The 88,581-nt window shown below is 66.1% G+C and carries 79 protein-coding genes, 3 tRNA genes and 1 rRNA gene; 37 read left to right on the forward strand and 46 right to left on the reverse strand.

All coding sequences use genetic code 11. The features are described from left to right. From BMZ19_RS18780 to BMZ19_RS18805, 6 genes are all read left to right on the forward strand, one after another. The coding region (locus BMZ19_RS18780; RefSeq protein ID WP_139214710.1) for a response regulator at window positions 1-622 on the forward strand (622 nt) is incomplete at its 5' end. A 101-nt stretch (window positions 623-723) separates the two neighbouring features. Then, complete coding sequence (locus BMZ19_RS18785; RefSeq protein WP_090313118.1) at window positions 724-1,881, forward strand: response regulator; 1,158 nt, start codon at window positions 724-726, stop codon at window positions 1,879-1,881. A 737-nt stretch (window positions 1,882-2,618) separates the two neighbouring features. Then, entirely contained in the window at window positions 2,619-5,174 is a 2,556-nt protein-coding gene (nirB, locus tag BMZ19_RS18790; protein WP_090313119.1) for a nitrite reductase large subunit NirB, read from the forward strand. Beyond that, entirely contained in the window at window positions 5,174-5,554 is a 381-nt protein-coding gene (gene nirD / locus BMZ19_RS18795) for a nitrite reductase small subunit NirD (protein WP_090313120.1), read from the forward strand. Before nirB ends, nirD begins: the two co-directional genes overlap by 1 nt. Before the next feature lie 114 nt (window positions 5,555-5,668). Continuing rightward, the gene (locus tag BMZ19_RS18800) at window positions 5,669-6,481 is read left to right on the forward strand and encodes a formate/nitrite transporter family protein (protein WP_090313121.1); all 813 of its coding nucleotides are present in this window, start codon (window positions 5,669-5,671) and stop codon (window positions 6,479-6,481) included. Window positions 6,482-6,524: 43 nt separating this feature from the next. Further along, complete coding sequence (locus tag BMZ19_RS18805) at window positions 6,525-8,252, forward strand: bifunctional protein-serine/threonine kinase/phosphatase (RefSeq protein WP_090313122.1); 1,728 nt, start codon at window positions 6,525-6,527, stop codon at window positions 8,250-8,252. A 48-nt stretch (window positions 8,253-8,300) separates the two neighbouring features. On the opposite strand, the gene BMZ19_RS22280 is transcribed toward BMZ19_RS18805, so the two are convergent. Continuing rightward, window positions 8,301-8,765: a hypothetical protein gene (locus BMZ19_RS22280; protein WP_244517280.1), complete on the reverse strand. Its 465-nt coding sequence runs from the start codon at window positions 8,763-8,765 to the stop codon at window positions 8,301-8,303. A 168-nt stretch (window positions 8,766-8,933) separates the two neighbouring features. Between BMZ19_RS22280 and BMZ19_RS18815 the strand changes: the two genes are divergently transcribed. Continuing rightward, window positions 8,934-11,015 (forward strand): copper-transporting P-type ATPase, encoded by a 2,082-nt coding sequence (locus tag BMZ19_RS18815; RefSeq protein ID WP_170847812.1) that lies wholly within the window; start codon window positions 8,934-8,936, stop codon window positions 11,013-11,015. 27 nt (window positions 11,016-11,042) lie between these two features. Here BMZ19_RS18815 and BMZ19_RS18820 read toward each other — a convergent pair whose 3' ends face one another. Next, window positions 11,043-12,044 carry a catalase family peroxidase gene (locus tag BMZ19_RS18820; RefSeq protein ID WP_090313125.1) on the reverse strand — a complete coding sequence of 334 codons (1,002 nt, stop codon included), beginning with the start codon at window positions 12,042-12,044 and terminating at the stop codon, window positions 11,043-11,045. 185 nt (window positions 12,045-12,229) lie between these two features. Here BMZ19_RS18820 and BMZ19_RS18825 point away from each other — a divergent pair, with 185 nt between their 5' ends. Next, entirely contained in the window at window positions 12,230-12,496 is a 267-nt protein-coding gene (locus tag BMZ19_RS18825) for a heavy-metal-associated domain-containing protein (protein WP_090313126.1), read from the forward strand. Window positions 12,497-12,519: 23 nt separating this feature from the next. Further along, the gene (locus BMZ19_RS18830) at window positions 12,520-12,969 is read left to right on the forward strand and encodes a DUF411 domain-containing protein (protein ID WP_090313127.1); all 450 of its coding nucleotides are present in this window, start codon (window positions 12,520-12,522) and stop codon (window positions 12,967-12,969) included. 39 nt (window positions 12,970-13,008) lie between these two features. Here BMZ19_RS18830 and BMZ19_RS18835 read toward each other — a convergent pair whose 3' ends face one another. The 4 genes from BMZ19_RS18835 to BMZ19_RS18850 form a co-directional block, all read right to left on the reverse strand. After that, window positions 13,009-13,515 carry a TPM domain-containing protein gene (locus BMZ19_RS18835; RefSeq protein WP_090313128.1) on the reverse strand — a complete coding sequence of 169 codons (507 nt, stop codon included), beginning with the start codon at window positions 13,513-13,515 and terminating at the stop codon, window positions 13,009-13,011. Beyond that, window positions 13,509-14,348: a TPM domain-containing protein gene (locus BMZ19_RS18840; RefSeq protein WP_090313129.1), complete on the reverse strand. Its 840-nt coding sequence runs from the start codon at window positions 14,346-14,348 to the stop codon at window positions 13,509-13,511. Before BMZ19_RS18840 ends, BMZ19_RS18835 begins: the two co-directional genes overlap by 7 nt. After that, window positions 14,348-14,980 carry a LemA family protein gene (locus BMZ19_RS18845; protein ID WP_090313130.1) on the reverse strand — a complete coding sequence of 211 codons (633 nt, stop codon included), beginning with the start codon at window positions 14,978-14,980 and terminating at the stop codon, window positions 14,348-14,350. The genes BMZ19_RS18840 and BMZ19_RS18845 overlap by 1 nt, the downstream gene beginning before the upstream one ends. Before the next feature lie 109 nt (window positions 14,981-15,089). Further along, window positions 15,090-16,154, reverse strand: a complete 1,065-nt coding sequence (locus BMZ19_RS18850; protein ID WP_170847810.1) for an HD-GYP domain-containing protein — start codon at window positions 16,152-16,154, stop codon at window positions 15,090-15,092. Between the two features lie 371 nt (window positions 16,155-16,525). Between BMZ19_RS18850 and BMZ19_RS18855 the strand changes: the two genes are divergently transcribed. From BMZ19_RS18855 to BMZ19_RS18865, 3 genes are read left to right on the forward strand one after another with little or no spacing between them, the layout of a single operon-like run. Further along, window positions 16,526-17,257 carry a HupE/UreJ family protein gene (locus BMZ19_RS18855; RefSeq protein ID WP_090313132.1) on the forward strand — a complete coding sequence of 244 codons (732 nt, stop codon included), beginning with the start codon at window positions 16,526-16,528 and terminating at the stop codon, window positions 17,255-17,257. Window positions 17,258-17,271: 14 nt separating this feature from the next. After that, window positions 17,272-17,895, forward strand: a complete 624-nt coding sequence (locus BMZ19_RS18860; protein WP_090313133.1) for a transmembrane anchor protein — start codon at window positions 17,272-17,274, stop codon at window positions 17,893-17,895. Window positions 17,896-17,951: 56 nt separating this feature from the next. Continuing rightward, window positions 17,952-18,302, forward strand: a complete 351-nt coding sequence (locus BMZ19_RS18865) for a DUF3147 family protein (protein WP_090313134.1) — start codon at window positions 17,952-17,954, stop codon at window positions 18,300-18,302. 159 nt (window positions 18,303-18,461) lie between these two features. Here BMZ19_RS18865 and BMZ19_RS18870 read toward each other — a convergent pair whose 3' ends face one another. Further along, window positions 18,462-18,950 carry a cupin domain-containing protein gene (locus BMZ19_RS18870; RefSeq protein WP_090313135.1) on the reverse strand — a complete coding sequence of 163 codons (489 nt, stop codon included), beginning with the start codon at window positions 18,948-18,950 and terminating at the stop codon, window positions 18,462-18,464. Between the two features lie 356 nt (window positions 18,951-19,306). On the opposite strand from BMZ19_RS18870, the gene BMZ19_RS18875 reads away from it, so the two are divergent. The 8 genes from BMZ19_RS18875 (at window position 19,307) to BMZ19_RS18910 (ending at window position 29,483) form a co-directional block, all read left to right on the forward strand. After that, complete coding sequence (locus tag BMZ19_RS18875; RefSeq protein WP_090313190.1) at window positions 19,307-21,190, forward strand: copper resistance system multicopper oxidase; 1,884 nt, start codon at window positions 19,307-19,309, stop codon at window positions 21,188-21,190. Between the two features lie 11 nt (window positions 21,191-21,201). Beyond that, entirely contained in the window at window positions 21,202-21,618 is a 417-nt protein-coding gene (locus tag BMZ19_RS18880) for a hypothetical protein (RefSeq protein ID WP_212633253.1), read from the forward strand. Next, entirely contained in the window at window positions 21,608-22,588 is a 981-nt protein-coding gene (locus BMZ19_RS18885; RefSeq protein WP_244517281.1) for a copper resistance protein B, read from the forward strand. The genes BMZ19_RS18880 and BMZ19_RS18885 overlap by 11 nt, the downstream gene beginning before the upstream one ends. A 14-nt stretch (window positions 22,589-22,602) precedes the next feature. Beyond that, window positions 22,603-23,316, forward strand: a complete 714-nt coding sequence (locus BMZ19_RS18890) for a c-type cytochrome (protein WP_090313136.1) — start codon at window positions 22,603-22,605, stop codon at window positions 23,314-23,316. Between the two features lie 82 nt (window positions 23,317-23,398). Beyond that, entirely contained in the window at window positions 23,399-23,755 is a 357-nt protein-coding gene (queD, locus tag BMZ19_RS18895) for a 6-carboxytetrahydropterin synthase QueD (protein WP_090313137.1), read from the forward strand. Between the two features lie 108 nt (window positions 23,756-23,863). Continuing rightward, entirely contained in the window at window positions 23,864-24,616 is a 753-nt protein-coding gene (locus BMZ19_RS18900) for a TraX family protein (RefSeq protein WP_090313138.1), read from the forward strand. An 11-nt stretch (window positions 24,617-24,627) separates the two neighbouring features. Next, on the forward strand, window positions 24,628-25,851 hold the full coding sequence (locus tag BMZ19_RS18905; RefSeq protein ID WP_090313139.1) for an exonuclease SbcCD subunit D C-terminal domain-containing protein: 1,224 nt from the start codon (window positions 24,628-24,630) through the stop codon (window positions 25,849-25,851). Beyond that, window positions 25,848-29,483, forward strand: coding sequence for an AAA family ATPase (locus BMZ19_RS18910; protein WP_090313140.1), 3,636 nt, complete (start codon window positions 25,848-25,850; stop codon window positions 29,481-29,483). The genes BMZ19_RS18905 and BMZ19_RS18910 overlap by 4 nt, the downstream gene beginning before the upstream one ends. 64 nt (window positions 29,484-29,547) lie before the next feature. Here the strand turns inward: BMZ19_RS18910 and BMZ19_RS18915 are convergent, their stop codons facing one another. After that, window positions 29,548-34,434: a DUF4011 domain-containing protein gene (locus tag BMZ19_RS18915; RefSeq protein WP_090313141.1), complete on the reverse strand. Its 4,887-nt coding sequence runs from the start codon at window positions 34,432-34,434 to the stop codon at window positions 29,548-29,550. A gap of 305 nt (window positions 34,435-34,739) precedes the next feature. Here BMZ19_RS18915 and BMZ19_RS18920 point away from each other — a divergent pair, with 305 nt between their 5' ends. Continuing rightward, window positions 34,740-35,657, forward strand: a complete 918-nt coding sequence (locus BMZ19_RS18920; RefSeq protein WP_090313142.1) for a LysR family transcriptional regulator — start codon at window positions 34,740-34,742, stop codon at window positions 35,655-35,657. Between the two features lie 16 nt (window positions 35,658-35,673). Here BMZ19_RS18920 and BMZ19_RS18925 read toward each other — a convergent pair whose 3' ends face one another. The 3 genes from BMZ19_RS18925 to BMZ19_RS18935 all read right to left on the reverse strand — a co-directional run bounded on the left by BMZ19_RS18925 (window position 35,674) and on the right by BMZ19_RS18935 (window position 38,921). Then, entirely contained in the window at window positions 35,674-36,600 is a 927-nt protein-coding gene (locus tag BMZ19_RS18925; protein WP_090313143.1) for a D-2-hydroxyacid dehydrogenase, read from the reverse strand. 120 nt (window positions 36,601-36,720) lie between these two features. Beyond that, window positions 36,721-37,254 (reverse strand): DUF934 domain-containing protein, encoded by a 534-nt coding sequence (locus tag BMZ19_RS18930; protein WP_090313144.1) that lies wholly within the window; start codon window positions 37,252-37,254, stop codon window positions 36,721-36,723. Further along, complete coding sequence (locus tag BMZ19_RS18935; protein ID WP_090313145.1) at window positions 37,251-38,921, reverse strand: nitrite/sulfite reductase; 1,671 nt, start codon at window positions 38,919-38,921, stop codon at window positions 37,251-37,253. Before BMZ19_RS18935 ends, BMZ19_RS18930 begins: the two co-directional genes overlap by 4 nt. Window positions 38,922-39,317: 396 nt before the next feature. Between BMZ19_RS18935 and ccoN the strand changes: the two genes are divergently transcribed. Next, window positions 39,318-40,745, forward strand: a complete 1,428-nt coding sequence (ccoN, locus tag BMZ19_RS18940; RefSeq protein WP_090313146.1) for a cytochrome-c oxidase, cbb3-type subunit I — start codon at window positions 39,318-39,320, stop codon at window positions 40,743-40,745. 51 nt (window positions 40,746-40,796) lie between these two features. Beyond that, complete coding sequence (locus BMZ19_RS18945; RefSeq protein WP_090313147.1) at window positions 40,797-41,030, forward strand: cytochrome Cbb oxidase CcoQ; 234 nt, start codon at window positions 40,797-40,799, stop codon at window positions 41,028-41,030. 300 nt (window positions 41,031-41,330) lie between these two features. On the opposite strand, the gene BMZ19_RS18950 is transcribed toward BMZ19_RS18945, so the two are convergent. From BMZ19_RS18950 to BMZ19_RS18975, 6 genes are all read right to left on the reverse strand, one after another. Further along, window positions 41,331-42,335: an AraC family transcriptional regulator gene (locus tag BMZ19_RS18950; protein WP_090313148.1), complete on the reverse strand. Its 1,005-nt coding sequence runs from the start codon at window positions 42,333-42,335 to the stop codon at window positions 41,331-41,333. Window positions 42,336-42,549: 214 nt separating this feature from the next. Beyond that, the gene (locus tag BMZ19_RS18955) at window positions 42,550-43,497 is read right to left on the reverse strand and encodes a SphA family protein (protein ID WP_090313149.1); all 948 of its coding nucleotides are present in this window, start codon (window positions 43,495-43,497) and stop codon (window positions 42,550-42,552) included. 31 nt (window positions 43,498-43,528) lie between these two features. Next, on the reverse strand, window positions 43,529-44,065 hold the full coding sequence (locus BMZ19_RS18960; protein WP_090313150.1) for a flavin reductase family protein: 537 nt from the start codon (window positions 44,063-44,065) through the stop codon (window positions 43,529-43,531). Between the two features lie 17 nt (window positions 44,066-44,082). After that, window positions 44,083-45,321: a styrene monooxygenase/indole monooxygenase family protein gene (locus tag BMZ19_RS18965; RefSeq protein ID WP_090313151.1), complete on the reverse strand. Its 1,239-nt coding sequence runs from the start codon at window positions 45,319-45,321 to the stop codon at window positions 44,083-44,085. 88 nt (window positions 45,322-45,409) lie between these two features. Next, a complete protein-coding gene (locus tag BMZ19_RS18970; RefSeq protein ID WP_090313152.1) occupies window positions 45,410-46,195 on the reverse strand; it encodes an SDR family oxidoreductase in 786 nt (261 codons plus the stop codon). Window positions 46,196-46,205: 10 nt separating this feature from the next. Beyond that, window positions 46,206-47,450, reverse strand: a complete 1,245-nt coding sequence (locus BMZ19_RS18975) for a dienelactone hydrolase family protein (protein ID WP_090313153.1) — start codon at window positions 47,448-47,450, stop codon at window positions 46,206-46,208. Window positions 47,451-47,872: 422 nt separating this feature from the next. Between BMZ19_RS18975 and BMZ19_RS18980 the strand changes: the two genes are divergently transcribed. Continuing rightward, the gene (locus BMZ19_RS18980; RefSeq protein ID WP_090313154.1) at window positions 47,873-48,901 is read left to right on the forward strand and encodes an AraC family transcriptional regulator; all 1,029 of its coding nucleotides are present in this window, start codon (window positions 47,873-47,875) and stop codon (window positions 48,899-48,901) included. Between the two features lie 473 nt (window positions 48,902-49,374). Here the strand turns inward: BMZ19_RS18980 and BMZ19_RS18985 are convergent, their stop codons facing one another. Next, entirely contained in the window at window positions 49,375-50,382 is a 1,008-nt protein-coding gene (locus tag BMZ19_RS18985) for an AraC family transcriptional regulator (protein WP_090313155.1), read from the reverse strand. 455 nt (window positions 50,383-50,837) lie between these two features. Here BMZ19_RS18985 and antA point away from each other — a divergent pair, with 455 nt between their 5' ends. The 9 genes from antA (at window position 50,838) to BMZ19_RS19030 (ending at window position 59,890) form a co-directional block, all read left to right on the forward strand. Beyond that, a complete protein-coding gene (gene antA / locus BMZ19_RS18990; protein ID WP_090313156.1) occupies window positions 50,838-52,229 on the forward strand; it encodes an anthranilate 1,2-dioxygenase large subunit in 1,392 nt (463 codons plus the stop codon). Further along, window positions 52,229-52,720 carry an anthranilate 1,2-dioxygenase small subunit gene (gene antB / locus BMZ19_RS18995; RefSeq protein ID WP_090313157.1) on the forward strand — a complete coding sequence of 164 codons (492 nt, stop codon included), beginning with the start codon at window positions 52,229-52,231 and terminating at the stop codon, window positions 52,718-52,720. The genes antA and antB overlap by 1 nt, the downstream gene beginning before the upstream one ends. Before the next feature lie 19 nt (window positions 52,721-52,739). Continuing rightward, window positions 52,740-53,765, forward strand: coding sequence for an anthranilate 1,2-dioxygenase electron transfer component AntC (gene antC, locus BMZ19_RS19000; protein ID WP_090313158.1), 1,026 nt, complete (start codon window positions 52,740-52,742; stop codon window positions 53,763-53,765). Window positions 53,766-53,901: 136 nt separating this feature from the next. Further along, window positions 53,902-55,065 carry an ABC transporter substrate-binding protein gene (locus BMZ19_RS19005; RefSeq protein WP_090313159.1) on the forward strand — a complete coding sequence of 388 codons (1,164 nt, stop codon included), beginning with the start codon at window positions 53,902-53,904 and terminating at the stop codon, window positions 55,063-55,065. A 62-nt stretch (window positions 55,066-55,127) separates the two neighbouring features. Next, the gene (locus BMZ19_RS19010) at window positions 55,128-56,039 is read left to right on the forward strand and encodes a branched-chain amino acid ABC transporter permease (protein ID WP_090313160.1); all 912 of its coding nucleotides are present in this window, start codon (window positions 55,128-55,130) and stop codon (window positions 56,037-56,039) included. A gap of 10 nt (window positions 56,040-56,049) precedes the next feature. After that, window positions 56,050-57,075: a branched-chain amino acid ABC transporter permease gene (locus BMZ19_RS19015; RefSeq protein ID WP_090313161.1), complete on the forward strand. Its 1,026-nt coding sequence runs from the start codon at window positions 56,050-56,052 to the stop codon at window positions 57,073-57,075. Beyond that, window positions 57,072-57,821 (forward strand): ABC transporter ATP-binding protein, encoded by a 750-nt coding sequence (locus BMZ19_RS19020; protein WP_090313162.1) that lies wholly within the window; start codon window positions 57,072-57,074, stop codon window positions 57,819-57,821. The genes BMZ19_RS19015 and BMZ19_RS19020 overlap by 4 nt, the downstream gene beginning before the upstream one ends. After that, window positions 57,814-58,503: an ABC transporter ATP-binding protein gene (locus BMZ19_RS19025; RefSeq protein WP_090313163.1), complete on the forward strand. Its 690-nt coding sequence runs from the start codon at window positions 57,814-57,816 to the stop codon at window positions 58,501-58,503. Before BMZ19_RS19020 ends, BMZ19_RS19025 begins: the two co-directional genes overlap by 8 nt. Before the next feature lie 127 nt (window positions 58,504-58,630). Next, a complete protein-coding gene (locus BMZ19_RS19030; RefSeq protein ID WP_090313164.1) occupies window positions 58,631-59,890 on the forward strand; it encodes an OprD family porin in 1,260 nt (419 codons plus the stop codon). An 84-nt stretch (window positions 59,891-59,974) separates the two neighbouring features. Here the strand turns inward: BMZ19_RS19030 and BMZ19_RS19035 are convergent, their stop codons facing one another. The 11 genes from BMZ19_RS19035 to BMZ19_RS19085 form a co-directional block, all read right to left on the reverse strand. After that, on the reverse strand, window positions 59,975-60,847 hold the full coding sequence (locus BMZ19_RS19035) for an alpha/beta hydrolase (RefSeq protein WP_090313165.1): 873 nt from the start codon (window positions 60,845-60,847) through the stop codon (window positions 59,975-59,977). A gap of 373 nt (window positions 60,848-61,220) precedes the next feature. Further along, window positions 61,221-61,985, reverse strand: a complete 765-nt coding sequence (madM, locus tag BMZ19_RS19040; protein WP_090313192.1) for a malonate transporter subunit MadM — start codon at window positions 61,983-61,985, stop codon at window positions 61,221-61,223. Window positions 61,986-61,993: 8 nt separating this feature from the next. Next, complete coding sequence (madL, locus tag BMZ19_RS19045) at window positions 61,994-62,425, reverse strand: malonate transporter subunit MadL (RefSeq protein ID WP_090313166.1); 432 nt, start codon at window positions 62,423-62,425, stop codon at window positions 61,994-61,996. A 55-nt stretch (window positions 62,426-62,480) separates the two neighbouring features. After that, complete coding sequence (gene mdcH / locus BMZ19_RS19050) at window positions 62,481-63,416, reverse strand: malonate decarboxylase subunit epsilon (protein ID WP_090313167.1); 936 nt, start codon at window positions 63,414-63,416, stop codon at window positions 62,481-62,483. Then, window positions 63,413-64,039: a malonate decarboxylase holo-ACP synthase gene (locus tag BMZ19_RS19055; RefSeq protein ID WP_090313168.1), complete on the reverse strand. Its 627-nt coding sequence runs from the start codon at window positions 64,037-64,039 to the stop codon at window positions 63,413-63,415. Before BMZ19_RS19055 ends, mdcH begins: the two co-directional genes overlap by 4 nt. Window positions 64,040-64,055: 16 nt before the next feature. Next, entirely contained in the window at window positions 64,056-64,862 is an 807-nt protein-coding gene (gene mdcE, locus BMZ19_RS19060; RefSeq protein WP_090313169.1) for a biotin-independent malonate decarboxylase subunit gamma, read from the reverse strand. Then, window positions 64,859-65,710 (reverse strand): biotin-independent malonate decarboxylase subunit beta, encoded by an 852-nt coding sequence (locus BMZ19_RS19065; protein WP_090313170.1) that lies wholly within the window; start codon window positions 65,708-65,710, stop codon window positions 64,859-64,861. The genes mdcE and BMZ19_RS19065 overlap by 4 nt, the downstream gene beginning before the upstream one ends. Then, the gene (locus BMZ19_RS19070; RefSeq protein ID WP_090313171.1) at window positions 65,703-66,002 is read right to left on the reverse strand and encodes a malonate decarboxylase subunit delta; all 300 of its coding nucleotides are present in this window, start codon (window positions 66,000-66,002) and stop codon (window positions 65,703-65,705) included. Before BMZ19_RS19070 ends, BMZ19_RS19065 begins: the two co-directional genes overlap by 8 nt. Before the next feature lie 2 nt (window positions 66,003-66,004). Beyond that, entirely contained in the window at window positions 66,005-66,880 is an 876-nt protein-coding gene (locus BMZ19_RS19075) for a triphosphoribosyl-dephospho-CoA synthase (protein ID WP_090313172.1), read from the reverse strand. Beyond that, window positions 66,880-68,541, reverse strand: coding sequence for a malonate decarboxylase subunit alpha (gene mdcA / locus BMZ19_RS19080; RefSeq protein WP_090313173.1), 1,662 nt, complete (start codon window positions 68,539-68,541; stop codon window positions 66,880-66,882). Before mdcA ends, BMZ19_RS19075 begins: the two co-directional genes overlap by 1 nt. Before the next feature lie 143 nt (window positions 68,542-68,684). Beyond that, window positions 68,685-70,841 (reverse strand): TonB-dependent receptor plug domain-containing protein, encoded by a 2,157-nt coding sequence (locus tag BMZ19_RS19085; protein WP_170847811.1) that lies wholly within the window; start codon window positions 70,839-70,841, stop codon window positions 68,685-68,687. 301 nt (window positions 70,842-71,142) lie between these two features. Between BMZ19_RS19085 and BMZ19_RS19090 the strand changes: the two genes are divergently transcribed. After that, complete coding sequence (locus tag BMZ19_RS19090) at window positions 71,143-71,472, forward strand: DUF2790 domain-containing protein (RefSeq protein WP_244517282.1); 330 nt, start codon at window positions 71,143-71,145, stop codon at window positions 71,470-71,472. Window positions 71,473-72,065: 593 nt separating this feature from the next. Here BMZ19_RS19090 and BMZ19_RS19095 read toward each other — a convergent pair. From BMZ19_RS19095 to BMZ19_RS19150, 12 genes are all read right to left on the reverse strand, one after another. Further along, window positions 72,066-72,142: transfer RNA gene (locus tag BMZ19_RS19095), tRNA-Pro, on the reverse strand. A 74-nt stretch (window positions 72,143-72,216) separates the two neighbouring features. Then, on the reverse strand, window positions 72,217-72,585 hold the full coding sequence (locus BMZ19_RS19100; protein WP_090313175.1) for a MerR family transcriptional regulator: 369 nt from the start codon (window positions 72,583-72,585) through the stop codon (window positions 72,217-72,219). Next, window positions 72,560-72,868, reverse strand: coding sequence for an integration host factor subunit alpha (gene ihfA / locus BMZ19_RS19105; protein WP_090313176.1), 309 nt, complete (start codon window positions 72,866-72,868; stop codon window positions 72,560-72,562). Before ihfA ends, BMZ19_RS19100 begins: the two co-directional genes overlap by 26 nt. 3 nt (window positions 72,869-72,871) lie before the next feature. Continuing rightward, the gene (gene pheT / locus BMZ19_RS19110; RefSeq protein ID WP_090313177.1) at window positions 72,872-75,250 is read right to left on the reverse strand and encodes a phenylalanine--tRNA ligase subunit beta; all 2,379 of its coding nucleotides are present in this window, start codon (window positions 75,248-75,250) and stop codon (window positions 72,872-72,874) included. A 33-nt stretch (window positions 75,251-75,283) separates the two neighbouring features. Beyond that, window positions 75,284-76,300 carry a phenylalanine--tRNA ligase subunit alpha gene (pheS, locus tag BMZ19_RS19115; RefSeq protein ID WP_090313178.1) on the reverse strand — a complete coding sequence of 339 codons (1,017 nt, stop codon included), beginning with the start codon at window positions 76,298-76,300 and terminating at the stop codon, window positions 75,284-75,286. 97 nt (window positions 76,301-76,397) lie between these two features. Then, window positions 76,398-76,754, reverse strand: a complete 357-nt coding sequence (rplT, locus tag BMZ19_RS19120; RefSeq protein WP_090313179.1) for a 50S ribosomal protein L20 — start codon at window positions 76,752-76,754, stop codon at window positions 76,398-76,400. Between the two features lie 29 nt (window positions 76,755-76,783). Beyond that, complete coding sequence (gene rpmI / locus BMZ19_RS19125) at window positions 76,784-76,978, reverse strand: 50S ribosomal protein L35 (RefSeq protein ID WP_090215844.1); 195 nt, start codon at window positions 76,976-76,978, stop codon at window positions 76,784-76,786. Window positions 76,979-77,038: 60 nt separating this feature from the next. Next, window positions 77,039-77,572 carry a translation initiation factor IF-3 gene (gene infC / locus BMZ19_RS19130; RefSeq protein WP_090313180.1) on the reverse strand — a complete coding sequence of 178 codons (534 nt, stop codon included), beginning with the start codon at window positions 77,570-77,572 and terminating at the stop codon, window positions 77,039-77,041. Between the two features lie 33 nt (window positions 77,573-77,605). Continuing rightward, window positions 77,606-79,516, reverse strand: coding sequence for a threonine--tRNA ligase (gene thrS, locus BMZ19_RS19135; protein ID WP_090313181.1), 1,911 nt, complete (start codon window positions 79,514-79,516; stop codon window positions 77,606-77,608). Between the two features lie 205 nt (window positions 79,517-79,721). Beyond that, complete coding sequence (locus BMZ19_RS19140) at window positions 79,722-80,549, reverse strand: alpha/beta fold hydrolase (RefSeq protein WP_090313182.1); 828 nt, start codon at window positions 80,547-80,549, stop codon at window positions 79,722-79,724. Window positions 80,550-80,627: 78 nt separating this feature from the next. Further along, window positions 80,628-80,704 (reverse strand) — tRNA-Val (locus BMZ19_RS19145). 6 nt (window positions 80,705-80,710) lie between these two features. Then, window positions 80,711-80,787 (reverse strand) — tRNA-Val (locus BMZ19_RS19150). 183 nt (window positions 80,788-80,970) lie between these two features. On the opposite strand from BMZ19_RS19150, the gene BMZ19_RS19155 reads away from it, so the two are divergent. Then, window positions 80,971-82,254 (forward strand): NAD(P)/FAD-dependent oxidoreductase, encoded by a 1,284-nt coding sequence (locus tag BMZ19_RS19155; protein ID WP_090313183.1) that lies wholly within the window; start codon window positions 80,971-80,973, stop codon window positions 82,252-82,254. A gap of 59 nt (window positions 82,255-82,313) precedes the next feature. Here BMZ19_RS19155 and BMZ19_RS19160 read toward each other — a convergent pair whose 3' ends face one another. From BMZ19_RS19160 to BMZ19_RS19170, 3 genes are all read right to left on the reverse strand, one after another. Beyond that, window positions 82,314-83,264 carry a PA2778 family cysteine peptidase gene (locus BMZ19_RS19160; RefSeq protein WP_090313184.1) on the reverse strand — a complete coding sequence of 317 codons (951 nt, stop codon included), beginning with the start codon at window positions 83,262-83,264 and terminating at the stop codon, window positions 82,314-82,316. Next, the gene (locus BMZ19_RS19165; protein ID WP_090313185.1) at window positions 83,264-83,656 is read right to left on the reverse strand and encodes a PA2779 family protein; all 393 of its coding nucleotides are present in this window, start codon (window positions 83,654-83,656) and stop codon (window positions 83,264-83,266) included. Before BMZ19_RS19165 ends, BMZ19_RS19160 begins: the two co-directional genes overlap by 1 nt. A gap of 101 nt (window positions 83,657-83,757) precedes the next feature. Beyond that, on the reverse strand, window positions 83,758-84,384 hold the full coding sequence (locus BMZ19_RS19170; RefSeq protein ID WP_139214712.1) for a hypothetical protein: 627 nt from the start codon (window positions 84,382-84,384) through the stop codon (window positions 83,758-83,760). Window positions 84,385-84,653: 269 nt separating this feature from the next. Between BMZ19_RS19170 and BMZ19_RS19175 the strand changes: the two genes are divergently transcribed. Continuing rightward, window positions 84,654-86,486: an ABCB family ABC transporter ATP-binding protein/permease gene (locus tag BMZ19_RS19175; protein ID WP_244517284.1), complete on the forward strand. Its 1,833-nt coding sequence runs from the start codon at window positions 84,654-84,656 to the stop codon at window positions 86,484-86,486. 71 nt (window positions 86,487-86,557) lie between these two features. Further along, window positions 86,558-87,073, forward strand: coding sequence for an O-acetyl-ADP-ribose deacetylase (locus BMZ19_RS19180; protein WP_090313188.1), 516 nt, complete (start codon window positions 86,558-86,560; stop codon window positions 87,071-87,073). Between the two features lie 52 nt (window positions 87,074-87,125). Here the strand turns inward: BMZ19_RS19180 and BMZ19_RS19185 are convergent, their stop codons facing one another. After that, window positions 87,126-88,067 carry a DUF808 domain-containing protein gene (locus BMZ19_RS19185; RefSeq protein ID WP_090313189.1) on the reverse strand — a complete coding sequence of 314 codons (942 nt, stop codon included), beginning with the start codon at window positions 88,065-88,067 and terminating at the stop codon, window positions 87,126-87,128. A gap of 224 nt (window positions 88,068-88,291) precedes the next feature. Next, window positions 88,292-88,407, reverse strand: a 5S ribosomal RNA gene (gene rrf / locus BMZ19_RS19190). Window positions 88,408-88,581: the final 174 nt, after the last annotated feature.

Here is an 88,581-nt window from a genome sequence, read left to right on the forward strand (position 1 = left end):
CAAGGGTGGCTATGCGTTGCTGCTGACCGACCTGCACATGCCGGAAATGGACGGCTACCAGTTGGCCGCCGCGATCCGCGCCGCCGAGAACGGCAGCCGGCACCTGCCCATAGTGGCGCTCACCGCAAATTCGCAAAAAGGCATAAACCAGCGCTGCCTGGAAGCCGGCATGGATGACTACCTGAGCAAGCCGGCCCGGCTCGACGATCTGCAGGCCATGCTGGAGAAATGGCTGAGCCCAAAGCCCACCTCGCACGAGCCAGCCGCCCCCACTGCCGCCAGCAAGGCAACGGTCGATATCGAAGTGCTCAAGACCGTGGTCGGCGACGAGCCGGCAGTGCTCGCCGACTTTCTCGGCGAATTTCGCAACACTGCCAACCGGGCAGTCGCACAACTGCGTACGGCACTGCAGGCCGAGGATAGCGCGAGCGTGGTCAGCCTCGCCCACTCCCTCAAGTCCAACTCGCGCACCGTCGGAGCCGTGTCCATGGGCGAGCTGTGCGCCCGCCTGGAGGGATCCGGCGACCAGTCCCGAGACACCGCCTTGCTGCAACCGCTGTTCGACCAACTGGAACGCGAACTGCAGGCGGTCGAGCAGTTTATCGACGGTATGCCGACATGACCCGCAGCGGCCTCCCACCCGCAGGCCTCCATAACGATCGCCGGCGCGGGACCTCCTGTGCTCCGCGGCCCGCTCTACAATCCATGTGACGCACCCCAAACATGACAGCCAACAAGAAACTCCCCGTCACCATCATGGTCGCCACCGACGACAAGGCCGATGCGACCATCATCCAGAACCAGCTGCAGCTCGAGTTCGAGCACCTGATCATGGCACTCGACGAAGACTCCCGGATCGACACCTTCGACGAACAACTCCCGGATGTACTGGTGCTGGCCTTCAAAAGCCTGAAGCGCTCCGAAGAGTTCTATCTGGAGCTGTATCGCCAGAGCGCGAAGATCCACCTGCAACCGCATCGCACGGTCGTTCTGTGCAGCAAACAGGGCGTGCATGACGCCTACGAGTTGTGCCGCCGCGAGGTGTTCGACGACTACATCATGTTCTGGCCGATGACCCACGACGCACCGCGCCTGCGCATGTCGGTGCACAACGCCCTGCGCGAGCAGCGCGCACTCAAGCGCACTGCTCCGGCCCTCGGCGAATTCGCCCAACAGGCGCAACGCATCGCCGAGCTCGAGGAACTGCTCGAGCAGCACGTGGCCGAAGGCAGCCTGCACCTCGCCACGGTGGATCGAGCGGTGAACAAGGCCGAGCAGGACATCGGCAGCGCCTTCGACCATCTGCACCACCGCGCCGGCAGTTATGCCCACAACGACCCCCAGGCCCTGCACCATCTGCAGGAGGAGATAGTGCGGCTCAAGCAGGCCGCACTGCACCAACCCTTCCAGAACGTCAGCACCGCCATGCAGCCGGTACACCAGTGGGCGGCGCAACTGCAGCACGACTACAGCCCGCACATCGAATCGGTGCGCGCTCTCGGCGCACAGGCCAGGGAGGTGCGTCCGCGCATCCTGCTGGTCGACGACGACGAGTTCGTGCACAAGATCGTTGCGCATCAGTTGGATGCTCGGGATTACGATCTCAGCATCGCCAGGGACGCCACCGAGGCGCTGCGCATGCTGCGCAACAACGCACCCGACCTGGTGCTGCTGGATATCGTGATGCCGGGCGTGAATGGGCTGGAAGCCCTGCGGCGCTTCCGCCTGATGCCGTCCCTTGAAAAGACCCCGTTCATCATGCTGACCGGCAAGAGCGAGGGTGCGGTCGTGGTGGAAAGCCTCAAGAGCGGAGCCAACGACTTCATCGCCAAGCCCTTCGACCGCGCCACCCTTCTGGCCAAGATCGGACGCTTACTGTGAGGCAGGACCCAAACGAAGCGGCCAGAAACGTCTGCATCGCCCAGTCTGCGGCTTCTGCACTGAAGTCGGCATCGACTTGGACATGCTGGCGGTCATCGTCCTCTACTAGTGGCCTGTGCGGCTGATTGGTTAACTCAAGTCCGGATGCCCAAGGCGCCGCGACGAGTCATAGGAGGGCTATGGCGAGGAGTGGCAGCGCCGTATCGGGCCTCGGGCGCCGAAATTGACTAACTGAACTAGCCAAGCAGGCCACTAGCTGACCCGACGGACCGCCGCTCCGTCAACGGGTTGCGCTTAGTCTAGAAGGGAGCCTTGGCTGCCCCAAAAATTGCCACGCCAAGCTCTGAGCGCACCTTTCTGGTTCATGGCGCAGCGCTAGCGGGTGGCCACGATAGTGGATACCCCTTCAAGATCTCTCCGTGAGCGCCTGTATTGCGCGTATGCGGTCCGGTCGGCACCCCATCGAAGCAGACTGCAGGGTGCATTGCCAAAAGTGGCATGGGATCTGCATTCACTCCGTCAAAGCCTGCCTCCCTGGCAGGACGTCCCCCGTGGTCATCGGCGACCACCAGCCTCCACAGGCGCGGGACGGGGTGAACCGGGCAACGTGGCTCAGGCTGGCACCCCACACAATTCCATGAACACCAGGCAAAGGCGCCTGGAGCTGTCCGACAGCTCCAGGCGCCTTTTTGCGTTTTGCTGGCCATGCCCGGCAGTGGCAAGACTGAGGAAAAGCCATGAACTCCATCGTCACCCCGATTCAGCGCGAAACCCTGATCATCATCGGCAACGGGATGGTCGGCCATAACTGCATCGAGCAACTGATCGAGCGCGGCGCGCTGGCCCGGTACGAGGTCCACGCATTCGGTGAAGAAAGGCAGCGCGCCTACGACCGCGTGCACCTGTCCGAGTATTTCGGCGGCCGGGATGCCGAGTCCCTGGCCATGTGCGAAGCGGACTACTACGCGCGTCACGGCGTGCATGCGCACCTCGGCGAGCAGGTTGTGGAGATCGACCGCGAGCGCAAGGAGGTGGTCACCAGCAGCGGCCGCCACGCCTACGACCAGTTGATCCTGGCCACCGGCTCCTATCCCTTCGTGCCGCCGATCCCAGGTGCCGAAGGCAACTCGCGACTGGTCTACCGCACCCTCGACGATCTCGACGAGATCCGCGCCGCCGCCAATGCGCGCCGTGGCGTGGTGGTCGGTGGCGGCCTGCTCGGCCTGGAAGCGGCCAATGCGCTGAAATCCCTCGGCCTGGAAGCCCACGTGGTCGAGTTCGCCCCGCGCCTGATGCCGGTGCAGCTCGACGACGCAGGCGGTGCGGCGCTGAAGGCGCGCATCGAGGCGCTGGGCGTCGGCGTGCACCTGTCGCGTGCCACCCAGGAGATCGTCGCCGGCGAGGAGTACGCCTACCGGATGAACTTCCAGGACGGCGAGTATCTGGAGACCGACCTGATCGTCTTCTCCGCCGGCATCCGTCCGCAGGACGCCCTGGGCCGCAGCGCCGGCCTGGAAATCGCCGCCCGCGGCGGCGTGGCGATCGACAACGCCTGCCGCACCTCGGATCCGGCGATCTTCGCCATCGGCGAGTGCGCGTCGTGGAACGGCAGCGTGTTCGGCCTGGTCGCGCCCGGCTACGGCATGGCGCGCAACGTCGCCGCGCAACTGGCCGGCGAGACGTGCGAGCCGTTCACCGGTGCCGACATGTCCACCAAGCTCAAGCTGCTCGGCGTGGATGTCGGCTCCATCGGCGACGCCCATGGCGCCACCCCGGGTGCCAAGAGTTATCGCTTCATCGACGAGGCGACCTCCAGCTACCGGCGCCTGGTGGTCTCCGCCGACGGCAAGCACGTGCTCGGCGCGGTGCTGGTCGGCGACAACAGCTATTACGACACCCTGCTGCAGTACGCGCAGAACGGCATCAAGCTGCCGCAGGATCCGTCCAGCCTGATCCTGCCGCTGTCCGACGGCGCCCCGGCGCTCGGCGCCGACGCCCTGCCGGACACCGCCACCATCTGTTCCTGCCACAACGTCACCAAGGGCGCGGTGTGCTGCCAGGTCGACGCCGGCATCACCGACCTGGGCGAGCTCAAGGCCGCGACCAAGGCCGGGACCGGCTGCGGCGGCTGCAGCGCGCTGCTCAAGCAGGTCTTCGAGCACGAGCTGAGCGCCCGCGGCGTGGCGGTCGACAAGAGTCTCTGCGAGCACTTCGCCTACACCCGCCAGGAGCTCTACGCCATGGTGCGGGTCGAGGGGATCATCAGCTTCGAGGAGCTGCTGGCCAAGCACGGCCGCGGCCATGTCGGCTGCGACATCTGCAAGCCGGCGGTCGGCTCGATCCTGGCCTCCTGCTGGAACCAGCCGATCACCGACCCGCTGCTGGTGCCGCTGCAGGACACCAACGACACCTTCATGGCCAACATGCAGAAGAACGGCACCTACTCCATCGTGCCGCGCATCGCCGGTGGCGAGATCACCCCGGACAAGCTGATCGCACTGGGCGCCGTCGCCAAGAAATACGACCTCTACACCAAGATCACCGGCGGCCAGCGCATCGACCTGTTCGGCGCCCAGTTGCACGAGCTGCCGGACATCTGGGGCGAGCTGATCGCGGCCGGCTTCGAGACCGGCCACGCCTACGGCAAGTCGCTGCGCACCGTGAAGTCCTGCGTCGGCAGCACCTGGTGCCGCTACGGCGTGCAGGACAGCGTGAACATGGCGCTGGTTCTGGAGAACCGCTACAAGGGCCTGCGCTCGCCGCACAAGATCAAGTTCGCCGTCTCCGGCTGCACCCGCGAATGCGCCGAGGCGCAGAGCAAGGACATCGGCGTGATCGCCACCGAGAAGGGCTGGAACCTCTATGTGGCCGGCAACGGCGGCATGCGCCCGCGCCATGCCGAGCTGTTCGCCACCGACCTCGACGATGCGGCGCTGATCCGCACCATCGACCGCTTCCTGATGTTCTATGTGCGCACCGCCGACAAGCTGCAGCGCACCTCGGTGTGGCGCGAGAGCCTGGAAGGCGGCCTCGACTACCTCAAGGCGGTGATCCTCGACGACAGCCTGGGCCTGGGCGATGAGCTGGAGGCGCAGATGCAGCTGGTGGTCGACCGCTACGAATGCGAATGGGCCAATGCCCTCAAGGATCCGGAAAAGCTCAAGCGCTTCCGCACCTTCGTCAACGACGGCCGCGGCGACCCGGACATCCACTTCGTCAAGGAGCGTGACCAGCGCCGGCCGGTCCGCGCCTCCGAGCTGCACCTGATCCCCGTCACCGAGGAGCTGAACTAATGAGCCAGTCAAACGCCGCACTCAACCAATCCGCAGCCAACGCCATCGAATGGCGCGCCCTGTGCAGCCGCCAGGATCTGGTGGCCAACTCTGGCGTGGTCGCCTGGCTGGACGGCGCCCAGGTGGCGCTGTTCCACCTGCCGCACACCGAGGATGGCGAGCAGGTCTACGCCATCGACAACCGCGATCCCAAGTCGGGGGCCAACGTCATCGGCCGCGGCATCGTCGGTAGCCTCAAGGGCGACCTGGTGATCGCCTCGCCCCTGTACAAGCAGCACTTTCGTCTGGTCGACGGCAGCTGCCTCGAGTATCCGGAGCAGCGCCTGCGCGTCTGGCCGGTACGCCTGAACGGCGATGCCGTGGAGGTTGGTCTGCAGTGAGCCCGAGGCGGCGCCGGGAATCCCGTCAGGCGCCGCCTCCGCGTACCCGCCGCCCGTCGTGCGGCATTCGTCCAGTCGTCCGTCTTCGTGCCAGCAGCTAGTGAGGGAACATCCATGTCATACATCGTACCGTCCGAATTCGTCACCAAGATGGTCGACGCCGGTGAATCGAAGATCTACATGTCCACCCGCGACACCCTGATCCGCGCCTTCATGGCCGGCGCCATCCTCGCCCTGGCCGCCGTGTTCGCCGTGACCATCGGCGTGCAGACCGGTTCGCCGCTGGTCGGCGCCATGCTGTTCCCGGTCGGTTTCGTGATGCTCTACCTGATGGGCTTCGACCTGCTGACCGGGGTGTTCATGCTTACCCCGCTGGCCCTGCTGGACAAGCGTCCCGGGGTGACCGTCAACGGCGTGCTGCGCAACTGGGGCCTGGTGTTCGTCGGCAACTTCGCCGGTGCGCTGACCGTGGCCTTCATGATGGCCTTCGTCTTCACCATGGGCTTCTCCACCGAGCCCGGGCCGATCGGCGAGAAGATCTCCCATATCGGCGAGGCGCGCACCCTGGGCTACGCCGAGTACGGCGCGGCGGGCTGGGCGACCATCTTCCTGCGCGGCATGCTGTGCAACTGGATGGTGTCGATGGGCGTGGTCGGCGCGATGATCTCCACCTCGGTCAGCGGCAAGACCATCGCCATGTGGATGCCGATCATGCTGTTCTTCTTCATGGGCTTCGAGCACTCGGTGGTGAACATGTTCCTGTTCCCCTCGGCGATGATCATGGGCGGCGACTTCTCGGTCATGGACTACATGATCTGGAACGAGATCCCCACCGCGCTGGGCAACCTGGTCGGCGGCCTGGCCTTCACCGGCCTCACCCTCTACACCACCCACGTCAGGACCGCGCCCAAGCGCGCCCTGCGCTGACGGACCCGCACGAGCCTCGGCCTGCACGAGGCTCGTGTCCGCCATGTCCACTCGACTGAAGGTTGCCGTCGGCCAGTACACCGACAAGGGCCGCAAGGACATCAATCAGGATTTCCACGGCCTGTACATTCCCTCGGCGGCCCAGCTGCATGCCAAGGGCATCGCCATCGCCCTGGCCGACGGCATCAGCAGCAGCGATGTCAGCCAGATCGCCAGCGAAACCAGCGTCAAGGGATTCCTCGAGGACTATTTCAGTACCCCGGAAACCTGGTCGGTCAAGCAGTCGGCACAGCGCGTACTGGTGGCGACCAACTCCTGGCTGCATGCGCAAACCCGGCAAAGCCAGTACCGCTTCGACCGGGACAGAGGCTATGTGTGCACGCTGAGCGCCATGGTCCTCAAGTCCACCACCGCGCATGTCTTCCATGTCGGCGACGCGCGGATCTATCGCCTGCGCGACAACGTCCTCGAACAACTGACCAACGACCACCGCGTGTGGGTCTCCCAGGACAAGAGCTATCTGGGCCGCGCCCTGGGCATCAATCCGCACCTGGAAATCGACTACCGGACGCTGGCGCTGGAGTGCGGCGACACGTTTTTCTTCGCCACCGATGGCGTCTACGAACATGCCAGCGACGCGTTCGTCATCACCGCGATCGATGCCCATGCCGACGACCTCGATACCGCGGCGCAGCTCATCGCCGAGGAAGCCTACGCCCAGGGCAGCGCGGACAACCTCACCGTGCAGATCGTCAGGATCGACGGCCTGCCCAGCCAGGACGCCGACGAACTGCAGCAGCAGCTGAGCGAACTGGCGCTGCCGCCGCTGCTGGATGCGCGGATGAGCTTCGATGGCTACCGGATCGTCCGGGAAGTGCACGCCAGCAGCCGCAGCCACGTCTACCTGGCCGTCGATGAGGCCAGCCAGACGCCAGTCGTCCTCAAGACGCCGTCCATCGACCTGCGCCACGACGTCGCCTACCTGGAGCGCCTGCTGACCGAGGAGTGGATCGCCCGGCGCATCGACAGCGCCCACGTCCTGAAGCCCTGGGTGGCCGCGCGCCGGCGCAACTATCTCTATACCACCAGCGAGTTCATCGACGGGCAGACTCTGAGGCAGTGGATGATCGATCACCCCAATCCCGACCTGGAAACGGTGCGCGGCATCGTCGAGCAGATCGCCCTGGGGTTGCGTGCCTTTCACCGCCTGGAGATGCTCCACCAGGATCTGCGTCCGGACAACGTCATGATCGACGCCACCGGTACGGTGAAGATCATCGATTTCGGCTCCACCCGGGTTGCCGGCCTGGCGGAAATCGGCGGGCCGCGGGAGCACAGCGAGCTGCTCGGGACCGCCGCCTACTCTGCACCGGAATACTTCCTCGATGAAAGCGGGACCGCGCGCTCGGACCTCTTCGCCCTGGCGGTGATCACCTACCAGATGCTGACCGGCCAGCTACCCTACGGCACCCAGGTGGCCAAGGCGCGCAGCAGAGCGGCGCAGCACAAACTCGTCTACCAGCCGGCACGCGACCACAGGCGCGAGATCCCGGTCTGGATCGACGAGGTACTCAGAAAGGCGCTGCACCCCGACCCGCACAAGCGCTACCCGGAGCTGTCCGAGTTCGTGTTCGAACTGCGCCAGCCGAGCAAGGAATTCATCAGCCGAAGCCGGCCACCCCTGATGGAGCGCGATCCCGTGCGCTTCTGGAAAGGCGTGTCCCTCATCCTCCTCGTCATCATTATCGCGCTGCTTGCACAGGGACGATGACGCGGCACGCCGGCCCGAGGTGGCCTCGATGCGCGGCGCGCGGTCAACTTACGGCTTGGGCTTGGCCAGCATCTCGCGATGCGCGCGCAACTGCTCGAGCATCTGTTCCATGTGCTGGATGCGCAGGTCCGCCTGCTCGACGGTATCCATCCTCATCCAGCCCATGCCCTGTCCCATGCCTTTACCCATACCCTGCCCCATGCCTTTCCCCATCCCCATGCCCATCCCTTCGCCGTCGACCATGCAGCCCCCCATGTTCTGCATGCCGCGGCCCATGACCTGCCAGTGCTGCTCCATCAGCTTCTGGCGCTCCTCAGGGGTCTTGCCGGCCATCCAGCTCTGATGCAACTGACGCATCTCGGTGATGTGCTGCTGCCACTGCTGCTCGGGCGTCGTCGCCGTTTCTGCCGCGAAGGCGCTGGTGGCGGCAGCAAGCAGCAGGGCGCTGCAGCAAAGCGCCAAACGATTCATCTTCATCTCGAATCCCTCTTGAAGGCTGGTTGAGACCTTCACTCTAGTCCCGTGGAGAGCAACTGCGGCCAGCTGACGGAAATGTAATCCGCCGCTCAGCTCGCGGTAAGCCTTGTCCAACTAGGATGTTGGAGGACACTGGAGGTTTAGAGCATGCCCACCACCCCACCAGACCATCATTCGCACCCCGCCGCCGAATACACCTGCCCCATGCACCCGGAAGTCCGCCAGATAGGTCCGGGCACCTGCCCCAAGTGCGGCATGGCCCTGGAGCCGGTGCTGCCCGAACTGGAGGAAGAGGAGAACCCGGAGCTGAAGGACTTCACCCGGCGCTTCTGGTGGACCCTGCCGCTGACAGTGATCGTCACCGCGCTGGCCATGGTCGGCCACCAGTTGCAGCTGTTCCACGGCACCACGCAGAACTGGGTGGAGCTGGCGCTCTCCAGTCCGGTGGTGCTGTGGGCCGGCTGGCCGTTCTATGTGCGCTGCGCGAGATCCATCGTCACCCGCAACCCCAACATGTGGACGCTGATCGGCCTGGGCACAGCCGCCGCCTATCTGTACAGCGTCGCCGCCACCCTGGTGCCCGGCGTGTTCCCCACCACCTTCGTGCAGGACGGGCGCATCGGCGTGTATTTCGAGGCGGCGGCGGTGATCATCTCGTTGACCCTGCTCGGCCAGACCCTCGAGCTCAAGGCGCGCTCGCAGACCTCCGCGGCAATCAAGGCGCTGCTCGGCCTCGCGCCGAAGACCGCGCGGCGAATCAATGCCGACGGCAGCGAGGAAGACATCCCGCTCGGCCACGTGCACAGCGGCGACCACCTGCGCGTGCGCCCGGGCGAGAAGGTGCCGGTCGACGGCCGGGTGCTGGAGGGCGAAAGCGCAGTGGACGAGTCGATGCTCACCGGCGAGCCGCTCCCGGTCAGCAAGCGCGCCGGCGACGCACTGATCGGCGCCACCCTCAATCGCCACGGCAGCCTGGTGATGGAGGCGCAGAAGGTCGGCAGCGCCACCGTGCTCGCGCAGATCGTGCAGATGGTCACCCAGGCGCAGCGCTCGAAGGCGCCGCTGCAGCGCCTGGCCGACGTGGTCGCCGGCTGGTTCGTGCTGGTGGTGATCGCTATCGCCATGCTCACCTTCATCGGCTGGGGGCTGTGGGGACCGCAGCCGAGCTGGGTGTTCGGCTTGATCAACGCGGTGGCGGTGCTGATCATCGCCTGCCCCTGCGCTCTGGGCCTGGCCACGCCGATGTCGGTGATGGTCGCCACCGGCAAGGCCGCCGGCAACGGCGTGCTGTTCCGCGACGCGGCCGCCATCGAGCATCTGCGCCGCATCGACACCCTGATCGTCGACAAGACCGGCACCCTCACCGAAGGCCACCCGGCCTTCCACAGCGTCGAGGCGGCAGCCGACTTCGAGGCCGACGAGGTGCTGCGCCTGGCCGCCAGCCTCGACCAGGGCAGCGAGCACCCGCTGGCCCAGGCCATCGTCGAAGAGGCCCGCGAGCGCGAGCTGCAGCTGAGCAAGGCGCAGAACTTCGAGTCGGCCTCGGGCATCGGCGTGCGCGGCCAGGTCGACGGTCGCCCGTTGCTGCTCGGCAACACCACGCTTCTCGAGGAAGCGGGCGTCGATGTCGAGCCCCTCAGGGAGCAGGCCGAAGCCCTGCGCGGCGAGGGTGCCAGCATCATGTATCTGGCGGTGGACCAGCGCCTCGCCGGCCTGCTGGCGGTGGCCGATCCGATCAAGGCGACCTCCCGGCAGGCGGTCGAGCGCCTGCAGGCCGATGGCGTGACCGTGATCATGGCCACCGGCGACGGCCTGACCACTGCTCGCGCGGTGGCCCGCCAGCTCGGCATCGAGGAGGTGCACGGCGAGGTCAAACCGCAAGACAAGGAGCGCCTGGCCGCCCGCCTGCAGCAGGAAGGCCGCCGCGTGGCGATGGCCGGCGACGGCATCAACGACGCCCCGGCACTGGCCCGCGCCGACGTCGGCATCGCCATGGGTACCGGCACCGACGTGGCGATGAACAGCGCCCAGGTCACCCTGGTCAAGGGCGACCTGCTCGGCATCCTGCGCGCACGCAGCCTGTCGGTGGCGACGGTGCGCAACATGCACCAGAACCTGACCTTCGCCTTCCTGTACAACGCCATGGGCATTCCACTGGCCGCCGGCCTGCTCTACCCACTGACCGGCCACCTGCTGTCGCCGATGATCGCCGCACTGGCCATGAGCCTGAGCTCGGTTTCCGTGGTGGGCAACGCCCTGCGCCTGCGCAACGCGCGCATCGACTGAACACCCGGCGGACGCGCGCGGACGGTGTTACAAGCCGCCCAGTCGCTTGGCGAAGGAGGCCGCATAGGCTTGGGAGCGAAAATGCAGAACAGGATCGTCGCTCGGGGCGATGCCATCGCTCATCACCAGCGGATCGAAGTTGATCTTTTCGCAGGCCGCGCCTTTCTGCGGCATCGCCGCGCTGAGGGTCAGGGTGCCGATCTTCACCTGCTCGCGATTCTCCGGCCAGGCCACGGTCGAGTTGTCCTCCGGGTCGCCGGGCGCGCCGATGGTCAGCACCATGTCCCAGCGCACCGGCCCCTGCTGCATCCGCTCGATCAAGCGCTGCTGGAGGAAATCCGCCGGCAAGGCGGCAAGCTCTTCGGCGGCGAGACGCTTTTCGCCGTCCTGCGGCACGAAGCGCCAACGCACCGGCGTAGTCCGGTTGTCCTGATTGATGAATCTGAACGTATGGATACCGAAGTAACTGCTGTTGGCAAAACTCGGCGGTGGGTTGTTCTCTTCGAGGAATTTCGCCTGCGCCAGGCTGTCCGGGTGGCTCGCTCTGAAGGCCTTGAGCTTCTCGGGGTCGGGTTTGCCGGTGGCGGGGTCGGGCTGCATGGCGACCATCAGGTCGAGAAAGGTCTTGGGCTGCGCCGCGCCGAACACGGGGGTGTTCAGCATCGTCATGTGCTGCAGGCGCCCATCGCCCAGCGCGAACTCCAGGGCCATGCCGCGCGGGGATTTCGCCGTATCCGGCGCCTCCGGGTTGCCGCCGGCCAGCGAGAAGCGCGCGATAACCGGTACCGGCACTCCGGAAAACAGCGCCGAGCGCGAATAGGCCGCCCCGGCAGACAGGCCGACGAACTCGCCGGCCGCGCACGTGCCCTTGGTGTGATTGCGGCGCTCGCCCGGCGTGACGCCAAAGGCGCCCTCGAGGGCAGACACCACCTGTGGCCCCGTCACCTCGTCAGTTGCCGCCATGCAAAGCGATGGGAACAAGGGCAACCCGGCGGCCAGCAGCAATGCCGGCATGCTGTTTCGGTACATATCCGCTCCTATGATGGCAACCCACTATGGGCCCACCATAGTGAAGTCGAACACGCGACACTCTGCTCGCGAGATCGGGGAGAGGCGTACGCTTGAGGTGAAACAGGCGCTTGACCTTGCCACGATGGAAAGGTCAAAGATTGCATCAGGGCCGGGCTGGACCGGCCAGCATCGAGGAGTCCACCATGAGCACCATCGAACTGAACGTTCAGGACATGACCTGCGGCGCCTGCGTCAAGCACGTCACCGCGGCCCTGAGCCCGCTGCCCGGTGTCGACGCGGTCGAGGTCGACCTGCAGGCTGGCCGCGTGCGCGTCAGCGGCAGCCCGGACGGCGCCGCGCTGATCGCCGCGCTGGATGACGCCGGCTACCCGGCGCAACTGGCCAGTCCGGCCGCCGCACCGGCTACCCCGAAAGCCGGTGGCTGCGGCGGTGGTTGCGGCTGCCACTGATCCCTTTCCACCAGGAGTCTTTGATGAATAACCGACTGCGTATCGCGGCCCTCGCCGCCCTGCTGATCAGCGGCGCCGCCCAGGCCGCCGACACCCTGAGCATCGACGTGCACCGCGACGCCAACTGCGGCTGCTGCAAGGGTTGGATCAAGCACCTGGAGGCCAACGGCTTCACGGTGAACGATCACGTCGAGCCGGACATGCACGCGGTCAAGCAGCGCCTCGGCGTGGCGCCGCGCCTGGCCTCGTGCCACACGGCGGTAATCGACGGCAAGTTCGTCGAAGGCCACGTGCCGGCGGCGCAGATCCTCGAACTGCGCAACCGCCCGGATCTGCTCGGCCTGGCCGTGCCCGGCATGCCGGCCGGCTCGCCGGGCATGGAGTATGGCGACCGCAAGGATGCCTACCAGGTGATCGGCCTGACCAAGGCGGGCAACGACGAGGTAGTGGCGGAATATCCTGCCGGCCAGTAGCTCGAGCACGCAGGCAGCGAGTCCAGGTCGACCCGCTCATCACAACAGGGTGGGGCGATCCGGCAGCTCGTTGACCTGTTCGGCCGTTGCCGGGAAGTGCTCCACCATCAGGCGGGTCACCGCGCGAATCCCTTCCAGCGCACCCTCCTCGAAGCGCCCCTGGAGAAAGGCCTGTTCCATGATGTGACAGATGCTCTCCCACTCGTGCGTGCCGACCCTGGCCGCCATGCCCCGGTCGGCGACGATTTCGACGTCTCGATCGGCCAGCAGCAGGTAGACCAGCACGCCGTTGTTCTGCTCGGTGTCCCACACCCGCAACAGCGAGAACACCTCGAGCGCCCGCTCCCTGGCCGACTGCTGACGCAGCAGGCCGATTCTCGGCAGCGAACCCTCCACGGCGAAGCGGATCTGCCCGGCATGGCGGCGCTCGCTCGCGGCGATCTCCGCCTGGATCGCATCCAGCGCGCGGGGAGCAAAGGCTCGTCTCATCTGCCAGGGCGTCATCAGCAGATGCCGGGCCAGGCGCTTGCAGTCGCTGATCACCATCGTCCCGATGCGCCCCCGCCACCAAAACCGCCGCCACCGCCGCCGAAGCCCCCACCCAAGCCGCCCCTGCCGCCACCCAGGCCGCCGAGCCGGCCGGCGCTGCCACCGAGCAGGGTGAACATGAAGGCGACCAGCCCCGCACCCAGCGCGGCCGAGATCAGCCCGATGAGCAGCCAGGAAACGACCACCACGCCAACACCGGTCAGCAGCGCCGCCGGCAAGCGCCCGAGGACCGCGCGCAGCACCCCGCCGAGCACGAACACCAGCATCAAGACAATCGGGATGAGCTGGGAAAACTCGCCGGCCATTTCGCCCACCGCACGCTCGGGCGCGGGCAGCGGCTCGCCGCTGACCACGCCGATCATGCGCTCGATGCCGGCATCGATGCCGCCATAGAAGTCGCCCTGCTGAAAGCGCGGCACGATGATTTCGCTGATGATGCGCTTGGCCGTGGCATCGTTCAGCGCGCCCTCAAGGCCGTACCCCACCTCGATGCGCAGGCTGCGATCGTCCTTGGCCACGATCAGCAAGGCGCCGTCGTCGACGTTTTTGCGCCCCAGCCTCCACTGTTCGACCACCCGCAGGGCGTACTGCTCGATCGGCTCCTCGCCGGTGGTCGGAACGATCAACACGGCCAGCTGGCTGCCCTTTTCCTTCTCGAACGCCTGCAGCTTCCCTTCGAGGGCCGCGGCCTGTGCCGGCGTGAGCGTCGCCGACTGGTCGGTGACCCTCGCGCTCAGGGGCGGTACCGCCACCGGCTGAGCCGCGACCGACAGGCTCGCGCCCAGGGCAAGCGCCACCAGCAGGACCCGCAGCGGCGCGAAGGCGCTCATCAGTAGCCCGGCTGCGGCTTGCCGCCTTGCGGCTGGGCCGGCGGGGTGGCGAAATCCACCGCCGGCGCCGTGGAAATGGCGCGCTCGTTCTCCACGCTGAAGTTGGGCTTGACCTTGTAGCCGAACACCATCGCGGTCAGGTTGGAGGGAAAGCTGCGCACCGTCACGTTGTACGCCTCCACCGCCTTGATGTAGCGGTTGCGCGCCACGGCGATACGGTTCTCGGTGCCTTCCAACTGCGCCTGCAGATCGCGGAAGATGGCATCGGCCTTCAGCTGCGGGTAGTTTTCCACCACCACCATCAGGCGCGACAGCGCGCCACTCAACTGCGCCTGGGCCGCCTGGAAGCGGGCGAAGGCCTCGGGATCATTCACCAGCTCCGGGGTGATCTGGATACCGCCGACGCGCGAGCGGGCCTCGGTGACCTGCTCCAGCACTTCCCGCTCGTGGGCGGCATAGCCCTTGACCGTGTTGACCAGATTGGGCACCAGGTCGGCGCGGCGCTGGTACTGATTGAGCACTTCGGACCAGCTCGCCTTGGTCTGCTCGTCGCTGGACTGCAGGGTGTTGTAGCCGCAGCCGGAGAGGCCTAGGAGCAACACGGCGAGCAGCAGGTTCCACAGTTTGTACATGAGCGTTCTTCCCGAATGAATTGGCGCTGCATGCAGGTATAGCAGGCGCTCGCGGCTTGAGGCGCCAGACCATCGCCCGGCGGCACCGGGCAGGGTCGGAATCTGGCGGCTAGTCGCTCCAGATCATGCGCAGATTTTCGAAGGCCTCGAACATCTGCCGATCCATCAGCTTGACCAGCTCGGGATCGAAGTGCCGGCCGGCCTGTTCGCGGATGAGCAACTGGGCCTCTTTGGCACTCCAGGCCTGCCTGAAAGGGCGAGCGGCACGCAGGGCATCGTAGACGTCGCACAACGCGACGATGCGCGCGGACAGGGGAATGGCATCGCCCTTGAGGCCCTGCGGGTAGCCGCTGCCGTCCCACTTCTCATGATGGTGTCGGGCGATTTCCGCGCCCAGCTGCAGCAGCGGGTTGCCGGACCCCTCACTCAGAAACTGGCCACCCAGTTCCACGTGCTGGCGCATGGCCAGGGTTTCCTCTTCATCGAGCGGACCCGGCTTGAGCAGGACATGATCTGGAATACCTACCTTGCCGATATCATGCATGGTGGCGGCCAGGCGAAACTGGTTGACCCATGGCGTCCGGCAGCCATAGGCACGGGCCAGCAGGGCGGCACTTTCGCCGATACGGATCATGTGGTGACCGCTCTGGTTGTCGCGGTATTCGGTCACCCGCACCAGACAACGGATGACCATTTCCGTGGTTCTCTGCACTTCCCGGGTGCGCTCCTCGACGCGCTTTTCGAGTAGTCGACGCTCGTTGTCCAGCTCGATGCGGGTGAACCAGAGGCTGAGATGGTTGCGCAGACGCAGGAGCATTTCCTGGATGTCCACCGGCTTGCACAGGTAGTCGCTGACGCCGAAGTCCAGGGCACGGCGGCGGCTGTCGATATCGCGGTGGGTGGAAACCGCGATGATCGGCAGGCTCTCCGGCAGGTACTTGCGCAGCAGGCTGAGGATCTCGAGGCCGCCGGGCCGGGGGATGTCGAGGTCGAGCAGCAGCAGGTCCCAGGAGTTTTCCAGCAACCAAGGCAAGCCTTGGGCGGGGTCGCTGAACACACGGGGGTTTTTCAGGCCGGCCGTCTCGAGGGCGCTCGCCGGCAGGGTCAGGTTACCGCCCGCCGCCTCGAGCAACACGATATTGGACTGGCACAGGTGTTCGGGAATGTTCAGCATGGGGCTTCTGTCCTTTGAAATCGACCGCCGTTCTCCGTTTGCAGATTCTGGTTTTTCCGGGAGGGGGTCAAGCTGCCGGTAGAGTTCCGTCGACACGCTCGACACTTTTGCCCTTCCGCCCCTGCAAGGGCCATTGCAGACACGCCGCCGGCACGCACATACAGCGCAGGTTGCTTGGCCAAAACTTCCTCGCTGCCACACCGGTGCCGGCAAGCAGGCGCACCCGCCAGGCAGTACCCAAGCACTAGCCATCCGGCTCTCAGGTAGCGTTGTCCCTCGCACACAGCATGGCGAAGATGAGCCGGGGCGCACATCCAGACAGACCGGGAGTCGCGCCTGACGATCCAACCACTGCCCCAGGGGATCCCGTCATGACTCTGCCGTTGCTGTGCCGGCGGGTGGTGCTTGCCACGCCCCTGCGCCTGTTCTCTACCCTACCCCTGCTCGCTCTCCTGCTGCTGAGCGACGCGCCCGAGGCCCTGGCTCACGGCGTGGCCGAAGGCGACAAGGGCTTCATCCAGGAAAGCAGCGGGATGTTGCTGCTGCCCTTCGTCTACCTCGGCGCCAAGCACATGGTCACCGGCTACGACCACCTGCTGTTCCTGATCGGGGTAATCTTCTTCCTCTATCGCCTGAAGGACGTCGGACTGTACGTCACCCTGTTCGCCCTCGGCCACTCGCTCACCCTGCTCGCCGGCGTGCTGGGCGAAGTGCGCATCGACGCCCATGTCATCGACGCCATCATCGGCTTGTCGGTGGTGTACAAGGCCCTCGACAACCTCGGCGCGTTTCAGCGCTGGATCGGCTGCCAGCCGGATACCCGCCTGGCCACCCTGTTCTTCGGCCTGATTCACGGCTTCGGTCTGGCCAGCAAGCTGCTCGACTTCGAGCTGGGCGCCGACGACCTGGTCGCCAACCTGATCGCCTTCAATGTCGGCGTGGAGCTCGGCCAGCTGCTGGCCCTCGGCGCCATCCTCATCCTGATGGGCTACTGGCGACGTCGCCCCGGCTTCTGGCGCCATGCCTACGGTGCCAACGTCGCCCTGATGAGCGCCGGCTTCCTGCTGATGGGCTACCAGCTCAGCGGCCTGATCCTGTCCTGACGAGGAGTCGCCCCATGTTCAATCGTCATCGTCCCAGTCTCGATGAACTGCCGAGCAGCGCCCAGCTGCTGCGCTCCACCCTACTCGCCCTGGGCATCGCCAGCACCCTGCTGGTGACCGTAGTCCTACCCGCCGAATTCGCCCTCGACCCCAGCGGTGCAGGCCGCCTGCTAGGCCTGACGCAGATGGGCGAACTCAAGGCGACCCTGGCCCGGGAGGCCGCCACCGAGCCGGCGCAGCCGGCCCCGGCACCCGGTCCCGTGGCCGCCCCGGCCGCACCGACGACGGCCGCCCAAACACCAGCGAGTGCCGAGCAGCAGCATGAGGTCAACCTCGTCCTGCAGCCCAACGAAGGCACCGAGATCAAGCTGGAGATGAAACAGGGTGCCAAGGTCGCCTACCACTGGACGGCCAACGGTGACCGGGTGAACTACGACACCCACGGCGACCCGTACAACGCCCCGCGCGACTTCTACCACGGCTACGGCAAGGGCAAGCAGGCGCCCGAGCAACGGGGCGAGCTGGTCGCCGCCTTCGACGGCCGGCATGGCTGGTACTGGCGCAACCGCAGCGACCAGCCGGTGAAACTCACCCTGCGCACCCGTGGTGACTACATCACTATCGAGCAGATGTTCTGAATCCAGCCGCTGGTATAGGCTTGCGCCTCATTGCCTACGGTCCTCGGGAATCGCCAATGAGCTGGATCATCACCAAATACGCTCTGACCGCTGCCGTGGTGGTCCTGGTGTCGGAAGCGGCCAAGCGCAGCGACCGCCTCGGCGGCTTCATCGCCGCCCTGCCGCTGATCACCCTGCTGACGCTGATCTGGCTCTACATCGAACGGCAGTCGGCGGAAAAGATCGCCAACCATGCCTGGTACACCTTCTGGTACGTCCTGCCCACCCTGCCGATGTTTCTCGCCTTCCCCCGACTGCTGGCCCGCATCGGCTTCTGGCCGACCCTGCTGGCCTGCGTGGCGATCACGGTCGTCTGCTTCGGTCTGTTTGCTGTTGTGCTGCAGCGGTTCGGTATCGCGCTGCTGTGAGGGTACAGCTGGGCGAGAGGTTGGAGCAGGGTTGCTCAGGAGAGTACATATACGGGTTAGCGCTTGATCGGTTGGCCCGGGAGCGTCGCTGGCGGCGCTCCGATTCAAGGCCATATTGCGCGGGAAGTTGCGGATCAAGTCGCGGCTGAGTGACCGACTCTATTTTTTTTCGGAGGTACCTTTGGCATCAAGGTAACTCATGCCCCAAGGTCCGGTTCCATGAATCTGCAGGATCGCACCTTCATTTTTAGTCTCGCCGTACATCGCCATTCCAGGGGGGACAATGAACAGGTCACCAGCATTGTATGACTTGGCCTTCGCAGAATCGAACTTGTCTCCGGTAGCAAAATTGAAAGACCCCGAAATGACGGTTACCCGCTCATACCCTGGGTGCGTGTGGACACCGATTACCAGGTTCGGTGGAAGCTTCAGGCGAAATGTAAGAGGTCCCGCCGTTTTCAAATCGCCTTCGATTACAGCGATCTGCGCGCCGAGTCCGACCGATGGCGCGTCGGTCCATTTGAGTTCGGACGCAGTGACCGAAATGAAACTGGGTCCCGCGGTCTGCGTATCCGCACAGACAATGGGAGCGGCAAGCGATCCCGTCGCCACCGCTACCACGACTGCAACACTGTTGACGATGTTCATGTTGTTTAGCTCTCGCTCGAGTTGAACCGAGGTTGGTTTGGGGCACTGAAGCATGATTCAACATTGCCACCGGCCCCGGGTTGGTCCGTCAACGATCAAGCGAACCTGCGAGCAAAAGCCTAGCTTTCGCTCGGCCGGCAAGCAAAGCGGGCGCAGTTGAGCGCAGCATCCTTCTGCCCACTATCCAAGGCTCTCGCCTTCCGCCTATCCAACCTGACAAAACTGTAATCTCCACCTCAGCTTCCCGACAGCTCGCCACCTTTATGGTGCACCCATACCAAAGGAGTTCCGCCCTGGGGCGGAGGGCATGGGGCGGCTCTGCGCGGGCGGCCTTCGACTGACTGGACATGAACAGCATGCAATCTGTGACTTCGCGACGAACCTTCATCAAGGGCTTGGCAGCCGGTGGCGTGCTCGCCGGCCTCGGCCTGTGGCGAGCGCCGGTGTGGGCGCTGGGCAGGCCCGGACAGCCAGGCGTGCTGGCCGGCACGCAGTTCGACCTGAGCATCGACGAACTGCCGGTCAACTTCACCGGCAAGACGCGCACCGCCGTGGCGGTCAACGGCAGCCTGCCGGCGCCGCTGCTGCGCTGGCGCGAGGGCGACGTGGTGACCCTGCGGGTGCGCAACCGCCTGAAAGAGGACACCTCGATCCACTGGCACGGCATCCTGCTGCCGGCCAACATGGACGGCGTGCCGGGCTTCAGCTTCGCCGGCATCGCGCCGGACGGAATGTACGAGTACCAGTTCAAGGTGAAGCAGAGCGGCACCTACTGGTACCACAGCCACTCCGGCTTCCAGGAGCAGCGCGGCCTCTACGGCCCGCTGGTGATCGACCCGCTGGAGCCCGAGCCGTTCCAGTACGAGCGCGACTACGTGGTGATGCTCTCCGACTGGACCGACGAGGACCCGGCGCGGGTGCTGGCCAAGCTGAAGAAACGCTCCGACTACTACAACCAGCACCGCCGCACGGTCGGCGACTTCATCCGCGACGTGAGCGACAAGGGCTGGAGCGACACCCTCAGCGAACGCTGGGCCTGGGCGCAGATGAACATGAGCCCGACCGATCTGGCCGACGTCAGCGGCGCCACCTACACCTACCTGCTCAACGGCCAGGCGCCGGACGGCAACTGGACCGCTCTGTTCCAGCCGGGCGAGCGCATCCGCCTGCGCCTGATCAACGCCGCGGCGATGAGCTACTTCGACTTCCGCATCCCCGGCCTCAAGCTCACCGTGGTCGCCGCCGACGGCCAGAACGTCGAGCCGGTGGAGGTCGACGAAATCCGTCTGGGCGTGGCGGAAACCTACGACGTGATCGTCACCCCCGATGGCAGTCAGGACGCCTATACCCTGTTCGCCCAGTCCATGGACCGCAGCGGCTACGCCCGCGGCACCCTGGCCGTGCGCGAGGGTTTGAGCGCGCCGGTACCCGAGCCCGATCCGCGTCCCGAGCTGAGCATGGCCGACATGGGCCATGGCGATCATGGCGCGCACGGCGGTGCCGACGCACACGCCAGCCATGGCGGCGCCGCTGCGGCGGCCGGTGCCATGGATCATTCCGCGATGAACCACGCCAGCATGAACCACGGCGCCGCGGCGCAGGGCGGGATGAACCCAGCGGCCATGACCGGGATGGATCACGGGCAGATGGCGGGCATGGACCACGGTAGCATGGCCGGCATGGACCACGGCACGACCACCGCCGCGGCCATCGCCATGCAGGGCCACCCGGCCAGCGAGGCCGGCAATCCGCTGATCGACATGCAGACCATGGCGCCCATCGCCAAACTGGACGACCCGGGCATCGGCCTGCGCGACAACGGTCGCCGCGTGCTGACCTACGCCGACCTGCGCAGCCGCTTCGCCGACCCGGACGGCCGCACGCCGAGCCGCACTCTCGAACTGCACCTGACCGGCCACATGGAGCGCTTCGCCTGGTCGATCGACGGGGTGGCGTTTGCCCACGCCGAGCCGATCCGCCTGAAATACGGCGAGCGCGTGCGCATCGTGCTGGTCAACGACACCATGATGCACCACCCCATCCACCTGCATGGTCTGTGGAGCGATCTGGAAGACGAACAGGGCAACTTCAAGGTGCGCAAGCACACCATCGACATGCCACCCGGCTCGGTACGCAGCTATCGCGTCACCGCCGACGCGCTCGGCCGCTGGGCCTACCACTGTCACATGCTGATGCACATGGACCTCGGGATGTTCCGCGAAGTCCGCGTCGAAGAATGAGGAGATACCCGATGATCGCCAACACCAAGCGCAATACCCTGTTCGCCGCCACCCTGACCCTCGGCCTGCTGGGCGCCCTGCAACTGCCGCAGGCCGTGGCGCAGAGCGAACACGATGGACACCATCCGCAGTCCGCTCAGGCTGCCGGCAAGCAGGGCCCGTCCACCATGGGCCAGGGGCAGATGCCACAGGGCGGCATGATGGACCACAGCCAGATGAACCAAGGGCAGATGAATCAGGGCCAGATGATGGATCACGGCTCGATGGACCATGGCCAGACGATGCAGCAGATGCACGACCAGCACATGAACCACGGCCAGATGGATCACGGCAACATGGGCCAGGGACAGATGAACCACGGCAGCATGCCGCCGGCCAAGGCCGCGCCAAACACCCAAAGCACCAAGGATGGGAAAGATGGCCAGTAAGCTTCCTCTAGTTCTGGTCCTGAGCCTGGGCGCGACCAGCGCCACCCAGGCCGCTGAGCCGATGGACCACTCGGCCCATGCCGGCCATGGCCAAGCGGCCCCCGCCCTGCACGGGCACGACGGCCATCTCCGGCCGCCCGTGACCCCGGCGGCATCCGGGCATGACATGCCGATGATGGACCATCGCAGCATGGACCACGGCCAGCTGCCGCATGCCCCCATGCCAAGCAGCGCGCACGACCACCATGCCACCGGCTACCCGGGCGCACCGGTGCCGGCACTGACCGACGCCGACCGCGCCGCCGCCTTCCCCGACCTGCCGCCGCATGCCATGCACCAGGGCGGGACCAACTACCTGTTCCTCGCCGATCAGCTGGAATGGCAGGACGCCGACGAGGGCAGTGCGCTGAGCTGGGATCTGAGCGGCTGGATCGGCGGCGACATCGACCGCCTGGCATTCCGCTCCGAGGGCGAGCGGATCGACGGCCACACCGAGGAAGCCGAGCTGCAGCTGCTGTGGAGCCACGCCATCGGCCCCTGGTGGGAAACCGTGGCCGGCGTGCGCCAGGACTTCAAGCCCGGCTCGCCGCAGACCTGGGCCGCCTTAGGCGTGCAGGGCATGCCGCTGTATGGCCTGGAGACCGAAGCCACCGCATTCCTCGGCGAAGGGGGCCAGAGCGCCCTTCGTCTGGGCGCCGAATATGACATCCTGCTGACCAACCGGCTGATCCTGCAGCCCGCCGCTGAGGCCAACCTGTACGGGCGCAACGACGACGAGCGCGGCGTTGGCTCAGGCTTCAGCGATCTCGAGCTGGGCCTGCGCCTGCGCTACGAGATCCGCCGCGAGTTCGCCCCCTACATCGGCGTGAACTGGACGCGCGCCTACGGCAACAGCGCCGACCTGCTGCGCGAGGACGGCGAAGACGTCAGCGAAGCGCGCCTGGTCGCAGGTATCCGCTTCTGGTTCTAAGAGACGCCCACCCGATGATAAGAACGATAAAAACCCTGACCCTGGCCAGCCTTGCGGGCACCGTTGTCGTAGGCGGCGTCATTTACGCGGGCCTGATCAACGTAGGCGCCGACGATCCGCATCTGGACAGCGTGCATGCCCTGCTGAGCGCCACCCGCGAGCGCTCGATTGCCGTACGCGCCGCCGATATCCCCGTACCCGACCTGAACGACGCCGAGCTGGTTCGCCGCGGTGCCGGCAACTACCAGTCCATGTGCATCGGCTGCCACCTGGCGCCGGGCATGGCGCCGACCGAGCTGAGCCAGAACCTCTACCCGGCGCCGCCCAACCTGGCGCAGATCGGCGCCAGCGGCAATCCGTCAGTCGCCTTCTGGATCATCAAGCACGGCATCAAGGCCAGCGGCATGCCGGCCTGGGGCAAGAGCATGGGCGACGAGCACATCTGGGGCATGGTCGCCTTCCTGCAGCAGCTGCCCAGCCTGGACGCCGCGCAGTACCGCGCCCTGGTGGCAGCCAGCGACGGCCACTCCCACGGCGGCGGGGAAACCGACATGCACGACCACAGCCAGCAGCATGACGCTCCCGCTGCCGCGGACGACCACCATGCACCGGCAGCCAGCCATCACGGCAGCACTCAGGGCCACGACCAGGAAGTCACCAGCGCACCGGCTGCACCGGAGAAGAAGGTCCACTTGCATGCCGATGGCAAGGAGCATGTGCACCACTGATTGAGCCAGCCCAGCCCCACGCGCCGTCGGTGGGGCAAAACTGTTAGACTGGCGCGGTTTTTTCCAGCCCGTGAGTGTTGCCGTGGAACTCTTTAAAGAATTCACCTTCGAAGCCGCCCATCTCCTGCCCCATGTACCGCAGGGCCACAAGTGCGGGCGTCTTCATGGCCATTCGTTCCGCGTGGCGATCTACATCGAGGGCGAGGTCGATCCCTATACCGGCTGGATCCGTGATTTCGGCGAGATCAAGGCGATCTTCAAGCCGATCTACGACCGCCTCGACCACTACTATTTGAACGACATCCCCGGTCTGGAAAACCCCACCAGCGAGAACCTGTCCAAGTGGATCTGGCAGCAGCTCAAGCCGCAGTTGCCCGAGCTGTCACGGGTGCGCGTGCACGAGACCTGCACCAGCGGCTGCGAATACCGCGGCGACTGAGTCCGCTTGTCGGCATCCCCTCGCCGCGCACCGACGCGCCCGATGCCGGCGCCCGGCCTTACGACCGCGCGCCGGGTGGATGACACGCAATCCGCCCTTTTCGCCCCGATGAACGCCCCCCAAGCGTCGCGCCGCCGCGAACGCGGCCTCGACCTGGTCAAGTGGCTGGCCCTGCTGAGCATGGCCATCGACCACCTGCGCTTCCTGATTCCCGATCACCCGCTGCTGGCCTGGAGCTTCGTCCCCGGCCGGCTGGCCTTTCCGCTGTTCTGCCTGGCGCTGGCCGTCAACCTGGCGCGCAGCCGGCCGGGCGTCTTCGGCCGCTCCGAGCAGCGCTACATCGGCGCCCTGCTACTGTTCGCCGTGCTCAGCGAGCCGGCCCACGACCTGATGTTGGGCAATGCCCACAAGCTGAATATCCTCATCACCCTGGCTCTGGGCTGGGGCGTCGCCTGGTGTGCCAATACCCTGCAGCGCGGGCCGCTGCTGCTCGCCGGCCTGATGCTGGCGGGAGCCGGCTGGCTGAGCGCCAACCTGACCTACGGCATGCTCGGCGTGCTGCTGCCGACCCTGTGCCTGCTCGCCCTGCAGCGTGGCGGCCCCTGGCCGGCGCTGGCGACGCTGGTGGTACTGCTGGCCAACCTGACGCCGCGCCTCGGCGCCGCCCTGCTCGCCGGGCAACCGCGCGACTGGCTGATCGCCGCCAGCTGCCTGGCAGCCCTGCCACTGGGCTTCTGGCTGCTGCGCACGCCGCTGGCGGAGCGCCTGCGCGTGCCGCCCGTCGGTCGCTGGGCCTACTTCTTCTATCCGCTGCACATGCTGGCGATCGCCGCAGCCGCCTGGCTGTTGCGCATGCCTTGAGGGAGCAAATCATGCGCCTGATCCACACCTCCGACTGGCACCTAGGGCAGACCCTGCATGGCCAGGAGCGGGACTTTGAACACGCCGCCTTCCTCGCCTGGCTGCTCGAGCAACTGGTGGCGCAGCAGGCCGACGCCCTGCTGATCGCCGGCGACGTCTTCGATACGGTCAACCCGCCGCTCAAGGCGCAGGAACGCCTGTACGACTTCATCGTCACCGCCCATCAGCGCCTGCCGCGCCTCGACATCGTGATGATCGCCGGCAACCACGACTCCGGCGGGCGCATCGAGCTGCCGGCGCCCTTGATGCGCCGCCTCAACGCCCATGCCCTGGGCCGGGTGAACTGGCTGGACGACGGCAACCTGGACAGCGCGCGCCTGCTGCTGCCGCTGCATCGCGCCGACGGATCGGTGGGTGCCTGGTGCCTGGCCCTGCCGTTCCTGCGCACGGCCGAGGTCACCGGCGGCGAGGTGGGCGACGACTACCTCGCCGGCATCGACAAGGTGCACCGCGAGCTGATCGCCGCCGCCGAAGCGCAGCGCGCGCCCGATCAGGCACTGGTCGCCGTCAGCCATGCGCACATGGCCGGGGCCGCGGTGTCCGAGGACTCCGAGCGCAACATCGTCATCGGCAACGCCGAGGCGCTGCCGGCCAGCCTGTTCCCCGAAGCCGTCGCCTACGCTGCCCTCGGCCACCTGCACAAGCCGCAGCAGGTCACCGGCCAGGCGCGCATCCGCTACAGCGGCGCACCGCTGCCGCTGTCGTTCGCCGAGGTCAACTATCCACACCAGGTACTGCTGGTCGAACTGGACGGCGCGCATCTGCGCAGCGTCGAACCGCTGCGCGTGCCGCGCGCGGTGGACATGCTGCGCATCGGCCCGGCGCCGCTGGCCGAGGTGCTCGAACTGCTTGCCGCCCTCCCCGCTTCCGAGCTGCCGCGCGAGCGCCAACCGTGGCTGGAGGTGCGCGTGCAGCTGGAGCAACCGCAGCCCGACCTGCGCCAGCAGATCGAGACCGCGCTGGACGGCAAGGGCTGCCGCCTGGTGCGCATCGCCAGCGAATACCGCGGCAGCCAGGAAGAGGCGCCGCCACTGGTCGGCCTCGACCAGCTCAGCCCGCAGGAGCTGTTCCGCCGCAGCTGGCAGGCGGAATACGGCAATGAAGCCGACGCCCAGGTGCTGCAGGACTTCATGACCCTGTTGCAGGCTGTGGAACTCGAAGGAGAACCGGCATGAAGATCCTCGCCATCCGCCTGAAGAACCTCGCCTCGCTGGCCGGCGAGCAGGCCGTCGACTTCACCGCCGAGCCGCTCGCCAGCGCCGGTCTGTTCGCCATCACCGGCCCCACTGGCGCCGGCAAGAGCACCCTGCTCGACGCCCTGTGCCTGGCACTGTTCGGCGAGACGCCGCGTCTGCAGCACGCCAAGGCCCAGCTCAAGGTGCCGGACGGCGCCGACAACGAGGCCCTCGGCAGCGACGACGGCCGCAACCTGCTGCGCCGCGGCTGCGCTGGCGGGCATGCCGAGGTGGACTTCGTCGGCGTCGACGGCAAGCGCTACCGTGCCCGCTGGGAAGTGCGCCGCGCCCGCGACAAGGCAGCAGGCAAGCTGCAGAACAGCCAGCAGAGCCTGCGCGACCTGGACAGCGACCAGCTGCTGACCAGCAACAAGAGCGAATTTCGTGAGCAGATGGAGCTGCGCCTGGGCCTCAACCTGCAGCAGTTCACCCGCGCCGTGCTGCTGGCGCAGAGCGAGTTCAGCGCCTTCCTCAAGGCCGACGACAACGAGCGCGGCACCCTGCTGGAAAAGCTTACCGACACCGGCGTGTACAGCCGCATCGGCAAGGCGGCCTTCGCCGCCGCCAAGCGCGCCCGCGAAGCCCTCGAACAGCTGGAACGCGACGCCGGCGGCATCCGCCCGCTGGCCGTTGAGGAGCGTCAGGCGCTGGAGCAGCAGCACGCCGCCGCCCTCGCCCAGCTCAAGAGCGAGCAGCAGCAACTGCACACCCTGCAGCAACAGCGCCAGTGGCTCGCCGAGCTGGCTCGCCTGCAAGCCGAACAACTGGCCGCCCAGACCCAGCTGGATAGCGCCCGCGCCGAGCACGATGGCCTGGCCGGCGAACGCCAGACTCTCGCCCTGCTCGAACAGCTCACCCCCGAGCGCCACCGCTTCCTGCGCCAAGGCGACATCGGCCCGCAGCTGGCCGAACTGGCGGCCAGCATCGAAGCCCACGGCGCCCAGCAGCAGGCCCTGCAACAGCGCCTGAGCGAGCTGGAAAGCGCCAGCACGGCTGCCGTGGCGCAGTTGCAGACGGCGGAAAACACCCGCCAGCAAGCAGCGCCGCTGCTGGCCCAGGCGCACAAGGAAGAGGAACGTCTGGCCCAGCTGGAGCAGGACCTGACCCAGGCGCAACAGGCCGAGCAGCAGGCCGGCGCGGCCTGCGCCGCTGGCGAGGCGACGCTGGCGCAACTGCAGGAACGGCAGACCGCGCTGGCCAACCAGCAGACCGAACTGGCCGCCCAGCTCGACCGCAGCGCCGTGCTGCAATCGCTGTGCGCCGCCTGGGACGGCCATCGCCCGCGCCTGCAGCAGGCGGTGCTGCTGGCCAATCGTCTGCACCAGGGCCGTGGCGAGCTGCCGGCGCTGGAGCAGACCGCCGCCCAGGCGCAAACCCAGCTGAACGACGCCCGCCAGGCCCTGGAGACGCTGCAGCAGGAACTCGGCGGCAGCAGCTGCGGCGAACAACTGGCCGAGCTGCAACGCCAGCTCGGCGACTGGCGTCCGCAGTTGCGCACCCGCGAGGAACAGCACCAGCTGTGGCAACGCCGCCAGGAACTGGGCGCGCGCCAGGACGACCTGCAGGCCCGCCTCGCCGACCTGCAGACCCGCCGCGAGCAATGCCTGACCCGCGGCACGCAGGTGCGCAACGAACTGGACACGGCCGATCAGGCGCTGCAGATCACCCTCGCCCTGCTCGAACGCCAGCGCCTGGCCCGCAGCGCCAGCGTCGAGGCGCTGCGCGCGCAACTGCGCGACGGCGAGCCCTGCCCGGTGTGCGGCAGCGAGGAACACCCCTGGCACCAGCCGGATGCCCTGCTGCAGGCCCTCGCCAGCCAGGACGAGGACGAGGCGCAGCGCGCGCAGCAGCAGGTCGAGCGACTCAAGGAACAGCGCGCCGAACTGGCCGCCGACTACAAGGCGCTTGGCCAGCAACTGGAGCAGCTCGGCAACGAACAGACGCAACTGAAGGCCGACCTCCAGAAGCTGGACGCCAGCCTCGCCGCCCATGCCGACCTGCTCGTCCAGCCAACCGAGCAGCGCGCCGCCTGGCTGGAGCAGCAACTGACCAGCCTGCGCCAGCGCATCGACACCGCCGAACAGCGCCAGGCCCGCCTGCTGGCCCTGCAGCAGCAGGCCGAGCAGCTGCAGCAGCGCTGGCAACAGGCCCGCGACGCCAGCCAGAATGCGACCGCGCAGCTGGAGCAGCAGCGCCAGCATCTGCAGCGCGACGGCGCGCAGCTCGCCGCCGAACTGCAGTCCTTCACCGGCCTGCTACCCGCCGAGTTACTGGCGCGCTGGCCCGAGGCACCGGCGCCGACCTTCATGCAGCTCGATCGCCAGGTCGGCGACCGCCTGCAGCAGCTGCAGCAACAGGCCGAACTGGACGAGGAGCACCAGCAGCGGCAGACCGCGCTGGAGAACGAACGCCTGCAGCAGGCCCATCGCCAGCAGACGCTGCAGGCCTACAGCGCACGTCTGGTCGAACTGCAGGCCCGCCAGCAGAGTACCTTGGCTAGCTTGCGCCAGAGCCTGGGCGAGCAGCCCAGCGCCGGCGTCTGGCAGCAGCGCCTGGAACAGGCGGTCATCAGCGCCCGCACCGCCGAGCAGACCTGCGCCGGCGCACTGAACGCGGCGCGCGAGCAGCGGGTCAAGCTCGCCGGCGAGGGCGACCACCTGCGCCAACGCCAACAGGCACTGCGGCAGGAGCGTGACAACCTGGCCGTCGAACTGGCCGCCTGGAGGACTCGCCATCCGCAGCTGGACGACACTACCCTCGCCGCTCTGCTGGTCCGCCCGGCTGGCGAGCTGGCCGAGCTGCGCCAGCGCCTGCAGCAGGCCAGCGAAGCCCTGGCGCAGTGCCAGGTGCGTCTCGACGAGCGCAGCCAGCAGCTGGCCGCGCACCAGGCCAAACAAGCCGAAGCGCCGGAGCCGGCCGTGCTGGAGCAGGCCCTGAGCGAACAGCAGCAACGCTGCGATCAGGCCGAGCAGCACAGCGTCGAAGTGCGCGCCGCACTGGTCGAAGACGACCGCCACCGCACCCAGAGCCGCGAGCTGCTGGAACGCATCGCCGCAGCGCAGGCCGAGCACCTGCGCTGGGGGCGGATCAGCGCGCTGGTCGGCTCGGCCGACGGCGCCACCTTCCGCAAGATCGCCCAGGGCTACAACCTCGACTTGCTGGTGCAGCACGCCAACCTGCAGCTGCGCCAGCTGGCCAAGCGCTACCGCCTGCAGCGCGGCGGCAGCGCGCTGGGTCTGCTGGTGCTGGATACCGAGATGGGCGACGAGCTGCGCTCGGTGCATTCGCTGTCCGGCGGCGAGACCTTCCTGGTCTCGCTGGCCCTGGCGCTGGGCCTGGCGTCGATGGCGTCGAGCAAGCTGCGCATCGAGTCGCTGTTCATCGACGAGGGCTTCGGCAGCCTCGACCCCGAGTCGCTGCAGCTGGCGATGGATGCACTGGACAACCTGCAGGCCCAGGGCCGCAAGGTGGCGGTCATCTCCCACGTGCAGGAGATGCACGAGCGCATCCCGGTGCAGATCCGCGTGCAGCGCCAGGGCAACGGGGCCAGCGCGTTGAGTATCGTCGGCTGAAAGCCGCCCTCACCCCCGGCCCCTCCGGGGAGAGGGCTGGGGTGAGGGGAAAAGCCGCGCGCCGCTACGCCCCGGCTTTGGCTCGTCGCTGCTCCAGCAACTTGCGCAGCTGCTGGTCGAGCTTGTCGAGGGTGCCGGCCGGATCCAGCCAGTAGTCAGTGGACCACAGGCGCAGGATCTCCCAGCCGAGGCCGCGCAGCACGCTTTCACGGATCTTGTCGCGGTCGCGGGCGGTGGCCGAGCGGTGGTAGGTGGCGCCGTCGCACTCGATGCCGGCGAGATAGCGCCCCGGCACGTCGGGGTCGACCACGCCGAGATCGATGCGGAAGCGCGACACGCCGACCTGCGGGTGCAGGGTCCAGCCTTTCTCGGCCAGAGCGCGGGCCACCGCCTCCTCGAACGACGAGTCGAAGCTGCCCACCGAGCCGTGCACCGCCTCGTCCAGCGCGCGGGCGCCGCGCTCGGCGAATTCGAGGAAGTGCCTGAGGTCCTTCACCCCTTCGGCGGCCGTGCGCGCCAGGTCGATCTGCTCCGGGCGCAGGCTGGAGAACACCTTGAGCTCGGCGCGCGCACGGGTGATCGCCACGTTGAGGCGCCGCTCGCCGCCGTTCTTGTTAAGCGGGCCGAAGTTCATGCTGACCGTACCCACGCTGTCCGGGCCGAAGGTGGTGCTGAACAGGATCACGTCGCGCTCGTCGCCCTGCACCGACTCGAGGTTCTTGACAAACACCGGCTCGATCAGCGCCTCGTCGAAGTGGCGGTCCAGCGCCGGATTGCGCCGCCGCGCGGCATCCAGCAGGTCGAGGATCAGGGTCTGCTGCTTCTGGTTGAAGGTGACCACGCCGAGGGTCAGCCTGCCCGGCTCGATGCCGGCCAGGCGCTGCTCGATCTCGGCGACCACCGCGTCGGCTTCGGCGCGGTTGGTCTGGCTGCCGCCGCGATCGTAAGTGCCGGCGACGAACTGCAGGTTGACCGCGCGATCCTCGGTGGCCGGCGACGGGAAGGTGATCAACCCGCCCTTGTAGTAGCGGTGGTTGGAGAAGGTGATCAGGCTCTCGTGACGCGAGCGGTAGTGCCAGGACAGGTCGACGGTCGGCAGGTTGGCGCCGAGCAGTTCGTCGAGGATGCTTTCCAGATCCTCGTCGTCGCTGCTCTCCTCCTCGCCGGCCTGCGCCGAGCTGAAGAAGCTGGTCGGCGGCAGCTGCTTGGGATCGCCGACCACCACGGTCTGGCGGCCGCGGGCGATGGCGCCGATGGCGTCCCACACGGTGATCTGCGAGGCCTCGTCGAAGATCACCAGGTCGAACGGCTGCTGGCCGGCCGGCAGGTACTGGGCGATCGACAGCGGCGACATCAACAGGCACGGGGTCAGCGCGGCGATGGCGTTGGGCGTCTCGCCGAGCAACTGGCGCAGCGGCTTGTGACGGGTCTTCTTCTCCAATTCGCGGCGGATTACCCCGAACTCGGAAGACTTCTGCGCATCCTCGCGCTCCACCAGGCCCTGGCGGATGCGCGTGCGGATGCACTGCGCGGTGATCTCGCGCACGCGGTCGTCGAGGGCGCGGAAGCTGGCGATCTTGCGCTCGTGCTCGACCGAGACGAAGTTGCGCAGCGCCGGGGTGGCGTCGATCTTCTGCACCAGCCAGCCGCGCGCGTAGTTGACCTCCAGGGCACGCTGCGCCTGGCCGGCCGGCACGCGGCCCTGCTCGATGGCTTCCACCAGCGGCAGCAGACCGAGCGCCAGCGCCTCGCCGCGCACGCGCAGCCAGGCGCACCAGGCGTGCAGGCGGCCGTGGGCGGAGTCCAGGCGGGCGGTCAGCTCCAGTAGCTGTTCGAGGCCCGAGAGGCCGGGACTGTACAGCTCGTCCGCGCTGCGCCCGGCGAGGCTGGCGAACTCCTCCAGCGCCTCGGCGAAGTTGTCCTCCAGTTCGAGATAGCGGCCGCACAGGCGGCCGACCGGGGCATCGACGGCGAGCAACTCGTTGGCCTCGACCACCAGCAGACGCAGCCCGCTGCGCAGGGCCGCCAGCTGCTCGGGATCGGTGGCCAGCGCGGCGAGCAGCTGGCGCAGGCGCCAGGCCATCTCGGCCTTGACCCGCAACTGCAGCGGGTCGGAGTCCAGGCCGCGCCAGCCGGGCAGGCCGTCGACCCGCGCCAGCAGCGGCTGCAGCTCGCCGTGGATGTCCTGCAGCTCGCGCAGCACCGGCAGGTCGGCCGCGACCTGGGCGCCCTCGCCGACGCCGGCCTGCTCCTGCAGCCAGGCATGGAACTGGCGCAGCTTGAGGATCTGCAGCGGCCACCAGCTGCCGTCGGCTTCCTGCCAGCGGCGTTCCAGCGCCGTCAGGTCCAGTGCCAGCAGGCGCTCGCGCGGATAGCGCACCGACAGTTCAGCCTCGGCGGCGGCGAAGCGCTCGAGCAGGCCGACCGCCTTGTTCAGCGCGTCGAGGCGCTCCAGCACGTCGGCCTGGAAGGCGAAGCCCAGCTCCTTGCCGATGGTCTGCGGCAGCAGCTCGAGCAGCTGGCCCAGGGCGGCGAGCTGGCCACGGCCGTTGAGCGGACGGATCAGGCCGAGGCGCTGGCTCAGCTCGACCAGGGCGCCCTGCAGCGCACGGGTGCGCGTGGTCAGGGTGGCGGCCTGCTGCTGCAAAGCCTGCTGCCAGGCCATGCTCCATTCCTCCACCCGCAGGAAGGCCAGCGGATGGTTGGCCATGTCGCCGACTTCGCCGGCATTCAGGTCGATGCGCTCGGCCACCGCGCGCAGCTGCTCCAGCGCCGCGGCGTCGTGCTGCTCGGCGCTGACCCAGCGCAGCTTGATCTCCGCCACCCCGGCATTGGCCACCGCGGTGGCCAGCGCCTGACGGATGCTCAGACCGTTGCGCTGGCGCTCGTGCAGGGCCTTGACCAGCTGGTTGAGTTCGTCGCGCAGCAGGCGCAGGCGCCGCGTCTCGCGCTCCCACTCCTCCTCGCTCAGCGCCGCGCGAGCCTGCCAGGCCTCGCCGAGCTGGCGGATCACGTCCTGCTTGCGCGCCTTGTTGGAGTGCAGCTCCAGGCAAAACTCGCCGAGGCCGTGCTCGCGCAGGCGGCGGTAGACCACCTCCAGCGCGGCGGCCTTCTCGGCGACGAACAGCACGGTGCGGCCCAGCGCCAGGTTGTGGGCGATCATGTTGGCGATGGTCTGCGACTTGCCGGTGCCCGGCGGGCCGATCATCACGAAGTTACGCCCCTGGGCGGCGGCCACCACCGCGGCCAGCTGCGAGGAATCGGCGGACAGCGGGGTGAACAGCTGCTCCGGCGACAGGCGCTGGTCCAGTTCGCGCGGCGCGACGAACTCGCCCGTGCTGGCGAACGGCTCGCGCGGGGTGTCGAGCAGGTGGCGTACTACCGGGTTGTCCTTGAGCTGCTCGACGCGGTCGACCAGGTCCTTCCACATCAGGTACTTGGCGAATGAGAAGGTGCTCAGCACCACCTCGTCGGCGATCTCGAAGCCGTCCACCTCAAGCACCTCGCGGCGCATGCGGGTGAGGATGCCGGCGATGTCGAGGCCATGTTCGTCGCTGGGCAGCAGGGCGTCGAAACCCTGGATGTCGAGGTTGAAATCCTGGCGCAGCATTTCCAGCAGGGTGGTGTTGAAGCGCGGTTCGTCGTCGCCGAGGGTCAGGCGGATGCCCGAACTGATCGACTTGCGGGTCAGGGTCACCGGCAGCAGGATCAGCGGCGCGCGATAGCTGCGGTCCTTAATCCCCGGGCGCTGCCAGCGCAGGAAGCCGATGGCGAGGAACAGGGTGTTGGCGCCGCCTTCCTCCAGATCGGCGCGCGCGCGGCGGTACAGCTCGACCAGGGTGGCGTCGAGCTTGTCGGCCTCCAGCGGCGCGAACAGGCGGCCCTTGGCCAGCGCATTGAGTGCGGTCTGCGCCAGCGCGGCGGCGTCCTCGGCGACATCCCCCGCGCCGGCCGGGCGCTTGGGCTGCGGGTCGATGGCGAAGGCCTTGCCGCCCGCCAGCAGATCCTCCAGCGCCGCCGGATCGGGGGTCAGCAGCGGGATGGCGACCTTGCTGTCGCGCAGGCTGAGCAGCGGGTTGCGCAGGGACAGGTCGAGCAGGCGACGCTGCCATTGCTCCAGGCGGCCGCCGGGGCCGGCGGGCAGTTCGTCATTGTCCGCCGCGGCGACCGCGGCCAGCTCAGGGGCGTCGAGCACCTGCGGATCGGCCGGCGGTTCGGCGGCGCTGGCGTCCAGTGGACGGATCTGCGCGGCGCGCGCCTGGGCGAGGTCGAGGACCAGCACGAAGCGCGCGTCGTCGTTCAGGCGCTGCTGGGCGACGCGGATCGCCTCCTTGAACGGCGTGCCCTTGCCGAGCAGGCCGCTATCGAACAGCAGCACCTCGCGCAGCTGCACGCGCTTGCGCAGGGTCAGCGCATCCTCGCTGCAGATGCGCGGGAAGAAGCCCTCGGCGTTCAGCCACAGACCGACGTAGGCGTGCTCCTGCTCCAGCACGATCAGCGGGTGCAGGCCGATACGCTCGAGCAGCGCGGCGAACAGCAGCGCGCAATCGAGGGGGCCGGCGCTGCGGCCCTGGACGATCTGCGCCGGACTGCGCAGGCGCTGCGCCTCGGCCAGCGGCACCGGCGCCGCCAGGGCGTCGAGACGCAGGCCGTGCAGCACGTTCCACAGCGCCGCCACCTGCAGGCCGAGGCGCGTGGCGTCGGCAGCGGCGTAGCCGTGCAGGCTGGCGTCGTGGCCGTTGCGCTTGAGCAGCTCGCCGGCCAAGTGCAGCAGCTTGTCCACCACCGGCTGACCGGGCAGACAGAAGGCCGCCAGGCGCTCGGGGGCATGACGGTAGCCTTCCCAAGTGTGGCGCTCCGGCGAGGCGATGTCCGCTAGCGTCGCTTCCCGTCCCGGGGGATGGCGCTCCTCGCCACGGGCCTGCTCCGGGAATAGGGCTTGTTCGGACATCCAGCGGTCTCCAACCGGCGGGCCATCGACACGACGACCCGGTGCCGGCGCAGCGGCGTCGGCAGCAGTGTTCATGGGGGAAAAAGGTGCCGAGCAGCGGCTGGCTTTGCCATCCAATTGTCATGCACCTGTACGGGCGAACAGTATCCGCCGCTACCGCGCAGGTAAAGGGTTTTCCTGCAAAGTCAGACACTTGGACCGCATAGTGGAGGAGAAATTGCAGGAAAGACGATTTTCCGCCGCGACCGGGCACACCGGCCTGCTTTGCGGCACAATCGAAGGCACCGTCGCCACCGAACGCCATCATGCAGATCGACGAAGAACTGACCTTCAAGAAGCTGGAAATCTTCCTGGCCTTCATGCGCAGCGGCAACCTGTCGCGCGCCGCCGCCGAGTTGGACACCAGCACGGTCAGCGTGCATCGCGCACTGCACTCGCTGGAAAACGCCCTGCGCTGCCCGCTGTTCAAGCGCGAGGGGCGCAAGCTCAGTCCGCTGGAAAGTGCCCACGTGCTGGAGGACCGCGCGCAGAAGCTGATCGCCGACATGCTCGACACCGTGCGCCTGACCCGCGAGGCGGCCGGCTTCTCCGCCGAGCGCTTCAAGCTCGGCGCGCTCTACTCACTGACGGTGAAGACGGTGCCGCAGCTGATCATGGGCCTCAAGCTGCGGCGCAGCGAGCTGAACATCGACCTGATCCTCGGCTCCAACGTCGACCTGCTGTACAAGCTGAAGAACTTCGAGCTGGACGCCATCCTGGTGTCGCTCAACGACAGCGTGGCCGATCCGGACTGCGAGTCGCTGCCGCTGTTTCGCGACGACATCTTCCTCGCCGTGCCCACCGACTCGCCGTTCGCCCGCCAGGCCGAGGTGGACCTGGCCGACCTCCACGAGGCCACCTTCATCACCCTGACCCAGGGCTTCGCCACGCACCAGGACGCCCAGCGGGTGTTCCAGCAGGCCGGCTTCGCGCCCAAGGTGGCGATGCAGGTCAACGACATCTTCACCCTGCTCAGCATGGTCAGCTCCGGGGTCGGCTACGCCCTGCTGCCGGGCCGCATCGCCGCGGTGTACGAGAACCGCGTGCGGCTGATCCCGCTGCAGGCGCGCTACCGGATGCAGCAACAGATCGGCGTGGTGTTCCTCAAGAGCCGCGAGCGCGACCCCAACCTGCTGGCGCTGGTCGCCGAGTGCCGGATGTACGCCAAGCGGCATGAGGGTTGAGTACGGTCCCGCCGACTCAGTAGGTGCCGGCGAAATCCACCTCGCCGCGCAACGCATCGTCGGCCCGGAAACGCGCCAGGTTGTCGACGAACAGCCGGGCCAGCGCGGCGGGCACCAGCGGCCCGGCGATGTGCCCGGTCAGCGTCACTCCCGGCGCGGCCCAGAACGGATGCTCCGCCGGCAGCGGCTCCTCGCGGAACACGTCGAGCACCGCGCCGGCCAGGCGCCCTTCGCGCAGCGCCGCCAGCAGCGCCGCATCGACCACCGCGGTGCCGCGCCCCACGTTGAGGAACAGCGCCGACGGCCTCAGCGCGGCGAAGAAGCCCGCGCCGTAGAGGTCCGCGGTTTCCGGGGTATCGGGAAGGATGTTGACCACGTAGTCGGCCGCCGCGGCCTCGCGGCACAGCGCGTCGAGGCCTGTCACTCGCTCGAAGTGCTCGAGCGGGCGCGGGCGCTGGGCGACGCCGCTCAGGCGCAGGCCGAACGGCGCCAACAGGCGGGCGACCTCGCGGCCGATCTCGCCGGCGCCGACGATCAGCAGCCGGCGCCCGAACAGGCTGCCGGGAATGCGCGCGTCCCACTGCCGCTGGTGCTGGCTTTCCCGGCGGCTGCGTAGCTGCTGTTCGTGCTCCAGAATGTGGGCGAGCAGGTACTCGGCAATCGGCTGGCCGAACACGCCGACGGCGCGACTCAGCCGGTAGCCGCGGGGCAGGTCCGCCGCCAGCAGCGGCCGGTAGCCTGCCCAGGTCGACTGCAGCCATTGCGGGCGCAGCCCGGCGCGCAGCAGCGGCACCAGCCGGTCCGGCTCGCCCAGCCAGATCGCGCAGCGGCGCATGGCCTCGACATCGGCGGACGCCTCCAGCAGCTCGAGTGCGGGGTTCAACTCGCCGAGTGCGGTGCGCAGCTCGGGGTTGCGGGAGTCAGCGAGCAGAATGGGGCCCATCGCGGGACGTCCTCCAGGTCGGTTGGCTCGGGTCCGCGACTATACGCGCCCCCGACCGGCTGGCGCTGTTTGCCAAGTGCCGGATGATGGGCGAAGTCCCCGACTTCGGCGCCAGACTCATCAGCATTCCTCCTCGTCCGCCCCGATGCGCCGGCGGAACAGCGGCCGCGGCTCGAGCACCGAGCGGCCATAGAGCACGCTGATGCCCTGCAGGCCCTTGAGGGCGTCGGCGGCGGACTTGTCCTCGCGTACGGCGAAGGCGTCGAAGCCGCACTGGCGCATGTGGCTGAGCTGGTCGCGCAGCACATCGCCGACCGAGCGCAGTTCGCCCTGCCAGCCCAGGCGGGTACGCAGCAGGTAGGCCTGGCTGTAGGCGCGGCCGTCGCGGAAGCTGGGGAACTCCAGGGCGATCAGCGGCAGGCCGGCCAGCCAGGGCGCCAGCTCCTCGGGCTCGTCGTCGGGGGCCAGCCAGAGGCCGTCGCGGCTGTCGGCGCGCCCGGCCAGCACGTCCTCGCTCTGCCGCTGCCGCCACAGCGCCAGGGGCAACAGCAGCGGGCCGTCCGGCAGCGGCTCGAGCGGCTCACGCACCCAGTTCCAGGGATCGTCGGCGACGAGGTGGGCGCCGCCCGTGCCCAGCTTGATCAGGTTGTTCATGCCGAAGCCTCCTGCTGGCGGTAGACCCGTTCCTTGAACGGCTCCAGACCGATGCGCTGCACGGTGTCGACGAAGGGCTCGTCGCCCTCGCGGTAGGCGAGGAAGGTGTCGACCAGCCGTTCGATCACCTCGGGAATCTGCTCGGCGCCGAACGCCGGGCCGATCACCTTGCCCAGCGCGCTGGCCTTGCCCTGGGCGCCGCCGATGGTGACCTGGTACCACTCGCTGCCGTTCTTGTCGACGCCGAGGATGCCGATGTTACCGATGTGGTGGTGGGCGCAGGCGTTCATGCAGCCGGAGATGTTCAGGCTCAGCTCGCCCAGATCGTGCAGGTGGTCAAGATCCTCGAAACGCGCCTGGATGGCCTGGGCGATGGGGATCGACTTGGCGTTGGCCAGCGAACAGTAGTCGCCGCCCGGGCAGGCGATGATGTCGGTGAGCAGGCCGATGTTCGGCGTGGCCAGGCCCAACTCGCGGGCACGCTGCCAGACGGCATGCAGGTCGGCCTTGCGCACGTCGGGCAGCACGAGGTTCTGCTCATGGGCGATGCGGATCTCGCCGAAGCCGTAACGCTCGGCCAGCTCGGCGATGCCTTCCATCTGCGCGGCGGTGACGTCACCCGGCGGCATGGCCGGCCCAGGCTTGGTGGACAGCACCACCGCGGCGTAGCCCGGCACCTTGTGCGCCTGGAGGTTGTGCGCGGCCCAGCGGGCGAACTCGGCATCGCCGGCCAGCGCGCTGCCGTAGTCCAGGTCGGTGTCGGACAGCGCCTCATACGCCGGCGGCGCGAAGAAGGCGGCGACGCGGCGGTATTCGGCTTCGGTCAGCTCGGCCGGGCCGTCCTTGATGTGCTGCCACTCCTCCTCCACCTCGCGGGCGAAGGCCTCGACGCCGAGGGCCTTGACCAGGATCTTGATCCGCGCCTTGTACTTGTTGTCGCGCCGGCCGTGGCGGTTGAACACCCGCAGGATGGCCTCGATGTAGGACAGCAGGTGGCGCCAGGGCAGCGCCTCACGCACCTGCTGACCGAGGATCGGCGTGCGCCCCAGGCCGCCGCCGACCATCACCCGCAGCAGCAGCTCGCCGGCGGCATCGCGGTAAAGGTACAGGCCGATGTCGTGCATCATGATCGCCGCGCGGTCCTGCTCGGCCGAGCAGATGGCGATCTTGAACTTGCGCGGCAGGTAGAGGAACTCCGGATTGACCGTCGACCACTGGCGGAGGATTTCCGCCAGTGGTCGCGGGTCGAGCAACTCGTCGGCGGCCACTCCGGCGAAGGCCTCGGTGGTGATGTTGCGCACGCAGTTGCCGGAGGTCTGGATGGCATGCATCTCCACCTCGGCCAGGCGTTCGAGGATGTCGCCCACCTGCTCCAGCTCGATCCAGTTGAACTGGATGTTCTGCCGGGTGGTGAAGTGGCCGTAGTCACGGTCGTAGTGGCGGGCGATGTGCGCCAGGGTGCGCATCTGGACGCTCGACAGCGTGCCGTAGGGGATGGCCACACGCAGCATGTAGGCGTGCTTCTGCAGATACAGACCGTTCTGCAGACGCAGCGGCAGGAACTCCTCCTCGCTCAGCTCGCCGTTCAGGCGACGCTCGATCTGGTCGCGAAACTGCGCGACCCGCTCGAGCACCAGGGCGTGGTCGTATTCGTCGTATTGGTACATGCGGGCTACCTCGTCCGGCCGGCCCATACCTTCAAGCAGGTGCGGGCAATCAGGGCGACGACTATGCCCGCGGCAATCGACCAAAAACAGCGGCAGATCCGGCATAAAAAACCATATCAGATGTCTGACCTGTGCTCCGGCAACCCGGCGTAGCTGCTGCACACCGGCATGGTTCCCTCCGCTCGCTATTTCCGCCTCCGAAATTGCGCAAGAGCCTCCGGAATATCCGCAGGGAGGGCGCCTTGGAGGTTCCCGTGCAAGTCCTTGTGCCATTCTGATACGGTTTTAACGATTTAATCTGAGTCTGTTTTACCCAAGTCACGCCTTCTACAGTGGGCCCTGCACAACTCCCCGCGGAGCTGTAGCCATGGACTTATTCAGTAGAAAGGTTTCGACATGAGCACAACGAATTCCGAGCGGGCGTACGACTACCGAGTCGTGCGCCAGTTTGCCGTGATGACCGTGGTCTGGGGCGTGATCGGCATGGCCATGGGGGTGTTCATCGCCTCGCAACTGGTGTGGCCCGCCCTCAACTTCGACCTCGAATGGACCAGCTTCGGCCGCCTGCGCCCGCTGCACACCAGCCTGGTGATCTTCGCCTTCGGCGGTTGCGGGCTGTTCGCCACCTCCTACTACACGGTACAGCGCACCTGCCAGACCCGCCTGTTCGGTGGCCCGCTGATCGCCTTCACCTTCTGGGGCTGGCAGGCGGTGATCGCGATCATGCTGGTCAGCCTGCCGCTGGGCTACACCACCACCAAGGAGTACGCCGAGATCGAGTTCACCGGCGCGGTGGTGATGGCCATAGTCTGGGTCGCCTACGCCGTGGTGTTCTTCGGCACCGTGATGAAGCGCCAGACCAAGCACATCTACGTCGGCAACTGGTTCTTCGGTGCCTTCATCCTCGCAACCGCCATGCTGCACATCGTCAACCACCTGGCGATCCCGGTGGGCTGGTTCAAGTCCTATTCGATTTACTCCGGCGCGACCGACGCCATGGTGCAGTGGTGGTACGGCCACAACGCCGTGGGCTTCTTCCTGACCACCGGCTTCCTCGGCATGATGTACTACTTCGTGCCCAAGCAGGCCGACCGCCCGGTGTATTCCTACCGGCTGTCCATCGTCCACTTCTGGGCGCTGATCACCCTGTATATCTGGGCCGGCCCGCACCACCTGCACTACACCGCCCTGCCCGACTGGGCGCAGACCCTCGGCATGGTGATGTCGATCATCCTCCTCGCGCCGAGCTGGGGCGGCATGATCAACGGCATGATGACCCTGTCCGGCGCCTGGCATAAGCTGCGCACCGATCCGATCCTGCGCTTTCTGGTGGTGTCGCTGGCCTTCTACGGCATGTCCACCTTCGAGGGGCCGATGATGGCGATCAAGACCGTCAACGCCCTGTCCCACTACACCGACTGGACCATCGGCCACGTGCATGCCGGGGCGCTGGGCTGGGTGGCGATGATCACCTTCGGCGCGCTGTACCACATGATCCCCAAGGTGTTCGGCCGCGAGCAGATGCACAGCGTCGCCCTGATCAACCTGCACTTCTGGCTGGCGACCATCGGCACGGTGCTGTACATCGCCGCCATGTGGGTCAACGGCATCATGCAGGGCCTGATGTGGCGGGCCACCAACGAGGACGGCACCCTGACCTACTCCTTCGTCGAGGCGCTGGAGGCCAGCCACGCGGGCTTTCTCGTGCGCCTGATCGGCGGCCTGTTCTTCCTCACCGGCATGCTGCTGATGGCCTGGAACACCTGGTGCACCGTGCGCCAGGCCAACCCCGCTGCCTCTCAGGCTCATGCGCAGTTCGCATGACCTTTTGCCCGGCGCCCCTGCGCCGGGCTTTTTTATTTCCGGAGAACCATGATGGCCAACGAACTCTGGCTGCTGACCTGCGTGACCCTGTTCATCACCGCCGTGCAGTTCTGTCTCTCGGGCAAGAGCCAGCGCGGACTGGACGAGGCAACCATGCTGCCCTTCGCCGACGATCCGGAGGTGGCGCGGCGCATGGAGCTGGCCACCGGGCGCAGCCGCACGGGCTGCCCCTGTCCGGGTTCCTGTGCTGGCCACTGCGAGGACTGGGGAAGCTTCACGGCCTGAGTGAGGTCTACCTGCCGTATGCCGGATACTCTGTCCGCGATAGAGGCTTTGACCAAGCGAGCCAGCAGGAGCCCACCAGTCGTCACCGAGCATCGAAAGCAGATGAGCTTCATGCGATTGCCCTGGGGTAACGCTTGCCCTGCTAGTGGCCTTTGCAGTCAGTTAACTCAAGCTCGGATGACCATAAGTTCCGATACACCTCGCCGCGACAAGTCATAGCAGGGCTATGACGAGGAATGACAACGCTTTATCGGGGCCATGGGCGCCGGAATTGATCGACAGAACTTACCTTACAGATCACTAGCGTTGCCGCCGCGCCTCTGCCCGCTGCACCGTCATGCTCGGCGTTTCGCCGAACAGCTTGCGGTACTCGCTGGAGAAGCGTCCCTGGTGGGTTAAGCCCCAGCTCAGAGCGATCTCGCAGATGTTGCGCTGCGAGCGATCCTCGAGGAGGTCCTGACGCACGGCGGTCAGGCGGTGCTTGCGCAGGTAGGCCATCGGCGACAGGCCGAAATACTTGCCGAAGCCTTCGTACAGCTTGAAGCGCGATACGCCGGCGGCCTGCTCGATGTCTTCGAGGTACATTTCCTGGCGGGCGTTGGCCAGGATGAAATCGCGGGCGCGCACCAGGTAGTACGGCAGCTTGACCTGCAGGCGCTCGCGCAGCTCCCGCGTGTAGTTGTGCGGCTGGGTGAGGATCAGCCCCTTGATCAGCGCGCTCTCCATGTCCCGCGTGAAATAGAGCTCGTCGTAGAGATCGCGGCTGCGCTCCAGTTCGTCGGCCAGGTGGCGGACCATCCGCCACCAGGAGGCCGAGCCGCCCTGGACGGCGTCCATCTCCGGCTCGAAGCTGAGCGGCACTTCCACTGAACGCTGCAGCAGCTCCTCCAGGGTCTTGAGGATGGCCGCCTGTGGAATGGCGACCTGCAGCTTGCGGCAGTCGCCGGCGATGGTCAGCTCCTGATGCTCGAAGGGCATGACGATCACCCCGCAGTCCCGGTCGGAGCGCAGCAGCCGCCCGGCCTTGGCCAGTTCCTGCTCGCCCGACAGCGGCAGGCTGAGGCTGTAGCAATTGAGCTTCATGTCCTCGCCGACACCGATGGTCACGTCGGTGCCGTACTGGACGTAGCCGAGGATCGTCGAAGTGGAGCGCAGCACGTTGCCGCTGTGGTGGAACTGGATGCGCTCGGGCTTGCTGGCCCTGAGTACATGCGGACCGCAGACTTCGGACATCCAGGAACGTGCTCCAGCGAGATCGAAGCGATCGGCCGAGATATCCCGACAATGCAGATCGTTGTTGTTCATCGCGAGGCACCTGTTGAATCTGGTCAATCGGTTGCGCTGTGACGGCGCATCTGAACTTACAACCGCAATCAGCATGCTGCGATTGCTCTGCCATCCATCCGAAATATCAGATCCGTTTCATATGTTTATGGATATTCCTCATGAATGGTAGTCCGTTAAAAAAGGCCCGCCGCAAGCGGCAGGCCAAGGGACGACCCCAGATCGTCCTTGCGATTCAGAAGTGGTGGACGTACCTCACCTGGATCCGCGATCCATCCGGTCGGTTCTCCACGTCCTGCTCGAAGTAGGCGTTGAAGAACAGATGGTCGTCCTGCGAGAAGCTGTACATCCCGCCCGGCCCGATTGCCCAGACCTTTTCCCGGCGCCCCGACACCTCATGGCCGTCGATCCTGGTATCGGTGAACTGATTCAACCAGTAGCCATTCAGGCCCAGTCGCAGCTGTGGCGTCACCGCATACGCAGTGGCCAGGTTGGCGTGCAGCGCCTGGCCGGCCTGGATGTCGTCGGCACCGCCATAGCTGTAGTTCGGGTCGTCGTTCTTGCCGTTGTAGAGGTAATGGGCACGGATCGACGCGGTCCACTTGGGGGTGAACCAATAGGTCGCGGCCCAGTAGGGATTGAATGACCAGGCGTTCGCGCCCGGATTGATCGCGTGGTCGTTGTCGTACTTGCCCGTGGGCAGATTCACCTGCAGCTCGATGCGGTGGATGAAGCGCGGCCCCGCCTCGCCCATGATCGGATCGAACTGGATGAACGGGCCCACCAGCAAGTCGCCCATTCCGCTCTGTGCCTTGAGGGCGGCATTGTCCAGTCCGTCATCGACATCCATGCTGGTCACCACCGGCAGCACGGCGTTCAAACCCAGGCTGGCGTTCCCCAGACGCAGGTTCGACAGGTAGCTCAGCTGGGTCACCGCGACCTGGTAGTGCAGATCCTGGTCCGGCAGCGGCAGATCCTTGCCGTCGCCATCGCGCAGATGATCCGCGCGATAGTCCTGGAAATATTCCTGGATGTACCAGCCGGGCCCTGCCGGCAAGCCGCCGTCGAGGAAGGTGGTGAGCCCCAGGTTGACCACCGGCAGGTCGTAGGCCTGGGCGGCCTGCCCCCCGTACAGTCCCGCTCCGATCAGACAAAACTGCAACGCTCTCGTCGTTCTTCTCATGGTTCTCTCTTTCTGCAAGGCGGTGGCAGCGTTACTGGCCCAGGGCCGGATGCGAGGCGGCGACCCGGTACTGGCCTGCATGGAAGATCAGCGGTTCTCCGCCGCTGCTTGTGTACTCTTCGATCTGTCCGATGAAGATCAGATGGTCGCCGCCCTCGTACTGGGTGAGGTTGCGGCACACCAGGCTGGCGATGACCCCCTCCAGCAAGGGCACACCACCTGCACCGGTCTGGTATGCGATGTCGGCGAACTTGTCCGCAGCCCCCCGGGCGAAGTGTCCGGAGAGGCCATGCTGGTCGGCAGCCAGCACGTTGATGGCGAAATGGCTGGCGGCAAGGAAGTCGTCCAGACTCGGCGCGCTGCGCGAAATACTCCAGAGCACCAGCGGCGGATCCAGGGACACCGAGGAGAAGGAGTTCGCGGTCATCCCCACGTTGCGCCCGTTGGCCGCGCGGGTGGTGATCACGGTGACGCCGGTGGCGAACTGGCCGAGCAGGCTGCGCAATGCGCGCGGATCACTGTCCCGGGCGCTGGCCATTTCGGTGACTGCACTGGCAATGGCATTCATGATCGCTCTCCGGGGCCTCAGGCGGCCTTGCTGGAATGGTCGCGGATCATGCCCGCACACTGGTCGGCGTCGAACCACCAGGGTGCGAAGCTGCGCGGGTCATCGAAGCCGTTGGCGATGGCCGAGGCCAGCGGTCGCGACTGGCTGGCGGAAGCCAGCAGATCCAGCATGTGCGGGGCCGGCGGAACCAGCATGGTGTTGGTCCAGCGCACCACATGCTGGGCATAGCTCCAGTAGCGCTCGAAGGTTTCGCGCATCCAGGCGTCGGTGAACGGCTGATCACCGTGGGCGAGAATCGAATCCAGGTAGATCCGCGTGCACTTGGCGGCGTTGTTGGAGCCTTGCCCGGTGATCGGGTCGTTCACCACCAGCGCATCGGCCATGCCGAATACCCGGCGCCCGGAAGGCAGCTCGAGCACCGGCTTGCGCACCATCGGCGTGAAGCGCCCGGAGAGGAAGCCGTTGGCGTCGGTCAGTTCGACGGAGCGGCAGCGCTCGGCCTCCCAGGGCGTGTAGCGACGGATGATTTCCAGGCTCTTTTCCAGATGCTGTTCGGGCGACTGAACACCCTGCCAGCAGTCCATGGGGCCACCGGGAATGCCCTCGAAGACCATGATTTCGCAGGGGCCGCTGGTGGTCAGGGCCGGAAAGGCGAAGTACTCGCCGACGCCCGGGATCAGGTTGAAGGCGACCCTGGAGAACGGCGACATCGGGGTCATACCCTTCACGTAGGTGAGCGCCAGCGCCCGCTGCGGTTGCTGGAAGGTGGTGCGCTCGGCATCGCGGGGGAACAGGTTGACGATCTCGCCCTTGCCGGCGGCCAGCAGCACCAGGTCATGGCTGGCGGCGAGCTTTTCCAGTTCGGGCAAGCCGACATCCTGGATCAGCACTTCACCGCCGCGCCGGACGATCTCCTCCATCCACACCGGCATCTTCACCCGCTGGTCGACGGACTGGGCGTAGCGTTCCAGGCGCGCGGCCCAGCTGAGCAGCTTCTCGCCGGGCTTTTCCGGATGCGGCACGGTGAGGCCGATGCCTTCGACCGCGGGGCACTGGTCCTCCCAGAAGTTCAACCCCAGATCGCGCTCGGTCTGCAGCGCAGTGTGGAACATGCACTGGCTGGACAGGACCTTGCCGTTGCGGATTTCCTCCCCCGTGCGATTGGTGGCGAGGGTCACGTGGTAACCCTTGGCGAGAAGGCCTGCGGCCAGTTGCAGGCCGGCCTGGCCGGCTCCGACGATGGCGATTCGACGCATTTTTGTTCTCCTGGAGTGCGACTGCTGCGGTTGCGGCGCGTGCTGGGCGCCGAACATTTTCTGGAAGAGTCTTTTCATCGCTGGACCCTCACTCGGCGAGCCGCGGGATGGCCGGCTGGTTCTGCTCCGGCCCCATCACCGAATAGCCGCCGTCGACGGCGTAGTCCGCGCCGGTCACGAAGCTGGCCGCCGGCGAACAGAGGAAGGCGACCACATTGGCCACTTCGGCCGGGTCGCCGAGGCGCCCCAGCAGGTGGTAGGAAGCCGCCACGGCATCCGCCTTGGCGCGGTCGCCGCCGCTGACTTCGCTGATCACCCGCGACCAGGTCCAGCCAGGCGAGACCGAGTTGACCCGGATGCCGTCGGCGGCCAGATCCATGGCCATGCTGCGCGTCAGCTGCAACATGGCCGCCTTGGACACCGGGTAGAGCCAGCGGCCGGTCTGCGCGCACTTCGCCGAGATGGAGGTGAAGTTGACGACGCAGCCATCGCGCGCCTTGAGGTCGGCGTGCACGGCCTGGGTCAGCACCACGGCCGACACCAGGTTGACGTCCAGCGCCTGCAACCAGTCCTGGCGGCCGGAGGCGAACCCGTCGTCCCCATAGCTGCAGGCCAGGTTCACCAGGGTGTCGATGCCGCCGAAGCAGGCGCGCACCTCAGCCACGGCGGCAGCGATGCGGGCATCGTCGGTGATGTCGACCGGGAAGAATGCCGCTGCTTCTCCGAGCTCTGCGGCCACCCGCTGGCCGGCTTCGCCGTCGATGTCGAACAGGGCGACCCGGTAGCCCGCATCGATCAGGGCGCGAGCCACGGCGTGGCCGATCAGGGTGGCGCCACCACTGACGATGGCTGCCTTGTCATGATTCGTGGACATGGGCGGCCCCTCAGCGCGGCTTGTCGGCGCTGGAGGCCCAGCTCGGCATCAGGGTGTTGGACGGCAGGCTCTCGTCGAGCAGCTTCTGCGCGGTTTCACGCCCGGCGACCGGCAGTCCGGCGGGGTCGAGCAGGCCGATCTGCACCAGCACGCTGGCCTGATCCCAGTAGATGTGCTCGTGGTAGAGCTTGGGCCCGCGAAACTTGACCACGCCGAGCATGGGAATTTCGACACGCTTGCCGGTGGGAGCCACACCCGGCAGCAGCCAGTCGATCTCGCAATCGTGGGTGAAGCTCATGATGAATTCGTCGACGACTTGCGAGGCACCGACCGTCCGCGAGATGGGCGTCAGCTCCATGTCCTTGGGGTTGTTGTGGACGAAGTGGTAACGGTAGAAGCGGCTCAGATCCCGGTAGCCCACCCCGCCGGTCATGGTCGGGATATGGTTGACGTAGGGCTCGGCGACCATGGTGGCCATGGTCGCCGGCACGTCACGGGTATCGAACTCGTGACGGATGTGCTCTTCCCAGAGGGCGGAGAGGTTGTAGTCGGGACCGATGGCCCGCCGCAGCGCTGCGATGGTGCGCTCATGGGCCAGCAGCGCAGCCGACTTGTTGAAGTGGTCCCCCTGCGGACGGGCGAAGGCATGGTCGACGCCCGGATATACATACAGCTCGACGCCGGCCATACGCCCTAGACCTTCGACGATGGCGGCACGGGCATTGGCAGGACAGAACGCATCCAGCTCGGCGAGGTGCAGCACCAGGCGGCCCTGCAGGTTTTCCGCCTCCGCCAGGGCGTGCTCGATGCCGACGCCGTAGTAGCCCACGGCGCAGGCCACCTCCGGCAGCCGGCAACCCGCCAGGTAGGCCAGCTTGCCGCCCAGGCAATAGCCCACGACGCCGATCCCTGCGCCAGTGCATTCGTCCAGCCCCTTCAGGGCCCGAATGCTGGCCTGAATATCCTCGACCCCGAGCCCTTCATCGAAACCTTCGTAGAGGGCAAGAGCCCGCGGAAAGTCGGCCTCGGTGTAACCCAGCTCGATGCCGCGCTCCTGGCGCCAGTAGAGGTCGGGTACCAGCACCGTGTACCCCTCCTCGGCCAGCAGGTCAGCCACCTCACGCATGGTCTGGTTGACGCCGAAGATTTCCTGGCACAGCACAAGACCAGGCCCACGGCCGTCTACCGAGATCGCCAGATAGGCCTGAAATTGTTCTCCGGATGCAACCGGGATATTTATATAACGGCCTTTCATGAGTTACCTCCAAGGGTTGTGGGAAGATGTGAATCCATCCTGCGCCCACGACCCATCGCCATCTATCCGCTTACTGCGAGCAGAGTCCACTTTATGCACAAACTTGAATGTCTTACTTACAACAAGGAAAAACTTTCAAATAGCGCAAAGTGCAGTGACCGGAAAACCATAAAACACACTCACCTCGACTACCGCGCAAGAGCACAGTTACCCACGAAGCCCGTTGAACAGTGGCAGCGCCACCCTTTGAAATCGGCATGATTATTGCGACACACAAGCGAAAAAACCCTGCCGGGTTACTAAAAGAAACTGAAGGTGCGTGCCGTAATCCGATAACTGCAGCCACTATCCAGATCCTGCAGTTACCTTGTTTCACAACCGCGCGCCCTGCCTTGAAACCGTGCATGCAAGCGAGGTACCCCATGAACCAACAGCCGAGCCAGGAGGACGGCGGCAGCCGATTTCTCGGAACACCGCTGTTCACGCAGCAGAACAGGCTGTTCCTGCTGAGCGATCTCAACGCCATCCGCGAAGGCGTGGGAGGCATCTTCAAGCCCCATGACCTGTCACCAGTCCGGACTGGTGATCCAGTCAGCGCGCAGATGCACCATGTCGGGCTGGGACAGTTCTCGCTCAACCGGCTGGAGTACGGATCATCGGTGAAGATCGACCCCGGCAAACTGGAGTCCTTCTATCTGATCCAGGTGCCAATCCGCGGCCAGGCCGAGATCGTGTGCAACCGGCATTCCTTCATGTCGAACACGCGGCAAGCCTCGCTGATCTCGCCCAGCATCCCCGTGCTCATGCGCTGGCAAGCCAATTCACCCCAGCTGGCCATCCGCATCGAGCAAAGTGAACTGCAGCAGCACTTCGCCCAGCATTTCCCCGGCGGACTGGACCGGCCTGTCGAGTTCCACCCCGAGCTGGACCTGCTCAGCCCCGGTGGCAAGCACTTCCTCGGCCTCCTGGAAATGCTGATGGATGCCTTTGCCCAGCCCCAGCATCCACTGCACCAACCGCTGGTGCGCAAGCAGTTCGAATCGGCCCTGCTGAATGCCCTGATCTATGGCCAACCGCACAACCTCAGCGCCCGCATGGATGGAGAGGCTCGCCCCAAAGGCATCTCCCCGCACTTCGTCAGGCGCACCGAAGAGTTCATGCGTGCCCACGTCCACGAGCCACTGACGATCGAGCAACTGGCCGAGTATGCCGGCGTCAGCGTACGCACCCTGTTCGCGGGCTTTCGCGACTTCTGCGACACCAGCCCAATGGCCTACCTGCGCAACCTGCGTCTCGAACAGGTGCACCAGGAGCTGATCGGCCAGCCACAGGCCTCAGTCACCGACATCGCCTTCAGATGGGGCTTCGCCCATCTCGGGCGCTTCGCTCAGGAATACAAACGCCGCTATGGTTGTCTGCCCTCGGAAACGGCGCGTTTCCGCCCCGACTGAGGCGACCAGGCAAGAAAGAAGGGCCTACAGCAACCACTCTCGCGGGTAGTTCAGACAACCGCGTCTGAGCTACCCTGTCCTTGTCGATCACGACGATCGGCATGGTCATCGGCAAGTTCGCCAACGCGGCTACATGATCATGCTTATGTTCACAGGTTAACGAGATGCATATGGATCATCGGCTGGCACTGAACCAGAGAAACCATATCCGACAGTCATATACAGCCACTACGATAGTGCACAGTGACTGTGCATCAATATAAATAGCATTCGCTTTACAACCGACTGTCCAACGCACACTAAAGAGGAGTAACGCCTGTCCTGCTGAAGGTTTGTGCAGCCACCCAACTCAAATTCAGAACATCAAAACTCCGAGGCCATTCGCTGCAATAAGCCACAGCACGGCCATGATCAAGTCATGGCAACTCGATATCGGCGTCACTGACGCCGATATCGACCAACAGAACCGATCACTAGCGTTGCCGCCGCGCCTCGGCCCGCTGCACCGTCATGCTCGGCGTTTCGTCGAACAGCTTGCGGTACTCGCTGGAGAAGCGTCCCTGGTGGGAAAAGCCCCAGCTCAGAGCGATCTCGCAGATATTGCGCTGCGAGCGATCCTCGAGGAGGTCCTGACGCACGGCGGTCAGGCGGTACTTCCTCAGGTAGGCCATCGGCGACAGGCCGAAATACTTGGCGAAGCCTTCGTACAGCTTGAAGCGCGATACGCCGGCGGCCTGCTCGATGTCCTCGAGGTACATTTCCTGGCGGGCGTTGGCCTGGATGAAGTCGCGGGCGCGCACCAGGTAGTACGGCAGCTTGACCTGCAGGCGCTCGCGCAGCTCCCGCGTGTAGTTGTGCGGCTGGGTGAGGATCAGGCCCTTGATCAGCGCGTTTTCCATGTCCCTCGTGAAGTAGAGCTCGTCGTAGAGATCGCGACTGCGCTCCAGTTCGTCGGCCAGGTGGCGAACCATCCGCCACCAGGACGCCGAGCCGCCGTGGACCGCGTCCATCTCCGCCTCGAAGCTGAGCGGCACATCCACGCTGCGCTGCAGCAGATCCTCCAAGGTCTTGTGGATGGCCGCCTGGGGAATGGCGACCTGCAGCTTGCGGCAGTCGCCGGCGATGGTCAGCTCCTGATGCTCGAAGGGCATGACGATCACCCCGCAGTCCCGGTCGGAGCGCAGCAGCCGCCCGGCCTTGGCCAGCTCCTGCTCGCCCGACAGCGGCAGGCTGAGGCTGTAGCAATTGAGCTTCATGTCCTCGCCGACACCGATGGTCACGTCGGTGCCGTACTGGACGTAGCCGAGGATCGTCGAAGTGGAGCGCAGCACGTTGCCGCTGTGGTGGAACTGGATGCGCTCCGGCTTGCTGGCCCTGAGTACATGCGGACCGCAGACTTCGGACATCCAGGAACGCGCTCCGGCGAGATCGAAGCGATCGGCAACAATATCCCGGAAATGCAGATCGTTATTCTGGTTCATCGCAAGGCACCTGTTGAATCTGTTCGATCAGTTGCGCTCTGACGGCGCTTGGTACATATCAGCAGCAATTGTCATGCCATGCCCGGGCGACGGCTTATCCGGAAATTCAGGATAGCGCCTGACAACTTTCCGGACAGCTTCTTCGGCCGAACGGCGGATCGGACGGCATCAACCATGCGCCATGCCTCGTTCCAGAGCGGCCGCGCTCCAGGCCGCAGCTGAGTGTTACCGCCCACAGGCCCCGCCGCCTGTAGTGTTACCCCCCGCCCCGCACCTGCCCCGACTTCCGTGTCATGTCCGCGCTAGCCGGCAACTGAGCACGCTGCCTGTTCATTACCGCAAACCCGTATCCGGAATTTCCGGATTGTCTTCGCCAACCAGGCGGATAGACCGGTTTGCCCGCGCTTTCCTTTAATGGCTTCCACGGATCACCCGCTGTGGAAGGTACAAAAACCATGACGAATTCAAATAAAAGCATCGAGCAGTGGAAAGACTACATCGGTAGCTGCGTGGACTTCCGTCCCGCCGAAGGCATCTACCGCATCGCCCGGGACATGTTCACCGAGCCGGAGTTGTTCGACCTGGAAATGGAGCTGATCTTCGAGCGCAACTGGATCTACGCCTGCCATGAAAGCGAGCTGGCCAACGCGCACGATTTCGTGACCATGCGCGCCGGCCGCCAGCCGATGATCATCACCCGCGACGGCAACGGTGAGCTGCACGCGCTGATCAACGCCTGCCAGCACCGCGGTGCCACCCTGACCCGCGTCGGCAAGGGCAACCAGTCCACCTTCACCTGCCCCTTCCATGCCTGGTGCTACAAGAGCGACGGCCGCCTGGTGAAGGTCAAGGCCCCGGGCGAGTACCCGGAAGGCTTCGACAAGGCCACCCGCGGCCTGAAGAAGGCGCGCATCGAGAGCTACAAGGGCTTCGTGTTCATCAGCCTCGACGTCGCCGGTACCGACAGCCTGGGAGACTTCCTCGGCGACGCCCGGGTGTTCTTCGACATGATGGTCGCCCAGTCGCCCACCGGCGAGCTGGAAGTGCTGCCCGGCAAGTCCACCTACACCTACGACGGCAACTGGAAGCTGCAGAACGAGAACGGCCTGGACGGCTACCACGTCAGCACCGTGCACTACAACTACGTGGCCACCGTGCAGCACCGCCAGCAGGTCAACGCGACCAAGGGCGGTGCCAGCAGCACCCTGGACTACAGCAAGCTGGGCGCCGGCGACGCCGAGACCGACGACGGCTGGTTCTCTTTCCACAACGGCCACAGCCTGCTGTTCAGCGACATGCCCAACCCCGCCGTGCGCCCCGGCTACGCCAGCGTGATGCCGCGCCTGGTGGAGGCCTACGGCCAGGCCAAGGCGGAGTGGATGATGCACCGCCTGCGCAACCTGAACATCTACCCCAGCCTGTTCTTCATGGACCAGATCAGCTCGCAGCTGCGCATCGTGCGCCCGGTGGCCTGGAACAAGACCGAGATCATTAGCCAGTGCATCGGCGTGAAGGGCGAGTCCGACGCCGACCGCGAGAGCCGCATCCGCCAGTTCGAGGACTTCTTCAACGTCTCCGGCATGGGCACCCCCGACGACCTGGTCGAGTTCCGCGAGGCCCAGCGCGGCTTCCAGGCCCGCCTGGAGCGCTGGAACGACATCTCCCGCGGCTACGACAAGTGGGTCAGCGGCCCCACCGCCAACAGCGAAACCATCGGAATCGCCCCGGCGCTGACCGGCACCGAGTTCACCCACGAAGGCCTGTACGTCAACCAGCACGCCAACTGGCAGCGGTTCCTGCTCGAGGGCCTCGACCAGAAAGCCCTGAAGCTCAAGGAGGTGGAGTAATGAATCCGCAACTGCAGTACCAGATCGAACAGTTCCTCTATGCGAAGTCGGCGCTATGCGACGCGCAGGACTGGGACGCCTACCTCGAGCTGTTCGACGAGCAGTGCGAGTACCACCTGCCGCAGTGGGAGTCCGAGCACGAATACACGAAAGACCCGAAGCGCGGCATGTCGCTGATCTACTACGCCAACCGCTCGGGTCTCGAGGACCGCGTGTACCGCATCCGCACCGGCAAGGCCGCCTCGACGGTGCCGATGCCGCGTACCGCGCACTTCGTCGACAACGTGCGGATCGCCGAACTGGACGGTGGCCAGCTGGAGGTCAAGGCCAACTGGCACACCCTGTTCTGCCGCCTGGGGATGAGCGACCAGTTCTACGGGTACGTCACCTACCACCTCAAACCGGCAGGCGAGAGCTGGAAGATCACCCGCAAGCACATCGTGCTGCTGAACGACACCATCAACTCGGTGCTCGACTTCTACCACCTCTGATTGCCCGGATGTACGCGCCATGAGCCACAAGGTCGCCTTCAGTTTTGCCGACGGCAAAACCCTGTTCTTCCCCGTGCAGGGCAACGAGATCCTTCTCGACGCCGCCCTGCGCAACGGCATCAACATCCCGCTCGACTGCCGCGAAGGCGTGTGCGGGACCTGCATGGGCCGCTGCGAGTCCGGCCGCTACGAAATGGACTACGTGGACGAGGAGGCCTTGTCGGCCCAGGACATCGAGCAGCGCAAGATCCTCACCTGCCAGACCCGGGTGAAGTCGGATGCGTCGTTCTACTTCGACTTCGACTCCAGCCTGTGCAGCGCGGCGCGTCCGGCGGAGCAGCGCGGCGTGGTCAGCCACGTCGAGCAGGTCTCGCCGACCACCGCGATCCTGCACGTGGACGCCGGTCGTGACGGCCAGCAGCTGGACTTCCTGCCCGGACAGTACGCCCGCCTGCTGGTGCCGGGCACCGACTCGAAGCGTTCCTACTCGTTCGCCAACCGGCCGAACGCGCAGAACCGGCTGCAGTTCCTCATCCGTCTGCTGCCGGATGGGGTGATGAGCAACTACATCCGCGAGCGCTGCCAGGAGGGCGACGAGATCCGCTTCGAGGCTCCGCTGGGCGCCTTCTACATGCGCCACATCGAGCGGCCGCTGCTGCTGGTGGCCGGCGGCACCGGGTTGTCGGCCTTCCTCGGCATGCTCGACGAGATCGCCGAGCGCGGCGGCTGCGGCCAGCCGGTGCACCTGTATTACGGCGTGCGCCAGGCGGCCGACCTCTGCGAGCTGGAGCGCATCCAGGGCTACGCCGAGCGCATCCCGGGCTTCAGTTTCACCCCGGTGATCAGCGATGCGGATCCGGACTGGAACGGCCAGCGCGGCTACGTGGCCGAGCACTTCGACGCCGCCGCGCTGCGCGAGCTGCCCTTCGACATGTACCTGTGTGGCCCGCCGCCGATGGTCGAGTCGGTCAAGGACTGGCTGGCGAGCAACGCCATCGACAGCGGCCGCCTGTATTTCGAGAAGTTCACCGAAAGCAATACCTGAGCGTCGCCGCGGGCCGGACTCCGGCCCGCGGATCGCTCCACCGACAAGAACAACACAGCTCCACCGCTTCACCACTGCCCACGACAACAACTAGCAGGCCGGATCGTGTCGGACCTGCACAACCAAGGCGGTAACCATGAAAAAGACCCTCAACCTTGCGATGCTCGGGGCCGTACTGGCCTCTTCCCTCAACGCCCTCGCCCAGGAGCCGGTGCGCATCGGCTTCATCACCACCCTGTCCACCCCCGCCGGCTACCTCGGCGAGGACGCCCGCGACGCCTTCCGCCTGGCCATCGAGCAGGAAGGCGGCAAGCTCGGCGGCGTGCCGGTGGAACTGCTGGTCGAGGACGACGGCCTGCAGCCCGCCAAGGGCAAGCAGATCGTCGACCGCATGACGCTCGACGGCATCTCCCTGTACACCGGGGTGATGTTCTCCAACGTGCTCGCCGCCGTGGTCAACGCCGCCACCCAGGGCGACCGCTTCTACATCAGCGCCAACGCCGGCCCGTCCAACCTCGCCGGCGAGCAGTGCAAGGCCAACTACTTCGCCGCCTCCTACCAGAACGACGTGCCCCACGAGATGGCCGGCGTCGCCGCCAACGACCTGGGCTACCAGAAGATGGTCATCCTCGCCCCCAACTACCAGGCCGGCCGCGACGCCCTGGCCGGCTTCAAGCGCACCTTCAAGGGCGAAGTCAGCGAGATCTACACCAAGCTCAACCAGCTGGACTTCTCCGTGGAGCTGGCGCGCGTGCGCGCGCTGAACCCCGACGCGGTGTTCCAGTTCCATCCGGGCGGCGCCGGCATCAATTTCGCCAAGCAGTACGGCAGCTCGGGGCTGGCCAAGAGCATCCCGATGGTGGTGCCGGTGTTCTCCATGGACGAGCGCATGCTCGCCGCCACCGGCAACGTGGCCGAAGGCGTCAACGTGGTCAGCGGCTGGAACCCGCAGTCCGACAAGCCGGCCAACCAGGCCTTCATCCAGGCCTTCACCGCCAAGTACAACCGCGCGCCGACCATGTACGCCGCCCAGGGCTACGACACCGCACGGCTGATCGGCTCGGCGCTCAAGGCCACCAGCGGCAACCTCGAGGACGCCGATGCCTTCCGCAGCGCCCTGCGCGCCGCCGACTTCGACTCGGTGCGCGGCGACTTCCGCTTCGGCAGCAACCAGCACGCGGTGATCGACTGGCACCTGCTCAAGGTCCAGGCCGGCGCCGACGGCAAGCTCGCCGAGGTGCCGGTCAAGACCATCGCCACGGCCCAGGTGGACAGCTACGCCGCCAAGTGCGCGCTCTGATCCCCGCCTGACCCCGCCAGCCCGCCGGCCCTGCCGGCGGGCCCATACCGCAGGACTTCGCCATGCTGTTGCTCGAACAATTGCTCAACGGCCTGCAGTACAGCGCCCTGCTGTTCCTGCTCGCCTCCGGCCTGACGCTGATCTTCGGCATCATGGGCGTGATCAACCTGGCCCACGGCGCCTTCTACATGGTCGGTGCCTTCTGCGCGGCCTACACCGCCATGGCCAGCGGCTCGTTCTGGCTCGGCGGCCTGGCCGCCCTGGCCGGCTCAGCGCTGTATGGCCTGGTGATCGAGACCGCCATCATCCGCCGGCTGTACAACCGCGACCACCTCGACCAGGTGCTGGCCACCCTGGCCGTGGTGTTCTTCACCAACGAGCTGATCACCCTGCTGTTCGGCCGCAGCCCGCCGGCCATGCCCACCCCGGAGTGGTACGGCGCCTTCGTCGAGGTACTGCCGGGGCTGATGTACCCGGTCAGCCGCCTGCTGTTCATCGGCGCCGGGCTGCTGGTCGCCGTGGGCATGTGGCTGCTGATCAACCACACCCGCCTGGGGATGCTGATCCGCGCCGGCGCCGACGACCACGAGATGGTCGGTGCGCTGGGGGTGAACATCGGCCGCCTGTACACCCTGGTGTTCGTGTTCGGCTGCGCGCTGTGCGGGCTGGCCGGGTTCATGGCCGCGCCGCTGCTCTCGGTGGAGATCGGCATGGGCGAGAAGGTGCTGATCACCACCTTCGTGGTCATCGTCGTCGGCGGCGTCGGCTCGGTGCGCGGCGCGCTGGTCGGCGCCCTGCTGATCGGCATGGTCGACAGCCTGGGCCGTGCCTACGTGCCGCCGCTGCTCGACCAGCTGCTGCCCGCCGAAACCAGCGGCGCGCTGTCCGCCGGCCTGCTTTCCGCCAGCGCCTACATCGTCATGGCCCTGGTCCTGCTGGTTCGTCCGCGTGGTCTGCTGCCCGCGCGTGCCTGAGGAGAATCCCATGTCCCGTCGCATCATCATCGACCTGGCCTGCCTGGCCACCTTCGCCCTGCTGCCGCTGCTCGCGGCGCTGCTGGACGAACCCTTCCTGGTCAGCCTGTTCACCCGCCTGGCCATCTACGGCATGGCCGCCGCCAGCCTCGACCTGTTGATCGGCTACGGCGCCCTGGTCAGCTTCGGCCACGCCGCCTTCTTCGGCCTCGGCGGCTACGTGGTGGGCATCGTCGCCTTCCATACCGCGCAGTTGATGCCGCTGTGGGGCTGGGAAGGCAGCAACAGCGCGCTGATCGTCTGGCCGCTGGCCCTGCTGTGCTGCGCCCTGCTCGGGCTGGTGATGGGCTACCTGTCGCTGCGCACCAGCGGCGTGCAGTTCATCATGATCACCCTGGCCTTCAGCCAGATGCTCTACTTCATCCTCGGCTCGCTGTCGTTCTACGGCGGCGACGACGGCATCCTGCTGAACGAGCGCAACAGCCTGCCCGGCCTCGATCTGAACGACGCCAACCAGTTCTACTACCTGTGCGTCGCCCTGCTGGTCGGCTGGCTGCTGTTCTGCCGGCGGCTGGTCGGCTCGCGCTTCGGCTTCGTCCTGCGCGGCCTCAAGCAGAGCGAGCGGCGCACCGTCAGCCTGGGCCTGCAGCCGGTGCGCTACCGCCTGACCGCCTTCGTCATCGCCGGCCTCGGTGCCGGCCTGGCCGGCATCCTCTGGGCCAACTACGCGCTGTTCGTCAGCCCGGACATGGCCGCCTGGCAGAAGTCCGGCGAGCTGATGGCCATGGTCATCCTCGGCGGGGTCGGTACCCTGCTCGGCCCGGTGCTCGGTGCGGCCGCCTACCTCGGCCTGGAGCAGCTGCTCAGCCTGTGGACCGAGCACTGGCTGCTGGCGTTCGGCCCGCTGCTGCTGCTGGTAGTGCTGTTCGGCCGCCAGGGCATCTACGGCCTGCTGATGAAGGGCGCCGACAAGCCGCGCCGCGCCAGGGCCAGGTCCGCCCTCCCGCCCCTCGCCGCCCAGGAGGTCCGCCCATGAGCGCGCATCTGTCGATCCGCGGCCTGGAGAAGTCCTTCGGCGCGGTGAAAGCCACCAACAACGCCAACCTGGAACTGGCCGCCGGTGAGCTGCACGCCATCATCGGCCCCAACGGCGCCGGCAAGTCCACGTTGATCGCGCAGATCGCCGGCGAGATCCGCCCGGACAAGGGGCAGATCCTTCTCGGCGGCCGCGACATCACCGCGGTGCCGGCCCATGAGCGGCCGCGCCTGGGCCTGGCGCGCTCCTTCCAGGTCAGCCAGCTGTACCCCGAGTTCAGCCTGCTGGAGAACCTCGCGGTGGCCATCGCCGCCCGCGAGGGCAGGAGCTTCGGTTTCTGGAAGCCGCTGTCGCGCGACCGCAGCCTGCTCGATCCGGCGTTCGCCTACCTGCAGCAGGTGGGCCTTGCCCCTCGTGCCGAAGATCGCGTCAGCGAGCTGTCCCACGGCGAGCGCCGCCAGCTGGAGCTGGCCCTGGCGCTGGCCCAGGAGGCCTCGGTGCTGCTGCTCGACGAGCCGATGGCCGGCCTCGGCGCCGAGGAGTCGGCGCGCATGACCGAGCAGCTCATGGCGCTCAAGGGCCGCTACGCCATCCTGCTGGTCGAGCATGACATGGACGCCGTGTTCGCCCTCGCCGACCGCATCACCGTGCTGGTCTACGGCGAAACCATCCTCAGCGGCAGCGTCGAGGAAATCCGCGGCAGCCAACTGGTCCGTGCGGCCTATCTGGGAGAGGAACATGCTTGAAGTCAGTGGACTGCGGGCCGGCTACGGCCTGAGCCAGGTGCTGTTCGACATGCACCTGAAGATTGAAGCGGGTCAGGTGGTGTCGCTGATCGGCCGCAACGGCATGGGCAAGACCACCACGGTGAAATCCATCATGGGCCTGCTCAAGCCCAGTGCCGGCAGCATCCGCGTGCACGGCCAGGAGCTGCGCGGCGCCACCCCCTGCCGCATCGCCCAGGCCGGCCTCGGCCTGGTCCCCGAAGGCCGCCGCGCCTTCGGCAGCCTGAGCGTCAAGGAGAACCTGCTGGCCACCGCCAGCAGGGGCGGCAAGTGGGATCTGGCGCGCATCTACCAGCTGTTCCCGCGCCTGCAGGAACGCCAGGACCAACTGTCGAAGACCCTCTCCGGCGGTGAGCAGCAGATGCTGGTGGTCGGCCGCGCGCTGATGACCAATCCGCAGCTGCTGATCCTCGACGAAGCCACCGAGGGCCTGGCGCCGATCATCCGCGAAACCATCTGGAACTGCCTGGCCACCCTGAAGGCCGAGGGCGAGACCATCCTGGTGATCGACAAGAACCTCAAGGAGATGGCACGGGTGGTCGACCGCCATCACATCATCGAGAAGGGCCGCCAGGTCTGGGAAGGCACGCCCGCCGAGCTGGCCGCCGCCCCGGAACTGTCGCACCGCTACCTGGGCGTCTGAGCCGCGCCCAACCCGGCCCGTGATCCCCGCGGGCCGGATTATCCGACGCAACCTGCCCCCATCGGCCCACCCCGGGCCGGCGGCGGCCGGCTGCGCCCTGAAAACCACAACAAGAAAGAGCCTTGCGATGAGCTACAAGACCCCAACCCTGCCCCTGCTGTTGAGCACCCTGCCCCTCTCCGCCCTGGCCGCCGACGCCGGCTTCCTGGAGGACTCAACCGCGACCCTGAACGCGCGCAACTACTACTTCAGCCGCGACTTCCGCGACGTACCCGCCAGTGCCCAGTCCAAACAGGAGGAGTGGGCCCAGGGTTTCATCCTCAACTTCAAATCCGGCTATACCCCGGGCCCGGTCGGCTTCGGCGTCGACGCCATCGGCCTGCTCGGCATCAAGCTGGACGGCAGCCCGGATCGGGCGGGGGGCAAGGGCACCGGTCTGATGCCGCGCCATGGCGACGGCGAGCCGGCCGACGAGTACAGCCGCGCCGGCGCGGCGCTCAAGGTCAGGGCGTCGAAGACCGAGCTGAAGGTTGGCGAGCTGCAGCCCAACCTGCCGGTACTGGTGTTCTCCGACATCCGCCTGCTGCCGCCGACCTTCCAGGGCGCCAGCATCGTCTCCCAGGAAATCGCCGGGCTGACCCTGCAGGGCGGCCAGATGCGCGCCATGAGCCAGCGCGACGAGGCCGGTGACGACGAGATGTCGCCGTGGATCGGCCGCCGCGCGGTGCTTGCGGTGAGCAGCGACCGCTTCAACTACGCCGGCGCCGACTACGCCTTCAACGCCAACCGCACCAGCGTCGGCGCCTGGTACGCGCAGCTGGAGGACGTCTACCAGCAGCGTTTCTTCAGCCTCAAGCACAGCGAGCCGCTCGGCGCCTGGACCCTCGGCGCCAACCTCGGCTACTTCGACTCCAGCGAGGACGGCGACCAGCTGGCCGGCGCCATCGACAACCAGACCTTCTACACCATGCTGTCGGCCAAGCGCGGCGGGCACACCTTCCAGGTCGGCTACCAGACGCTGTGGGGCGACCACGGCATGGTGCGCATCTTCGGCAACGTGACGCCGCTGGCCAACGAGCTGCCGACCTTCGACTTCGCCTCCACCGACGAGCGCTCCTGGCAGGCGCGCTACGACTACGATTTCGCCGCCCTCGGCATCCCGGGCCTGGTCAGCACCGTGCGCTACGTGAAGGGCGACAACGTCGATACCGGTCTCGGCTTCGAGGGCGAGGACTGGGAGCGCGACCTGGATCTCGCCTACACCGTGCAGAGCGGGCCGCTGAAGAACGTCAGCGTGCGCGTGCGCAATGCGGTCGCGCGCTCCAACTACCGGGCCAGCATCGACGAGAACCGCCTGATCATCAACTACACGGTCAGCCTGTTCTGACCCTCGGAGGGCGCGCCGGTCGGTGCGCCCCTGTTCCCTTCGCCTTCCTGATTGCAGCGCCTCCGCAAGGAGGCGCCTGCCGTTTCACTCCGCGACCAGTCCCATCAGTTGCAGCAGCGCCCGGTACAGCGGCGTGCCCGGTTGCCCCAGCTCCAGCACCACGTCGAAATGGTTGCGCTCCGGCACCGCCAGCAGGCGACCGGGCAGCCCGCGGCTGCGCCAGGCCCTCAGGTAGTTCGCCGACTGCCGGGCGAACTCCGCCGTCTCCAGCGCGCCGTAGGCGACCACCAGCTCCCCCGCAGCGACCGGCTGACTGAACTGCGGACTGTTGCGCCACGCGGCCGCCTCGTCCAGCTGCATCCAGCCGTTGATGTGGGTGTCCAGCAGCGGGCACAGGTCGAACAGCCCGCTGACCGGCAAGGCGCCGCGCAGCACGTCCCCTGGTAGGCCATGCTCGGCCTGCCAGCCGCCTGCCAGCAGCATGCCGACCAGATGGCCGCCCGCCGAACTGCCGCTGGCGTACAGCCGCTGCGGATCGCCGCCGAACGCGGCGATGTTGCCGTGGACCCAGGCCAGGGCGCGGCGCACCTGGGCGACGATATGGTCGAGGCTCACCGCCGGCGCCAGATCGTAGTCGATCACCACCACGCAGGCTCCGGCCGCGGTCAGCGCCGGCGCCATGAACGCCGAGTCGGCCTTGGACAGCGCCCGCCAGTAGCCGCCGTGAATGAACAGCAGCACGGGGGCATCCGGCCGGCTGGCAGGGAAGATGTCCAGCCGCTCGGCCGCGCCCGGGCCGTAGGCGACATCCTTGAAGCACGGCAGGCTGGCATGGGCGTGGTCGCTGAGCTCGCGGTACAGGCGCGGATACTGCGCGTAGTCGGCCACGCTGGCGCGGGCGTTGTACTGCACGTCGTAGTAGGCGGCCAGGCTGGCCGGCTCGCGGGGGATCGTCATGGGTTGTCTCCTCGTGGCGGCAGCTCGCTTGCCAGGCAGCCCTGCCCGTCCCGCGGACAGGGTCGCGGCATCGAGCAGGATGGGACTGGGCCCGGCATGGCGGGTGAGTTGACGCGTGTGGCTTGTCGATTCGAAGCCGCCCCAAACGCAGGCGCAGCCAAGACTAAGGCGTGCTGCAGGAGCCAATCTATCCGCAGAGGTGGCCAATGCTGGCCATATTTGCTGTCTCAGATCCGCTTGCAATCCGCGCCTTCGGTCTGTTCGCCATCACCTTGGCCGCCGGCCGCATCTGCTGCGGCTGCACCTGCCCGCAGCGCGTGTGGCGAAAGTCAACGGCCCGCACAAGGCGGGCCGCTGACGAAGGCATTGCCGATCAGCCGATCAGGCCGCGCATCACGAAGTAGATCAGCGACGGGCCGAGCAGGCAGCCGAGGGCGGTGTAGAAGGCCGCGGTCAGGCAACCGTAGGGCACCAGCTTCGGGTCGGTGGCCGCCAGGCCGCCGGCCACGCCGCTGGAGGTGCCCATCAGGCCGCCGAAGATCACTGCGGCGCGCGGATTGTTGAGGCCGATGAAGGGTGCGACGAAGGGGGTGGCGACCATAACCACGATGGCCTTGATCAGGCCGGCGGCGATCGACAGCGCCATCACCTCGGAGCTGGCGCCGATGGCCGCGCCGGTCACCGGGCCGACGATGTAGGTCACCGCGCCGGTGCCGATGGTGGTCAGGCTGACAGCATCGGTGTAGCCGAAGGCCAGCGCCACCCCGGCGCCGGCGACGAAGGAGGCGAAGATGCCGACAATCAGTGCCAGCACACCGCTCGCTCCGGCGCGCTTGAGCTCGGCGGGATTGACGCCGAAGCCGGTGGCGATGATGGCGAAGTCGCGCAGCATGGCGCCGCCGAGGATGCCGATGCCGGATAGCAGCGGGATGTCGACCAGGCCCTTCTGCCCGCCGGTGTACAGGCCGCCGACGTAGGACAGCACCAGGCCGATGAGGATGGCGATGGCCGAGCCGTGCAGGCGGCCCTTGGTCAGCTTGGCGGACATCCAGTAGGACAGCCACATGGTCGCGCCGATCACGGCGAAGCCGCTGATCATGCCGTAGCCGTTGAGTACCTTGGTCAGGGATTCGAGGATCATGGCAATCACCGTTGGGCGCAGGAGGTGGCAGGTTTGCTGGCGGGGGCGGCGGGCTTGGCGTCAGGCTCCGGGGTCACTTCGTCCTTGCGGCCGAGGCGGTCGAGCACCGGCACCAGGGCGAAACTCAGGCTGACTGCCGCCAGGCCGGCGAGGATCGCCACCGGGCCGCTGGACAGCGCGCCGAGCACGTTCTGCTGGGCAGCCATGGCGACCACGATGGGAATGTAGATGGCGCTCCAGAACTCGATGCCCTGCTCGGTCTTGCCGGCCAGCAGGCCGCGCTTGCTGAGCCAGCTGCCGCCGAAGATCAGCAGGATCATGGCGATGCCGACACCGCCGACGTTGGAGGGCACACCGAGGAGGACGCCGAGCAGGTCGCCGATGAACAGACCGACCAGCGTGCAGATGGACAGCAGGGCTACACCGTAGATGATCATTTTTATTGTCCTGTATGGATCGAAGTTGTTGTTCTTGTGCTTCGCGAAGGGGCTGTCAGCGGTCGGCGCAGCCCTCCTCGCGCAGCAGCGCGACCAGGGTGTCGAGACGGGCGCCCTGGAAGGCAGCCACGGTTCCCTGTCTCATGACCCGCCGCGCCAGTCCGCTGAGGACCGTGCCCGGAGGCAGTTCGATGTGCAGGCGCACGCCCCGTTCCCAGGCGTTGCGCAGGGTGCCCTGCCAGTCGACCAGGCGGCACATGTTGAAGGCCAGGTCGTCGCGCAGGGCGTCCGGGTCCATGACCAGGCGCGCCGAGCTGCTACTGAGATAACGCAGCGCCGGCCGGCACAGTTCCACCGCCGCGAAGGCCTCGGCCAGTTGCGCGGCGGGCGCCTCCAGCAGCGCGCAGTGCGAGGGCACGCTGACCGCCAGGCGCTTGACCGCGCCGGCGCCCAGCGCCCAGGCCCGTGCGCCGACCGCTGCCATGGCCGCCTCGCTGCCGGCGATCACCAGCTGGTTGGCGGCGTTGACGTTGGCCAGGTACACCGGGCGGTCGGCGCCGTGGACCTCGGCCAGCAGGCCCTCCACCACCGCCCGCTCGAGGCCGAGGATGGCAGTCATGCCGTAGCCCTCGGGCCAGGCGCGCTCCATCAGTTCGCCGCGCAGGGCGACCAGGCGCACCGCGTCGGCGAACTGCAGCGCCCCGGCGGTCACCGCCGCCGCCCAGGCGCCGATCGACAGCCCGGCCACGTAGTCCGGCCGTGCGCCGCGCGCCAGCAGCAGGCGGGCGCCGGACACCCCGGCGAGCAGCAGGCACAGCTGCACGGCGCGGGTGGAACGCAAGGCTTTCTCACTATCCAGCGCCAGCACGTCCTCGTCCAGCACCGCGCTGGCCTCGCGCAGACAGGCGGCCACCTCGGGCGCGTCCGGCAACTGGTGGAGCATGCCCGGCTGCTGGGCGCCCTGGCCGGGGAAGGCGAACAGACTGCTCATGCCGCCACCTCCTGCCAGGGATCGCCGACCAGCAGCGGGCCGTGATTGGTCTTGAGCAGCACCTGCGGCGCCGGGCCCGCCCACTCGCGCAGGGCGATGGCGCCCGCCGGGGTTTCCACTTGCAGATCGACCCGGCACAGGGCGCGGTCGAGCAGGGCCAGCAGTTCGGCGGCAACCGTGCGCTCCAGCGGCTGCGGCGCGCGCAGCAGCAGGTCGAGGTCGCTGTTGGCGTGCAGCACCGCCACGCCGGTGGCCAACTGGTAACCGGCGCCGCCGGTGACGCCCCAGCTCAGCGCCAGGGCGTCCAGCTGCGGCGCCAGCCAGGCCAGCGCGCGCAGGGCCGGCCAGGCATCCTGCCCTGCCCCGGCTTCGGTCAGTTGCTCCGGCGCCACCCGGCGGCTGATCGCCGCCAGCGGCATACAGCTGGCGTAGCGCTGCTCGCGGCCGCGGCCGCGCACGCCCACCGCGACCTGGCCGGCCGGCGCCGGGCCGCGACGCACCACCACCGGCTGGGCGGCGGCGAGCACCTCGCGCGCCCAGTCCGGCGCGCCGGCGTCGAGCTGCGCGGCGCTCATGCCCCAGAGCAGGTCGTGGGCGTGCGGCTGGAAGTCGATGGCAGGCATGGACGTGTCCTCCCGGTTACCACTGCGCGCGCAGCAGCTCGCGCACGCGCTGCGAGGCGGCGCGGTTGGCGGCGCCGAGGCGGCCGCGCAGATCCGTGCCATTGGTGCGGATGTCGGCCTGGGCCTGCTCCAGGCAGGCCTGCACCCGCGCCAGGTCGTCGCCCTGCGGCGTCTCGATGGCCTCCACGCTCAGGGTTTCCCAGAGCAGGCCGAGGCTGGCGTAGCTGTCGAGGTCGTAGGCCATCGGCGGCACCTTGGCGGCGAAGGCTTCCAGTTCGTCGACCGTGCGCAGGGTGACCCGCGCGGCGGACTCCTTGCCCATGGCGTGGACCATCACCCCCGGATCGCGCAGGGCGACGATGCGGTTGGCCTGGTAGCCGTGGGCGAGGAAGGCGCCGGACATGGCCTTGCCGACCAGCAGGGCGATCACCGGATGGCCGGCCAGCCGGGCGCGGGCGTAGCCGTCCACCGCGCCGGCCAGCGCCTGGTGGATGCCGAGCGCCTCCTCGCGGCGACCGTAGGCCTGGCTGGGCACGTCGACCACGGCGACCACCGCGCGCTTCACCGGCGCGTCGCGGTCGGCCTCGATCACCTCGTCCAAGGCGCAGCCGAGGCTCCAGCCTTCCAGCAGGCCGACCTCGCCGCTGCGGGCGCGCGGGAAGCGGTTCTGCGCATCCGGCACCACGGCGATGTAGCGGGCCGGCTGGCCGCCGAGGGCGGCGTCGACCACGCGCACCGAGGCCGGGTAGCCCGACTGCTCGGCGGCGCCGGCGGTGAGGGCGCGCAGCCAGTTCAGGCCGCGTTGCGAGAGGACGTTGCTCATGCCTGATCTCCTTGGTAGAGGGCGCGCACGGAGGCGGCGTCGGCCTGCGGTGCGGCATCAAAACGCGCGAGCAGGTCGAGAAAGCGGGCGTACTGGCGGCTGCGCGGCAGCGCCTCGCCCGGCTGTTCGAGGGTTTGCAGCAGGCACTCGCGGATCACACTCACCTCGTCGGCGAGGTAGGCGTCGACCAGGCCGCAGGCGGCGCGCTGCTCGCCGCCGGTGAGGCTCCAGATGAACGGGCGGTCGCGCGAGTCGTACTCGTCGAGGCCGGCCTCCTGCTCGATCACCTGCGGGCCGTTGAGGCCCAGGCGCGCCTCGCGGGTCACCAGCAGGTGGCTGCACAGGCCGGCGGCGATCGACATGCCGCCGAAGCAGCCCACCGGACCGGCGACCACGCCGATCACCGGCTGGTACTGGCGCACCTCGACGATGGCGGCCTGCACCTCGGCGATGGCGGCCAGACCCAGGTTGGCTTCCTGCAGGCGCACGCCGCCGGTTTCCAGCAGCAGCACGGCGGCGGTGGGGATGCCGTTGCGATTGTCCTCGGCGGCCAGCTCCAGCGCGCCGGCCAGCTTGGCGCCGCCGACCTCGCCGAGGCTGCCGCCCTGGAAGTTGCCCTCGATGGCGGCGATCACCACGGGGCGACCGCCGATACTGCCCTTGGCCACCACCACGCCGTCGTCGGCCTGGGCGACTATGCCCTGGGCCTCCAGCCACGGCGACTTGACCCGGGCGAAGGGGTCGAGCAGATCGCGCAGGCTGCCCTGATCGAGCAGCGCGGCCGCGCGCTGGCGGGCGCCGAGTTCGACGAAGCTGCGGCTGTGCAGCAGTGCATTCAGGTCAGACATCGCTCACCTCCTCCAGCGCCTGCTCAAGACGCAGCCGCACCACACCGGGGGTGGCGCCGAAATCGTGGATATCGACGTTCAGGGCCGGTGGGTTGGCGCCGGCGAACATGCGTTCGAACAGGTGGCGCCAGCGCTCGGCGCTGCCGTTCACCGAGGTGACCACCTGGATGTTCAGGCTGCCGGCCTGGCCGGGCTCGAGCAGCACTTCCAGGTCGCCGGAACCGACGCAGCCCACCTGGGCGCGCCGGCTTGCCGGCAGGCCGGCGGGAAAGGCAAAGGACAGGGTTTCCATGTTCACAGGCTCCCAATCTGCGCCCGGAGCGTCGGCTCCAGGCGGTCGAGGAATAAAGTCACGGCGAGCAGATCGGCTGCACCGCCGGGCGAGGCATTCAGCCTCAATAGATGGCACTCGAGATCCTTGAGCCGGCGGCGGCCGGCCAGGCTGGCGCTGCCGCCCGCCTCCAGCACCGCGCGGGCGCCGTCCTGCATGCAGGACAGCCCCTCGACGCCAGCGCGATGCAGCACGCAGGTGTCGTCGAGCCGGGCCATGATCGCCAGCAGTGCATCCAGCCGGGCGTGGCTCTCCCCGGCGCCGGCGGCGCGGCTGCGCTGCAGCTGCGGCAGGCCGTGGTGCAGCGCGCCGGGGAAGCCGGCCTGCGCCTCGGCGCGGGCGCCGCCGACGCCGTAGCGCTGGCGCACCCGCTCGCCGTTGCTTGGCGCACGCGCCGGCACATGGCGATCCTTCAGGCAGGCCAGGCGCGCGGCGCGCAGGGCCACCGCGCCAATGGCGGGGCGGTCGACCTGGGCGGCGGCGGTGACCAAGAGGCCCAGCGCCCAGATCGCCCCGCGGTGGGTATTGACCCCGCCGGTGACCGCGAGCATCTGCGCCTCGCCGTCGCGGCCGAGGCGACCGAGGGTCTCGCGCAGGGCTACATCTACCTGTCCGGCGGCCTGGCCGGCGGCGGCCATGGCGTGGAAGGTAGACCACAGCGAACAGGCCGAGGCGTGCATCAGCTCCAGGCTCAGGTCGAGGTGGGCGCCGCTGCCGCGGCGGTCGACCAGCGCCGGCTTGGGCGACAGTTCGGCCTCGTCGATCAGCGCCTCGACGGCGAGATCGGCGAGCTGCTCGGCCACGCTCAGGCGCGGGCGAACGGCAATTTGTGCGTTCATCACCAGCTCCTGAACTTGGCGGGCGGGTTGTAGAGGCCGCCGGACCAGTCGACCAGCTCGGCGATGCTCTTGGCGGCGAGCAGTTCGCGGCTGGCGTCGGTGCGGCGGATGCCCAAGTCCTCCGGCAGGGCGATCAGCCCCTCGCGGCGCATGCGCTCGGTGTCCTTCGGATCGTGGCGCAGGCCGATGCTGGTGACCCCGGCCACCGCGGCGATCATCGCCTGGCGCTCCTCCAGCGAGCGCGCCTTGTACAGGTAGGCGATGCCCTCCTCGGTGAGCAGGTGGGTGACGTCGTCGCCGTAGATCATCACCGGCGCCAGCGGCATGCCGACCTTGCGCGCCACCTCCACCGCGTCGAGCTGCTCGACGAAGGTGGGTTTGCCACCCTCCTGGTAGGTCTCGACCATCTGCACCACCAGCTTCCTGCCGCGCTCGAGCATCGTCACCGGCGTGGTCATGTCCAGCCACGCCGGGGTGGCGTGGCGGCGGCCGCGCGGGTCGTGGCCCATGTTCGGCGCGCCGCCGAAGCCGGCCAGGCGGCCGCGGGTGACGGTGGAGGAATGGCCGTCGCCGTCCACCTGCAGGGTGGCGCCGATGAACAGGTCGACCGCGTACTGGCCGGCCAGCTGGCACATCATGCGGTTGGAGCGCAGGGAGCCGTCGCGGCCGGTGAAGAACACGTCCGGGCGCGCCGCCACGTAGTTCTCCATGCCCAGCTCGGTGCCGAAGCAGTGCACGCTCTCCACCCAGCCGGTCTCGATGGCCGGGATCAGGGTCGGATGCGGGTTGAGGGTCCAGTTGCGGCAGATCTTGCCCTTGAGGCCGAGGCGCTCGCCGTAGGTCGGCAGGATCAGCTCGATGGCCGCGGTGTTGAAGCCGATGCCGTGGTTGAGCGACTGCACCTTGTGCTTCTCGTAGATGCCGCGAATCGCCATCATCGCCATCAGCACGTGCACCGGCTTGATGTGGCGCGGATCGCGGGTGAACAGCGGCTCGATGTAGAACGGCTTGTCGGCCTGCACCACGAAGTCGACCCAGCTGGCCGGGATGTCCACGCGCGGCAGGTCGCGCACGTCGTCGACGATCTCGTTGACCTGGACGATGACGATGCCGTCGCTGAACGCCGCCGCCTCGACCAGCGCCGGGGTGTCCTCGGTGCTCGGCCCGGTGTAGATGTTGCCCGCGCGGTCAGCCTTGAAGCCGGCGACCAGGGCGACGTTGGGGATCAGGTCGACCAGCAGGCGCGAGTACAGCTCGATGTAGGTGTGGATGGCACCGACCTCGAGCAGGCCGTCCTCCATCAGCTGGCCGATGCGCAGGCTCTGCGGGCCGGCGAAGGAGAAGTCGAGCTTGCGGGCGATGCCGCGCTCGAACAGGTCGAGATGCTCGCTGCGGCTGACGCTGGGCATCAGCATGTGCAGGTCGTGCAGCTTGCCCGGATCGGCCTTGGCCAGCGAGCGGGAGAGGAAGTCGGCCTGCTTCTGGTTGTTGCCTTCCAGCACCACGCGATCACCGGGGGCGATCAGCGCTTCCAGGGCGGCGACGATCTTGTCGGTCGGCAGGACCACACCGTCGGCCAGATGGCGCACCTGGGCGAGGCGGCGCTGCTTCTCGCTGCGCCGGCGCGACCACTGCGGCGGGGGGGAAATTGTTGTTGTCATGGCTACTCCACGAGGTTCCGCTGTCGTGGAGTCACGGTAGGGTTTTGGCAGGGGGGCGTTCAATCAAGCAAGGAGGCTGATCGTTACTCTCAGGTTAACGATTTGCAGGGCATCCGCCACCGCCTGCTCCCGTAGCGACCGCTCTAGAACGCCACCTGTGCGCTGAAGTAAACCTGTCGGCGGTCGTCGTAGAGGTTTTCCCGCCAGGTCAGCGCTTCATCATCCAGCCGCTGCTGCAGCACGCCCGCCAGCTCGAGCTCGGTACTGCCCAGGCTGAAGCGCTTGGCCAGGCGCAGGTCGAGCCGCTCGAAGCGACGCTCGTTGAGCAGGTCGGCGCCGTAATAGAAGAGCCCGCTCGACCAGCCTCGCCCCCAGTCGCGCATCCAACCGCCGGAGCCGCTGTAGCGCGCGGTCAGGCGGCGGTCGCTCTTGTGCGAGGCATCGAAGTCGACATAGGCGTAGGTCAGGCGCAGGCGATCGCGCATGCCGAGCTGCCAGTCGATCTCGGTCTCGGCGCCGCGGAACCACATCCAGTTGCTGTTGGTGGGGCGGAAGTCCTGGACGTCCAGCGGCTCGCTGATCATGCGGTGGAGTTCGTCGTTGAACACCTTGATGTCGACGCTCAGGCCGAAATCGAAGTGGCCGTTGTAGCCGATTTCCCGCGAACGCATGATCTCCTGGTCGAGATCGCCCGGGCCGGTGGCGTAGGCAAAGCCATAGGCGGAGTCACGCCCGGCGAGGCCGGTCACATTGCTCAGCCGGTAGCGCCAGTCGACATTGTTCTCCTGCATGTCCGGCGAGCGAATGGCCTCCGAGTAGACGAAACGCAGGCCGTGGCGCGGGGTGATCAGATAGTTGAGCGCCACCCGCGGCGTCAGCGTTTCGCCGCTGAGCTTGTCGCTTTCGTACATCGCGCCCCCCTGCAGCACGATGTGCTCGGTCAGATACCACTCCAGGTGGCCGAACAGCCGGCCGATGTCGTTGCTGATGCGGCCGTTGAAGTAGGTCTGCGAGTCGCTGCGGTCGTGGCGATAGCCGATGCCGCTGAGCAGGCGCAGGTTGTCGGTCAGGCTGAGGGTGTCCTGCACTTCCAGGTCGTAGCGGGTCTCATCGATGTCCTGGTTGGTGTCGCCGCACACCGCGTTGCGCGTCGTTGGGTCGTCGTAGAACTTGTTCATGATAGCGAAGCCCAGCACCTCTTCTTCCGCGGTGCCGGGCGGCGGAGACGGCACCCTGAAGTCGAGTTCCTCGCCGATATCGAGGTAATCCGCGACGTCCGAGGCATATTCGGGGTTCATGGCGAACAGCCGGGCCACGTCGGGATCGAAGGCCAGCGCGACATCGCAGGTCCGCCAGCTCTGGCGGCGCTCCCAGCGCTGCGCATACATCTGCACCTGCACGCTGTGCCCCGGGTCGAGGTCGACATTCCAGCGCAGCGAGCCGGCAAAGTCGCGTGCGGTGACATCCTTGTCGATGTCGCCCGGCTCGACAATGTTTTCCAACATCGGTTCGTCTTCGAAATCGTAGTTGCGCTGGTTGCTGCCCTCCTTGGCCGCCAGTTGCCAGTCCAGGGTCTGGCTGTCTGTCAGGCTGTGGCTGGCGCTCAGCTGCATGCGCGTGCTGCGCCGGCTGTCGCGGTACTTCTCGCCCCAGTCGGTGTGGTGGAAGCCGTTGTCCTCCTGCCCGGACAGCGACAGGCGAAAATCACCACTGCCGGCGCGAAAGCCCTCGCTGGCGTACCAGTCGTCGACGCCGCGCTCGCCGCGGGTGTACTTCAGGCGGGTGCCCTGACTGTCGACCGGGCGACGGCTGGTGATGCTGATCACCCCCATCAGGGCGTTGGCGCCGTAGCTGACGGTGTTGGGGCCGCGGAACACCTCGATGCGCTCGATGTCCTCGATGGCCAGCGGGATGTCGCCCCAGTCCACGGTGGCGAGACCGGGGCGATACACCGAGCGGCCGTCGACCAGCACCTGCAGACGGCGCGCCTCGGTGGCCCGGCTGCCGTGATAGTTGACCGTGGCCAGATTGCCCTTGGCGTAGCCGCTGTAGCCAACCATCATCCCCGGCACCAGACGCAGCAGCTCGGGAATATCGCGCGCGCCGCTGGCCTGGATCAGCCCCCGATCGAGCACCGTGACACTGCCCGGTACCGCCGCCGGCGATTGTTTGAGGCGGGTGGCGGTGAGCACTTCGGGCAGTTCGTCGCTGTCCATAAACAGATCGGCGGCCCACCCGGCGGGGCTGGAGAGCAGGCATGGCAGCAACGTGAGCAGAGCGAAACGGCGGGAAGCGGGCACGGCGTGATCTTTGCGGGCGAGTCAAGGGGGCGGGGATTCTAGCCGAATGCGCCGTCCACCGTCTGTGGCGAGAAGACCATTGCAGCAAGCCCCCGGCGTCGCATGTCGCATGTGCGCGCGGCTGGCAAGGATCGGGCAGAAGCGGACGAACGGGCACGCCTACGAAAGCATGACAAATTGAGTCTGCTAACGTTACGACTAACGGAACTTCTGTAGGGCTACTTGCTGGCTGATATCGAGCCCGGCACCCTGCACTGAATAGTCATCATGGAGCCCGATTCCTGCTTTCAGGAGGTATCTCATGAAGATTCTGAATAGACGGCCAGTGCAGCTGTGCTGTGCCATAGCCATGATTTCAGCTGTTTCAGCTGTATCCGTGGTCACCGCCGAAACCGACCCTGCGCCCCCGCTGGTCGTGATGAAGGGGGTCAAGGACGTGCAAACACCTGAATTCAAAGAGTATCAATACGGAATGCCCTTGGACATTTCAAAAGTGGTCAAGATGGAGTACTTCCCTCCTGAAGAGAAGTTCTGCGGAGTCATTCCAGCAGCCATGACCTATGAGGACTCCAAGGGAGTAAAACATGGACTTGTTTACCTGTATCCGGAGACTTCCGGGTGCACCAATTAATGACCCTTACACAGACCGGTTGACTACTCTGGGCTGACTTCTGCCCTTCGCGACACGGGCGAAAACAGCTGCAACCGAGCTGTGAACGCATACCAACGACCGGCGCAGCTGCGGCTGCCCCGGTCGGTAGTGAGTGAGTCAGCCCCCTCCCCTCAACGTCCCCTTCAGCACCTTGTTCGATGTATTCATCGGCAGCGAATCGAAGAAGCGTACCAACCGCAGCCCCGCCTTGTAGTTTGTAGTTGGCCATGCGCTCGTCGGACACGCCGCTCACCACAACCTGTGGCGATGGGCGCGGTACTCAATACCCTGCCCGAGTACCAACGCCCCCGAATGGAGGATGCGAAGGGAATGGGCAAGAGCTACGCCGTGCGGATCACAGCTTTGGCGAGTAAAAGCGATGTGATGGAGAGGTTCGATCCAGTAGGGCATGCTGGACCGGATGACCATGGGGGCGACAAACGTCGCTCGAGGCAACCAATCTCAATTGGCAACCAATTGGTAGCCAGGCCGGTTATTTTTTGACCATAGCAAACACAACAGGCATAAAAAAAGCCCAAGCACTGTAAGTGCTTGGGCTTTTTAGGGTATTTTGGTCGGGACGGAGTGATTCGAACACTCGACCCCTTGCACCCCATGCAAGTGCGCTACCGGGCTGCGCTACGCCCCGACATGTTTCCAAACATCTGGAAACGAAGTGGACTATACACTAAGCTTCTGAATTGTGGAAGTTTTTTTGGAGATTCACAGTGGTCTGCGGAGGACCCGCAGCACATCCTCCAGCTCGACAATCATTTGCCTGATCAGTTGGCGGTACGGGGTGCTGTCATCCCGCACATCCTCGCTGGACAGCCGCTGACGCGCACCACCGATGGTGAAACCCTGCTCGTAGAGGAGTGCCCGGATCTGGCGGATCATCAGCACATCCTGCTGCTGATAGTAGCGGCGATTACCCGCGCGCTTGACCGGATTGAGCTGAGGAAACTCCTGCTCCCAGTAGCGCAGCACATGCGGCTTGACCGAACACAGCTCGCTCACTTCACCAATGGTGAAATAGCGTCTACCGGGAATCGGTGGCAGCTCGTCGTTATGGCTTGGATTCAGGTTCGACATGGGCCTCGACTCGCGCCTTGAGCTTCTGCCCAGGTCGGAAGGTCACCACGCGACGAGCGGTGATGGGGATTTCCTCGCCCGTCTTGGGATTGCGTCCCGGCCGCTGGCGCTTGTCGCGCAGGTCGAAGTTGCCGAAACCGGACAACTTGACCTGCTCGTTGTGCTCCAACGCCTGACGAATTTCCTCGAAGAACAGCTCGACCAGCTCCTTGGCTTCACGCTTGTTCAGGCCCAACTCCTCATGGAGGCGTTCGGCGATCTCGGCTTTCGTCAGGGCCTTCATACGCTACTTCCTTAACGTGGCTTGGAACCTTTCTCCCAGTGAAGCAATGATTCTTTGCAGGTTTTCATTGACTTCTTCATCGTTAAGAGTGCGCGATGGATGCTGCCAGGTCAAGCCGACTGCCAGACTTTTGCTAAGCGGATCAATACCTTTGCCCTGATAGACGTCGAACAGCCTCAGGTCGGTGAGGTATTCGCCCGCCTGGGCGCGAATCTCGGCCAGCATGCTTTCGGCCGACACCTCGCGACTCACCAGCAGCGCCAAGTCACGGCGCACTTCGGGGAAGCGCGACAACTCGCGAAACTGCGGTAGACGACCGGCAGCGACTTCGGCCAGCACCAGCTCGAAGAGGAACACCGGCTGATCCAGACCCAGGGTCTTGGCCAGCTCCGGATGCAGCGCCCCCATGAAGCCGACCAGCTGGCCGTCGCGCTCGATGCGCGCGGTCTGTCCCGGATGCAGAGCCGGGTGCTCGCCCGGAACGAAACTGAAGGCGGCGCCGGCACCGGCGTAGTTCAGCAGCGCCTCGACATCAGCTTTAAGGTCGTAGAAGTCCACGGCTTCGCGACCGTTGGCCCAGGCTTCCGGCAGACGGCTACCACAGAGTACGCCGGCGAGCATGGCTTCCTGCTTGAGCTCGTCGAGCTGGCCGACGAAGCGCAGGCCGGACTCGAACAGGCGTACACGAGCCTGCTGGCGGTTGAGGTTGTGCTGCAACGCCTTGACCAGTCCCGGCCACAGCGAGGCGCGCATGGCGGCCAAGTCGGCGGAGATCGGGTTGGCCAGGGTCAGCGGCTGCACGCCCGGGTGGAACAGCTCGAACCACTTGGGATCGATGAAGCTGAAGGTGATAGCTTCCTGGTAGCCACGGGCGACCAGCAGACGGCGCAGCTGGCCGAGCTCGGCGCGCGCCTCGCTCTGCGGCTGCGGCGCCAGGCGGGCCTGCGGGTAGCGCACCGGCAGACGGTTGTAGCCGTACAGACGGGCCAGCTCCTCGATCAGGTCCACCTCGATGGACAGGTCGAAGCGGTGGCTGGGGATTTCCACCTGCCACTGCCCTGCCCCATTGGCAGCGACCTTGAGGCCCAACGCGACGAGCAGACGCTCGACTTCGGCAGCCGGCAGCTCGAGACCGAGCATCTGCTCGATGCGCTCGGCACGCAGGGTGACGGGAGCTAGCCGCGGCAGATCGGCGGCGCTGACCGCCTCGACGATCGGACCCGGCTCGCCGCCGACAATTTCCAGCAGCAGCGCGGTGGCGCGCTCCATGGCCTCGCGGGCCAGCTGCGAGTCGACGCCACGTTCGAAACGGTGCGAGGCATCGGTGTGCAGGCCGTACGAGCGGGCCTTGCCGGCGATGGCGATGGTGTCGAAGAAGGCGCTCTCGAGGAACAGGTCGCGGGTGTTGGCGGCGACGCCACTGTGCTCGCCCCCCATCACACCGGCGATAGCCAGGGCGCGCTCGTGGTCGGCGATCACCAGGGTGTCGGGGCGCAGGGTCACTTCCTGGCCGTCCAGCAGCACCAGCTTCTCGCCAGCCTCCGCCATGCGCACGCGGATGCCGCCCTTGATCTCGGCAAGATCGAAGGCATGCATCGGCTGGCCCAGCTCAAGCATCACGTAGTTGGTCACGTCGACTGCCGGGTCGATGGCGCGCACGTCGGAACGGCGCAGACGCTCGACCATCCACAGCGGAGTCGGGCGCGACAGGTCGACGTTGCGGATCACCCGGCCGAGGTAGCGCGGGCAGGCCTGGCTGGCCAGCACTTCGACGTTGCGCACTTCGTCATGCACCGCCGCTACCGCGGCAATGACCGGGCGGGTCACCGGAGCATCGTACAGAGCACCAACTTCACGGGCCAGACCGACAACCGACAGGCAGTCGCCGCGGTTGGGGGTCAGGTCGACCTCGATGCTGGCATCGTCGAGGTTGAGGTAGCTGCGAATGTCCTCGCCCACCGGCGCATCGGCGGCCAGCTCGAGCAGGCCGTCGTTTTCTTCGCTGATCTGCAGTTCGGCGGCCGAGCAGAGCATGCCGAAGGACTCGACGCCGCGCAGCTTGGCCTTCTTGATCTTGAAGTCCTCGCCCAGCACCGCGCCGATCATGGCGAAGGGGATCCTGATACCCGGGCGGGCATTGGGCGCACCGCAGACCACCTGGAAGGTTTCGCTGCCGTTGCTCACCTGGCAGACGCGCAGCTTGTCGGCGTCCGGGTGCTGCTCGGTGGCAAGGATCTCGCCGACCACCACGCCTCTGAATGCGCCGGCTGCCGGGGTGACGCTGTCCACCTCGAGGCCGGCCATGGACAGGCGGGCCACCAGTTCATCGCGCGCAACCTGCGGGTTAACCCAGGTACGCAGCCATTGTTCGCTGAATTTCATTCTGTTCTCCTGAAATCTCGTTGACCGGTCGACCTAGCGGAATTGCGCAAGGAAGCGCAGGTCGTTGTCGAAGAACAGACGCAAGTCGTTGACGCCGTAACGCAGCATGGCCAGACGCTCGACGCCCATGCCGAAGGCGAAGCCGGAGTACTTTTCGGGGTCGATGCCGGACATGCGCAGCACGTTCGGGTGGACCATGCCGCAGCCCATGACTTCCAGCCAGCCGGTCTGCTTGCACACGCGGCAGCCCTTGCCGTTGCACATCACGCACTGCATGTCGACTTCGGCCGACGGCTCGGTGAAGGGGAAGAACGACGGACGGAAGCGCACGCCCAGAGGCTTCTCGAAGAACACGCGGAGGAACTCCTCGATGGTGCCCTTGAGGTCGGCAAAGCTGATGTTCTCGTCGACCAGCAGACCTTCGACCTGGTGGAACATCGGCGAGTGGGTGATATCGGAGTCGCAGCGGTACACGCGGCCAGGGCAGACGATGCGGATCGGCGGCTGGGTCGACTCCATGGTGCGCACCTGGACCGGCGAGGTGTGGGTACGCAGCAGCATGTTGGCATTGAAATAGAAGGTGTCGTGCATCGCCCGGGCCGGGTGGTGGCCGGGGATGTTGAGCGCCTCGAAGTTGTGGTGGTCGTCTTCGACTTCCGGACCTTCGGCGACGTTGTAGCCGATATGGGTGAAGAACTGCTCGACGCGCTCAAGGGTGCGAGTCACCGGGTGCAGGCCGCCGGAGGCCTGGCCGCGACCGGGCAGGGTCACGTCGATGCGTTCGGCCGCCAGCTTGGCTGCCAGCGCTGCGGACTCGAGGTCGGCCTTGCGCGCATTGAGGGCATCCTGAACGCTGGTCTTGGCGGCATTGATCAGGGCGCCCGCCTGCGGACGCTCCTCGGCGGAGAGCTTGCCCAGGGTCTGCATGAGCTGGGTCAGCTCGCCCTTCTTGCCAAGGTAATGAACCCGGAGCTGCTCCAGGGCATTCACATCTTCGGTGTGTCGCACGGCCTCCAGGGCTTGGGAGACCAGCGCATCCAGGTTTTCCATGTACAAACTCCAGATACAAAATAGGGGAAGGGCACAAAGGCCCTTCCCCTATTGGTGACGTTGCCCGGACCAGAAGGTCCGATGATTGTCGTGGGGCTTAGGCCAGAACGGCTTTGGCTTTCTCGACAATCGCAGCAAACGCCGCTTTTTCGTTCACTGCCAGATCGGCCAGAACCTTGCGGTCGATCTCGATGGAGGCCTTCTTCAGACCCGCGATCAGACGGCTGTAGGACAGACCGTTGACGCGCGCACCCGCATTGATACGGGCGATCCACAGAGCGCGGAACTGACGCTTCTTCTGACGGCGGTCGCGGTAGGCGTACTGGCCTGCCTTGATTACCGCCTGCTTGGCAACGCGGAACACGCGCGAGCGTGCACCGTAGTAGCCTTTGGCGAGCTTCAGAATCTTCTTGTGACGACGACGGGCGATGACGCCACGCTTAACACGAGCCATGTTGTAACCTCTTGATTATCTTGACCAGATCAACGAACGCGCAGCATGCGCTCTACTTTGGCAACGTCGGATGCATGCATCAGCGAGGTGCCGCGCAGCTGACGCTTACGCTTGGTAGTCATCTTGGTCAGGATGTGGCTCTTGAAAGCGTGCTTGTGCTTGAAGCCGTTTGCAGTCGGCTTGAAGCGCTTCTTGGCACCGCTCTTGGTTTTCATCTTTGGCATGTTTAGTACTCCGCATTCAGTGATTACGCATAACCGCAAGGCCTGCCAGTGCCCTGGTGGTTACTTTCTCTTTTTCGGGGCGATGACCATGATCAGCTGGCGTCCTTCCATCTTCGGATGCTGCTCAACGGAGCCGTATTCGGCGAGGTCGTTTTCGACCCGCTTCAACAGCTCCATGCCCAGCTCCTGGTGGGCCATCTCACGACCACGGAATCGAAGCGATACCTTGGCCCTGTCCCCGTCGACAAGGAAACGTACCAGGTTGCGTAGTTTTACCTGGTAATCCCCTTCTTCCGTCCCTGGACGAAACTTTACTTCTTTAACCTGCGACTGCTTCTGGTTCTTCTTCGCCTCGGCAGCCTGCTTCTTCTTCTCGAACAGGTGCTTGCCGTAGTCCATGATCCGACATACCGGCGGAACCGCATCAGCAACAATCTCAACCAGATCGAGCTTGGCCTCTTCAGCGGCCTGGATGGCTTCGGCAATGGAAACCACACCAACCTGCTGGCCATCAGCGCCGATCAGGCGAACCTCGCGGGCCGTGATGTTTTCATTGATCGGCGGACGGGCCTGTACTCGCCTGTCTTGTCTCATGTCGCGCTGCTTAATAGTGATTACTCCGTTCTGTTACCGACCACGCCGGGAAACGGCCTGGACCAGCAGATCCTGGAACTCGCTGACGGTCATCGAGCCCAGATCCTGACCGTCGCGCGTACGCACGGCGACGGTTTGCGATTCGACTTCGCGATCCCCAATAACCAGCAGATAGGGAACCTTGAGCAAAGTATGCTCACGGATTTTAAAGCCGATCTTCTCGTTTCTCAAGTCGGCTTTGGCACGATAGCCGTTTTCTTCCAGCTCTTTGGCCACCTGCGCGGCAAATTCGCCCTGCTTGTCGGTGATATTCAGCACCACCGCCTGGGTCGGCGCTAGCCAGGCCGGGAAGGAACCCTCGTAGTGCTCGATGAGGATCCCGATGAAACGCTCGAAGGAACCGAGCACGGCACGGTGCAGCATCACCGGGTGCTTGCGGCTATTATCCTCACTGACGTACTCGGCCCCGAGGCGGATCGGCAGATTGAAGTCGAGCTGCAGGGTACCGCACTGCCAGACCCGCCCCAGGCAATCCTTCAGCGAGAACTCGATCTTCGGACCGTAGAAGGCGCCCTCGCCCGGCTGCAGCTCCCACGGCAGGCCAGCGTTGTCCAACGCGGACTGCAGGGCAGCCTCGGCGCGATCCCACAGGTCATCGGAGCCGACGCGCTTCTCCGGACGGGTCGACAGCTTGAGCTGGATGTCCTTGAAGCCGAAGTCGGAGTACACATCCAGGGTCAGTTTGATGAAGGCCGCAGCCTCATCCTGCATCTGCCCCTCGGTGCAGAAGATGTGCGCGTCGTCCTGCACGAAGCCGCGCACGCGCATGATGCCGTGCAGCGAGCCGGACGGCTCGTTGCGGTGACAGGCACCGAACTCAGCCAGACGCAGCGGCAGTTCACGGTAGCTCTTCAGCCCCTGATTGAACACCTGCACGTGGCACGGGCAGTTCATCGGCTTGACCGCGTAGTCACGGCTTTCCGACTCGGTGGTGAACATCAGGTCGCCGTAGTTGGCCCAGTGACCGGACTTCTCCCACAGCACGCGATCGACCACCTGCGGCGTCTTGATTTCCAGGTAGCCGTTCTGGCGCTGGATACGGCGCATGTACTGCTCGAGCACCTGGTACAGGGTCCAGCCATTGGGGTGCCAGAACACCATGCCGGGCGCTTCTTCCTGGGTGTGGAACAGATCCAGGCGCTTGCCAATCTTGCGGTGATCGCGCTTTTCCGCCTCTTCCAGACGATGCAGGTGATCCTTGAGGTCCTGTTTGTTGCCCCAGCAGGTGCCGTAGATGCGCTGCAGCATCTTGTTCTTCGAGTCGCCACGCCAGTAGGCACCGGCCACCTTCATCAGCTTGAAGGCCTGCAGCTTGCCGGTCGAGGGCACGTGCGGGCCACGGCACAGGTCGATGAAGCCACCCTGCCGGTAGAAGGACAGCTGCTGATCACCAGGAATCGCCTCGATGATCTCGACCTTGTACTTCTCACCCAGCCTGTCGAAGAAGGCCACCGCCTCTTCGCGCGACATCAGCGAGCGACTGACCTGATGGTCGGCCTTGGCCAGCTCGTACATCTTCGCCTCGATCCTCTCGAGATCCTCACTGGTGAAGGGACGCTCGCAATCGAAGTCGTAATAGAAGCCGTCGTTGATGACCGGGCCGATGGTGACCTGGGTACCGGGGAACAGCTCCTGCACGGCCATGGCCATCAGATGGGCACAGGAGTGGCGCAGCACCTCGACACCCTCCGCATCCCGCGCAGTGATGATCGACAGCGCGGCATCCTCCTCGATGACGTACGAGGTGTCCACCAGTTGACCGTCGACCTTGCCGGCCAGCGCGGCCTTGGCCAGACCGGCACCGATGGATTGCGCAACCTCGGCCACACTGACCGGTTGCTCGAATGAACGCTGACTGCCGTCGGGAAGAGTAACGATGGGCATGGCGCCTCCTCTCTCAGTGGTGACCCCTACCAAAGGCCACGTGGGGTGGGATGAGCCAGTAAACGGCGCCCGGCGGGAAAACTGCCTTACGATGGCAGGACCGATTCGGCCTTCCCGGCACACAGGCGGAGATCACTGGAAAATAAGCCCGCCATCGTTTCAGAAAACCCCGCCCGGCGCAAGGCAAAGCGCCCGCACGCGCAACCTACAGAGCGTCGAGAAACTCGCCGACCAGACGATTGAACAACGCCGGGCGCTGCACATTCATGCCATGGGAAACCCCCGGCAGGATCGCACGCTGCGCCCCCGCCAGATGCCGCTCGAGCATCTGCAACACCACCGGAAACGGCTGCGGGCTGCGCTCACCGCCCAGCAACAGTGCCGGGCAGCGGATTTCAGCCAGCAGGGCGGGCGTCACCGGCTCCGGCCGGTCAGCAACCTGCCCCACCAGAGTGAAGACATTGTCCAGCGCCATGTGCCGGAAGCGGGCCGAGGAGCGCCGCCAGATCCCGGCACCACTGACCGTATCGACGAACAACTCCAGACCAGCCTCAGGCTGATCGGCACGGATCAGGCGTAAAGCCTCCAGGCGGAACTGATTGCGCTCGCCCGCCGCGACTGGCGCCAGCAGGTCGGCCGCCTCGAACAGCTCGGGAGCAAAGTCCCCACCCGGATCGGCCAGCAGCAGCGAGCGCACCAGATCCGGCCGTTGCGCCGCCAAGCGCAGCGCAATATTGCCGCCCCGAGAGTGACCCAGCACATGCATCGGCTCGCCCTGGCGCTCGATCAACTCGACCAGATCAGCGACATGCTGCAGCGTGGAAAAGCCCTTACCTTCGCCATTCCAATGCTCCGGATAGCAATGCCGAAGACTGACCGCCAGCACCCGATAGCGCTCAGCCAGCACCGGAATCTGCGCCGACCAGAAGCGGTAGTCACATAGCGAGCCATGCACCAGCAACAGCGAAGGCCCCGAGCCCTGCTCGAGCCCCTTCAGTTCGTAATCCGACAGCCGCCAAACCACTGGCTCCACCTGAACAACCTCGCCGCGCCAATTTCCCGGAAGCAGAAAACAGAAAAGCCGGTCAAAATGACCGGCTTTTCTGTTATTTGGTAGGCACAATTGGACTCGAACCAACGACCCCCACCATGTCAAGGTGGTGCTCTAACCAACTGAGCTATGTGCCTGCAATTTGGTAGGCGCAATTGGACTCGAACCAACGACCCCCACCATGTCAAGGTGGTGCTCTAACCAACTGAGCTATGCGCCTGCAGTGGGCCGAAATACTACGGAGCAGCCGCTCACCCGTCAACACTTTTTTGGCTAACCTACTGAAAAAACACCATCTTTTGGCGTATTCCAGATCTCAGCGGTCTTTCGTCTCGCTGGCAGCCCGGAAAAATCCCGCGTAGGATCGAATCACACGTAAAGGATATACAACAGAGGTTGCAAAATGGCGTACACCCCCTATCCGCAATCCTACTACGCCTTTTCCGCCAACCCGGCACCGCAACGCCCGCCCCTGATCGGCGAGCACGAAACTGATGTATGCGTCATCGGTGCCGGCTATACCGGCCTGTCCACTGCCCTGTTCCTGCTGGAGAACGGCTTTCGGGTCACCGTGCTCGAGGCGGCGCAGGTCGGCTTCGGCGCCTCAGGTCGCAACGGCGGACAGATCGTCAACAGTTATAGCCGCGACATCGACGTGATCGAGCGCAATACCAACTCACAGGCCGCCGCGTTGATGGGGCAGATGGCCTTCGAGGGTGGCCGGGTCATCCGCGAGCGGATCGAACGCTACAACATCCAGTGCGACCTGAAGAACGGCGGGGTGTTCGCCGCGTTCACCTCCAGGCAGATGGAGCATCTGGAAGCACAGAAGCGATTGTGGGAGCGCTACGGCCACACCCAACTGGAACTGCTCGATCGTCAGGCTATCCGTCGGGTGGTAGCCTGCGACAACTACGTCGGCGGACTGCTCGACCACACCGGCGGACATATCCATCCGCTAAACCTCGCTCTCGGTGAGGCGGCGGCGGTGGAGTCACTGGGCGGAGTGATTCACGAGCAATCGCCGGTCGTGCGCATCGAGCGCGGCACCACCCCGGTGGCGCACACTTCGCAGGGCCGGGTCCGCGCCAAGTTTCTGGTGGTGGCCGGCAACGCCTATCTGGGCAACCTGTTGCCGGAGCTGGCCGCCAAGTCGATGCCCTGTGGCAGCCAGGTCATCGCTACCGAGCCGTTGAGCGAGGAGCTGGCCCTCTCGCTACTGCCACAGGACTACTGTGTCGAGGACTGCAACTACCTGCTCGACTACTACCGCCTCTCGGCCGACCGACGCCTGATCTACGGCGGGGGCGTGACCTACGGCGCACGCGATCCGGCCAACATCGAAGCCATCATCCGGCCGAAGCTGCTCAATACCTTCCCGCAACTGCAGAACGTCAAAATCGACTTCGCCTGGACCGGCAATTTCCTGCTGACTCTGTCGCGCCTGCCTCAGGTAGGGCGCATCGGCGACAACATCTACTATTCGCAGGGCTGCAGTGGTCACGGCGTAACCTATACTCATCTGGCCGGCAAGGTGCTGGCAGAGGCACTGCGCGGCCAGGCCGAGCGCTTCGACGCCTTCGCTGGCCTGCCGCACTACCCCTTCCCCGGCGGCCGCTTGTTCCGCATCCCGCTCACCGCTCTCGGCGCCGGGTATTACCAGCTGCGCGACCGCCTGGGTGTCTGAGCAGTCCCGCCAAAGCAGCAACGACATCCTTTGGGGCCGTGCTGCTTCAGGGTTGATCGCTACAGCGGACACGCAGGAAGTACCGTACACGCCCCCGCCCGCGTAGCTGCCGGCAACGCCTCGCGAAATCGCGACTCCTCCGGAACCAGCGCGCGAGAACATTGCTGAGCCTGCCCGGCCGGGACCGCACAACCCTGGTCGGCCAGCACATGAGCCAGATTGGCCCAGCCTGGAGCCAGCGTGGGTTCGACTGTAACGGCCTGTTTGAGCGCAAGCTGCGCGCCGTCAAAATCCCGCGCCGCATAACGGGCATTGCCCAGTGCAAACCAAGCTACGCCCTCACGGGGCCAATGGCGCACAGCCGCCTCGTAGGCGCGCCCCGCCGCATCGACATGCCCGGTCTGCTCGAGATCGCTGGCGGCCGTTAGCCAGGGGCGCAACTCGGCCCGAGCCGGCAACTTGTCTGGCGGCAGCGTGAGAACCGCCCAGCGCCCACCACGCGCCCAGGTCGCATCGAAACTGGCAAAGTCGGTCACCCAGCGCCGCGTGGTGCCCGAGCGGAGGATCAACTGCTGCTTCCTGCGGTCATAGCCCACCAGCACGGCAAAGTGCCAGCGCGGATACCAGTCGAAGGCCAGATTCTGCAGCACCAGCACCGGATTACCGGCCGCTACCTCGGCGAGCAGGACTTCCAGACCAGGCGCCAACGGGTAGACCAGCAGATCATGGTCGCGCGCGGCCGCCACCAACTCAACCTGCAGGCTGCCGTCGCGACCGGGAAGAAACACCCGATCCTTGAGCAGCCCCGGCGTGGTACTCACACCACGCTGGTTGAGCATGGTCGCCAGTGCGGCCGGACCACACTGGTACTCGGCCTGGGGGAAGAACGACACCTCGCTGAGCTCGACCCGCTCCGGCAGCAGCTCGGCCTGTGACGACAACGGCGGCACCGAGGCACAACCACCGAGAAGCAAACCAGCCAGCAACAGGCATAAAGCCTGCCGCCTCATCAATTGATGCACTTGACGAAGCTGAAGATATCGGTCGCGCACAACATGTCAGTGATGATGAAAATCACCAGGAACAGCACGATGACACCAATGATGCCGCCAGCCGGCGCCTCGCTGAGCTGCTGGTTGAACTGAGCCAGCTCGGCATTGGTAAGGCCTTGGATACGCTGCTCGACCTGCTCGCGCTCCACGCCCAGCGTCACCAGCTTGTCCTGCACCCCCTGATCATCCAGCATGGCCAGCAATTGTTGGCGATCGACCTGCTGTTGCTGCGCGTGCAGGACCTCCGGGGTATCGATCATCGCCGCCTGGGCTAGCGGTACTTGAACCAGCAGCAGATGGGATGCTGCCAGCAAAGCGGCCAACCGACGGGAAAATGCTCGCTTGAACATTGGACTCTCCTTCCAAAGATCCAATTGGACTATCTCAGGTCAACCCAGTTCCACTGTAGATTAGGCGAAATGCTACAGCCCGCCGCCAATGCCACACGGCCTTACCGACTCGGAAGTGCCCCTAGCATGTCCATGATGAATTTGCGCGTGGACGGCATAGCCTCGGCAAACTCCGGGCTCGTTTCCGGCGCGACCTTGACCAAACCCTTCAACTGCGCCCGCTGGACCTGCTCGGCATATTTCTGCGCAAACAACTCGCGGATTCTCCTCGACTCAGTCGCCCCCTCCTGCAGCAAAGCCTCCAACACCTTACGGGTCGCATCCATGAATACCCGGCTGCGATTGAACTGCCAGCATTGCTCCACATACTGTTTCGATCGCTGGGTCAACTTGTCATCCAACGCTGCCAGATCCCGCTTCAAGGCTTCACTTTCCAGCTCGGCACAAGCCGCTCGCCGCTGCAGGTCATCAATACCCTTCTTGAAATCGGCACTGACCGCTTGGTCATGCACGGCCAGTTGCTCGCCCAGCGCCTGCAAGCGCGCGCCGAGCTCCGACTTTTCTGCCAGCACCTGCTGGAGCAGCTTCTCGACCCCAGCAAGCTGCGTGAGATCCGTCGCCTCTGACGCTACATGACCGTCGCGGAAACCCTGCTGATAGCCTGCCTCCCAAGCCGACTCGGATGACATACCGCCAGGCGCTCCAGCCCGAACTTCACTTACATTCATTCCCAGACCTCCATGCCTGACATTCTGGGTACGAATCCTGCCCGGTCGCTGCAGCGATATCCGTGAGAGCCCCCGCAAAACCCGTGATCATTGGTAAATCAGCCCCATAGCCCCGTCCCGCCCGGCAAACCAACTCCGCCGCAGCTCACCCGCCCGAAGATACTTCGCTTCCCCGTTGCATGGCGGCCACAGCCGGACCAGCATAGGCAGCCAATACATCGACATATCACGCCAACCTGCCTGGCGAGGCATACAAGGATCTGATGAGCATGGCGTCCAGCAATACCAACGAACAAGCCGACACTGCAGCGGTCAAGCGTGCCGAGCCGGTGCGCGGCGATTTCGCCGTGGTCGCAGACCTTCTGCCCTATCTGCGCCCCTACCTCGGACGCATTCTTCTGGCCCTAGGCCTGGTGTTCGCGGCCAAGCTGCTCAACCTGCTGGTACCGATCGTCCTCAAGCATATCGTCGACGGTCTCAATGTAGAACCCAGCCTCATGATGCTGCCGGTCGGCCTGCTTCTGGCCTACGGCGCTGCACGCATCGGCGTCACCCTGTTCACCGAACTGCGTCAGGTGGTATTCGCCCGGGTCATGGCGCGCACCTCGCGTCAGGTTACCCTCCGGGTGTTCCGTCACCTGCACGGTCTCAGCCTGAAATTCCACCTCGGCCGGCGCACCGGCGGCGTCGCTCGCGATGTGGAACGAGGCGGCAGTGCGATTGCCGACCTACTCGACTGGACCCTCTACTCGATCATTCCGATCCTTCTGGAGGTACTGCTGGTCACTGGTGTGCTGGTGTGGGCCTACGACTGGCGTTTCGCCGCCATCACCCTCGGCACCCTGCTGGCTTACGGGATATGGACCTTTGCCATCACCGAATGGCGCACCCGCTACTATCGTGCGGCGGTGGAAGCCGATACTCGCGCCAACGAACGTGCGGTCGACTCGCTACTCAACTACGAGACCGTCAAGTACTTCAACAACGAGGAACACGAAGCAACGCGCTACGACGAAAACCTGCGCAGCCTGGAGAATGCCAAGGTCAAGGCCACCACCAGCCTGGCGCTCCTCAATCTCGGCCAGGCGGCAGTCGTGTCCCTCGGTGTCACCGCAATGATGTGGCTGGCCGCCGACGGGGTCGTTGCCGGCAGCCTCACGGTCGGGGATCTGGTGCTGGTCAACGCCTATCTGCTGCAGCTTTCCGCGCCACTGTTCCTGCTTGGCATGATGTACCGCGAGGTGAAGCAGGCGCTGACCAACATGGAGCGCCTGTTCGGCCTGCTCGACGAGCGTCAGGATGTGCAAGACGCCCCGGACGCCCGGCAACTGGTTCCCGGCCAGCCGCAGGTGCGCTTCGAGAGCGTGCAATTTGGCTATGACCCGCGCCGACAGATACTGCATGACGTGGATTTCGAAATTCCCGCCGGCGGCACCGTGGCCGTGGTCGGTCACTCCGGTTGCGGTAAATCCACCTTGGCCCGACTGCTGTACCGCTTCTACGACGTGGATGGCGGCCGTATAACGATAGCCGGTCACGACCTGCGTCAGCTGACCCAAGCCTCGGTACGCAGCGCCATCGCCATCGTTCCGCAGGACACCGTGCTGTTCAACGAGAGCATTTACTACAACATCCTTTATGGCCACCCGGGCGCCAGTCGTGAGGAAGTCGAGGCCGCGGCTCGCGCCGCGCATATCCACGACTTCGTGCAGAGTTTGCCTGATGGCTACGAAACTCCGGTCGGCGAGCGCGGCCTGAAGCTCTCCGGTGGCGAGAAGCAGCGCGTAGCCATCGCCCGAGCGATTCTCAAGAACCCCAGCATCCTGATATTCGATGAGGCCACCTCGGCGCTGGACTCACAGTCGGAGCGCACCATCCAGGCCGAACTGGATCACATCCAGCTCGGCCGCACCACCCTGGTGATCGCCCATCGTCTGTCCACGGTGATGAACGCCGACCAGATACTGGTAATGAATGATGGGCGCATCGTCGAGCGCGGCAGCCACCCGCAGCTGCTGGCCCTGGGCGGGCAATACGCGCAAATGTGGCGACTTCAGCAGCAACGCGCGGAGCAGGCAGCAACAGAGCAACACGGCCGATGATGCACCAGGCAAGTCCGCGAGCGATCATCTAACGTGAGAGTCATGCTTGCGACTTGCCAGGTCTTTATCCCATGCCAGCACAGCTGCACGCCATCCAGGCCGACATTACCACGCTCGCGGTCGACGCCATCGTCAACGCGGCCAATCCGTCGCTACTTGGCGGCGGAGGTGTTTCCGGAGCCATATTGCGAGCCGGGGGAGCGAAGCTTGTTGATGCATGCCGTCGCCTTGGCGGTTGCGATAGTGGCGATGCCAAACTCACGCCAGGCTATCGCCTGCCCGCCCGTTACGTCGTGCACACGGTCGGCCCTGTCTGGCACGGAGGGCAACAGCAGGAGGCGGAGTTGCTGGCCTCCTGCTACCGTCGCGCCCTTGAGGTCGCAGCTGCGGCAGGCGCTCGTAGCGTAGCCTTCCCGAGCATCAGTACCGGCATCTTCGGCTATCCCTTCGCGCAGGCCGCGGCCATAGCTGTGGATACCGTGCGGGCAACTCTGCCGGCGCTTCCCACCATCGAGTCGGTGGTGTTCTGCTGTTTTTCCAGCGCTGACCTGCAGGTTTACACTCGGCTACTCGACGCTCTGGACTAAAGGGAGGGGAGAGAGCCACGAACCGCCCTGCCCTATTCCACGCGAAAGGCGACTACTCAGCCAAGCCGAGCTTACCCCGCACCTTACCGAATAGGGCAACCCCTGCCACCACCACACCACCGGCTACTACGCCGAAGGCGGCATTGAGCAGCGTCGGAACCAGCGCCTGAAGCACTCCCCCTATAGCGGTTCCTGCGCCCCCCGCATGAGCCAACTGCTCAATGGCATGATGCACTATGGGGATACCGTGGGTCAGGATGGCGCCACCGACCATGAACATGGCCGCAGTACCCACGACCGAAAGCCCCTTCATTAGGTATGGTGCGACGCTGAGGATCATGCCGCCGAAGCGTTTCGCCAGACGCGAATCCCGCTGACAGAGATGCAGCCCGAGATCGTCCAGCTTCACGATTCCGGCCACCAGACCATAGACGCCGACCGTCATCACGATGGCGATTACGGATAGTACCAACACCTGCTGCATGAAGGCGGCCGCGGCCACCGCCCCCAAGGTAATGGCGATGATCTCCGCAGAGAGAATGAAGTCCGTACGTACTGCACCTTTGATCTTGTCCCGCTCAAACGTCACCATATCGACAGCGGGATCGCTCAGTGCCGCAAGCTGACGGGCATGGTCGGCATCCTCCTCCACCTTGCTGTGCAGAAACTTGTGAGCCAGCTTCTCGAAGCCCTCGAAACACAGGAAAGCGCCTCCCAACATCAACAGCGGAGTAATAGCCCAAGGGGCAAGCGTACTGATCAACAGAGCGGCAGGAACCAAAATCAGCTTGTTGAGAAACGAGCCCTTGGCCACTGCCCATACTACTGACAGCTCCCGGTCTGCAGCGACCCCGGTAACCTGCTGGGCATTCAAGGCCAGATCATCACCGAGCACTCCAGCCGTCTTCTTGGCTGCCACCTTGGTCATCACTGAAACGTCATCTAAAATAGTCGCAATGTCATCAATCAATGCGAGCAAGCTACTTCCAGCCAAGTTGGTTCTCCCTGCGTGCCGGTTGTTGGTACAGGCCATCTTCGCCAATGATATCCGTGTTGCAAGTCATTTTGGTGCAGCGTGTGGTGGCGACAATAGAATGAACAGAGAGAGCAGACGAGCTCGAGATTAGAGCAGGGGCGCCCCGCAGAGCGTAGAGCAACTCCCGCGCCGAAAAGCCGAAACCCCGACCAGCATGTGCTGATCGGGGTTTCTGTATAGGTGCTTGACGATGACCTACTCTCACATGGAGAAGCTCCACACTACCATCGGCGATGCGTCGTTTCACTGCTGAGTTCGGGATGGGATCAGGTGGTTCCAACGCTCTATGGTCGTCAAGCAATTTGTTGGGGAATCGTTTTGAGTCGCTTCCCCTAATTGGGTATGTGATATCGGTGTATCTTCGGTAATTTTACGCGTTCTTGCAAGCTTTCGGCCTGTCACACGCAAACAACAAATTGTTTGGGTGTTATATGGTCAAGCCTCACGGGCAATTAGTACTGGTTAGCTCAAC

Origin of the sequence: Pseudomonas linyingensis (assembly GCF_900109175.1) — a bacterium.
Taxonomy (GTDB): Bacteria; Pseudomonadota; Gammaproteobacteria; order Pseudomonadales; family Pseudomonadaceae; genus Geopseudomonas; species Geopseudomonas linyingensis.

What these genes read in the sequence shown, in the direction of transcription:
- BMZ19_RS18910 (WP_090313140.1), top strand. Translation starts at nt 25,848, where the DNA reads ATGAAGATCCTCGCCATCCGCCTGAAGAACCTCGCCTCGCTGGCCGGC.
- BMZ19_RS19175 (WP_244517284.1), top strand. Translation starts at nt 84,654, where the DNA reads ATGGCGTCCAGCAATACCAACGAACAAGCCGACACTGCAGCGGTCAAG.
- BMZ19_RS18900 (WP_090313138.1), top strand. Translation starts at nt 23,864, where the DNA reads ATGAACGCCCCCCAAGCGTCGCGCCGCCGCGAACGCGGCCTCGACCTG.
- BMZ19_RS18830 (WP_090313127.1), top strand. Translation starts at nt 12,520, where the DNA reads ATGAATAACCGACTGCGTATCGCGGCCCTCGCCGCCCTGCTGATCAGC.
- BMZ19_RS18865 (WP_090313134.1), top strand. Translation starts at nt 17,952, where the DNA reads ATGAGCTGGATCATCACCAAATACGCTCTGACCGCTGCCGTGGTGGTC.
- BMZ19_RS18955 (WP_090313149.1), bottom strand. Translation starts at nt 43,497, where the DNA reads ATGAGAAGAACGACGAGAGCGTTGCAGTTTTGTCTGATCGGAGCGGGA.
- madL (WP_090313166.1), bottom strand. Translation starts at nt 62,425, where the DNA reads ATGATCATCTACGGTGTAGCCCTGCTGTCCATCTGCACGCTGGTCGGT.
- pheT (WP_090313177.1), bottom strand. Translation starts at nt 75,250, where the DNA reads ATGAAATTCAGCGAACAATGGCTGCGTACCTGGGTTAACCCGCAGGTT.
- BMZ19_RS18800 (WP_090313121.1), top strand. Translation starts at nt 5,669, where the DNA reads ATGTCATACATCGTACCGTCCGAATTCGTCACCAAGATGGTCGACGCC.
- BMZ19_RS18805 (WP_090313122.1), top strand. Translation starts at nt 6,525, where the DNA reads ATGTCCACTCGACTGAAGGTTGCCGTCGGCCAGTACACCGACAAGGGC.
- BMZ19_RS19165 (WP_090313185.1), bottom strand. Translation starts at nt 83,656, where the DNA reads ATGTTCAAGCGAGCATTTTCCCGTCGGTTGGCCGCTTTGCTGGCAGCA.
- BMZ19_RS18950 (WP_090313148.1), bottom strand. Translation starts at nt 42,335, where the DNA reads ATGAACAACAACGATCTGCATTGTCGGGATATCTCGGCCGATCGCTTC.
- BMZ19_RS18850 (WP_170847810.1), bottom strand. Translation starts at nt 16,154, where the DNA reads ATGCTGAACATTCCCGAACACCTGTGCCAGTCCAATATCGTGTTGCTC.
- BMZ19_RS18965 (WP_090313151.1), bottom strand. Translation starts at nt 45,321, where the DNA reads ATGCGTCGAATCGCCATCGTCGGAGCCGGCCAGGCCGGCCTGCAACTG.
- BMZ19_RS18835 (WP_090313128.1), bottom strand. Translation starts at nt 13,515, where the DNA reads ATGGTGATCAGCGACTGCAAGCGCCTGGCCCGGCATCTGCTGATGACG.
- BMZ19_RS19020 (WP_090313162.1), top strand. Translation starts at nt 57,072, where the DNA reads ATGAGCGCGCATCTGTCGATCCGCGGCCTGGAGAAGTCCTTCGGCGCG.
- BMZ19_RS18845 (WP_090313130.1), bottom strand. Translation starts at nt 14,980, where the DNA reads ATGTACAAACTGTGGAACCTGCTGCTCGCCGTGTTGCTCCTAGGCCTC.
- BMZ19_RS18980 (WP_090313154.1), top strand. Translation starts at nt 47,873, where the DNA reads ATGAACCAACAGCCGAGCCAGGAGGACGGCGGCAGCCGATTTCTCGGA.
- pheS (WP_090313178.1), bottom strand. Translation starts at nt 76,300, where the DNA reads ATGGAAAACCTGGATGCGCTGGTCTCCCAAGCCCTGGAGGCCGTGCGA.
- BMZ19_RS19015 (WP_090313161.1), top strand. Translation starts at nt 56,050, where the DNA reads ATGTCCCGTCGCATCATCATCGACCTGGCCTGCCTGGCCACCTTCGCC.
- BMZ19_RS19065 (WP_090313170.1), bottom strand. Translation starts at nt 65,710, where the DNA reads ATGTCTGACCTGAATGCACTGCTGCACAGCCGCAGCTTCGTCGAACTC.
- BMZ19_RS18870 (WP_090313135.1), bottom strand. Translation starts at nt 18,950, where the DNA reads ATGAACATCGTCAACAGTGTTGCAGTCGTGGTAGCGGTGGCGACGGGA.
- antA (WP_090313156.1), top strand. Translation starts at nt 50,838, where the DNA reads ATGACGAATTCAAATAAAAGCATCGAGCAGTGGAAAGACTACATCGGT.
- BMZ19_RS18815 (WP_170847812.1), top strand. Translation starts at nt 8,934, where the DNA reads ATGCACCCGGAAGTCCGCCAGATAGGTCCGGGCACCTGCCCCAAGTGC.
- BMZ19_RS19070 (WP_090313171.1), bottom strand. Translation starts at nt 66,002, where the DNA reads ATGGAAACCCTGTCCTTTGCCTTTCCCGCCGGCCTGCCGGCAAGCCGG.
- BMZ19_RS19025 (WP_090313163.1), top strand. Translation starts at nt 57,814, where the DNA reads ATGCTTGAAGTCAGTGGACTGCGGGCCGGCTACGGCCTGAGCCAGGTG.
- BMZ19_RS19005 (WP_090313159.1), top strand. Translation starts at nt 53,902, where the DNA reads ATGAAAAAGACCCTCAACCTTGCGATGCTCGGGGCCGTACTGGCCTCT.
- BMZ19_RS18945 (WP_090313147.1), top strand. Translation starts at nt 40,797, where the DNA reads ATGGCCAACGAACTCTGGCTGCTGACCTGCGTGACCCTGTTCATCACC.
- ccoN (WP_090313146.1), top strand. Translation starts at nt 39,318, where the DNA reads ATGAGCACAACGAATTCCGAGCGGGCGTACGACTACCGAGTCGTGCGC.
- thrS (WP_090313181.1), bottom strand. Translation starts at nt 79,516, where the DNA reads ATGCCCATCGTTACTCTTCCCGACGGCAGTCAGCGTTCATTCGAGCAA.
- BMZ19_RS18855 (WP_090313132.1), top strand. Translation starts at nt 16,526, where the DNA reads ATGACTCTGCCGTTGCTGTGCCGGCGGGTGGTGCTTGCCACGCCCCTG.
- mdcH (WP_090313167.1), bottom strand. Translation starts at nt 63,416, where the DNA reads ATGAGCAGTCTGTTCGCCTTCCCCGGCCAGGGCGCCCAGCAGCCGGGC.
- ihfA (WP_090313176.1), bottom strand. Translation starts at nt 72,868, where the DNA reads ATGAAGGCCCTGACGAAAGCCGAGATCGCCGAACGCCTCCATGAGGAG.
- BMZ19_RS18905 (WP_090313139.1), top strand. Translation starts at nt 24,628, where the DNA reads ATGCGCCTGATCCACACCTCCGACTGGCACCTAGGGCAGACCCTGCAT.
- BMZ19_RS19075 (WP_090313172.1), bottom strand. Translation starts at nt 66,880, where the DNA reads ATGAACGCACAAATTGCCGTTCGCCCGCGCCTGAGCGTGGCCGAGCAG.
- rplT (WP_090313179.1), bottom strand. Translation starts at nt 76,754, where the DNA reads ATGGCTCGTGTTAAGCGTGGCGTCATCGCCCGTCGTCGTCACAAGAAG.
- BMZ19_RS19010 (WP_090313160.1), top strand. Translation starts at nt 55,128, where the DNA reads ATGCTGTTGCTCGAACAATTGCTCAACGGCCTGCAGTACAGCGCCCTG.
- BMZ19_RS18890 (WP_090313136.1), top strand. Translation starts at nt 22,603, where the DNA reads ATGATAAGAACGATAAAAACCCTGACCCTGGCCAGCCTTGCGGGCACC.
- mdcA (WP_090313173.1), bottom strand. Translation starts at nt 68,541, where the DNA reads ATGACAACAACAATTTCCCCCCCGCCGCAGTGGTCGCGCCGGCGCAGC.
- BMZ19_RS18960 (WP_090313150.1), bottom strand. Translation starts at nt 44,065, where the DNA reads ATGAATGCCATTGCCAGTGCAGTCACCGAAATGGCCAGCGCCCGGGAC.
- BMZ19_RS18875 (WP_090313190.1), top strand. Translation starts at nt 19,307, where the DNA reads ATGCAATCTGTGACTTCGCGACGAACCTTCATCAAGGGCTTGGCAGCC.
- BMZ19_RS18985 (WP_090313155.1), bottom strand. Translation starts at nt 50,382, where the DNA reads ATGAACCAGAATAACGATCTGCATTTCCGGGATATTGTTGCCGATCGC.
- BMZ19_RS18860 (WP_090313133.1), top strand. Translation starts at nt 17,272, where the DNA reads ATGTTCAATCGTCATCGTCCCAGTCTCGATGAACTGCCGAGCAGCGCC.
- BMZ19_RS19030 (WP_090313164.1), top strand. Translation starts at nt 58,631, where the DNA reads ATGAGCTACAAGACCCCAACCCTGCCCCTGCTGTTGAGCACCCTGCCC.
- BMZ19_RS19055 (WP_090313168.1), bottom strand. Translation starts at nt 64,039, where the DNA reads ATGCCTGCCATCGACTTCCAGCCGCACGCCCACGACCTGCTCTGGGGC.
- BMZ19_RS19155 (WP_090313183.1), top strand. Translation starts at nt 80,971, where the DNA reads ATGGCGTACACCCCCTATCCGCAATCCTACTACGCCTTTTCCGCCAAC.
- BMZ19_RS18970 (WP_090313152.1), bottom strand. Translation starts at nt 46,195, where the DNA reads ATGTCCACGAATCATGACAAGGCAGCCATCGTCAGTGGTGGCGCCACC.
- BMZ19_RS19160 (WP_090313184.1), bottom strand. Translation starts at nt 83,264, where the DNA reads ATGAGGCGGCAGGCTTTATGCCTGTTGCTGGCTGGTTTGCTTCTCGGT.
- BMZ19_RS19170 (WP_139214712.1), bottom strand. Translation starts at nt 84,384, where the DNA reads ATGAATGTAAGTGAAGTTCGGGCTGGAGCGCCTGGCGGTATGTCATCC.
- BMZ19_RS18880 (WP_212633253.1), top strand. Translation starts at nt 21,202, where the DNA reads ATGATCGCCAACACCAAGCGCAATACCCTGTTCGCCGCCACCCTGACC.
- nirB (WP_090313119.1), top strand. Translation starts at nt 2,619, where the DNA reads ATGAACTCCATCGTCACCCCGATTCAGCGCGAAACCCTGATCATCATC.
- mdcE (WP_090313169.1), bottom strand. Translation starts at nt 64,862, where the DNA reads ATGAGCAACGTCCTCTCGCAACGCGGCCTGAACTGGCTGCGCGCCCTC.
- BMZ19_RS19090 (WP_244517282.1), top strand. Translation starts at nt 71,143, where the DNA reads ATGAAGATTCTGAATAGACGGCCAGTGCAGCTGTGCTGTGCCATAGCC.
- nirD (WP_090313120.1), top strand. Translation starts at nt 5,174, where the DNA reads ATGAGCCAGTCAAACGCCGCACTCAACCAATCCGCAGCCAACGCCATC.
- BMZ19_RS18825 (WP_090313126.1), top strand. Translation starts at nt 12,230, where the DNA reads ATGAGCACCATCGAACTGAACGTTCAGGACATGACCTGCGGCGCCTGC.
- BMZ19_RS18935 (WP_090313145.1), bottom strand. Translation starts at nt 38,921, where the DNA reads ATGTACCAATACGACGAATACGACCACGCCCTGGTGCTCGAGCGGGTC.
- BMZ19_RS18975 (WP_090313153.1), bottom strand. Translation starts at nt 47,450, where the DNA reads ATGAAAGGCCGTTATATAAATATCCCGGTTGCATCCGGAGAACAATTT.
- BMZ19_RS18785 (WP_090313118.1), top strand. Translation starts at nt 724, where the DNA reads ATGACAGCCAACAAGAAACTCCCCGTCACCATCATGGTCGCCACCGAC.
- BMZ19_RS18930 (WP_090313144.1), bottom strand. Translation starts at nt 37,254, where the DNA reads ATGAACAACCTGATCAAGCTGGGCACGGGCGGCGCCCACCTCGTCGCC.
- BMZ19_RS18820 (WP_090313125.1), bottom strand. Translation starts at nt 12,044, where the DNA reads ATGTACCGAAACAGCATGCCGGCATTGCTGCTGGCCGCCGGGTTGCCC.
- BMZ19_RS18885 (WP_244517281.1), top strand. Translation starts at nt 21,608, where the DNA reads ATGGCCAGTAAGCTTCCTCTAGTTCTGGTCCTGAGCCTGGGCGCGACC.
- infC (WP_090313180.1), bottom strand. Translation starts at nt 77,572, where the DNA reads ATGAGACAAGACAGGCGAGTACAGGCCCGTCCGCCGATCAATGAAAAC.
- BMZ19_RS18915 (WP_090313141.1), bottom strand. Translation starts at nt 34,434, where the DNA reads ATGTCCGAACAAGCCCTATTCCCGGAGCAGGCCCGTGGCGAGGAGCGC.
- antB (WP_090313157.1), top strand. Translation starts at nt 52,229, where the DNA reads ATGAATCCGCAACTGCAGTACCAGATCGAACAGTTCCTCTATGCGAAG.
- antC (WP_090313158.1), top strand. Translation starts at nt 52,740, where the DNA reads ATGAGCCACAAGGTCGCCTTCAGTTTTGCCGACGGCAAAACCCTGTTC.
- BMZ19_RS19100 (WP_090313175.1), bottom strand. Translation starts at nt 72,585, where the DNA reads ATGTCGAACCTGAATCCAAGCCATAACGACGAGCTGCCACCGATTCCC.
- BMZ19_RS19035 (WP_090313165.1), bottom strand. Translation starts at nt 60,847, where the DNA reads ATGACGATCCCCCGCGAGCCGGCCAGCCTGGCCGCCTACTACGACGTG.
- BMZ19_RS19180 (WP_090313188.1), top strand. Translation starts at nt 86,558, where the DNA reads ATGCCAGCACAGCTGCACGCCATCCAGGCCGACATTACCACGCTCGCG.
- BMZ19_RS18925 (WP_090313143.1), bottom strand. Translation starts at nt 36,600, where the DNA reads ATGGGCCCCATTCTGCTCGCTGACTCCCGCAACCCCGAGCTGCGCACC.
- rpmI (WP_090215844.1), bottom strand. Translation starts at nt 76,978, where the DNA reads ATGCCAAAGATGAAAACCAAGAGCGGTGCCAAGAAGCGCTTCAAGCCG.
- BMZ19_RS18920 (WP_090313142.1), top strand. Translation starts at nt 34,740, where the DNA reads ATGCAGATCGACGAAGAACTGACCTTCAAGAAGCTGGAAATCTTCCTG.
- BMZ19_RS18840 (WP_090313129.1), bottom strand. Translation starts at nt 14,348, where the DNA reads ATGAGCGCCTTCGCGCCGCTGCGGGTCCTGCTGGTGGCGCTTGCCCTG.